Below are 111,215 nucleotides of genomic sequence, written 5' to 3'. Positions count from 1 at the left end.
ATCATGGCGACGCAGGGCGAGTGGAAGATCCCCGCGCAGGCCCAGCCCAGGCCCGCGGATTACGGCTACGACCTCGACCGGGCGCTCTCGGCGGTGCTCGCCCTGTCGGCGCGGGTGCCGGAGAGCGCCTTCACGGCCGAGACGCTGGGCACCGAGCGGGCCGGCAACGGCGTGGTGATCCGCGAGGACGGCCTCGTCCTCACCATCGGCTACCTCGTCACCGAGGCCGAGAGCGTCTGGCTGACCACCCGGGACGGCCGCTCGGTGCCGGGCCACGTGGTGGGGTTCGACGCCGCCACCGGATTCGGCCTCGTCCAGGCGCTGGGCGATCTCGGCGTGCCGGCCCTGCCCCTCGGCCGCTCGGCCGGGCTGAAGGCCGGCGACCGGGCCGTGCTGGCCGGGGCGGGCGGGCGCCAGCGCTGCGTCGCCGTCGAGGTCGTGGCCCGGCAGGAATTCGCCGGCTACTGGGAATACGTGCTGGACGAGGCCCTGTTCACCGCGCCGGCCCACCCGCACTGGGGCGGCACCGCGCTGATCGGCCCCAAGGGCGAACTGCTCGGCATCGGCTCCCTGCAATTGCAGCAGGGCGGCTCCGGCAGCGCCCGCCCGATCAACATGGTGGTGCCCATCGATCTGCTCCCGCCGATCCTCGACGACCTCGCCACGCGCGGCCGGGCGAACCGGCCGCCCCGGCCCTGGCTGGGCCTCTACGCCACCGAGAGCGAGGAGGGCATCGTGGTGATGGGTCTGGCCGACGGCGGTCCGGCCGAGGCCGGCGGCCTGCAGGCCGGCGACGTGATCGAGGCGGTGGCGGGCGAGCCCGTGGCGGATCTCGCCGCCCTGTTCCGCAGCGTCTGGGCGCTGGGCGAGGCGGGGGTGCGCGTCCCGCTCACCGTCCGCCGCGAGGGGCGCGGCGTGAAGCTCGCCCTGGTCTCCGGGGACCGGGAGCGGTTCCTGCGCACGCCTTCGCTGCACTGAGGCTGCACTCAGGCTGCCGCCCGCCCCGGAACCTGCGCGGGTTTTGCGCGGGTCTGCCTGGGGCAGGGTCGCAACCTTTGCTGCACCCGCGACGTTGCCCGCTCGCCGCCGCGAGCCTGTATCGGGCACAACCTCTGGCTCAGCGTCGGTTCAGGCGGCGGCGGCGAATCTCCCGAGACCGGCTGCCGATCCGCCGGACGCAGTGAGGAGATCCAGTCATGACGATTCTGAGCGCGCCGCGCGCGAAGGCGCTCGTTATGGCCGCCGCGATCGCCGGCGGTCTGGGGCTTGCAGGCTCCGCCCAGGCGGCGGGCGGCTGCGGCCCCGGGTTCCATCCCAATCCCTGGGGCATCTGCCGCCCGAACTGGGGGCCCCGCCCCTACGGCTACTGGCGCCGGCCGGCCTATTACGGCGGCTACGGCTATGCCCGGCCCCGGCCCTTCTACCGCCCCTACGGCTTCTACGGGCCGCGCCCGTTCTACTGAGTCACGGCCCGTCGATCCCGATGGCCGGAATCCGGCATTCGAACCCGGGCGCTCCGCGGTCAGGCGGGGCGCCCTCGGTGTTTCCGGTCGGCCTCCTCCGCCCGGCGTTTCATGCGCCTAAAGTATGACCATCCGGGAAGGTTGCCGAGTTCTTAATCTCGTTATGCGATAGATGCAGACCTGATGCTTGACCTTTCGCCTCCTGCTGCGGCGCAGCGCGCTTATATGTGCGTTGCAGCAACAAGAGGCAGCGATGCGCAACGAAGCGCCATCGTCTGCCCGAGCAGAGGTCACAGCACACCATGTCCGCCGCCCGTAGCGTCCTGACCCGCGTCCGCGCCTATCTCCGGTACCGCGACACCGTTTCCCAGCTTTCCCGCCTCTCGGATCGCGATCTCGCCGATCTCGGAATCAGCCGCAGCGAGATCCGCGGCGTCGCCCGCGTCTGATCCCGGCCTCGGCGTCAGCCGCTCGCGAGAAGTCTGAACCTGACGAAAGGACCGCCGCCCGTTGATCCGGACGGCGGTCCTTCGTTATTCTCAGACATGACACAGACCATCCACATCGTCGGCGGCGGCCTCGCCGGATCCGAGGCCGCCTGGCAGGTGGCCGAGGCCGGCCATCGCGCCGTCCTTCACGAGATGCGCCCGGTGCGCGGCACCGAGGCCCACCAGACGGACGGGCTGGCCGAACTCGTCTGCTCGAACTCCTTCCGGTCGGACGATCCGGAGGGCAACGCCGTCGGCCTGCTGCACCAGGAGATGCGCGCCTTGGGCTCGCTGATCATGCGGGCGGCCGATGCCAACCAAGTCCCGGCGGGCGGCGCGCTGGCGGTCGACCGCGAGGGGTTCTCCGTCACGGTGACCCGGGCCCTGGCGCAGCACCCCAACGTGACCCTCGTCCGCGGGGAGGTCGAGGGCCTGCCGCCTGAGGACTGGGGCGCCTGCATCGTCGCCACCGGCCCGCTCACCGCACCGGCGCTGGCCGAGGGCATCCGCGGGCTCACCGGGGCCGAGTCGCTGGCCTTCTTCGACGCCATCGCGCCGATCGTCCACCGCGACTCCATCGACATGGGCGTGGCGTGGTTCCAGTCCCGCTACGACAAGCCGGGACCCGGCGGCACCGGGGCCGACTACCTCAACTGCCCGATGGACCGCGCCCGGTACGAGGCCTTCGTGGACGCCCTGGTGGCGGGGGAGAAGATCGGCTTCAAGCAGTGGGAGGGCACGCCCTATTTCGACGGCTGCCTGCCCATCGAGGTGATGGCCGAGCGCGGGCCCGAGACCCTGCGGCACGGCCCGATGAAGCCCGTGGGGCTCACCAACCCGCGCGACCCGCTGGTCAAGCCCTGCGCGATCGTGCAGCTGCGCCAGGACAACGCGCTGGGCACGCTCTACAACATGGTGGGCTTCCAGACGAAGCTGACCTACGCCGAGCAGGTGCGGATCTTCCGCACGATCCCCGGCCTGGAGCGGGCCGAGTTCGCCCGCCTCGGCGGCCTGCACCGCAACACCTACCTCGACAGCCCGCGGCTCCTCGACGCCACCCTCCGGCTCAAGGCCCGGCCGTCCTTACGCTTCGCCGGCCAGATCACCGGCTGCGAGGGCTACGTCGAGAGCGCCGCGGTGGGCCTGATGGCCGGTCGCTTCGCGGTGGCGGAGGCGGCCGGCCGGTCGCTGCCGCCCCTGCCGCAGACGACGGCGCTCGGCGCCCTCATCGGCCACATCACCGGCGGTCACGTGGCGGCGGACGGCGAGGCCAACGCCCCGCGCTCGTTCCAGCCGATGAACGTCAATTTCGGCCTGTTCCCGCCGCTGGCGCAGGCGCCCCGCAACGAGACCGGCCGCCGCCTGCGCGGGCCCGAGAAGGCGGCGCTCAAGAAGCGCGCGCTGACCGACCGGGCCCGGGCCGATCTCGCCGCCTGGATGGCGGGGGCGCAACCGGCGGACTGGACGCCCGCGGCGGCAGAGTAGCGCCAAGTCGCGGATTCAAAAGGGCGAGCCCTTTTGCTGGTGCAGGGTGGAACCCTGCCGGGCTTGGGCAAAGCCCGAGATCGGGGCTGCAGGCTCTTCGGAAGCCCGGATCTGCGCATGGGCCTTGCACGGTCCGGACGTGAAGCCTCCGGGGATTGCATGACCGAGATCGACACCCAGGCCTTCCTGGCCGACCTGTACGCCCTGCGGGAGATCGGCCGGTTCCGCACCGGCGTCCACCGGCCGACCTTCTCGGCGGCGGACATGGAATCCCGCCGCTGGCTGATGGCCAAGCTGGAGGCCTGCGGGCTGGACGCCTCGATCGACGGCATCGGCAACGTGCTGGGGCGTCATCGCGGCCCCGGGCCCCATCTCCTGGTGGGCAGCCATATCGAGACCCAGAACGAGGCCGGCTGGCTCGACGGGGCGCTGGGCGTCGTGGCCGGAGTGGCGCTCGCCCGCGCCGGCCTGCCCGTCGACGTCGTCGCCTTCGCGGACGAGGAGGGGCACTTCTCCGGCGGCTTCCTGGGCAGCCGCTCGGCGATCGGCGACCTGACCGAGGCCGAGATCGACGCCGCCCGGAACCGCACCGACGGCACGCCCCTGCGGGCGGCGCTGGCGAGTGCCGGCCTCGCCGGCCTGCCCCGGATGCGGCTCGATCCGGACCGCTACCGCGGCTTCCTGGAGATGCATATCGAGCAGGGCACGCAGCTCGAATCCGCCGGCCTGCATCTCGGCGTGGTGAGCGGCATCGTGGCGATCTGGCAGTTCCGGATCGACGTCGAGGGCAGCCAGGACCACGCGGGCGGCACCACCATGGCGGAGCGCCGGGACGCGGGCCTCGCGGCGGTGCGGCTGCTGGCGGCGATCGACCGGGCATTCCCGACGGTCTGCGGCCCGCGCAGCACCTGGACCACCGGGCGGATCACCCTGGATCCGGGGGCCTTCAGCATCATCCCGGGCCGGGCCGAGGTCTTCTTCCAGTTCCGCGACGTGTCGATGCCGGTGCTGGAGCGGATGGAGGCCTGCCTGGAGGCCCTGGTGCGCGAATCGAACCGGCGCGAACGCTGCCCCGCCACGCTCACCGCCCTGTCCAAGGCGATCCCCGCCCCCTGCGACCCGGACCTGATGCGCGCCCTCTCGGAAGCCGCGGAGGCGGTCTGTCCCGGCTTGTGGCAGGTGATGCCCTCGGGCGCCGGCCACGATGCCCAGAACGTCGCCCGGATCCTGCCGGCCGCGATGCTGTTCGTGCCCTCGATCGGCGGCATCAGCCATCACTGGGCGGAGGATACCGCCGACGCCGACCTTGCCCTGGGCGTGCGGGCGCTGGGCGCCGCGGCGGCGCGGGTCCTGGCGGCGTGAGGCCGCCTCACCCGCGCCAGCGGAGCTATCCCCGCGGCACCAGCGACTGGATCGGGATCAGCTCCGGCCGGTATTCCTGCATGCCGCCGGCGATCCGCTCTTCCACGGCGTCGAGGAATTTTTCGGGATCGGTGATCGAGCACTGGCGCAGGTCCCAGAAGGCGTAGCGCCACCACTGCACCTTCAGGTAGCGCTCGATCAGCGCGTCGGGGAAGCGCATCTTCACGATCCGGGCCGGGCTGCCGGCCACGATCGCGTAGGGCGGCACGTCCTTGGTCACCACCGCCATCGCGCCGATCACCGCCCCGTCGCCGATCGTGATGTCGGGCATCAGGAAGGCGCCGTGGCCGATATAGACGTCGTTGCCGATGCGCACGCGCTTGGGCCAGAGATACGGCCCGCAGATCTCGTAATCCTCCGCCCGCGGGTCGAGGCGGTCGAACACCGCCGAGTGGTGCGTGTAGAACAGCGGCGAGGTCGAGCCGCACTGGACCGGGTGGCTGCCGCGCCCGACCTGCACGCTCTCGCCGATCGAGCAGTAGCGGGCGATGTCGGCGCCGAAATAGTAGCCGCTCACCGCGTACGAGAACGCCCCCATGGTGAGGCAGTAATCGATGCCCATCCACTTGATGCTGCACGGCGGCTCGAAGGTGCAGTCCTCCGGCAGGCCGAACGGGGCCGGATGCAGCACCGAGATGCCGCGCTGAAGCATGGCCTGCTTCATGTCCTCGTTGACGGAGATCATGCGGCGTCCTCGTCGATGGGGCGTTCGGTCCGGGCCGGCACCGGGTCCAGGCCGTAATAGTCGCGCATCAGGTCGCCGTAGGCGGCGGCCTGGATCGGCACGGAGATCCGGCCGGCAGGCGAGACGTCGACGGCGAGCAGCCGGTCGTTGAAGGCCGCCGGGTCGGCGGCGAGGGCGTACGGCAGCAGATGGCCGTTCGGGTCGGCGCGCAGCCGCTCCCCCGGGGCGCCGAGGTCGAAGGCGACCACCGGCAGGCCGGTGCGCAGGGCGAGCGTCAGCGCGTACGAGTAGGTCTCCGGCCAGATCGCCGGCAGCAGCACCATGTCGGCCGCGAGCCGCCAGACGAGATCCAGCGCCTCGTTGTCGCCGTGATAGCGCCCGGTCTGGGCGACGCCGACGCGTTCCAGGCCGATGGCGAGCGCCGGGTCCGAGAAGCCCACGATCGCGAACCGGAGCGGCAGGTCCCGGTCCTGCGCGTCGGTGGCGAGCGCCTGCAGGAACAACCCGCCCTTCGTGGCGCTGATCGCGCCGAGCACGGCGACGCGGCGGATCCGTCCGGGCCTCTGCAGGGCGGTGTCGCGCACGGACCGCTCCGGCTCGATATGCGGCCGCACCGTCACCGCCAGATCCGGGTACACCCCCCGGATCCGCCCGGCCGTGTCGCAGGACGGCGCGAACACCCGCGTGGCGCCCGCCAGGAACCGCCCGAACGCCGCCCGCCGCGCGCTCGGGTCCGGCTCCTCGAACCCCTCCGCGTCCGACGCCAGGCACGCCCGGCACTCCGCCACCGGCGCCAGCCCGCAGTAGCGCCCGTCCGGCTGCACCAGGTGGTTGCGGTGGCACACCGGCGAGTAGTCGTGCAGCGTCCAGGCATACGGCCGGCCGGAGCCCGCCACCAGGTCCATCAGCGCGCCCGCCGCCGCCCAGCGCAGGCCCGCCAGCGAGTGCACGTGGATCAGCACCGGCGCCAGCGCCGCGATGAAGCCGGCGAGCTCCGCGGCGTCGCGCGGCAGGTACAGGCTGTCGAGGTTGGGCAGGTACAGGAACTCGGGGCTGCGGTAGGAGACGTGGACCTCGAGGTTGCGGGTCCGGTCGATCTGCAGCAGCACCACGCTCAGGCCCTCGGCACGCGCCTGCGCGATCATGTCGTCGATGTGGCGCTGGATGCCCCCGCCCCAGGCGTGGGTGACGAACAGCAGCGCTCGTCCCGAGAAGTGACGGGCGAGCCGCGCGCGGTCGAGGCGGGCGCGCCCGCGCCGTCCGGGATCGGCCTGGACGAACTGGCCGACGCGGGCCGGGTAGTCCGGGTGCGTTGGCCAGCAGCGCGGCCTGGCCCTGGTCGTACTAGCTCACCCGGTAGGTGGCCGTGACGAGATGCTCGGGCGTCTTGTAGCGGAGCGTGACGCCGTCCACCTCCAGAAGAGGCTGACCCGTGTCCATCCTTCCTCCCTGCCGCCGCGGCTTGGGCCACGTGTCGACGCGACCGTACCGAGCTTTGCCTGCGTCTCAGCCGTCCTGCGCTCTTCCCGGCGCTCCTCCGGCAACCCTCGACCGCACTTCCGTCCGCCAACGGGTCACGATGATGCTACCAGATAATGCATCATATATAAGACATCTGGCAACAGCGGCGTCTCGCAGGAGCGGTCGATCCGTCCCTCCCCGGGCGAAAGCCCCGCCTGCACGGGGGCGGGCTCCGACCGCACGGGGATTGTGTCCGCCCGTGGAAGCCGCCGTCGTGGGTCCGACTTCGGGTAGGGTCTTCCGTTCGTGCGACGCCGATTCTCAAGCCGGCGTGTTCGGACGAAGGATCAGCTTCGGCGCAGCGACGCGGCTCGCATCCATGTCGGCGAAGGCAGCCGCGCCCGCGGCGAGCGGGCGCTCCTCGACCCAGTCGAGGGGACCCAGCCGGCCATCCGCGAGGGCCTCGACCACGTCGCGGAACTCCTGCATCGTGTAGCAGTAGCTGCCCGACACAACGATCTCCTGAAGCGTGATCTTGCGGACGTCCAGCCCCCGCTCGCCGGGCAGAAGCCCGATATGCACGATGACCGCGCCCGGCCGGGCGAGCTGGCTCGCCTTGGCCCGCGTCGCGTCGCTGCCGACGGCGTCGAGTATCAGGTCGGCACTGTCGGGACCCGGACCCTCGGCATCGTCGGGCGCTCGGCAGCGGGCCGTCGGGAGGCCGCGCGCGGCTTCGCTGCGCCGCTCGGGATTCGGCTCGATGATGACGACCTCGCCCGCCCCCTGCATGGCCAGGACCAGACCCGACCCGAAACCGATCGCGCCGCCGCCCAGCACCACGCAGCGCGCCCCCGCCAGAGGGCGCCCGAGAAGCCGCGCCCCCTGGTTGACGGCGTGGTAGGCGACGGCGAGCGGCTCGGCGAGGGCTGCGTGCGTGGTCGACAGCGCGTCCGGGATCGGTACGAGGCTCTTCTCGGGAACGCAGACAAAGTCCGCGAAGGCCCCCGGACGCGGGGGCATCGAGAGGATCTGCCGGCTCGGGCACAGGTGCGTGCGTCCGGCTTCGCACGCCGGGCAGTGCCCGCAGGTGACCAGCGGATTCACCGCCACGCGCGCGCCGGCCCGCGGCCCCTCCGCGACCCGTCCGGCGGCCTCGTGGCCGAGGATCAGCGGGGCGGGGCGCCGGGCATCGTGACCGTGATAGGCGTGCATGTCCGAACCGCAGATGCCGACCGCCTCGACCCGCACCAGCACCTCGCCGGGCCCAGGCACGGGAACCGGCACGTCGTCGACAATGAGCGCGTTCGGACCGGTGTAGATCAGCGCTCTCATCGCGGGGCCTCGGACAAGCGGGCGTTCATTTGGCGGTGAATCCCCCGTCGACCGGCAGGGTCTGCCCGGTGACGTAGGCGGAGGCCTCGGAGGCGAGGAAGACCGCCGCGCCGTAGAGGTCGGTGAGTTCGCCGTTGCGGCCGCAGGCCGTCTGCGCGGCGTTGCGGGCCGCGCGCTCGGAATCGGCGAACACCGCCTGCGTCAGCGGCGTCGGGAAGAAGCCGGGCGCGATCGCGTTGCAGGTCACGCCGCGCGCCGACCACGCTTCCGCGACGGCGCGGGTGAGCTGCACCACCGCCCCCTTGGCGGCCCCGTAGGGCGCGGAGTCCGGAAAGGCCCGGTAGGATTGCAGGGAGGCGACGTTGAGGATCCGCCCGTATCCGCGCGACGCCATCCCCGGCGCGAGGGCCTGGGTCAGCAGGAAGGGCGCGCGCACGTGCAGAGCCATGTGCCGGTCGAAGGCCTCCGCCGTCACGGCCGCGAAAGGCTGGCGCAGGTTCATCCCCGCGGCGTTCACGAGGATGTCGACCGGCCGGCCGCCGAGCCGCGCGACGAGGTCGGCGACCGCAGCGGGCTCCGCGAGATCCGCGGGCAGGATCTCGCTGGCGATCGCCTCCCCCCGCAGGTCCTCGGCCGCCGCCGCGAGGTCGGCCTCGCGGCGGGCGGTCAGGATCAGCCCGGCCCCGGCGAGGCCCAGCGCACGGGCCAGCGCCAGCCCGAGACCGGAATTACCCCCCGTCACCAGAGCCGTCCGCCCGGTCAGGTCGAACAGGCGCTTCAGGCGGAAGGTCATGCGGTCACCGCCTCGCCGAGATCGAGGCCGTGGCCGGGGAAGTACTTCGCCAGCCGGTGATCGGCCGTGCGGGCATGGGCCTCCATACCCTCCAGGCGCGAGATCCGGGCCGTGGCCTGGGCGATGGTCTTGCAGGCCTCCCGGTCCATGCGCTGCCACGTCAGCGGCCGCAGGAACTTGTGCACGGACAGCCCGGCGGAATACCGGGCGGCGTACTTGGTCGGCAGGATGTGGTTCGGACCTGAGGTCTTGTCGCCGAAGGCGACCGTGGTCTCCTCGCCGAGGAACAGCGAACCGTAATTGCTGAGCTGCGCGAGCCACCAGTCGAGGTCGGCGGCGTGGACCTCCAGATGCTCGCTCGCGTAGCGGTCGGAGACGGCGACGATCTCCTCCCGGCTCCCGCACACCACCACCTCACCGTAGTCGCGCCACGCGGCGGCGGCGGCGTCCCGTGCCGTGGGCGGCAGGGCGTCGATCAGCGCCGGCATCCGCGCGATCACGTCGTCCGCGAGGGCACGCGAGGTGGTGAACAGCCAAGCCGGGCTCTCGTGCCCGTGCTCGGCCTGGCCGACGAGGTCCGAGGCCACGAGCGCCGGGTCAGCGGTCTCGTCGGCGATGATCCCGACCTCGGATGGGCCCGCGAAGACGTCGATGCCGACGCGGCCGAACAGCATCCGCTTGGCCTCGGCCACGAACTTGTTGCCCGGCCCGACGATGATGTCGGCGGGCTTGCCGGTGAACAGCCCGAAGGCCATCGCGGCGATCGCCTGGACGCCGCCCAGCGTCATGATCACGTCGGCGCCGGCCACCTGCATCGCGTAGAGCACGTAGGGGTGGATGCCCTCGCCGCGGAAGGGCGTCGAGCAGGCCACGACCGTCGGGACGCCCGCCGCCTTGGCGGTGGCCACCGACATGTAGGCCGAGGCGATGTGGGCGTAGCGCCCGGTGGGCACGTAGCACCCCGCGACGTTGCAGGGGACGAGCTTCTGGCCGGTGACGAGGCCCGGCACCAGCTCCACCGAGAAGTCCTGGACGCTGTCGCGCTGAGCCTCGGCGAAGCGCCGCACCTGCCCCGCCGCGAAGGCGATGTCCTCTTTGACGCGCGCGGGGATGTCCTTCGTGCGCCGGGCGATCTCCTCGGGGGTCACGACGATCTCGCCGGTCCAGCGGTCGAGGGAACGGGCATAGTCCCGCACCGCCTCCTCGCCCCGCGCCTCGATGGCGGCGAGCATCTCCGTCACGACCTGCCGCGCCGCGTCGGTCTCGGTCTCGGGCGTCTTGGTCGCCCGCTTCGCGTAGTCGATCGTCATGATCCCTGCCTCTTTACGGATGTCTCGAACAGGTTCAGGCGGCGCCTCCCGGGAGCGCGGAGCCCGGTCCGGGCGGCAGCGCCGCGAGGCGGCCGGCCGCGCTCAGCGCGGGGCGGCGGCCGCGTCGAACTCCGTGGCGAAGGCCCGGAGCTTCGGATCGGCCGCGACGCGCTTCATGAAGGCGTCGTCGATGTATCCCTTGGCCTCGGGCGCCTGCGCGATGGTGCCGACCTCGGCCATGAACGTGCCGATCCGTGAGAACCAGCCGTCGACCTGCGAGGGGCCGTCCGCACGCGCCATCGCCTTGAGCTGCGCGTCGAGGGCGTAGGTCGGGCGCAGCGCGAATTCCTGGTCGATGGCGTGGTCGGACGCCTCGACGCCGCCCTCGGCGTAGAAGCGCTTGGCCATGTCGTGCGCGTCCTTGGGATTCGCCTTGGCCCAGCCCCAGCCCCGGAGATAGACCGCGAGGAACTTGGCGACCGCGTCCGGATGCGCCTTGGCGAAGTCGGCGCGGGTGATCAGGGCACCGGGCACCATGGCGTCGGCGTCGGCCCCGCTGCACAGGACCTGCGCGCTGGCCTTCTCCTCCAGCGTGTAGGTGTTCGGAGCCCAGACGCCGACCACCTCGCCCGCGTCGGCGATCATCGCCGAGATGATCTGCGCCTGTCCGAGGTTGACGAAGCGCATCTCGCGCGGGCCGAGGCCCCACTTCCGAAGGCAGGCGCGGGCGGCGTAATCGGCGGTGGAGTTGGTGGTGACGAGCAGTTTCTGTCCGGCGAGCTGCTTGGGATCCTTGAGGATCGCATCGTGCCGTGAGGCGCGCACCATCAACGCATTGGTCTTCGATTCGTCGTTGGTGAGGCCGATCGTCAGCAGGCCGAAGCGCGCCGCGCCGAGGATCGCCGGCACGGAACCGGTCCCGCCGACATCCCAGGATCCCGCCTGCGCGGCGGCGACCTGGGGCGCGCCGGCCGGGAAGACGGCGAAGGTCGGCTCGAGGCCGACCTCCTTCCACCAGCCCTTCTGCGTGGCGATGTAGAAGGGCAGCGCCCAGTAGAGCGACGGCTGATAGGACACGCCGATCCGCTCTGGCTCCGCGGCCTTCACCGGGAGGGCCGACGCGACCACCGGCGCCAGCGCGAGGGCGCCGGCCAGGAGCCATGCCCGCCGCCGGCCGCGCCGGCACCCTTTGCCTCGAATCTCGGTCATGTCGCCTCTCCCTCGGGTCGCGGATCGCCGGCTGACCGGCCGGCCGCCTTCTCTTCGCGCAGCGATTTCCAGATGTGCGTCCGCAGATGGACGAACGATTCGAGGTCCATCACGTCCTCGATGCGGGCGTGCTCCTCCCAGCGTTCCGCTTCGCGGACCGCCTTGACGTCGATCATCTCCTTGATGCGCCCCGGGCGCTTGGTCATGACCGCGACCCGGTCGGCGAGGTAGACCGCCTCCTCGACCCCGTGGGTGATGAACAGGACAGTGCGCGGGTTCTTGCGCGCGAGGCGGACCAGTTCCTCCTGCATCACCACGCGGGTCTGGGCGTCGAGGGCGCCGAAGGGCTCGTCCATGAGGAGCACCTCGGGCTCGAGGACGTAGGCGCGGGCGATGGCGACGCGCTGCTGCATGCCGCCGGAGAGCTGGTGCGGGTAGGCGTCGGCGTGGCTGGCGAGGCCGATCATGTCGATCGCCGCGGCGACGCGCTCCTGGCGCTCGACGGCGGGCATGCCCTTGTTGCGCAGCCCGAACGCGATGTTCTGCGCCACGGTCTTCCACGGGAACAGCGCGAACTGCTGGAACACCACGGCCCGGTCGGGCCCCGGCTCGGTAACCGGCCGCCCGCCGACGGTGATCCGGCCGCCGGTCGGGGCCTCGAACCCGGCCACGAGGCGCAGGCAGGTCGTCTTGCCGCAACCCGAGGCGCCGACGATGGCCACGAACTCGCGGTCGGCCACCGTGAGGTCGACGCCGTCGAGCGCCTTGACGTTGCTCCCGAAGCTCTTCTCGACCCGCTCGAACCGGATTGCGCTCATCGGATCCCCTCAAGCCTGTCCGTGATGCCGGCGGAGGCGGGTCTCGAGCGTGCGCAGCGCGACGTCGATGACCACGCCGACGAGGCCGATCGCGACCATTCCGACCATCACGGTCGCGGTCGAGACGGCGCCCTGGGCCTGCACCATCATGTAGCCGACCCCCGTCGAGGCCACGATCAGCTCGGCGCCGACCAGGGATTGCCACCCCAGGCCTGCGCTGATGCGCAGGCCGGCGACGATCGAGGGCAGCGCGGCGGGCAGGAGCACCTCGGCGATCATCCGATAGCCCGGCGTTCCGAGCATCTCGGCGGCCTCCAGCAGGCGCGCGTCGACGTAGCGGGCGCCCCGATAGGCGTTGATCAGGCAGGGCGGAAAGGCGCCCGCGAAGATGATCAGGATCGGGCCGCCGATCCCGGTGCCGAACCAGAGGGCGGCGAAGGGAACCCAGGCGATCGGCGCGATGAAGCGCAGCCCGTCGAAGATCGGCGTGACGATGTCGTCGAGGAGGCGCGACCACCCCATCATCAGGCCGAGCGGCACGCCGACCGCGGCGGCGAGCAGGTAGCCGATCAGGAACCGCTGCAAGCTGGAGGCGACATGGGCGGGGAGCGTGCCCCCCGCGAAGGGCCGCTCGGTCAGGCTCGCGAAGCGCTCCGCCACGGCGACCGGTCCCGGCAGGAACAGCGGCGAGACGAGGCCGGACCGGGACAGGAACGCCCAGAAGCCGAGAAAGGCCAGGGTGCCGATCGCGCCGAGGGCCAGGCTGCGGTGCAGCGGGAGCGGCTGGCGGGAGGCGATCATGCGGCCCCCCGCAGCTGCGCCCAGCCGATCGCCCGGCGCTCGGCCATCCCCAGCAACGCGGTGCTCCCGGCACCGAGCACGCCGACGGCGGCCATGCCGACGAGGATCATGCCCGGGTAGAGATCCTGCTGCGCGACGTTCAGGACATAGCCGAGCCCCGCGAGCGAGCCGACGAGCTCGGCCGCGACCAGGGTGGTCCAGCTCGCCTGGAGCGCCAGCCGCAGCCCCGTGAAGATCATCGGCGCCGCCGCCGGCGCCAGCACGTCCGTGACGAAGCGCAGGCGCGGGGTGCCGAGCATCTGCGCCGCCTCGATGATCTGCGGTGGCACGCCCCGCACGCCGGCCTGGGTGCTGATCACCGCCGGAGGCAGCGCCGCGATGACGATGACCATCACTTTGGCCCCGTCGCCCAGGCCGAGCCACAGGATGGCGAGCGGGATCCAGGCGAGCGGCGGGATCGGGCGCAGCAGCAGGAAGACCGGGTTGATGAGTGCCTCGGCCGTGCGGTTCCAGCCCATCAGCAGGCCGAGCGGGACGCCCAGCGTCACCGAGACAACGAAGCCCAGGGCAACGAGCCGGAGCGAGTGCAGGACGTGGACGAGGAGCGTCGTATCGGGATAGCCGCGAACGAAGGCTTGGACCGCTGCCGTCTCCACGTCGCCGGGCGCCGGAAACCGCCCTGCCGAGATCAGGCCGAGGCCGGTGGTCGCGACGTACCAGAGGACGGCGATGACGACGAGCGTCGCCATGCCGACGCACATGCGGCGGCTGAACTTCACGGCGTTTCCTCGCGCTGCGATGGCCGTCTTCTCGCGACTCACCGCATGAGCATTCAATGAATGCGCTTTCATTGTGCGCTTCACCGCCAGCTTGTCAACCATCGGTCTATAATAATCGGCAGTACCGCGGCGCGAATCCAGCACGGATAGAGCATGCTTCGCTGGCCAGTTGCGTTTTATTGAATGCGCATTCATCACTGCGGAGCGGAGTCCGACCCAGAGTGTCTTGCCGTGAAACGTCAGCAGCGCGCGACATTGCAGGCGGTGGCCCAGCGGGCGGGCGTCTCGCCGGCGACCGCCTCGCGCGCGATGGCCGGCGCCGCGATCGTCCATCCGGACACGATCCGACGGGTGCGTGCAGCGGCCGAGTTGCTCGGCTACCTGCCCGGCGGCCCGGCCCAGGCCCTCGCATCGGGCCGGACGTATACGATCGGCGCCATCATCCCGACGCTCGACCACTCGATCTTCGCGCGTGCGATCCAGGCGCTGCAGACGACCCTGGCCCGCAACGGCTATCAGCTCCTGATCGCGGCGCACGAATACTCGGCCGTCGAGGAAGCCGCGCTTGTCCGATCCATGCTCGGTCGCGGCGTCGACGCCCTGATGCTGGTCGGCGCGGACCATCTGCCCGAGACCTGGGCCCTCGTCACCGAAACGCCGATCCCGGTCGTGCTGACGTGGTCGTTCGATGGCCGGCTGGACTCGATCGGCTTCGACAACGCGCAGGCCGGCTATCTCGCGGCCCGGCACCTGCTCGCCAAGGGCCACCGCCGGTTCGGCATGGTCTCAGGCTTCACCCAGGCCAACGACCGCGCGCGCCTGCGCATCGACGGCGTGAGGCGGGCCCTCGCGGCGGAGGGCCTCGAGTTCTCGAACGCCCGCGTATCGCAGCAGCCCTTCTCGCTCGCCGGCGGCCGGGCCGGCCTCCTGCAGCTCCTGGGGCTCGCCGAGCCCCCGACGGCGGTCGTCTGCGGGAACGACCTTCTCGCCGTCGGCGTGCTTCTCGAGGCCGAACAACGTGGTCTGACCGTTCCCCGCGACCTGTCGGTCGTCGGGATCGACAATCTCGAGATCGCCAGCCATATCGCGCCGTCCCTCACGACGATTCATCTTCCGACTGCGGAGCTTGGCCGGGAAGTCGCCGAGCATCTGCTGGCCCGACTGCGCGGGGAACTCCGCGCGCGCCGAACGGAGATGCCGATCGAGCTGATCGAGCGTCGTTCGTCTGGGCCGGGGCCGATGCCGACCGGCTAGCCGGCTCCGAAGCGGACAGGCGGCTTACGGCCAGTTCCGGTCGCGTCCTGTCCGACCTCATCGGCGACCCGCAGGCTGCGGAACTGGGAGCCGAGAAGCGATCCGACCCGATGCCGGACGCCGGCCGGCAGCCACACCGCCTGCTCCGGCGGGATGACGAAGGAGCGCCCTTCCACGACCACCGAGGGCACTCCGGACGTGGCGTTGACGCGTTGGCGCCAGCGGAGTGCGTGCTCGGCAAAGTACCCACGCGCCGGGATGATCTGGGAACGCCCGGTGACCGCTCCGGGCAGCACCAGCCCAGGCGGCGCCTCAATCGGCTTCTACATCACCGCGAGTCTTCAGGCTGGCAGCCATTCTATACCGATTGGCATGCCGTCGAGATACAGACGGGCGCCGCTCGATATAGAGCCGCCCGACCTGACCAAACCTGGCCCTCCCGGTTTGACCTCTCGTGCCGGCTCGCGGGCACGGGGAAGCCGTCCGTCGAAACCAGAGCCTCCGATGCCTGACGCCCCCACGTTGACCACCCAACGCGCGTCCTTTGCCCAAGCCGGCCCTTCGAACGTCCTCAGGCTGGCCATCGCACAGGCGCTCGCCGGGGCGAACTCCGTCGTCGTGTTCTCGACCGGCGCGATCGTCGGCAACATGCTGGCGCCGAGCAAGGTCCTGGCGACGCTACCGATCTCGATCTTCGTCGTCGGGATGGCCGCCTGTTCGCTCCCGGCCGGCAGCATCGCCCGCCGCTACGGTCGCGGCGCGGCCTTCATGTGCGGAACGAGTTGCGGGGTGCTTGTCGGGCTGCTGTCCACGCTCGCCATCCTGACAGCCGATTTCTGGCTGTTCAGCGCGGCCATGTTCTTCGGGGGGGCCTACGCCGCCGTGGTCTTCTCCTTCCGCTTCGCCGCGGCGGAGTGCGTCCCGCCGGAGCGGCGACCGCGCGCGCTGTCCACCGTCATGGCGGGCGGGATCTTCGCTGGGGTGATCGGCCCGCAACTCGTCACGCACACCATGAACCTGTGGCCGCCCTACCTGTTCGCCGCTACTTTCCTGGCTCAGGCGGCAGTCGCCGCACTGGCGGCCGTCGTTCTCGCTGGCGTCCGCCTGCCACGCCCCGCTGCGGACGTTCTCGACGGTGGGCGGCCGCTGGCCAGGATCCTGGCTCAGCCGCGCTTCATCATCGCGGTGGTCTGCGGCTCGGTGTCGTACCTGCTGATGAACTTCGTGATGACGGCGGCGCCGCTGGCCATGCACCTGTGCGGCCATGCGCAGGCGGACGCAAACCTCGGCCTCCAGTGGCACGTGATCGCCATGTACGGCCCGAGCTTCTTCACCGGACGGCTGATCACGCGCTTCGGGGCGCCCAGAGTTGTGGCGGCCGGCCTGACACTGACGGGCGCGGCTGCCGTCGTCGGCCTAGCGGGCGTGGACGTCGCGCATTTCTGGCTGGCCTTGATCCTTCTCGGCTTCGGCTGGAACTTCGGCTTCGTGGGGGCCTCGGCGATGGTGCTGGAATGCCACCGGCCCGAGGAACGGACGCGGGTGCAGTCGGTCAACGACTTCATCGTCTTCGGGATGGTGGCCGTCGGCTCGTTCTCGTCCGGAGGTCTGCTCACGAGTTACGGATGGGACACGGTCCTCTGGGTCTCGTTCGTGCCGCTGGCTCTTGCGGCTTCGGCGCTGGTGTTGATGTCCGTGCGAGGTGCACGCCGACTGGCTTGAGGCGGCTGAACGGCGGCCGCAACCGCTTCGGGCCGACGTCGTAGAGCGGCCGACGTATGGCGGGTCTTGAGAAGCGCCGATGGTTCCCCGGGACCGCGAAAGGTCCCCCTAGGAAAGGCGGCTCCGCGTGAGTTGCTCTGCACTCGCCGTGTCGCGGCCGCATCGTCCTCGAACGCATGGCTGCGCCCTGTCGCAAGTCGTCGGGCGAAGGCTGCGCCGGATCGTAGCGCGAGTGGCTCGCGATCGCGCCCTTCGCGTGGGAACGGTTCGCCCGTGCCCGCCGTCTCTGGTCCGTGGTCGGCAACATCCCGACACGAGGGAGGCATTTTATGGTTCGCAAATCCATGTTGGCTGCGTTCGGCGCGCTGACCCTGGCCGTCGGAGTCGTCGGGGCCACCTCGCCCGCCATGGCGGATCCGCCATGGGCCAGGGGTGAGCGCGGTTTCCGTCACGGTGGCCCACCGGCCTGGGCCCCAGCGCACGGCTATCGCCGCCACCGCGAGTTCGGCGGCTACGGCCGCCGGGACGTGCGCATCTACGAAGGACGTCGTTACGGCGGTTACAACGGCTACGGCGGCTACGGTCGCTACTGAGCCGCTCGCGCCCAAGAGACGGGTCCGACAGCGTCGGCAGATTGGAGGTCCTCGTACCTCAGAGGCGTCCGGCCGGTCGCACCGTGGCGTGCGGCCGGATCGGCGCCTCACTCTGTCGCGAAGATCCGGCAGGATGCCAGAGGGATGCCCGAACGGTTTCGGCCTTTCGAGCGTTCCTGGTGCCTCACTACGATGAGGCGCCGGGAGGGTGCCATGCGCACTTGGAGGACGATGGATCGGGCCCCGCACGATGGGCGGTGGATCATCGCCATCAACCGTGACGAGCCCGACCAGCGCGCCATCATCCGCTGGGATCCCAAGCACGCCGACGATGCAGCACCTTGGCACGTCGCCTCGTGCGAGCACAGCTACCGCACCGACGCGTTCACCCACTGGATGCAGTTCCCCGACTGCCCACCCGTCGAGGACAGGAGCGCAGTCCGGCAAGTCGAAGGAGCCCACGATGGCAGCGGAAGCCCTCGCAGTCCTCTCCCTGCAGATTGAGAGTTGCCCTGAGGACCCCTCGCGCTATCGCTGGGTCATCCGCGATCAGGACTGCATCCTCCGGCAATGCCTCTACTCGTTGCCCGACGAGCAGACGGCGCTCAGTCAGGGCGAAGCCGCGCTCCAGGAAATGGCCGCTCTGTGGCGTGACGCGCAGTGAGGTGCGAGAACCGGCGGTGCTGTTCGTGACGGGGTCGGCAGCAGGATAGGGGCCGAATTGGCTGCGCGATCCCTGCCCGCTTTCAAGAAGGGCGCAGATGCGCCGTTACGGCAAGGTCGAGTCGATATCAGCATGGCGGCTCTTCCGGTAATTTTTCTACACAGCGGCCATTCTGCTTTCATCCAGCTGAAGACAGCTGAACAGGTACTCCCGCTCACTCCGCGGCTTCGGCATCGGGGTGGGTGTCGTCGGCGGCGGCAGACTCGTCAGCCGGATCCGCCTCCTCCGATGCCGCATCGACGGTGAAGAAGTCGCCGTTCCGGACCGCCTCGCCGCCCGTCACCATCATGCTCAGGTAAGTGTTGAGGGTGTTGGGCGCGACATCAGGCAGCCGGTCGGCGATCTCGGCGTGCGACAAGCCCTGTGGGCCCGCGCTGGCAAGGAGGGCCTTCAGGCGTCCCTTGGCCGAATTCGCTCGCGGACCGCGAGCCCCGCGCCGGCCACCCTGGGCGGAAGCGGCACGATCGGCAGCCGGAGCCCGTCCACCATCCGATGCGTGCAGGCGCGCGGTGTCCTCCAGCGGAACCCCCTCCACGATCGAGGTCAGGGCAGCCTCGGCTGCGCGCAGCTTCGTGAGTTCGGCCGCGATACGATCGTAATCGTTCTGAAGAGCGGCTCGGCGCGCCCGAACGTCAACGAGAGCCTTCGTAAGGGTGTTATCCTCAGCCATGGAACGATCCCGCCACATCAAGTCGTTGTCGTCAGGCATAGGTCATAGGCCCCTCGCAGCGTCAACAGCGCCGCGGATTGGCGCCGGCTCGGTACAATCGGGCAGGCCATGCACCGATGTTTACGACCTCGGCGCGCTCCGATAGGGCAGGAGGCAACCGACGTGGCGCCTCGCCCGGCGCACGTGACTGTCTTGAACGCAACCCCGCGAACGCATGCGCACACGGGCACGAGCTTCCAATGCAGCGAGCGGCAAGATCCACGCTCCGGCCCGGGCGCATCGCTCGATTCCAGGCGTGGTTGACGGGCGAGACAGGCGTGTCGGTGACGGACTAGGAGTCGAAACGACCGGCGCGACGCGCTGCGACGTGAGTGCGGTGCCTTGAACAAACTCCACGGCTTGTATCGAAGCTGGGCGAGCGCTGGCTTGATCCGCGCGGGCAGCAGCGCCGTCGCCATCCTCGCGGGCCCCAAAGGCCTTCTGCCGGCGAACGATATCGCCTCCGCGCCAGACCAGATCGCCGCGCTGGCGCCGTACTTCGACGCGGACTTCTACGCGAGTTGGTACGGCATCACGGCCGATCCGGTGCGCGACTACCTCGTCCACGGCTGGCGCGAGGGCAGGGACCCGCGCCCCGACTTCTCGTCCGCCGCCTACCTCGCCGAGCACCCCCACCTGGCCCCGGCCGGCATCAACCCCTTCCTCCACGCGCTCGCGCGACACCGCCGCAAGGGGACGTCCACCGGGGAGGGCGCCGCCTATCCCCTGGCCCCGCGCGACACGCGCCAGATCGCGCGCCTCGCCCGCCGCCTCGTCGACGGCGCCTTCTACCTCGCCGGCAACCCCGACATCGCCGCAGCCGGCGTCGACCCGGCCGACCACTACATGGCGTCGGGCTGGCGCGAGGGCCGCGAGCCCGCACCGCAGTTCGACACCCTGGCCTACTGCCTGACCCGCGGCCTCACCTTCGCCACCCAGAACCCGCTGGTGCACTACGTCCTCCACGGCGGACCCGCCCGGCCGGACCCGGCCGAAGCGCTGGCGCTGCGGCTCGGGACGCTCGCGCCCCACTTCGACGCCGCCCACTACCGGCGGGGCCTCGCCGAGCCCCAGGCCGAGGCGCTGGCGGGCGCCTCGGACGACGCGCTGCTGCGCCACTACGTGACCGAAGGCTGGCGGGCGCGGGTCAGCCCGCGGCCGGACTTCGACCCGACCGGCTTCGTGCAGGCGCGGGCCGGCAGCCGGGCGGTGGCGGACGACCCGTTCTTCCGCCACGTCGCCGAGGCGCGGCTCACCGGGGCGGAGCCGTTTGCCGGGCCGCAGCGTCTGAACCTGCCGGCGGTGGACGAGGGCTGGTACCGGGCGACCTACCCGGATGTCGGCGGGATGGCGCCGTACCTGCACTTTGCCGGCGCGGGCTGGCGGGAGCTGCGCGACCCGGGGCCGGGCCGCTCGACGCTGGCGGCGCTGCTGCGCGTGTGCGGGTTGCGGCCGGCGCGGGCGCCCGTCGAAGACACGGGCTGGCTGGGGGCGATCGGCCGGGAGGCTGTGGACCGGGAGGCGCTGCTCGCCCTGCAGGCGCGGCTGGTGGCGGGGGCGTTCGACCACGGCTTCTACCGGGCGCGCTACGGGCTCTCCGAGGAGGCCGACGCGGTGCGCGACTACTGTGACACCGGCTGGAGGAAGGGCCGCAACCCCAGGCCGGACTTCAACGGCTGGGCCTACCGCGCGCATCATCCCTACGTGGAGGCGACGGGGATCGCGCCCTTCGTCCACTTCCTGGCCACCGCCCTGCTGCGCGGCGCGGATGTCGCGGATGCCGGCTTCGATCCACGCTACGGTTCACCGCCCTCCGCGGAGGATGCGGCGTTGTTCGAGCAGGCGCGGCAGATCGAACCCCTCTTCGACGCGCCCTGGTACCTGAAGCGCTATCCCGACACCCGCGGCTTCGAGAACGGTCCCGTCATCCACTTCCTGTCCCACGGGCAGGAGGAGGATCGAGACCCGAGCAAGGCCTTCTCGACTCGGTTCTATCGTCGCGCCTACGGCCACCTGTTCGCCCCGGGCGAGTCGCCGTTCCTGCACTACGTGCGCACCGGCCGGGACGCCGGGCTGATGGCCGCCCCCGAGGATCTCGGCGCCTACCCGCCCATGACGGCCCCCGCGCCGCAGGACTGGGACGGCCTGCCCCAGGCGCTCCCCATCGCCGACGCCCGCGTGCTGGTCATCGTCCCCGTCTACAAGGGACGCGGCGAGACCCTGCGCGCCATCCACGCCTGCCTCTCGGCCCCCCAGGCGACACCCTTCGCCCTGCTCGCCGTCAACGACCGATCCCCCGACCCGCAGCTCACCGCAGAGCTGGCAGAGCTGGCCCGCCGCGGCCTGTTCCACCTCGTCGAGAACGAACACAACCTCGGCTTCGTCCGCTCGGTCAACCGCGCGCTCGGCCTGCGCCAGGGCCGCGCCGTCGTCCTGCTCAACTCCGACGCCCAGGTCCACGGCGACTGGCTCGACCGCCTCGTCGCCCACGCGGAAGCTGAGGACGCCCGCCCGCCCGTGGCCAGCGTCACGCCTTTGTCCAACAACGCCACGATCTGCTCCTACCCGCGCTTCAACGCCAACAACACCATGCCGCTCGAGATCGAACGGCCCGAGCTCGACCGCCTGGCCGCGCAGACCAACCCCGGCCAGGCCGTGCCCGTGCCCACCGGCGTCGGCTTCTGCATGCTCATGACGGCGCAAGCCCTCGACGCGGTCGGCACCCTCGACGCCGAGGCCTTCGGCAAGGGCTACGGCGAGGAGAACGACTGGTGCCTGCGCGCCATCAAGGCCGGCTTCGTCAACCTGCTCGCCGAGGACGTGTTCGTCTACCACGCCGGCCAGATCTCCTTCGGGCTCGATGAGGGCGGCGAGTACGACCAGGGCCAGGCCGCGCTGCTGGCCAAGCACCCGGACTACCCGGCCCGCGTCGGCCAGTTCGTCCAGGCCGATCCCGGACGGCGCGGGCGCGCCCGCCTCGACCGCGCGCGGCTCGCCCGCCACTTCGCCGGCCGGGCGCTGCTGTTCGTCACCCACGCCTGGGGCGGGGGCATCCAGCGCCACATCGACGACATGATCGCGCAGGCGCGTGCCGAGGGCCTGAGCGTGGTGCTGCTGCAGATCGACCGGACCCGCAACCTCGAGGTCCACGTCTCCTACCGCAGCCCCGAGTTCCTGTACCTGCCCAACCTCGACAGCCTGTACCTGCCGCGCGACGCCGCGGAGCTCGCCGGCTTCATCGCGGCGCTGGCGCCGGTGCTGATCCACGTGCACTCGCTGGCGGGCCTGCGCTGGGCGGCGGCGGGCGCGCTGATGGACCTGGTGGCGGGCTCCGGCCGACCGTATGCCTGGACGCTGCACGACTACTCGCCGGTGTGCCACCGCAACCACCTGGTGCAGCCGGACGGGCGCTACTGCGGGCTGGCGCCGGTGGCGGAGTGCCGGGCGTGCCTGGCGTCGGACGCGGAGGGGTTCGAGGAGCCGGACCCGAGGGCGCGGCGGGCGGCGTTCGGGCGGTTCCTGGCGGGCGCCACGCGGGTGTTCGCGCCGTCCTGCGACACGGCCGGGCGGATCCGGGGGGTGTACCCGGATCTGGCGGTGACGGTGCGGCCGCATATCGAGCCGGAGCGGTCGGTGCGCGACACCACCCTGCAGAGGCCCGGACGGATCCGCCGCGTCGCCGTGCTGGGCGGGGTCAGCATGCCCGAAGGCGGGCTGCTTCTGCAGGCGCTGGCAGCGGATGCGCGCCGGCGCGACCTGCCCCTGACCTTCGCGATCGTGGGCTTCTCGGACCCGACGCTCACGGGCGGCCTTGAGCGGGCAGGGGTCTTCGAGACCGGGCGCTTCTCGACTGACGATCCGACCCTCGATCGTGTGGCGCGGGCAGCCCTTCAGATCGCAGAGACCGGCCGGCATTGGGAGGACGCGGAGATCCTGGATCGCGTGCCCTACGTCTCGGCCGACATGGTACTGCTGCCGGCGATCTGGCCGGAGACCTACGCGTACGCGCTGACGCTCGCCCTGCGCACCGGCCTGCCGGTGGTCGCCTTCGACCTCGGCGCCCAAAGCGAGAGGCTACAGGCTTATCCGAACGGTCATCGCCTGCCGCACGCCCTCGCCGCCGACCCGTCGGCCGTCAACGACCGGCTGCTCGCCGTCGACGTCTCGCCTGCCGGCCGGCGTTCCGAGCCGATCCAGGCCGCCACATACGACAGCCTGATGGGCGACTATTACGCAATCCGGGCCTGACAGCCGCTCCCGGCGCACCGGCTCCCCCGTCAACGCACTTTGGCCCATTTTCTCGCCGAAGCAGGCGGGGAAACTCCAGAGGTCGATCCATGGCTGCCCTTCCGTCGGCTCAGGCAGAGAAGACTCCGGTCGAGTCCTATCTGCACGTGCTGCACGCCCTGATGCTGCGGGACATGCGAACGCGGTTCGGCGCCTCGATCTGGGGCTACGGCGTGGTCGTGCTCTGGCCCTGTGTGCACGTCTTCATGCTGATCGCGATCTACACCTTCCAGAAGATGGCGGCCCCGCTTGGGGACAACCGGGCCCTGTTCTTCGCCTCGGGCGCCGTCCCGGTTCTCGTCTTCCAGTACATCTCCCGCGAGGTGATGAAGGCGGTGATCGCCAACCGTCCGCTGACCTACTATCCGCAGGTCAAGCTGTTCGACGTCATCCTGGCCCGCATCCTCGTGGAGATCGTGACCGGCTTCCTCGCACTGGTCGTCGTCGCCTCCGTCCTCGTCGTCATCGGCAGCGATCCGATTCCCGCTGAACCCATCACCGCCATGTGCGGCTATCTCGCCGCCATCCTCCTCGGGATCGGCATCGGCACCATCAACGTCGCGATCATCGGGTTCTTCCCCGGCTGGCTGATCGGCTACGCGCTGTTCAGCATCATCCTGTACGTGTCCAGCGGCGTCATGTTCCTTCCGAGCTACATGCCCGAGAAGATATACTATTGGATGAAGTACAACCCGGCCATGCAGCTGGCGGAATGGGTGCGCTCCGCCTACTATCCCTATGCCGGCATCCAGGTCGACTGCCTCTACGTGATCATGTTCGCACTGACGACCGCCAGCATCGGCCTGCTTCTGGTGAAGCACGTCGTGGCCAAGATACAGGCGTGAACGGAAGCCGCGCGGTCGTCCCGCTCCGCGACGAACGCGCGGCCTCGCTCGGTTCTCGAGCGGTCTTGGCCGGGACGGTCCTGCTGTCCAACGGCCCGCGACCGCCGATTGCCACCACGATGTCAGGCAGCCGATAGGAGCCTGAGGAATCGCGCTCTTGAAATCCTCGGTCTCCTCCGGGGGAATGCCGTCCGCCCCAGGCCTACACACGCGTATGACAAAGAAACCCGTCCACGACATCGAAACGAAGTACATCCGCCAGATCCAGCGGCAGCAGCTCGAACTGGCGCTGATCAAGGCCGAGCGCGACGCGGCCCTGCGCGATCGGGAGGTGGCTCAGGCCCGATCCCAGGCGATGGGAACGCTGGTCGACGCCCTGGCCGGCAGCCTGCGCCCCTTCGGGTTCGACCGGAAGCGCTTCCTGGCCGCGATCCGGACGGCGGCGCGATCCATCCCGGACCACGGCCCCGCCGCCCTCCAGCACACGGTCCTGCTCGAAGGCTCGAACAGGCTCCTCGGGCGCATCGCCTCGCCACTGTCATCGGCGCGCGACTGACCGTCGCGACCGTCCGCGCCGCCGATCAATCCCACTCAGAGGCTGGAGCCGAGGATCATGGACGTCGAACTCCTGACGATGTTCAACGCCGTCATCGCATTCAGGGACAACCTGGACGCCGGACCCCACATCCTCAGCTCCGAGCTCGACTTCCTGTCCTTCGCCACCCGGATGGCACCGCTGTCCAACGCGCAGCTGCTGCAGGATCTCTGGGTCCTGTACGAGCTGAAGGAGAAGCGGAACGGCTACTTCGTGGAGTTCGGCGCCTGCGATGGCATGAGCCTCAGCAACACGCTCCTCCTCGAGAAGACGTATGGCTGGCAGGGTGCCCTCGCGGAGCCTTCTCGGGCTTGGCACGAGGCGCTGTACAGGAACCGCGACTGCTACATCAGCGACAAATGCGTCTACAGGACCGACGGCGCCGAGGTTCAGTTCAACGAGGTGGATATCGGCGAGTTGTCCGGCATGAAGGACCTCGTGGAGAGCGACTTCCACGCGCATTTCCGGCAGGAGGGACGGCAGTACAGCGTCGAGACGATCTCCCTCGCGCGGTTCCTCGCGGAGGCGCGGGCGCCGAAGCGGATCGACTACATGAGCATCGACGTCGAGGGCGGTGAGTTCGACGTGCTGCAGAGCTTCGATTTCTCGCGCCACGACATCGCTTTGATCAGCGTCGAGCATAATTTCTCGGGAACCCGCGAGAAGATCTACGATCTGCTCACCGGCCACGGCTATCGCCCGCGGTTCCGCCAGTTCTCCCTGTTCGACGATTGGTACGTGCGGCCCGACCTCATCGTCGCGCAGTCCTGACCGGAGCGCCCCCCTTGTCCGCGAGAGCCGCCCTCGAAATCCTGGATTCGACGTTCGACCTGTTCAAGCAGATGGGCAGCGGCATCGCGCTCGACCTGCAATGGCTCGAGATCGCCCGGCGGCTCCAGATGGTTCGTGACGAGGCGCACTGGACGGCCGACGCCGCCTTTGTGGCGACCAAGCTGAAGGCGCACGCGGCCTATTACGCGATGAATTACCAGCCCGATCGCGACTCCGAGCGCGTCCGGACCGCGAACGCCGCCATGCTCGACAAGGTGGTCGAGCACTATTCCGTCCTGCGTGCGCATCTCGAGCAGCACCTGACCGCCGCCGATCTGGCCGGGCCTGAGGCCGCGGGCGACACGGGTCCCGATTGAACGCTCCGGTCGACGCGTCCCATCCGTCATCCCGAGCGCAGCGAAGCGACCCAGGGCAGCGCAACCTCGGCTGGGATCGCGCCACTGGATTGCTTCGCTGCGCTCGCAAGGACGGCGGCGCCAAAGGCATCAACTAGATACGGTAGCCTCCTCCACCGAGATGGCTCGCCCCAGGGCGGGCGACCGGTTCGCGCGGGTGGGGCAGGGGGCGCCGTCCCGCCGTCCTCAGGCGAGGCTCTGGATGGCCGCCAGCATCTCGTCGACCGCCGAGCCCGTCTCGACCGGCTGGACGCTCGACGTCTGATCGGTCTGCAGGCGCGGCAGCCGGCGCACCTGCGCGCGCACGCCCTTGAGGAGCCGGGGCAGGTCGGCGCAGAGCACCTCGCCGGCCGCCTTGGCCATGGCGTACTCCGTCATGTTGGCCGGCCGGCTCTCGACGGCGACGCTCGACGGGTAGAAGACGCCGATCGGGTGATCCCCGGTCCGGCGCAGGGCCTCGCAGACCTCGTAGAAGCTGCGCACGTAGAAACCCATCATCTCGTCGAGGAGGGCGAGGTCCAGCGCCTTGCCGCGCTTCCCGAAGATGAACGGCGTCGCGAAGTAGAAGAGCCGATCGAAGGCACGGCCCGCGGGGAGCTGGCCGGCGATGGGCTGCCGCACGTCGAGGCGGATGACGTCGCAGGCGCCGCCCGCGGCGCGGACCTCCTCGGCCACCGCCGCGGCCTCGGAATCGCCCATGGCGTAGGTGATCGTAACCGCGGCGCCACCCAACGCGAGCAGCTTCGCGGTCAACTCGCCGAGCCCCCGCGAGCCGCCGACCACCAGGGCGGACCGCCCGGCGAACGCATCGGCCGCCACCAGTCCCCGCAGATCCGCGACGCCCGGCTGCGCCACCGGCGGCGCCCGCCGGAAGGCCTCGACCTGCCCGCGCAAGGCCGGGCCGAGCACCGCCAGGGTGACGAGGTTGAAGCGCTCGTCGTCGCGAACCACGCCGAACCGCATGGTGTCGCCGCGCTCGCTGTCCTGACGCGCCACCGCGAAGCCGCGGAAGATGGAGTGCAGGCCCGGTTCCACCATGCCCACGAGCTGAGAAAGACCCGCGAGATCGGCGAGCATCCCGGCCCCGAACGCGGCGGCCGCCCGCGGGAACGCGGCCTCAAGCGCGGAAGCCCGCGCCGCACGGTCGAAGACATGCCCGATGGCCTCGGCGGCGACCGGCGCCCCGCCTCCGGATCCGATGTCGATGCGGGTGACGACCGCGTCGCCGACGACGATGTCGAACGCGGGGCCCGCGCCGCCGCGGCGGCCGGAGTGAACCTCGCAGCGGTCACCCACGTAGATCATGCGGTCGAAGCGCACCGTCAGCGTTTCCAGCCCGGCCAGCGTCGCCCCGGCGCCGGCGTCCAGCGCCCACAGCACGGCGTGCACCCCGTGCACCACCACGCGCCCCGCCTGCGTCCGCCGGGCCGCCTTCGCGTCGAGGTGCATCGGGTTGGAATCCCCCGACAGCGCCGCGAAGGCGTGCTGATCGTCGAGGGTGAAGGTACGCGCGGCGATGGCGGCCAAGGCCGAACCTCGGAGCTGGGGGTTCAGAGTTTCGGGTTCTTGGACCGGATCAGGTCGACCAGGGCGCCGATGCTCGTCAGCTTCTCGATCTCGGCGCTGGTCATGCGAACGCCGAACCGCTCCTCGGCCGCGAGCAGGATGTTGATGTGGCTCGACGAATCCCAGCCCTCGACGTCGTCGGCCGTGGTCTCCGGCGTCAGCACGATCGTATCGTCGGCGAGGAAGTCGCGGAAGATCTCGGTCAGGCCGGCGTAGATTGCGTCGTCGGTCATCGGTCCAGCTTCACCAGTTGCATCGGGAGATCGGGGCGCTGACGGCCGCCCAGGTCGAGCCGCCAGTGCGTGGTGCCGTCCTCGGCTTCCTCCGCGAGGCGGAACCCGAGTTGCTCGTAGTGGCCGCGCACCATGCCGTTCTTCGGGGTCGGCCGGTACGCGCCGACTAGCGCCGTGGCGCCCAGCCGCTCGGCCTCGGCGGCGATGACCTCCAGCGTCGCCTCCTCGACCCGCCGCTTGAGCACCCGGCAGCTCATGAGCCACGTGTCCAGGACGAGCTCGGCGCCGCGCCTGAGGCCGATCACGACGGCGATGAGGCCGTTGTCGCCGAAGCGGTCCGTCAGGCGGAAGTGGAGGCCGACCGCCTCCGGGTCGGCCATGAGGGCGCGGATCTCGTCCTCGCCGTAGCGCTTCGTCGTCAGGTTGAACTGATTGGTCTTGTTGATCAGCTGCACGATGCGGGCGAGGTTCGTGGTGTCGAAATGCGACCACGCCAGCACCATGTCGAGGCTGCGCAGGTAGGCGGCGATGTCGGTCGCGCCGTCGAGGGCCGCCTCCCGTTCGGCGTTCTGCCGGTACTGGGCGGTGCGGTCGCGATCCTCCTCGGTCAGGACCACGCCCTCGAAATAGCCGGCATCGGCGAGGCATTGCGGGACCAGGGCCGGATCGTCCGGCACCTCCGGGACCGCCACCATCGGGAGTTCGGTGCGGACGAGGTTGCGCTCGAAGGGGTTGTCGTCGACGAAGACGAGGCTGTCGAGCCCGATGTTGAGCCGCCGGGCGATGGCGCGGATGTTGGCGGCCTTGTCGTCCCAATTGGCGACGAAGCAGGCAATGTCCTTGCGGCGCAACGCCATTTCCGGATGGCTGTCGAAGGGGGCCAGCGCGTTCGCCTCGTCGTTCTTCGAGCAGACAGCCAGGAGGATGCCGCGCCGGGCCTGATCGAGGCCGTAATGCTGGAGCGCCAGGAAGGCCTCGCCCAAAGCGTCGCCGTTGCCGATGACGATGCCGTCGAGCCCGTCGTCGCCGACCACCCCGCCCCAGAGGGTGTTGTCGAGGTCGAACACGAGGCACTTGGCCGACAGGCCCTGCCGCGCGGCCAGGATCCGGGCGACCCATTCGCCGTAGAGCGGCGAGACTGTCGGCGAGACCTCCTGCTTGGCCCGGTGCCAGAGCACGGGATTGTGCCAGGCCGCGATCCCGTACCGGGCGGCGCCGTCGTCGACGGCGACGAGGTCGACGCCGGCCGCGTCTGCCCGGTCGCGGATCAGGGCGTTCAGGCGCGTCACGGCGCGGTGGCGTGACCCGGGCATCCGATGCTCGTTGCTGCCGAACAGGGCCGGGAAGACCGGCAGCACGGTCTGCTGCAGCACCCGGCAGCCCAGTCGGTCCTGGGCGGCGCGCCAGCAGCGCGCGAGTCCGTCCACCGAGCGGGCCACCGCGTCGTCCGCGGCCTGGAGATCGGCGAGATCCCGCACGCCCTGCGTGAGATGGTGCGCGTCGAGGGCGAACAGGACAGTGTCGGCCCCGAACGCCCGGAGTTCCGGGCTCGGATCCTCGAGTTCCTGCCTGTACTGGCCATAATCCGGCTCATACAGCGCGAGCCAGATCCCGCGGCGCAGGGCGGCGACCCGCAGGGCCGGGAAGAGATGCGTCTGCGTCGCCGAGCCGAGGACCGCGAGCCGCACCGGCCGCGTGGTCAGATGCGCGGGTGCCTCCGGAAACAGCTTCAGGAGCGCGGCGTTCACCCGAGCCGTCTGGACGAAGTCGAGCCGCGTCCGCGCCAGGGCGACGAGGCTCGACCACGCGCGCTGGCGGTCGCCGTCCGCCAGGGCGGCCGCGACGCGGTCGCGCCAGTCGTCCGGCGGCGGCGGCAGCCAGGTGAGGTCCTCGGCCTTCATGGCGGATCCGCCGCTCAACCGAGGATCTGGATGTAGTGCTTCACGTACTGCTCCCAGGTGACCTGCCCGAGGGGTGCGTAGGTATAGACCCGCTCAGGCGTCGCCCATTCCAGTCCGAGTTGCTCCGCCACGCGGGGATGGACCGGGACCTGCATGGTCGACCAGCCATCGACGGCCCCGGGCTGCGGCCTGACATCGGGAAGATCGAGCTTCGCGCAGCAATACCCCATCAGGGCGGCGTACAGGAGGCCGCTCGGGTGACCCAGCCAGTGGAAGAGCTGGTCCGTCCGGGTCTGTTCCCGCACGTACCGGCCAAGCTGACATTCGAAGATGCTGTCGATGTGGGTCAGCATCTCGTCTTCCATCTCGAGGAGACGAGTGAAGTTCCGGTTGATGCCGGACGCCTTCAAGTCGCGATAGGCGATGAAGCGCTCCTCGGGATCCGGAACGTCGGTTCTCAGCTTGCCGAGGAGCCCGTCGGGGAACCGGATGAAGCCGGCTTTGGCCGCGTCGGCCTCGGCGAGGGCGTCACGCCCGTACACCAGCCCGTCGAACGGCCACAGCGCCCGCCGCATGAGGTTGGGATAGCCGAAGCACCGGACGCCGCTGGGAACGTGCTCCTCCTTGAATCGCTCGGCCTCGGCGATGTTCTGGATGAAGACGGCATGCGCGTCCTGCGCGATCTGCCTGATCTCCGGAGAGGGGATCGGCGTCGCGTGCAGGGCCAGATGATGGAACTCGAAGTCACCGCGCAAAGCATCCAGGGCGGAGAATGCCAGAGACAGATCATGCGCGTTGCAATTTCCGACGAACAGAACCTGCTTCCGGATTGTCTGAGCCATACCCACGCGCGCCGATATTCAGCGGAGACAAGCTGCTTGTCCCCTGTCGCGACCTGGATCGCGCCAAGTTCCGCCTACGATTACGACAGATATCCCGGTTCGAACCATGGAAGCACTATCACAATGGCTCGACTGGAACGAATTCTTCACCGTAGAAGCGTTCCACGCTGAAAGCAACCTGGATCCAGGATCGCCGATCAACCGACATCCCGGCGGCACGCCCGGGCCGCAAAGACTTGTTCGATGGCAAGCGAGAGTGGTGCGCTGCTTCGAGCACGAGCAGCGGAGTCAGAGATGGATGCGGTGGGGTAGCAAGAACGGAGGCGGCGTGCCACCCCGGAATTGCGCAACAGCTTCCGCGAACGCTTCCGCGGGTCGCGTCTGGTCGCGACCCGCGGGCACCCAACCTTACCCTCGCCACAGCTGTCCCGATGCCGCAGGTGTGACGATCCCCGTCGCGGCTCCCGGCCGCTCGATGCTCCATCGCGACCCGGTCGGCGACCGTGGTCTATCAGCGTTTCGGACAGCTGAAGGCCGCATTCTGGAGTGCGAACGCGCGCATTTTGTCGATCAGGGCAGGATGGGCCGCCCAGACATCCGGATCGATGTAGGAATACAATCGTTCTCGCACCTCGAACAGCTGACCGCCATCGAAGCCTTCAATCCGATCGCCCCAGCGTGAAATCAGCATCTCCTCAATCGTCGAGAACGCGCTGCGGCTGTAGTTCAAGCTGAAATTCCGTGTGAAGGCGCTCGATCGCTCAGCGAATTCGGTCCGCACGTCCAAGTAATCCGGCGCCTGAACGACGCCTGATCCCCAGAACCCTTGCCTGTTCCAGAAGCGCATCATTTCGCAATCGATATAATCGTAAGATGGATTGCTGAACGCCAGCGCTTCGGCTGGCAGATCGAGAGCGAGGAAATCGGAGGCGAATTGCTTGGCGACGTCGGAGACGCGGTCGTAGCGGACGATCCTGATGGCATCCCGGCCGAAGAAGGATGCCCAGCCCTTCAACAAGGTGTCCGGGACGAGCAGGTGCAGCTGAGAGGGTGCGAGCACGCAACCGAATGCGAAATCCGGCAGGGTGCGAACACTCCCATGCTTGACCGTTTCCTGCCACCAGGATTGCAAGAGCGAAAGAATATCGCGTTGATAATATGCGATCGTGACGCGCGCGTCGGGAAGCGCGTCTCGCAGGCTTCGTATCCCCGAGGCCGGCAGATAGCACAATTCCTCGCTGGACAGGACACACAAGCCTTCCACGGTCTTGAGAACGGCCAGCATCCTCTGACAGGCCGGCCGCTCAGGAGAGCAGGCCGATTGCGCGAACGTGTGCTGCCCGATCTCGTCGCCGCAGAGCAAGGGATATGTAAAACCGCAATCCTCTTTGCTGGACTGAGACAACAACATTTTCTGGATGGATGTCGTTCCGGTCTTGTGCGGACCGACGTGGATTACGAGATGAACTCTTTCACCGAAAGCCATGCCGATACAATATTCTCAGAATCAAGATCATATTCCTGATGAGGATAGGCTACTCACTTGCGCATTGACTGATTTGGCCGATGGGTTGCGCTGGGCGCTTAACCGCAGCAGGACGTCAATCAAGGGTTGTGCCGAGGCGGCGACGTGGCGGCCCGCCGTGGCCAGGACCAGATCCGGCCCCAGAGGTGCTTCGTAGGGTGCGGAAACACCGGTGAAATTGGGGATCTCGCCGGATCTCGCGCGAACGTAGAGGCCCTTCGGATCTCGCGCCTCGCAGAGCTTCAGGGGCGTATCGACGAAGATTTCGAGGAAGGGAATATCGCCTGCCGTTGCCCGTGCCGCGTCTCGCTCCACACGGAATGGCGAGATCAGCGAGACGATTGTCACGAGGCCAGCCTCTGCCATGAGTCTCGCCACCTCTGCGGTCCGCCGAATATTCTCGATGCGATCGTCTTCAGTAAAATTGAGATCTTTGTTGAGGCCATGTCGGAGATTATCTCCATCGAGCACCATGGTGGCGCGCCCCGCGCCGGTCAAAGCACGATCGACAGCCATAGCGATCGAAGACTTGCCTGCACCGGACAGTCCGGTAAGCCATGCGATGACGGGCCGCTGACCAAGCGCGCGCCAACGAGACTCGCGCGGCTGCAGGGTCTGCCAAGTCAGATTGCGATCATCGCTTGCGCCGCCCGGCTGTTTCAAAGCTTGCCTCTCGATGCCTTTGACCTTGAGGGAGAGCGTACACGATTTCGTGATCGACGGTGTAACCACAACGCCACGTTGAAGGAAGTTTTACCGGGAGCGGGCCGCGCCGGCCCGCCGCCACCATCCGGATCACCTCGATGGCGCTTCCATTATTACATTCATTAAACGCGTCCGCAGCTATGACAAGTAAATTTGCCTTTTGTTCGCTCGTAAATCATCGATTGTTGATCGCCCAGCGCTAACAAAATCGTGATGACTGTTCGCGCCGTTGGTGCCGGGCCGATAATCTCGTCCAGCATTTCCTCACGATTTGAACGGGCATTCGGTCCGCGAGGTCATGCCACGATCGAACGCGGTCCAGGCAGATCCCTCAACCTGCGTGATGGTGTCTGCGGTTTCCGGAGGGTCGCGTGCGTCTGTACGCTGCAGCAGGGAACGGCGCGGCCTGTGCCGTCCCCCGTTCTGTCGCGCCACGGCTGCACGACGCGCAGTCGAGCCATACGCGAAGCCCCGTGACCTGCACGGGCTGTTTGTGTACCTCCCACCGCAGCTAGGAGTGGGTGTGCATGGACCGGACACGACGCCTTCTGCGATCGCTGACCAAGGATGCCCGCCTCGTCGAGGTCGGGCCGAGCTTCAACCCGCTCGCGCCGAAGCGGGACGGCTGGAACACCTTCGTCATCGATCACGCGTCCCGCGACAATCTCGTGGCCAAGTACACGGCCCACGAGGGCGTCGACACGGCCCGGATCGAGGAGGTGGATTTCGTCTGGCAGGGCGGCTCCCTGGCGGATGCGGTGCCCGTCGATCAGCACGGCACGTTCGACGCCTTCATCGCCAGCCACGTCATCGAGCACACCACCGACGTGGTCACCTTCCTCAAGGCCGCCGAGACGCTGATCCGGCCGGACGGGGTCGTCATCCTCGCGGTGCCGGACAAGCGGAAGTGTTTCGACTTCTATCGCCATCCCTCCAGCACGGGCGATGCCCTGGCCGCCTTCCTGGAGAAGCGCTCCCGCCACGACGCCCGCACCCACTTCGAGGCCGTGATGCGGACGGTCCACAAGGGCGGCGCACCGGGCTGGCGTGTCGACGATGTCCGGGAGGGTGTCCTCTCCATGCCGTTCGATCAGGCGCAGGCGCAGCTCGGCCTCGCCGCGCGGCCGGAATACGTCGACGCCCACAACTGGATCTTCGTGCCGTCGAGCTTCCGACTGATGCTTCTGGAACTGGCGGCGATGGGCCACCTGGATCTGCGCGTCGAGGAGATCGCCGAGGCGGAAGCCACGGAGTTCTACGCCTGGCTGCGCAAGGGCAGGGAGCCGATCGGGGCCGCCGAACTCCAGGTCGCGCGCAGGAACCTGATGGATCTGACGATCCTGGAACTGTCACAGCAGTTGAGACAGCTGCCGGCCGCGCTGGACAGCCGGGACCATCCGGCAGCCCCGTTCTTCGACCAGATCAAGGAGGCGGATTTCCGCGTGGAGGCGATGCAGATCGTCCTGTCCGCCGTTCTGGCCAGCACCGGCTGGGGCGGCCTTGATCGCAGGAAGTTCAGGACCCTGATCGCCGAAGCGAGCCGGTCGATCCCCGATGACGGTCCCGCCGCCGTGCAGCACGTCGTCCTGCTGGAGGAAGCGCGCAAGGTTCTGGGCTCCGAAGAGTAGCGACGGCTCGTCGAGGGACGCGGCGGATCTGCGGTCGCGCCCGGATACGGGATTGTTTCAAGCCTTGATCCGACGGGCGATCCGCGGCCGTCCCGCTTTCCCCCGGCCGATCGCCGCGCCGGCCCGACGATCCCGAAGAGCGTGGCCACCGACGGCGCGCCTTCGCCGGTCCCGCGGTCTCCGGCCGGTGCGCAGACCCGCGCCAGGGCGGTCGCCCCCGCCCTACGAGCCGGCCAGAGCGCGCCCCTTAGCTGACCATGAGCTTGCGCGCGAACAGCGCCGCCGCGAACAGCACGGCCGAGCCCGCGGTGATCAGGCTGATCATCAGGGCTCTCCGCGGCTCGGTGGAGGATTCCGCCTTCACAGGCACGACGACCGGGCTGAGATACTCGACCTGACGCGCCGCGATGATGCGCGCGTGCTCGTTGGCCTTGCGCACCGACTCGTAATATTTTTCCGCGCTCTTCCGCTCGGTCTCGAGGGCCTCGAACTGCGTGAGCGCGCTCGAGAGCTGGCGCTTCTGCTCCGGCGCGGCGCCGGCGCTTTCCCGCTGGAGGCGCGCGATATTGGCATCGAGATCGGCGATCTGCTGCTTGATGTCGATGATATTGCGGGCGGCCGGGCCGAGATCGCGCTGCCCGACCGCGAGCTGGACCGCGAGGTTCACCCGCGTGTTGCGCAGCTGCGCGATCGTGGCGAGATTGGCCTCATTGGATTTCACGGCGTCGAGTACGCCCGCCCGGTTGCGCAGATCGGTCAGGGCCGCGCTGATCGTGCGAACGCGCTCCTCGGCGCGCGTCAGCTCGCGCGCGCTCTCGGCGACGGCATCCTCACGCGCCCGGGCACTGAGGCCATTCACCATCGCGTCGGCGGCCTTCAGGATGGCCTGGGTGATGGCCAGCGACTCGCCCGGATCGAACGCCTCGACCGAGAGCCACATGATTCCTGAGGTCGAATCGACATCGACAGCCACCCGGTGGCGCCAGTAGCGCAGGCGCTTCTCGATGGGCTTATCGGGGTTGAGGCGGGAGAAGTAGTCGATGCTGTCGCGGCTGAACCAGTCACGGACGGGCAGCTCAGCCTCGATCGCCTCCAGCAACGGCCGGCTGTGGACATATTCCAGCGTGATCAGGCTGTCCTGGGCGATCGTCGAGCTCACGGTGCCGGCATTGGTCCCCACTTCGTCCGGCGCGGCCTTCTCGGCCGAGCCGACCGCCGGCCGGATCGCGAACTGGGTCTCGGTGACGTATCGATCGGAGACGATGAGGCCGTAATACAGGGCGCCGAGCGCGACCGGCAGCACGAAGCAGATCACGAACAGGATCGGCATCCACGGGTCGTCCTTGACGTGGCTCTGATAGGACCGGACACCTTTCTTCCGGTCCATCACGCTCGTCAGGCGCGTGAACTGCTGCAGCGCGTCGGTGATCGCCCGCTGCCGGTCCGAGACCTTGAGCGGCTTACCCCCGGTTTGCCGGATCTCCATGTTCATCGTCTGCTTCCCGGCTTCAGCGGCTTCGGACGGGGTCGCGGACCCGCTCGGCCCGCGATCATGGCGGCGCCGAGGCCTGCGAAGCCTCTCACACCGCCAGACGGCAAAAGCATGTCCGTGGGGGTCCCGGCGCCGCGGCCCGGGATGGCCCGGGACTGGCCAACAGGAGGAAGCCCCCAAGTTTGGCCACCTTCGCGCGCTAGCGCGGCGCCGAGGGCCGTCGATGGCCTGCCGTGTGTCGGGAGAGCGGTCCCCGTGATCCGTTTCGAGAAAGTCACCAAGATCTACCGGACCAACGGTCACCCGCGCATCATCCTCGACCAGGCGTCGTTCACCCTGAAGCCGGGCATCTCCTACGGCATCCTCGGCATCAACGGCGCCGGCAAGTCGACCACGATGCGCCTCATCGCCGGGACCGAGGACGCCTCGAGGGGGAAGATCCGCCGCGACCGGCGCGTTTCCTGGCCGCTCGGCTTCGCGGGCGGCTTCCATCCGAAGATGACGGGGCGCGACAACGTCATGTTCGTCGCCCGGATCTACGGGGAGGACCCCCGCAAGGTGCTCGATTTCGTCGAGGATTTCTCGGAACTCGGCAGCTACCTCGAGGCGCCGATCTACACCTACTCGTCGGGCATGGGCGCGCGCCTCGCCTTCGGCATGAGCATGGCGATCCCGTTCGACTGCTACCTGATCGACGAGATCACCTCGGTGGGCGACGCCCGCTTCTCCAAGCGCTGCGACGAGGTCTTCGCCCAGCGCTGCAAGAACGCCGACATCATCATGATCTCGCACTCGATGGAGACGATCCGCCAGTGGTGCACCCACGGCCTCGTCCTGCTCAACGGGCGCGCAATCGTCTACGAGGACGTCGACGACGCGATCGAGGTGTACAAGCGGCTCAACGCCTGACGGCCCCGTCCGGGGCGGCCGGTCGTTCGTGGGCCGCCACGGGGTCACACGCCGGGAGCCGCGGCGCGCGCCTGCGCGGCGCAAAGGCCTCCGCCGGAACAGGGGCAGCCACCGCCCGCACCGCCATCCGTGATCGTCCGGGCGTTGTGATGGCGCACGATTCGCGGCATCAATCGCCGCGGGGCGCGTCGCTGCGCCGGGGGTCAGCGGGAACGCCGTGAGCAGTCTGAAATTCGGCACGAGTGGCTTGCGGGGTCTCGTGACCGATCTCGTCGGTAGGCCGAGCTACCGCTATGCCTGCGCGTTCTTCCGGTCGGTCCCTGCGGGGGAGGGCGGTCGCACAGTCGTGATCGGGCGCGACCTGCGCGACAGCTCCCCGGGCATCGCCGCGACGGTGGCGACCGCCGCCGCAGCGTGCGGTTTCGCGGCGGTCGATTGCGGCGCCCTGCCGACCCCGGCCCTCGCCCTCGAAGCGATGCGGCGCGGTGCCCACGCGGTGATGGTCACGGGTAGCCACATCCCCGAGGACCGCAACGGCCTGAAGTTCTACCGCCCTGACGGCGAGATCACCAAAACCGACGAGGCCGCCATCCTCGCCGCCCTGGAGGCGGTCGCGGACACCGATGCGGCGACGGCAACGCCAGCCCCCGCCACGCCGGAGCCCGACGCCATCGCGCGCTACCGTCGACGCTACGGCGAGGCCTTCGTACCCGAGATCCTGAAGGGTTTGCGGATCGCGGTCTATCAGCAGAGTTCGGTCGCGCGCGATCTCCTGACGGACCTGCTCGGCCAGTTCGGCGGGGCGGTGACGCCGATCGGCCGATCGCAGACCTTCGTCCCCATCGATACCGAGGCGCATCGGCCAGAGGACATCGCCTTCATCCGCGACGTCATGGCTTCCGGCGCGTTCGACGCGCTCGTGACCACCGACGGGGACGCCGACCGCCCCCTCATCGCGGACGGTGCCGGCCGGATCCTGCGCGGCGACGTGCTCGGCCTCATCACCGCCCGGTTCCTCGGCGCCGACACGGTCGTGGTCCCGGTCACCGCCGGCTCGGCCCTCGAGCAGTCCGGCGGCTTCAAGAAGGTGGTGCGCACCAAGGTCGGCTCCCCCTTCGTCATCGCCGGCATGGAACAGGCGCGGCGGGCCGGGTCCGGTCCTGTCGTCGGCTTCGAGGCGAATGGAGGCTTCCTGCTCGGATCGGACGTCACGATCGGCGGCCGGGTGCTTCCGGCCCTGCCGACGCGGGACGCCCTGCTGCCGATCCTGGCCACGCTGGCCGCGGCGCGGGCCGCGGGCCGCTCCCTGGCCGAACTGGTCCTGTCGCTCGATGCCGGGGAGATGGCGAGCGACCGGCTCCCCAACACGCCGTCGGAGCGCAGCGGCGCATTCCTGGATCGCCTCCGCGACGAAGGGTTTCGCATCGCCTTCCTGAGGCCGGTGGGTTCGCCGGGTTCGGTCGATCAGCAGGACGGCATCAGGATCGAACTCGACGGCGGGCGGACCATCCACTTCCGCGCCTCCGGCAACGCGCCTGAGCTGCGCTGCTACGCGGAAGCCAAGTCGGCGCAGGAGGCTCAGGATCTCGTCCGGTGGGGGCTGACGGCAGCCGCCGCAGCCATGGTGGAGCAGGCCGGCCCAGCGTGAGATCAGCGCGACGCAGCCCAAGCCACGACGCGCGGTAGGCGGCGCGCATCGCCGCCGATCCGTGCGCCGGCTCACGCCAGCGACACGTCGGTCTCTGCGAGGTCGGTCCACGGATCGGCCGGACCCTTGATCGAGCGGCCGCGGACGTCGCGCCATCGCGGCGTTATCCGATCAGCGGACATTCGGCTCGCGCGTTCGAAAGCCACCGCGCAGGCGGATCTCCGCTTTAACGAAGGCCGGGAGCCCCATCTTGGTCGGCGGCGACGTGGACACTCACAGCTCTCGGGGAACCGGCTGGACAGATCGGACACGGCGGATTCATGCGCTCCCTGGTGCGCCCGCGAGCGTCCACTGCCCCGCCAGAGCGACCTGCACATTCCACCCGCGATCAGTATCTCAGTCCAGACCTCGAATAATGCTTCATGCGTATTTAGTTCGTCACCTATATTATAATTAAATCAGAGCATCTCAGTAAATACGCATTATATCTTTCGATATAACAACTATACCGCGCATAATATCAGGACTGTTGGGGTGTCTTTATGGCCAATCCGCGACTTCGATGAACGAATTCTTCATCCTGCATAGGCAAGACCGGGATGCGGTCGAAGCGTATCGGCGGTTACCGCACCATTCGGCTTGCATGAGCCCGGCCGCAAGTCCACGATGCCGCCCGGAGTCTCGTGCCGAACGGCGAGGCGCGCTCATCTCAGGCGGGACCGCGTCGGACGAATCCGTTTCCGGAACAGGGGATCATGATCGGGAGCTATAGCGGCATTCGTGTCCTCGTCACGGGCCACACCGGCTTCAAGGGCGCGTGGCTCGCCTCATGGCTCCTGGCGGATGGCGCCGAAGTCATGGGCCTGGCCCTTGCCCCTGAGCCAGGACGGCCGAATCTGTTCGAGGCGCTCGATCTCGCGTCCCGCATGGGCTGCGTGATGGCCGACATCCGCGATCCGCAGGTCGTTCAGGACGCCGTCGCGGCGTTTCGCCCGCAGATCGTGTTCCACCTCGCGGCCCAGGCGCTGGTGCGCCGCTCCTACGCGGATCCGCTCGGCACCTTCGCGGTCAACGTGATGGGTACCGCGCACGTGCTCGAGGCGGCGCGCAGCGTCGAATCGGTGCGCGCCTTCGTCTGTGTCACGTCCGACAAATGCTACGAGAACCGGGAATGGGTCTGGGGCTATCGCGAGAACGATCCGCTTGGTGGCAAGGATCCCTACAGCGCCAGCAAGGCGGCGGCCGAGATCGTGGCGGCGAGCTACCGCCAAGCCCTGGCGCCCGGGCGGCTGCGGATCGCGACGGCGCGCGGCGGCAACGTCATCGGAGGCGGTGACTGGTCGCAGGATCGCCTCGTACCCGATCTGGTCCGGGCTATCGAGACGGGGGAGCCGCTCGTGCTGCGCAATCCCGGTGCGATCCGACCCTGGCAGCACGTCCTCGAACTGGTCCGTGGCTATCTGATGCTGGGCGACCGGTTGCTCGCGGGCGACGACGGCGCCGCCGGCGCCTGGAACTTCGGTCCGGCCCGAGAAAGCGAGGTCGCCGTCGGACGCTTGGTCGAGGAGGCGCTCGGCGTCTGGGGCAAGGAGAGGACGGACCTTCGGGTCCAGCCTTCGGAGCTGGCTGAAGCCGGTATCCTGAAGCTCGACACCGCCAAGGCCGACGCACGGCTCGGCTGGCGGCCTATGCTGGGCTTCAGCGACAGCGTCCGCCTGACCATGGACTGGTATCGGCGCCACAGCGCGGGCGCCGTGCGGGCGCGCGACCTCGTCGATGAACAGATCAGCGCCTATCGGCGTCTCTGCAAACCCGGACCCGACGCTTCAGGCGATCGCGGCCTGAATAGCTCCACACAAGCTTGGGCGTTGTAGGGTTTTGCGTCGGCGCTGCTCAGACGGCTCGGCACCATTGAGGCCGGCCATAGGCCAGACGGATCGGCGGTCCGCGCCCGACGCGTTGGATCGGGCGCGGGTTCGATCCGGCGTTCGGGGAGATCGGACGTGAAGGTCGTCATTCTTGCAGGCGGGCGCGGCTCGCGCCTGGCCGAAGAAACCGTTCTGCGGCCGAAGCCGCTCGTCGAGATCGGCGACAAGCCGATCCTCTGGCATATCATGAGCATCTACGCGCATCACGGTTTCAAGGACTTCATCATCTGCGCCGGTTACAAGGGTTTCCAGATCAAGGAGTATTTCCTGAATCTGATCCTCCATCACAGCGACATCACGGTCGATCTCGCGAGCAACAGCGCGATCTACCATCAGGGCGACGTGCCGGACTGGCGCGTCAGCGTCATCGACACCGGCATCGACACCATGACGGGCGGCCGCCTCAGGCGGATCCGGCCCTATCTGGAGCCCGGCGAGACCTTCTGCATGACCTATGGCGACAGCGTCGGCGACATCGATGTTGCCACGGAGGTGGCGTTCCATCGGGCCCAGGGCCGTATGGCCACGATGTGCGCGGTCGCCGCGCCCGGGCGCTTCGGCTCCGCCGTGGTCGAGGGTGACCGGGTCGCCGCCTTCGTCGAGAAGCCGACAGCCGACAGTCAGCGCATCAACGGCGGCTTCTTCGTGCTGCAGCCGGAGGTCCTGGACTTGATCGAAGACGATCACACGGTCTGGGAGGCGGGGCCGCTGGAGTGGCTGACCGAGAACAACCAGCTCTCGGCTTACCGCCACGACGGGTTCTGGCGCCCCATGGACACGCTGCGGGAGCGCATCCAGCTCGAGGATCTATGGAATTCTGGTCACGCGCCCTGGAAGATCTGGGCATGAGCGGACCAGCCCTGCAGCGCGCCGTCGAGGCATGCCGCTTCTGCGACGCGCCGTTGCGGCTGCGCTTCTGCGATCTTGGCCAGACGCCGCTGGCGAACGCTTTCGTGCCGCCGGAGCGCGCCACCGAGCCGGATCCGCACTATCCGCTGCGCGTGATGGTCTGTGAGGCCTGCCGCCTCGTCCAGGCTGAGGCGGTCGCCTCGCCGGACGCGATCTTCAGCCACTATGCCTATTTTTCCTCCTACAGCGAAAGCTGGGTCGCCCATGCCGGGCGCTTTGCCGCCATGGCGCAGGCGCGTTTCGGCCTGAGTGCCGCCTCGCAGGTGGTCGAGGTGGCGAGCAACGACGGCTACCTGCTGCGCCACTTCCTGGCGGCGGGCATTCCCGTGCTCGGCGTCGAGCCCGCCGCGAACGTCGCCGCCGCAGCGACCGCCGCCGGTGTCCCGACATTGGTCCGGTTCTTCGGCCGGGGGACGGCGGACGAGTTGGTGATGGAGGACCGGGCCGCCGACCTCGTCGTGGCCAACAACGTGCTGGCCCACGTGCCCGACATCAACGATTTCGTGGCCGGGCTGGCGCACCTTGTGAAGCCCGACGGCGTCATCAGCATCGAGGTCCCGCATCTGCTGCGGCTGATCGCGGAGGCCCAGTTCGACACGATCTACCACGAGCACTTCTACTACCTGTCCCTGCTGGCAGTGGAGCGCGTCTTCGCGGCGCACAGTCTGCGGGTGTTCGACGTCGAGGAATGGTCGACCCACGGCGGCAGCCTGCGCATCCTCGCCTGCCGCAACGGCTCGGGGATGCACCCATCGGGCCCGGGCCTCGCCCGGGTCCGGGCCGAGGAAGCCGCCGCGGGCCTCGACACCGATGGCCCCTACGAACGCTTCCAGGGGCGGGTCGCGCCGATCCGCGACGGGCTCCTGGCCTTCCTGCGCTCTGCCAGGACGGAGGGCCGCAGCGTGGCCGCCTACGGTGCGGCCGCCAAGGGCAACACCCTGCTCAACGTCTGCGGTGTCACGCGGGATCTCATCGCCTACGTGGTCGACCGGAACCCGCACAAGCAGGGCCTGCTCCTGCCCGGCAGCCGCCTGCCGATCCACCCGCCGGAACGCCTGCGCGAGACCCGGCCCGATTACGTGCTCATCCTGCCCTGGAACATCCGCGACGAGGTCGTGGCCTCCATCCCGGAGGTGCGCGCGTGGGGCGGCCGCTTCGTCATCCCGGTGCCCGAACTGACGGTGCTGCCGTAATGGACGCCGGGATGGCCCCGAGGATGCCATGAGGATCATCCCGACCGAGATTGCGGGCGTGATGCGGATCGAGCTCGAGCCCATCGCCGACGACCGCGGCCTCTTCGCCCGGACCTTCTGCGCCGAGGCCTTCGCGGCCCACGGCCTCGCCACGCACTTCCCGCACATGAACCTGTCCTGGAACAGGCGGGCCCGGACGCTGCGGGGCCTGCACGTCCAGGCGGCACCGCGGGCGGAGGCGAAGCTGATCCGGGCGACGCGCGGGCGGGCCTACGATGTGGCGGTCGACCTGCGACCGGATTCGCCGAGCTTCCGCCGCTGGACCGCCGTGGAACTCGACGCCGATCGCCGCAACGCCGTCTACATTCCGGAGGGCTGCGCGCACGGCTTCCTGACGTTGGGGGACGATTGCGAACTCCTCTACCTGATGTCCGAGGTCTACGACGCAGGTCTTGCCCGCGTTGCCCGCTGGAACGATCCGGCTTTCGGCATCCGCTGGCCCGCGACGCCCGACGTCATCGCCCCGCGCGATGCCGAGGCGCCCGACTTCCTCGACTGAGAACCGCCCTCGCCGGAATTTGCGGTTCCGGCCAAGCTTCCGAGATCGATGCCGTGTCCGAGATCCTGCTCAGTATCTGCATCCCGACCTACAACCGGGCCGACTTCCTCGACTATCTCCTGAAGCAGGCCGCAGCGAGCTGGAGCTTCCCGTTCGCCTACGAGATCGTCATCTCGGACAACGCCTCGACGGATGACACCGAGGCGGTGGTGCGGCGGCACGCCGATCTCGGCCTGCCGATCCGCTACTTCCGGCAAAGGGAGAACATGGGCGGCGGCCCGAACGTCCTCACCGTCTATCACCGTGCCCAGGGGCGCTACGTCATCTACCTCGCCGACGACGACCTCCTCATCCCCGAGGCGATTACGGAAGCCCTGAACTTCCTGCGATCCAACCCTGAGATTTGTGCCCTCTACGCCCCCTGGCAGCTCTACGACGATATCGACAAGCAGTCGCGCGGCAACTTCTTCGAGATCGGGCAGGATGCCGTGTACGGCCCGGGGCAGGAGGAGGACGTCTTCAACCTGATCGTCGGGCGCCACATCTTCCCGGAAATCGTGATCTTCCGCGCCGACGCGGCGCGTCGCATCCTTACTTGGCCGCGGTTCTGTTTCTATCCGTTCGTCTTCCTCGCCGACAATCTGGCTCTTGGCCCGATCGCCTTCCGGCGGCGCCCCTTCTACAGGTCGGTGCTCAGGTCGCCGGTCCGTCCGAGCCGGGGACAGGCCGGAATCGATCAGGCGATGACCGATTGGGACAACTACCGGGGCGGCCTCGAATACTTCCTTCACGCCATGCTGCGCCGCCGCGGCGCCACGCTGAAGGTCGAGAGCCGCCCCGCCGTCCGGGACATGATGGATGGCTTCATCGTGGAGCGGATGCGCGTCGCGGCCCGGCTCTGGATCGAGCGCGGCCATTACCTGAACGCCTACGATCTGGTCTGCCGGCTGAACCTGCAAAACCCGGCGTACATCCAGAACATCCCCGGGCTCGATCGCCTCCCGCTCCTTGTGATCATGCAGAAGCTGGCCCACTTCGCCAACACGGTGGGGGGCATCGACCGCTTGGACCTCGTCGGGGTCGAGCAGACCGAACACCTCATGCCGCTGCTGCGCCACGTGGGGCTGGAGGAGCGCATCACCCTCGCCGCGAGCGCCGCCCCGCCGCAAGACGCGCCCCGGGACAGCACGATCCTGTTCATCGCCCGGGAGGCGGATCGGAACACTTGCCTGGAACTCGGCTACCTTCCGAATCTCGTGGTCAGCGAGACCGAACTCACCGCCACCCTCTACCTTCCGGCCTAGCGCGGCATCGGCGCCCCACCATCCTCCAAAGGCAGCAGACCGATGATCATCGCGCCGCAGCGCATCCCCGTGGCGGGGCCGTCCATCACCGATCGGGAGGCGGAGCTGGCCGCGGAGGCCGCCCGGACCGCCTGGTACGGCAATCACTACGCCTACAACGACCGATTCGAACGCATGCTCGCCGACTATGTCGGCGTACGCCACGCGATCAGCGTCCCGCACGCCACCGCCGCCCTGCACCTGATCCTGGCGGCGCTGGGGATCGGTGCGGGTGACGAGGTCATCGTCCCCGACGTGACCTGGATCGCCTCCGTGGCGCCGGTCACCTACGTGGGCGCGGAGCCCGTCCTCGTCGACATCCGTCCGGACACGTGGTGCCTCGATCCGGCGGCGGTCGAGGCGGCGATCGGCCCGCGCACCAAGGCGATCCTCGGCGTCGATCTCTACGGGTCCCTGTGCGACTGGGAGGCTCTGCGGGCTCTCGCGCGCCGCCATGGGCTCCACCTCATCGAGGATGCGGCCGAGGCGATCGGCTCGCGCCACGACGGACGTCAGGCCGGCAGCTTCGGCGACGCGGCCGCGTTCAGTTTCCACGGCTCGAAGACGGTGGCGACGGGCGAGGGCGGCATGCTCGTCACCGACGATGATGACCTGGCCGCCCGCGTTCTCCGCCTGCGCGACCACGGCCGCGCCCCCGGCGACCGGTTCTTTCTCAACACGGAGATCGCGTTCAAGTACCGCATGAACGCGGTGACGGCCGCACTCGGCGTCGCGCAGATGGAGCGCATCGACGCGCTCATCGCCTACAAGCGCCGTCTGTTCGGCTGGTACAAGGCGCGCCTCGGCGGTCTCGCGGGCGTCACGCTCAATGCCGAGCCGCCGGGCATCGAGAACTCCTTCTGGATGAACACGATCATCATCGACGAGACCTTCGGCCTCGACAAGTTCGTCCTGATGGCGGAGTTCGACCGGCGCAACATCGACACGCGCCCGTTCTTCTCACCGCTCTCCGGGCTTCCGGCCTTCCAGGAACGCCGCGAGGCAACGCGGTTCGTGCGTCCGGAGGATGCCGGCCAGCGTATCGCCGGGCGCGGCCTCAACCTGCCCTCCGGCTACGCCATGACCGAGGAGACGGTCGGGACGGTCTGTGCCGCGCTCGCCGAGATTCTGGGACTGGCCACGACGTACGCTGGCGCGGACACAGGACAGCACGCCGACAGCCACGCAGGGAAGGGGGCAGAGCCATGACCACAGACGACCGGACAGCGTTCGAGGACCACAAACGCGCGATGTGCCTCGCGCTCGGTCGCGACCAAGCCGTCTTCACGCAGACCGTCGAGGCGCTGCTCGCGGTGGATGCCTACGATTACACCTATCTCTGGAGCTTCCTCGGGCTGCCGATCATCCAGCACCCCGCCGACGTCATGGCGACGCAGGAGGTGATCTGGGCCACGAAGCCCGACGTGATCATCGAGACCGGCGTCGCCCGGGGCGGCTCGGTCATCTTTATGGCCGCGATCCTGCAGCTCATCGGCAAGGGCAAAGTCATCGGCGTCGACATCGACATTCGGGCGCACAACCGTGCGGCGATCGAGACGCATCCGATGGCCGGGCGCGTCGAACTGATCGAAGGGCCTGCCACGGCCGACGACACGCTGCGGCGGGTGCGCGAGGCCATACCGGCAGGCGCTTCGGTCATGGTGGTCCTCGACAGCGATCACAGCCGCGATCACGTGCTGGACGAGTTGCGCACCTACGGTCCCCTGGTGACGCCAGGTCAGTACCTCGTGGTGGCCGACACAGTGCTCGGCCATCTCGAGGCTTCCCAGACGCCGCGCAAGCGCTCCAAGATCTGGCATCCGGGAAACGAACCACGCGCGGCGTTGCAGGCCTACCTTGATGAGACGGATCGCTTCGAACCCGATCCGACCATTAACGGAAAACTCGTGTTCTCCAGCTCTCCCGGCGGATACCTGATCCGGAAACAAGATTAATCTACTCCAATCGACCGAATATCGCCCACAACGGCGTCGGATTATCGTCGATGAAAACGTCTCGAGCATTCAGCGCGCAGCCATGACCCCGGCCTGCAAACCCATTTGCTGGTCAAGGCGATCTGCGTAACGGGGCCTCAGGCGCGCGGGGATGAGTATACGGAGCGGACGACCCAAATGATGGATCGTCTCGCCCGATCGATCACAATGACTTCGGAAGAAGGCTCACGACGGGCGGCCTGTTCCGATGCTTCGGCGCTTCGGGCCGCCTTCGCGTCCGGTCCAGATGCCGAAGTGGCTGCCCCATCCGGCTCGCGTGATCGGACCGGTTGAGTGCGGTGCAGCCGGCCTAAGGCGAGATGGCCCAAGGTCCCTCCTGATGTGACTGCCCGGCGCGCCGCTTCCGCCCGAGGGATCTGGAGCGATACCGTCGTGTATGCGCTTCGACGAGCAGGGATCGACAAAGCCAATTCTGCAGGATCGAGGCGGCGAGGAACCGATGTCGACATCTCCAGAAGGAAATTTCGTGGCGCGCCTGAAATGCGGCGCCGTGCCGTGGAATCCTTATCGGATCTTGTCCCCGGCCGGCGAGAGGATCGGTGAACTTTGTCTTATCACCCGCGACATCGCCTCGGAACATGACACCGTGGCAATGCTTTGCAAGTGGCGCTCGAATCACAGGGATCGATTTCTTACAGTCTTCAATCCGACCCTAGACTCGACCAAGCGATATCTTCAAACCATATACCTTCCCGACAACACCCGTGTGTTGTTCCTGCTGAAGGAGTACGACAGGTTCGTGGGAAATTTCGGTCTCGCACATATATCAGGCGAATCCGCCGAGCTCGATAACGTCATACGCAGCGAAGATGTGAAACATAAATCTTTCATGCAGCATGCCCAGCTTGCATTGATCGGCTGGGCATCCGAGTCCATGAGCATCAAGAAATTTTACCTGCATGTCCTGTCCGAAAACGTGAAGGCGATCAGGCACTATGAACGCGTCGGATTCGGCGCAGTCTCCTCCACACCACTTCGAAGACAGAATTTCGATGACGGCTATAAACTCATTCCCGATCCAGAAGCGTCGAGATCAGATCTTGCTCTGCTTCGGATGGAGTTAAATATTTAAACCAACCCTAGCCGAACCGCAGCGCGTCTGTGAGATTTACAAGGCCGTGCATGTCTCGGTGGTCGCTGCGACGGTTCCGCGAGGCGCGCCATGGTCTTGGGGGCCGATCGCAGAAGAGCCGACCTCACCTGTGCGCAAATTCGAAAGGCCCGGCGAGGATTACGTTCGCCCCTTCAGCTCACAGCCTCATCTTCAACCCGATCGCGTTCGCCATCCAAGTGCAAGGCCCTGCTCAGCGGGGCCGCGAACGACGATGTCGCGCGGCTCCGGGGATGCGCGAGCGATCCCGCCGTCGTCTGTTTTGGCATCAACAGCTGATCGCTGAGCCAGAGACGTATGGGCGGCCTTCCGTACGGCGCGGCTGCGCCCGGGACAGTGCGATCGCGCGGCTAAGCCTGACGGGTCGACGCCCGTTCAGGCCGCCAGCGCCGGCTGGCCGCTCCGTCCGTTCGCCTGATCCATGATCTCGCTGATCCGCTCACCGACCGCGATGGCGATCGCCGCGGAGGCTTCGCCCTCCAGACCCTGTCGGCAGATCCGGGTGAGCACGTCGGTCACCCGCTGCTCCATGACGTCGAGGATCGCCGCGGCCGCCTGCGGCTGCGCGCTGCGGAGCACGGCCGCGAGATCGCAATAGGCGTCGTGAAGCAGCCGGAGCGTCAGGCGCTCGACAGCTTGCTCATCCTCCGCCGTCAATGCACGCATAGGGCGACTCTCCCGCTGGCCGCCGCGAGCTTCGCCGGAACTCCTTAACGGGACGTAAAGCGTCGCGCCGGAGCGCAAGGCTCCGCTAACCCTGGGTGCGGATGCCGGCCGCTCCTGATCACCGGTCAACCGGACCGCACGGGCCTGACCTGCTGCGCCGTGCCGGCGAGGGGGGATCGTGATCCGCAGGGAACCCGGCAGGCCCTTATCGTGTCAGACTATCGAATCCCTGACCGCGCGAGCCCCACCATGCGCCGCCTCATCCTCGCCAGCCTCTGCCTGACGTCGCTGGCCGCGCCCCCGGCCCTGGCACAGGTGCAGCAGCAGGATCCCAACGCCGCGAACCGGTCCCTGGGGACACGCGGCCAGATGCGCTCCCTGCAACAGGAGCAGACGACCCGAAGCGACACGCTGCGGATGGACCTCCAGCGCAATCAGGCCGCGACGCCCGCGCCGAACACCGGTCCGAACGCGATCGGGCCGACCGGCGGGACGGGCGTGACAGGACGCTGAGGATCGTCCCGGATCGTGACGCGGTCCCTTCGGCCCCGTCAGACGTCCGGCAGCCGTCGCCCCTGGACGACCACGCGGGGCCAGCGTTCGAGACCGATCGGCATCAGGACGGCGATCTGATGCGGCACCGCGGCGTCGCCCAGCAGGCTCTTGAGTGAGATCTGGCAGGCATTCTCGATCTCGGCGCGGGTTCGCGCGCCCGACGTCTTGATATCGGCGATCAGAAGGGCCGCGATTTCGTGGGCGAAGGCATCGCCGTCCGACATGCCGAACTCCCGCTCCATGTCGAAGCACGATAGTCTCTTTTGACGGCTCTGAGTATCGGTACAGAATTGGTATCCACACGTCGGTAATGGATACTTTTAATCAAGCCCCCGGCGCCAGCCTGGTCCGAAGCTTCGCGATCCTGCGCGGGGACAGCCCTGCCCGAGGTCGGACGGCGGCCGTCAGATCGTCTCATAGGCGAACAGGACCGCGATCATCGTCAGGCTGACCAAGCCGAGAACGAAGCAAATGTCGGCGCACCGCTCCAGGCGGACCGTGCGGTCACTCTCGGCCTCCAGGCGGATCGACAGGTAGGACGCGATCGCGCCGACCAGGAACAGGATAGCCGTCAGGGCCGCCGCCTCGTCGACGTGGCTGGGGCCGACGCGCCCCTCGACGATCTTCACGAGACCGATCAGGGTGGTGCAGACGCCCACCATCGTCCCCGCGCTCGGCAGGATGTGGCGCGACAGCGCCTCCCCGTCGGATCCGCGGATCTTCCGCCTTTCGGCCATGCGCGCCTCCTAAGCTCCCGTGAGCTCACGTGCCGGCCGATCTTTGACCCATCCGGCTCCGTCCGAGGAGGCTCGACTTGAAGCGCCCGCTGACAACCAGCTTCTCCGCACCGCCGGCCCCGGAGCCTCCGGCCGCGCCCGAGCGGCCGCCGGTCCCGTCCTGGCGCGAGGTCGCCCCGGTCGTGGCCGCCCTCGTCATGACCCTAGAGGCGATCGAGGCCGGGCCGAAGGCGGGGCCGGCGATGCGGGCGCACCGTTCGGCTCTGCGCCGCCAGGGCGAGGCCGCGGCGGCGCTCGGCGGAACCGACGCGATGGACGCCGCGCTGCATCAGGTCGCGGACGCCGACCCCGCCCGCGCCGCGCAGCGGCTCGCCTTCATCCGGGACGCCTGGACGGGGCTGCCCGGCTGGACCCCGTGAGGCCGGGCGCCGGGCTCACCAGCCGCCGTAGAACCGGCGCGGGCCGTCGTAGCCGCCCGGACCGCGCTCATATCCGTATCCGTAGCCGGGCCGGCCGCTGTAGGGTCCCCGCGGGCCGCCCCAGCCCCAGCCGCGCTCATTGGGACGGCAATGCCCCCACGGGTTCGGATGGAAGCCGGGTCCGCAGCCGCCGGCGACACGCTCGATCGGGAGCGCGCCGTCGGGCGGTCCATCGAGCGGTCCGTAGCCGAAGGGCGCCGCTTCCGCCGCCGTGGCGGTGGCGAGACCTGCCGCCAACAGCGCGGCCATTCCGAACGTCCGGGAGCGCATCATCACACGATCTCCTGCCCAATCTGGTCCGAATGTGCCGGACCGGATGAGAGGAGGATGCGACGCCGCCCGTGAACCGGATCCGGACGGTGCGTTCATCGGATCGTCGGGTTCTCGTGCCGGTATCGTTCGGCCAGGGCCATGAGGGCCTGGGCGAGTTCGGTGAGGTTGGCGGAGGCCGCCTCCACCTGCCGCGTGCCGGCCGCGGTCTGCTGGCTGGCCTGCCGGATGTTCTGCAGCGCCCCCATCACCTGCTCGATCCCGAGCTGCTGCTGGTTCGTCGAGGCCACGATCTGCTGGAACGTCTGCACGTTCTCCTCCACCCGCGCGGTGATCTCCTCGATCGTGCGCTGCGTCGTGTCCGAGCGCGTCTTGCCCGCCGCCGCCCGCTTCACCGCCTCCTCCGTCAGCATCACCGACGTGTTGATGCCCCGCTGGATCTCGCCCAGCAGACCCCGCACCTGGCCGGTGGCCGCCTTCGCCTGATCGGCCAGAAGCTTCATCTCGGAGGCCACGACCGCAAAGCTCAGGCCGCTCTCGCCGGCCGCCGCCGCCTCGATGGCCGCGTTCAGCGCCAGCAGGTGCGTGCGCTCCGAGATGTCGTTGACCGTCCCGATGATGTCGCCGATCGTCTGGGTCTTCTCCGACAGGCTGACGATGTTGCCGGCCACCGCTTCCGCCTGCTCGCGGATCGCCTCCATCGCCTTGGCCGTGTCGGAGACCGCCCGCAGGCCCTGGCGCGAGGTCTGGGCGGTCGCCTGGGCGGTGGCGATCACCTCGGTGGCGCGCTTCGAGATCTGCGCGCCCGAGTGCGTGATCTCGTCGACCGTGGCCGCCGTCTCCTGCACGGCCGCGAACTGCTGCTCGACCGAGGCCGCCTGCTCCTGCGCCGAGGCGCGGATCTCGGCCGCCGCCGCGTTCAGGTCGGCCGTCGCCGCCCGGTTGGTCCGCGCAAGGTCCGACAGCCCGGACACCATCGCGTTCAAGGTCCCCGCAAGACGGCCGACCTCGCCACGGACGCCCGCCTCGAGGCGGCCTGACAGGTCGCCCGCGCCGACCTGCTCGACGAAGGCCATCACGCGCAGCAGCGGGCGGACGACCAGCCGGTTCACCGCCCAGCCGATGCCGGCGCAGATCAGGAGCGTGATCAGGGTTCCGCCCCACAGGGCGACGTTCTCGTCGCGCTCGGCCTGCAGGACCCGCGCCCGCTGCATCGTCTGCGTCCGCTCCTCCAGGGCCTCGATGGCGGCGAGCTTGTTGCGCAGCGTGTCGAACATCGCCTTGCCCTTGCCGTCGGCCTCGACGGCGAGCGCCTCCGCGCGCGTGGCCGGGTCGGCCGCGCGGCGGATGGCGGCCTCGCCGATATCGGCCTGCCATGTTCGCGCCGCCGTCACGGCATCGGCCAGCAGGGCCGAGCGCTGAGCATCGGCTCCGATCTCGGTCCGCAACCGGTTGACCGCATCGTCCAGGGCCGGCCGTCCCGAGCGGTAGGGCTCAAGGCTCCCGTCGCGGCCGGTGATCAGGTAGCCCCGAAGCCCGGTCTCCTGGTTCAGCATCGCGCCGCGGAACCCGTCGAGGGCGCGGATCACCTGACTCGAATGGGCGAGGGCATCGTTGGCCGACTGCAGTTGGTTGCGCGTGATCAGGACGGCGCCGCTGCTGAGGATCGTGACCAGGGCGATGATGCCGATGGCGCCGCCCAGGGTGCGGTTGAGGCCAGACGTTTTCGGCATATCCGATTCTTCCCACTCAGCCGCGCGGTCGCCGATCGACGGCGTGACTGGCCGATACCAGCGCGTGTCCGCGGCTGAAACCGGTTCCCCGCAGTTCTTCGACGACGCAGGTCCCGCGCGCTGTGCCGGCCTCGCCCCACGCCCGGCGGCCTGGGCGGCCAGCACTTCCATCCGACGGGCGACGAATCAATCGGCCGGATCCGAAGCGCCGGCGGCCTCCTCACCGTCCCGGACGCCCAGCGCGGCCTTCTCGGCCAGCAGCGTCGCCAGCGCGGCGCGGGTCAGGTCACCCTGCTCCCCATGGGGTCGGTCGAGGGCCTCCGTCAGGGCGCGACGGTACCGGTCCTGGATCGCGGCGAGGCGCGTCGGGAGACCGACTCGCGCGATCGGCTTTCCGACGACCGGTCCGGGATCCGCGGACCTCCGAGCGGGGGACTTTCTCTGGGGCATGTGGGAGCAAGACCGGAGCCGCGCCGGAGTTCCGCGTCTCGATCCATGGCCGCGAGCCTCCCGAGCCACGTTCCGTGGCGACACCCCAGGGGACCACGGCTCAATACAGCTTCCATCCCCGCACAGGACGCAAAAGGTCCTGAACCGACAGCTTTCGTCCGGCTTCGCCGCGACGATTGTGGGAAAACTCCTTTCATCGCACCTGTCGATGAAGCTCGCGTCTGCGGCACGAACGTGACGCGCCCCTGACCGCCAAGCTACGACACAGAGCGCGGCTGGGGTCGGGAGCAACGCGGCGCCCGGGGCCGCGGTAGGCGCGCCGCACGGAGGACATGTCCATGCTGACGAGACGGGGCTTCGTAGATTGTGCGCTCTGCGCCGTGTTGACCGGCTTCACGGCGACCGCCGTCGAGGCCCAGCCACAGCCGTCCGCGCAGACATCCGGTGTCACGCGGACGATCCTCAGCACCGAGGAGCTGCCCGGGGGACAATATGTGGTCGTCCAGGTCGCTGCCGAGATCGCGCCGGGCGCGACCGTCGCCCGCCACACGCATCCGGGGATCGAGTCGTCGGTGATCCTGGCGGGCGAGGCGGAGTTGTTCGTCGATGGCCAGCCGAACCGGACCTTGCGGGCCGGGGACAGCTTCCAGGTTCCCGCGGTCACCCCGCACAGCCTGCGCAACGGCTCCGGTGCGACCCGCGTCGCGGGGACCTACACGGTGGAGAAGGGCAAGCCTCTCGCCTCACCGGCCTGATCGGCACCGACATCGTGCCGGCACCCCGCGCGGGGGGTTTCACGGCGTCGCGCCCGGTCCGTGCACGGCCGGCCGCTCTCGGACGGTCGCGTTCGTCCGACCCCGCGCCGAGCACGACGCGCGCCCACCTTTGCCTTGACCCAGCGGCGGCCGCACCGTGCAACACTCTGATTCGCCGACCGAAGCGATCCCGCGATCGCAGGAGGCAGCGGGACGCCGATCATAGCCGCCCGCTTCAACATGCAGTGGAGGGCCAAAACGCTGCGGATGTAAATTTTTGTCGACCACGAGCAATTACTTCGAAAATTATAGCATAATTTTCACGGATAACTTGGCAAGTTTGTTCAGAGAGGTTTCGCCTGCCAGAGTTATCCCGATTTACACCCTTGCGCACGGACAGGTACGTGTGAAATTCCGGATCGCGCACGGCCGATTTCCGCGATTGAGGCGACTTCCGGCCTGAAAAAGAATACGCACCGAGAAAATCAGTATTGTGATCGGCACCGAAAAATGTAATCTTCCGAAGCAGTGACGAACAAGCGTTAGGCATCCCTCTCCGGGATCGAAATCATGTTGACACTGACTGCTCCGGAACCGAGCAATCAGGGCCGTTATGCGGAGCGACGGTCCATCGCATTGGCCAACGTGAACTGGTTTCGAAGGCTCGCTTGGCGCGCGCTACGCGATGAAAGCCCGCAAGGCGCGCTGCGGGCCGCCGCCGCGCGCGCCGCCGCCCGCATCGTCATCCGGCAGGCGAAGCGGGACGCTCTGATCACCAGCATGGCCCGCGAGGCGCTCGGGACCCGGTAGGGTAGAACGCGCACGCGATCCGAGAGGATCCGCCACCCGTGCCGGATCTCCGGGGCGGCGGGTCGGAGACGCACGGCACGGACGTCAGGAGGCGAGGAGCGCCGTCAGCACCGCGCGCGATCCCCGCGCGAGCATCTCGGCAGATCCCGGCTGTCACCGTGCCGCCGGACTAAGGCAGCCGCCGACACCGAGGCGACCTTCAGGGAACCGTCAGCCGGCCGCCGCTTTGCTCTCGTTCGACCGGGAGGCGCGCCATGGCCGAAATCCGCATGTCTCAGAATCAGGACGGCCGCTGGACGATCTATGCCGCAGGCCTCGTCGTGACGGATCTCACCCGGGAGACCGCTGAAGCGTTCGTCGCGAGCTATCGGCGGATCGCCGCGACCTGAGCGGGACCGCGTGCGCCCCGGAGCCGCAGGGTCGGGAACCGAACCCGCACGCGGGCGATCTCCGATGGATCGCCCCGCATCGGCGATCCGGAGGCGAGCGATGGCCGAGACCGACGATCACGAGGCGACCTACAAGGCGTTCAAGGAGGTCGTGAACATGGCGGCCTCGGCGCTGGAGAAGCACCTCAAAGGCGACGCCAGCCAGTCGGTCGGCCAGAAGAAGGGCGCGGCCGGGGAGGCGACCGGCCATCAGGAAGGCCGGCGCATCGTCGAGATCCTGCATGCGAAGAAGGCCGACCTTTCGGACGACGATTATCAGCACATGCGCAAGGTCGTCGGCTACGTGCACCGGCACCTGAAGCAGGGCGGCCCGAAGGACGAGGCTGCCGTGCGGGACTCGCCCTGGCGACTGTCGCTGATGAACTGGGGGCACGATCCCATGAAGGATGGGTGAGCCGGGGCGGGCTGCGGGCATCGAGCGGGCATCGGGATCGGCGCACCCTTCCCCGGTCGATGCCTTGACCGCGGTGTGCCAGACTCCAACACAGCTTTGATCGCTCCCTTTACCGTTTGTTAACCTTTCTAAACAGTTTAGTAACGGGATTCCGGCCGGCAGGGAGTGGGCGTTCCGTGAGCGAGTTGCAGAGGCTTCTGGACGATCCTCGGTTCCGGCCCGCCGACAAGGCCAAGCGGGAGCCGGGCGCCGCACCCGAAGCCAATGCCGGCGGCCTGCTGCGCGTCGTCTCGTCGGCAGCCGAGCCGGCCGAGACCGCGATGCCGCCGGTCCCGACCCAGGATTGGGACGCGCTGATCCACCGCGTGCACACCGCGGCCCGCCAGGCGCGCGTGATCGAGGCGCAATCCCGCGAGCGGGAGGAGCGCATCGAGCACGTCCTGCAGCGTGTCCGGGAGGACATCACCACCGCCAACGAGCGCGCCCGCATCGCCGAGATGCAGGCCCGTGAGGCCCAGGTGCGCGCCGAGGCGCAGATCATCGCCGCCGAGGAGCGGGTGAAGGCCGCCGAGGCGCGGGCCCACGCCGCCGAGGAACGGGCCCAGCATGCCGAGGAATGGCTGGGCCGCGTTCAGGACGCGATCCTGTCCGAGTTCTCGGACCTGACCGACCAGGCTGCGGCATGAGCAGCCCGGCCCGCGCGGCGATCCCCGTGCTGGACAGCCGCGGGCCGGTCGAAATCGGGCGCGACGGCGCGGCCGACCCGGTGGACCGGGTGGTGGCGCTGTTCTCCGGGGCCGGGCGGCCCCCGGCCGCCGCGGGGGACGATTGGTCGGCCTCCCTGACCGCCGTGCGCGGCATCGCCACGCAGGTGCGCACCCTGCAAATGAGCGCCAGGGATTCGATCCGGGAGGCCCAGCGCTCGGTGCGCGAGGCGGAGACGGCGTTGCGCGCCGCCGAGGATCGGGCGGAGCACGCCGAAGGTCTGCTGCGCGCGGCGATCGCCCGGGCCGAGCGGGCCGAGGAGCACGCACGCGCGGCGGCCGAGCGGGCGGAGCGGGCGGAGGCCCAGACGGCAGAGGCGCGGGCGTGGCTGCGGCGCATGCACGAATGCATGGTCAGTGAGTTCGGCGCCCTGACCCGGGACGCTGCCCAGCCCTGACCGGGTCCGGGGGTGAGCGGCGCCGCGATGACCGGAGCGGTCGCGACGTCGAGCGCGTGCTGCGCCCCGCATAGGGCTCGCCCGCACCGTGAAGGATCGCGATGTGAAGGACCGCGATCTCCGGCGGCAGGTCGCGGATGCGGGTCTCGGACAGGACCGGCAGCCATGGCGGCGGAGAGCGCTCTCGGTCGCGTGCCGTGACGGCCCGGAGGACGGAGAGGCCGAAGGCGCGCAGCGCGACCGGACGCGGGGAATGCAGCGGCCCTTGTTCCCGCATCCTGTGGCCCGGCTGCCACAATGCGAACAACCTGTTTAAGGGCGCGACAAGACCTCCCCCGCCAAAGATCGGGTCTCGCGTCGCTTCGACGCCGTTTGGCCGGCAGGGTCGCCGTGACGCTCAGCCTCGTCCTCAGCACCGCCCTTCCCCTGCTCACCGGCGCGGTGGCCGTGCTGTGGGCTGGCCTGGTCGCGCCGGAGCTGGAGGAGGGCCCGGATACCCCCGAAGCCCGGGACCTGCGGACATGGTGAGTTCGGGGCGCGTGCGGGGTGCGCGCGGGACGCCGCTAACGCTGTCTTCACCCTGCCGCCAGGGGGCGGCAACCCTCCTGGGCGGTCGTCATTGCTAGGGGATGACCCTGTTGACGATCGTGCCTCCGGCTCAGCCGCTGCCCAGCCGGCCCGCACGGGACCGCCTGGCCGGACGTCACGGGGTCCTGCTCGGCCAGCTCGCGCAGGCGTTGAACAGGCCGGCGGAATCCTTCCTGGAGGAGCCTCCGGACGGGGAGGCGGGCGAACTCTGCGCCCTGGTGCGCCACTGGCTGGCGATCGGTGACGGACAGGCGCGCCGCCGCGTCCTGAGCCTGGCGCGCCAGGAGGCCGAGCGGTCCGGCTACAGCGAGTGCGCCTGAGAACGGGCCCGCGGGCGGGACGGATTCCGGGAGCGGCCAGCGGCGCGCTATGAGGGGCGGGCGCCCTCGCGGCGAGGGCCGGTACAGGGAGACCGCACATGGATCTCGGCTTGAGCGGGCGCCGGGCGCTCGTCTGCGCGGCGAGCAAGGGGCTCGGCAAGGGCTGCGCCCTGGCGCTGGCCCGGGAGGGCGTCGCGGTCACCATCACCGCGCGCACCGCCGAGGCGCTGGAGCGGACCGCGGACGAAATCCGGAGCGCGACGGGCGTCACCGTCACCGTCGTCGCGGGCGACATCGCCACCGAGGCCGGCCGCGCCGCCGCGCTGGCCGCCTGTCCCGAGCCCGACATCTTGGTCAACAACGCCGGCGGCCCGCCCCCGGCGATTTCCGCGCGTGGGACCGCGACGCCTGGATCCGGGCGCTCGACGCCAACATGCTGGCGCCGATCGCCCTCATCAAGGCGACCGTGGACGGCATGATCGACCGGAAGTTCGGCCGGATCGTCAACATCACCTCCGGCGCCGTGAAGGCACCGATCGAGCATCTCGGCCTGTCGAACGGCGCCCGTTCGGGGCTGACGGGCTTCGTGGCCGGCCTCGCCCGCCAGACCGTGCGGCACAACGTGACGATCAACAACCTGCTGCCCGGCCCCTTCGACACGGACCGGATCCGCAGCAACGCCGAAGCGGGCGCCGCCAAGGCCGGGACCACCGTGGAGGCGTTCCTGGAGGCGCGGGCGCGCGACAACCCCGCCGGCCGGTTCGGCCGCCCCGACGAGTTCGGCGCCGCCTGCGCGTTCCTGTGCAGCCAGCACGCCGGGTTCATCACCGGGCAGAACCTGCTGATGGACGGCGGCGCCTATCCCGGCACGTTCTGAGGCCTGCCGCCCGCAGGTGCTCCTCGCGCCTGGCGGTCCGTCGCGCGGGCGCGCGGCGAAGACCGTCCGGGACCGGCGCGTGCGGGCATGATCCGGGGCGTCTCGGGTGTCTCGGACGCGCATCGCGCGGGAAGGCCGGCTCCTCGTGGGACGGATCCGGGGGCCGGGCAGGGGATTGCGGCCCCGCGCGGCGCGCCGCCGGGAGCATGGCCCGAAACCCGCCGCTGCCGGGGTGACGCGGGACGCCGCGAAGCCCGAACGCAACGTTGCTCAAAGCCGGCTTCCCGGCGTCCCGCGGACAGGACGCGCACCGGCTGGCCGGCGCTCGTCCTCGTCCGTTGCTGCGTCCGGTGTCCGTCACGCGGGGGCTCGAACGACGCTAAGGCGCTTCGGGGTGCTCCTCGCCCCCCGCGCTTCCGAGCGAGCCTTCGTCGCACGCCCTCTCGTCGTGGAGGGCGCCGTCTAACCACCACACCGCCCAGGACAGGGTCGCCGATGGGCACTGCGCGGCCGGCGGCATTTCCTCCGCCAGCCGCCGCCCAGCCCGAGCCGGGGGCATGTCGAGTCCCGCGCCCGGGGCTGCCGCAGCCGACGGCAGACGCAGGCACCGTCCCGCCGCCGCCGACCCGGCGGCTGACCGGATCGACGCCCCGAGGCGTCTCACGACGTGTCGCGGCGGGCGTTCGGACTAAGGGCATAGATTAGGAATATTGTCAAGAGCGGTGCATGCGCTCACCCGGGCTTTCCCCCACCCTCCGTCCCCCCGGATGCCTGTTTCAGCAGGCCTCGGGCAGACGCGCGATCTCTGAAGCCGCCTGCGCGGCGGCTTCGCCGCCCCCTGGGTTGAGAGCGACGATCCTTCGAGATCGCGTCGCCCGGCGGCGGTGGCATCTGCCCCTCCCGGCCAGCCCTCGGATCCACGGACCGCATCGGGGCGGGCCGTCGGAGCGGACCATCGGAGCGGGCATTGCTGTCTTCCCGCGCGGGATGACGGGAGCGCTGCCGGCTGCCCCGGGTCGCGGCACCGGCCGCCGCGCGTCGGGCGCATTGCCGCGCGCCGTCCCCTGATGCACCTTGCCGGCTATCCGGCTTGGAACGGCACGCTGCGGTGTTCCACCGCGCCGCGCCCGGATCACGGGACCGCATGCGCCGGGGCAGCGATCCCGAATGGAACCGCCCGGCAGGGAGCCGCCGCATGAGTGCAGCCACGCCATCGATCGTCGCGGACCGGGAGGCGGAGTCCGGGGGAGGGGGTGAGGAAGCGGTCCGCGCGATGCGCGTCGATCTCGCGGCCGCCTACAGGCTGATCCATCGCCTGGGCCTCGACGACAGCATCTACACCCACATCTCGGCGCGGCTTCCGGGCGGCGGCCACCGCTTCCTGATCAACCCCTACGGGATGCGCTTCGAGGAGGTGACGCCGCAGAACCTCGTCACGGTCGACATCGACGGACAGGTGCTCGAGGACCCGATGGGCCTCGGCATCAACCCGGCCGGCTTCACGATCCACAGCGCCATCCACGCCGCCCGCCACGACGCGGTCTGCGTGCTGCACACCCACACCGTGGCGGGCGTGGCGGTCTCCTGCCAGGAGGAGGGTCTGCTGCCCCTGAACCAGTGGTCAATGCAGTTCACGGGGCGCGTCGCCTATCACGCCTACGAGGGCATCGCCCTCGACCTCGACGAGCGGCAGCGGCTGGTGGCCGATCTCGGCGACAAGCCCGTGATGGTGCTGCGCAACCACGGCCTGCTGACCTGCGGTCGCACGGTCGGCGAGGCGTTCCGGCTGATGCACAACATGGAGCGCTCGTGCCGGGCGCAGCTGGCGATCCAGGCGGCGGGCGCGCCGGTGATCCGACCGTCCTCCGCCATCGCCACCAAGACCGCCGGGCAGTACGCCGCCGGCTATGACCGCGTCGTGGTCCAGGGGGCGCCCGACAACGAGTGGGCGGCGTTCAAGCGGATGCTGGCGCGGACGGATCCGGATTTCTTCGTGGACGCGTGAGGCGAGACGTCGACCGGGCGTGTCCCTCCCCCCTGCGGGCTACGATGTTCGCAGATCTCCGGCGGACCACCGCCGCTTGTGGCAGGGCGCGCCAGGCCCCCTCCCGTGTGGGAGAGGGTTGGGGTGAGGGACGAGAAGGCTCAGGACGGATCTCGCCAGTGCCGCGCAATCCGGTCGAGCCTTCTCCGGTGAGCCCAGATCCCTCACCCTGTCCCTCTCCCGCACGGGAGAGGGACCCGCGCTTCAATTTGCGGCCATGGTGCCGCCCACGCGGCGTGAATCCGCAAACCCCTGCGGGCGAGGGACATGCCTCCGCGGATGGGCCCACGCCTCACCCCTCGGCCCAGGCTCCGCTCGACCGGTAGGTCTGCTTCAGGAACGCGATGAACGCCCGGGTCTTGGCCGGGACGAAGGCCCGGCTCGGATAGACCGCGAAGATGCCCGCCGAGGCCGCGGCGGTGTAGGCCGGCAGCACCACCTCCAGCCTGCCGTCGCGCAGCTCCGCATGCACGTCCCAGGTGGAGCGCAGCGCGATTCCCAGGCCGCCGATCACCGCCTCGCGCACCACCTCGTTGGAGTGGGTGCGCAGGGGACCGGACGCGCCGACCGTGCAGGGACCCTCCGGTCCGACGAGACGCCAGGGGTTCTGGTTCTCGGTGGCGAGGCAGACATGGCCGCGCAGGTCGTCGAGGCGCTCCGGGCGCCCGGCCGCGTCGAGGTAAGCCGGCCGCGCGCAGAGAACCCGCCGCACCGGCGCGAGACGCACCGCCGTCAGGCCGGAACTCTCCAGCGCGCCGACCCGGATCGCGAGATCGTAGCCGCGCTCGACGATCGACTCGAAATCGTCGCTCAGCTCCAGGTTCAGCACGAGGTCGGGGTGGAGGGCGAAGAAGGCCCGCAGGTGCGGGACGATGTGCAGCCGCCCGAAGGAGCTCGGCGCCGTGACCCGGAGCGTGCCCCGCGCCCGGGACGCCGTCTGCGACACGAGGCTTTCCGCCTCCGCGATGGCGTCGACGATCGGGGCGATCCGCTCGAAGAAGGCCGCGCCGACATCGGTGGGGGCGACCCGCCGGGTCGTCCGGTGCAGCAGGCGCACGGCGAGCCGCTCCTCCAGCCGCTTCAGCCGCTTGGAGACCACCGCCACCGACAGGCCGAGTTCCGATCCGGCCTGGGTCAGGCTGCTGGTCCGGACCACCCGGGCGAAGATCTCCAGGTCGCTCTGGTCGTTCATTCTCAACGCTGCGGAAAGAATCAAATCCCTTTTGCCGCCTTTTTCGCGGCTGCCAACCGGTCTATCTCGATGGTCTCAAAAAAATTTCATGCGCCATTCGATTTTTTCTGAATGGCGCGCCGATCCAGCTCACCGAGCCAGCTCAAGGAGCCGCCATGTCGGGTCTCGTCGTCGCCGAAGACCTCCGCACCTTCCTGGCTGAGGAGGCGCTTCCGGGGACCGGCGTCTCGGCCGACCGGTTCTGGTCGGGCTTCGCGGCGATCGTCCGGGACCTCGCGCCGCGCAACCGCGCGCTGCTCGACCGGCGCGACGACCTGCAGGCCGATATCGATTCCTGGCACCGCGATCATCGCGGCCTGCCGCACGATCCGGCAGCCTACGCGGCGTACCTCACGCAGATCGGCTACCTGCAGCCGGAGCCCGACACCGTGCGGGTGACCACCGGGAACGTGGACGCGGAGATCGCCGCGATCGCCGGGCCGCAGCTCGTCGTGCCGATCTCCAACGCCCGCTACGCCCTCAACGCCGCCAATGCCCGCTGGGGCAGCCTGTACGACGCCCTCTACGGCACCGACGCGATCCCGCAGGACGGCGACCTCGCCCCCGGCGGCGGCCTCAACCCGGCCCGCGCCGCCGCGGTGGTGGCCCGGACCAAGGCGTTCCTCGACGCCACCGCGCCGCTCAGCGTCGGTTCCTGGGCGGATGCCGTGGGATTCGCCGTGGCGGGCGGGCGCCTCGCCGTCGACCTGGGGGCAAGGCGCAGCGCCGGCCTGACCGGCGCGGCGGCCTTCGCGGGCTTCACCGGCGCTCCCGAGGCCCCGACCGCGCTCCTGCTCCGCCACAACGGCCTGCACGTCGAGATCGTGATCGACCGGGCGAGCCCGATCGGCCGCACCGACCCGGCCGGCATCGCCGACGTGGTGCTGGAGGCCGCCCTCTCCACCATCATGGACATGGAGGATTCGGTCGCGGCCGTGGATTCGGCCGACAAGGTCGCGGTCTACCGCAGCTGGCTCGGCCTGATGCGCGGCGACCTCGTCGCCACCCTGTCCAAGGGCGGCCGCACCGTCGAGCGGCGCCTCGCCGCGGACCGCACCTACGCGGCCCCCGACGGCGGAAGCCTGACCCTGCCGGGACGGTCGCTGATGCTGGTCCGGCATGTCGGCCACCACATGTATACCGACGCCGTGACCCTCGACGGCGCCGAGATCCCCGAGACGATCCTCGATGCGGCCGTCACCGCGCTGATCGCCCTGCACGACCTGAACGGCACCGGCCCCTTCCGCAACAGCCGGACCGGCTCGGCCTACATGGTCAAGCCGAAGCTGCACGGCCCCGACGAGGTCGCCTTCGCGGTGGCGCTGTTCGACCGGGTCGAGGCGCTGGTCGGCCTCGCGCCGCGGACCCTCAAGATCGGCGTCATGGACGAGGAGCGGCGCACGACCCTGAACCTGAAGGCGGCGATCGCCGCGGCCGCGGACAGGCTGTTCTTCATCAACACCGGCTTCCTCGACCGGACCGGCGACGAGATCCACACCTCACTGGAAGCGGGACCGGTGGTCCGCAAGGACGCCATGAAGGCGACCGCCTGGATCCAGGCCTACGAGGACGGCAACGTCGATGCCGGCCTCGCCTGCGGGCTGCCGGGCCACGCGCAGATCGGCAAGGGCATGTGGGCCGCCCCCGACCGGATGGCCGCCATGCTCGACGCCAAGGGCGCCCATCCGGAGGCCGGCGCCAACACCGCCTGGGTCCCGTCGCCGACCGCCGCGACGCTGCACGCCCTGCACTACCACCGGACGGATGTCCGCGCCCGCCAGGCCGCGCTCGCCGGCCGGGCGCCCGCGACCCGCGCCGCCCTGCTGACCCTGCCGCTGGCCGAGGGCCCCTTCGCGCCGGACGCGGTGCGGGAGGAGCTCGACAACAATTGCCAGGGCATCCTCGGCTACGTGGTCCGCTGGATCGACCAGGGCGTCGGCTGCTCGAAGGTGCCGGACATCCACGATGTCGGGCTGATGGAGGACCGCGCCACCCTGCGGATCTCCAGCCAGCACATCGCCAACTGGCTGCGCCACGGGATCGTGGACCGGGCGCAGGTCGAGGCGGCGCTGCGGCGGATGGCGGGCGTCGTCGACCGCCAGAACGCGGGCGATCCGGCCTACCGGCCGATGGCCCCGGGCTTCGACGGCCCGGCCTTCCGGGCGGCGGAAGCCCTGGTGTTCGAGGGTGCCCGCCAGCCGAACGGCTACACGGAGTTCGTGCTGCACCGGTTCCGCCGGGAGGCGAAGCGCCTGGGTGCCTGACACCGCCGCTTCCGGATCCCGCCGGCACGCTGTGCCTCGGGATCCGCCCTCACGGCGCCGCTCAGCGTCCCTTCCGCGTCATCACGTAGACGAGGAGATTGGCCACCGCCCGGTAGAATTCCGCCGGGATGGCCCGGTCGACCTCGACATGGTCATACATCGCCCGGGTGAGCGCCTTGTCGATGACGATCTCGATCCGATGCTTCTCGGCGATCTCCCGGATGCGCAGGGCGATCAGATCCCTGCCCTTGGCCAGGACCATCGGGGCGTCGTTCTCGCCCTGGTCGTAGCGCAGCGCGATGGCGAAGTGCGTCGGGTTGGCCAGGATCATGGTGGCGCGGGGGACCGCCGCCATCATCTGCTTGCGCAGGCGGTCCTGCGCGAGGGAGCGCATCCGGGCCTTGACCAGCGGGTCGCCCTCCAGCTGCTTGAACTCGTCCTTCAGCTCCTGCCGCGACATCCGCAAGTCGCGCTGCCAGCGCAGCCGGGTCCAGACCAAGTCCCCGGCGACCAGCGCGATGGTCGCGACGCTGACCGCCGAGACGAGGCGCACCGACAGGGTCAGCAGAAATTCGGGCAGCCCGATCGGATCCACAAACATGACATTCACGATCTCGTGGCGGTCCGCGCGCAGGACCATGAAGGACATGCCGCCGATGGCCAGGAACTTGAAGAGGCTTTTTCCGAACTCGACGAATCCTTGTAAACTGAACGTTTTGCGCCAGCCGCTGGCGGGCGAGATCCGGGACCATTGCGGCTGGATCCGCTGGAACACGATGCGCGGCGCGTTCTGGAAGATCGACGCGGCGACCCCGGCGACGAGGAGGATCATCAGGATCGGCAGCAGGAACCGCCCCATCTCCAGCGCCAGCGCGTGGACGAGGTGCATCGCGTCCCGGCTGTTCTCCAGGGGGTAGTTGCGCGGCTGCTCGACGAACAGCGCGAGCCGCCGCACGAACGGAGCGCCCTGATCCCGCGCCCCGTAGACGAGGAAGACCAGGATGCCCATGATCGAGGCGAAGATCGGGGCCTCCCGCGAGAACGGGATGTTTCCCTGCTCGATCGCGTCGCTGATCTTCTTGCCGCTCGCCTCCTCGGTCTTGCTCTCCTGATCCTCGGACATGCGGGTGGATCGCTCTCGAGTGCTCTCCGCCGAAGTGGGCGCCGGTTCGGCGCACGAGAGCGCGTTATGACGAAGGCTGTGAGCCGTGCCCGATGGCACCGCGATCGGGCGCGGCCCTAGCGGATGTAGGTGTCATCCGAGTCGGCCGCGCTGAGCTCGATCTCGCCCCGGGCCGCCATCTCCAGGGCTTGGTCGGTGATGAAGCGGCGGGCTTCCAGCACGTCCCGCTGCGAGACGGGCTCGCCCCCCTCCAGCTCGTGCTCGACGAGGCGCCGGGCGCGGGCCGTGAGGGCGCTGAGCACGACGCTGCGCAGCGGGCCGCTCGTGCCCTTCAGGGCGAGGATGACCTTCTCGTGCGGGATCTGGTCGAACAGGGTCGTGCGCGCCCGCGGCGTCAGGTTGATGATGTCGTCGAAGGTGAAGAGCAGGCTCTTCAGGATCTCCGCCGATTTCGGGCGCGACTGCGTGAGGCTGTCGAGCACCTCCTCCATGCTCTGGCGCTCCATCTTGTTGATGATGTCCGCCATGCGCGAGTGGGTGTCGGCCGCGGCGTTGCGCGCCAGGTTGATCATGAAGTCCTCGTGGATCGTCTGCTCGATCATCTTCATCGTCGCCTCGACGATCGGCTTGAAGGTCAGCATCCGCCGCATCACGCCGTTGCGCAGGGGGGCCGGGAGCTGGGCCATCACCCGGGCGGCGCAGGCGGGCTTCACCTTCGACAGGATCAGCGCCACCGTCTGGGGATGTTCCTTCACGAGGTAGGCGGCCAGCGCCGTCTCGGACCCGTTGGAGATCCGGTCCCAGATCGAGCGCTCCCCCGCCCCGAGGACGTCGGCCATGAGCTCGGAGATCTGCTCGGGGGGCAGGATGCCCTCGAGCAGCTTCTCCATCTCCCGCGCCGTCCCGACGAGGTTCGCACCGTCGGCGAACAGGGTGGCCAGCTGCTCGACGACCGCCTCGAGCTGGACCCGCGGCACCGGCCCGAGCTGCGAGACCGCACGGGTGATCTGCTTCAGCTCGGCGCTGTCGAAGTACTTGATCAGCCGGCTCGCCGTGGCCTTGTTCATCGCGATGAGGACGGCCGCGACCTCCTCGGACGGTGTCAGGACCCTGCGGCCTGCCTTGGTCACCGCGCCTGCGGCCATGGCGATGCCTCCTGTCAGCCGTTGGGATCGGCCGCCGAGGGACCGACGATCTCGGTGAGGGACACGCCGAAGCGCGAGTTGTCGTCCTCCACCACCACGACCTCGCCCCGGGCGATGACGCGGCCGTTGACGACGACGTCGACGGGCTCGCCGACGCGGTGATCGAGGGGGACGATCGCGCCGCGGCCCAGCTTCATCAGGTTGGAGACCGGCATCGTGGCCGAGCCGAGGACCACCTGCATCAGCACCGGGATCCGCAGGATCGAGTCGAGGTTCCGGCCGCCGCCCTGGCGCTCGTCCTGGGCGCGCCGGGCCTCGGCCTGGGCCTCGATCTTCGCGAACAGGCTCTCGCTGTGGCCGCCGCTGTGGCCGCCGGCGGGCGCGGGATCGGCGTTCGGCTGATCTGATGGGGGCGACATCACGGGTCTCCGAGGATGGGAAGGATCGCGCCGGCCGGGCCGGGGCCGGGGCCGGGGGCCGCGCCGGCTCCGCCGGGGGCCGGCATCAGGCGCTCGTCAGGCTGCCGCCGACGGCGGGATCGTGGCTGCCGGCGGCGGACGGCGCGGTCCCCGTGAGCCGCGCCCGCTCCGCCCTCAGCTCCGCCAGGGCGGCCTGCGCCGCCTCTATCTCGCGGCTCAGGTCCTCCAGGACGGTCCGCCCGTCCTGCGCGAAGGCCTGCACGGCGTTGCTCGCCCCGACGAGCGCGGTGGCGCTCCAATCGACCATGTCCCGATACTGCGCGTGATACCGGTCCAGGCGCTTCAGCCGCATGTACATCGGCACGAGACAGGCGGTGGTCGCGACCAGGGCGGCGAAGAGCAGGGCCTCAGCGAGAGAGAACATCATCGATAAACTCCTGGTCCTGATCGACGAAGCGGTCCACGCGCAGGAGGATGCCGCCCTCGTCCTGCCCGACGTCGCACCAGAACAGCTCGCGGTCGTTGCCGACGAGCTTGGCCTGGGTGCGCGGGGTGGCCCGGAGCTCCAGCACCTGCCCGACCTCCAGGCCGGCGATCTCGCCGAGCGTCAGATACTTCTCCTCGAGGATCGCCTTCAGGGTCACCGGGGTCTTGCGCACCTCGCCGGCGATCTGCTTGGTCCACCGGGAATCCCGGGCCGAACTCTCGCCGACCAGGATCCGGCCCAGGCTCTGGCGCATCGGGTTGAGGACGGATTGCGGGATGATGACGAACATCTCGCCGCCGCGGTTGAGCGCCTGAAGCAGAAACTTCGCCGCCACCGCCTGATTGTTCTGGCGGCCGATCACCGCGAAATCCATCCGCAGCTCCGTGCGCTCGAGCCTGAACGGGGTGTCGGCCACCAGGGCGAAGGCGGATTGCATCGCCCGGCCGACCTGCTCGAACAGGCGCTGGGCGATGCGCATCTCGATGTTCGAGAAGGAGCGCTCCTCGTCGAGGGGCGGCTCGGACCCGTCGGCGCCGAGCAGGACCTCCACCATGGTGAAGATGAAGTCGCGGTCGAAGCCGACCAGGATGTGGCTGTCCCATTCGGGCGCCTGGAAGATCCCGGCGATCGCGTTCGACTCGTAGGGTTCGAGGATGTCGCCGAAGCGCTGGCTCTCGACGTTGCTCAGCGAGAAGTAGACCGGGGAGGCGGCGAAATGCCGGAGCTGATCCGCGCAGAAGGTCGCGACCCGGTCGAGGATCACGTGGAGCATCGGCAGGCGTTCGAGCGAGAGGCCCGCCGCGTCCAGCAGCCGATCCCGGATGTCGTTGGCGGCCTGTGGCCGGTCCATGGTCACGGTCATGGTCAGGCGGCCTCGCGCAGGGCGGCCTCGCCGCGGGGCGCACCCGTGATCGTGGCGTCCTCGACCTCGTCGATCGTCGGCCGGTAGGCGGCCGAGATCGCCTTGCGGCCGTGCTCGACGGCGATCTGCGGCAGGGCGCCGTTCATGTAGGCCAGCAGCGTCTGCTTCACGATGACGTAGACCCGCGCCTGCGCGTCCCGGGTGGCCTTCACCTTGTTGGCCAGCGGCGCGACCACCGTGTAGGAGACGAAGATGCCCGTGAAGGTGCCCATCAGGGCGGAGCCGATCAGGCTGCCCAGCAGGGCGGGCGACTGGTCGAGGGCGCCCATCGCCTTCACGATGCCGAGGATCGCCGCCACGATGCCCAGGGCCGGCAACCCGTCGGCCATGCTCATCAGCGCGCTGTAGACCTTCAGCCTGTCGCCGCGGTGCGTGGCGATCTCCTCCTCCATCAGCGCCTCGATCTCGTAGGGCCGCGCATTGCCGATGAGGATGAGGCGAACGTAGTCGCAGATGAACAGCGTCAGCTCCGGGTCGCGCGCCACCGGCGGGTAGGCCCTGAAGATCTCCGAGTCCCGCGGGTTCTCCAGGTGGCCCTCGACCTCGTTGCGCGGCTTGGAGCGCAACTCCCGGGTCAGGGCGAACAGCAGCCCGAGGAGCGCGAGGTAATCCCGCTGCTTCGGCACCCGCGCGAGGGCCGCGTCCAGGATCGCGGCGCCGGTATCGAGGACCACCTTGGTCGGGTTGGCGACCATGTAGGCCCCGACCGCGGCCCCGCCGACGATGAGGAACTCGAAGGGCTGCCAGATCACGGTCAGATGGCCGCCCATGGCCGAGAAGCCGCCCCCGACACAGGCGACGGCAATCAGCAAGCCGATGATGACACCCACGCGCGCCGCCCTTGAACCCAAAGATCAACCGTCCGAGCCGTAGAGCGCCATGCTTGCGCAGGGCTGGGGCGGCGCACCGAGTTCTTCACGCGTCATCCCTTGATCTTGCCGGCGATCTGATCAAGATTGCCGTGAGCGTCCAACATGTCATCGCGAAAATCCGCAGATGAAGGATCCGATCCATGCTCTCGACATTCACGGATTACAGGATCATTAGCTCGGATCTGCAGCGATCCCTGGACAGGAAAGCTTCCGAATCCGCCACGAGAGCGGAGATAAAGTATTTCCAGGACCATATCGGCCAGATCAAGACGCTCGACGAATTCCTCGGGAACTACCGACTCTACAGCTTCGCCATGAAGGCCTACGGCCTCGACGACATGATCTCGGCCAAGAGCTTCATGCGGAAGGTGCTCGTCGGGGAACCCGACCAGAGCGGCCACACCCTGGCCGACCGGCTGCAGGACGCCCGGTACAGGGACTTCGCGGCGGCGTTCAACTTCCGGAGCCTCGGTTCGGATCCGGCCCGGATCGAGAAATCGGACGATCCCGACATCCAAGACATGATCGATAGCAGCAATATCAACAAGATTTCCACAGCACAGAAACGATTCGACTACGATTCCGAGACAGATCGGCAGGTCGAATATTTTTACAATATGCGTCCTTATATCAGATCCACGACGGACGTCACGTCGGATTACAAGCTCTACGGGATGGCGCGGACCGCGGCCGGCCTGCCCGACGCGCCGTGGAGCGACGACGAGGCCGCGAAAGCCGCCGCGATCGAGGGCAAGTTCGACGCCGCGACGCTCCAGGATCCGGAACAGGCGAACGCGTTCGTCGACCGCTACCTGGCGGGCCGCCGCGAGGGCCGGAAGGCGATCGTAGATCCCTATTTCCGGCCCACGGGGACCTTCGCGGGTTCCGACGCCGACATCGCGCAGCGCACGGCCTACTTCAGGGCCAAGATCAACGGCGTCACCTCCGCGACGGACATCGCCAGCGATCCGGTGCTGGCCGACATCGTCCGGACCGACCTGGGCCTGCCCCCCGGGACGGCCGGGCAGAGCATCAACGACCAGGCCGAGGCCTTCGCCAAGACGCTGAGCGTCGCCTCGCTCCGCGATCCGCGGACGCTGAGCCAGTTCATCGACCGCTACAAGACGCTGGCGACCGATCCCCGCTCCGCGACGGTCAAGGCCTACATCCAGCAGACCCTCGAGACGGATGCCGGCGACGACAACCAGGGCGTCCGGCTGGCCCTGTACTTCCGGCGCAAGGCGCCGACGGTCAAATCCGTCTACGATCTCCTGGCCGACCCGGCGCTGGCCGAGGTGGTGCGGACCGCGATCGGCCTGCCGCCCGAATCGGCGAAGGGCAGCCTCGACAGCCAGGCCAAGGCGATCGAGCGGAAGATCGACATCGCGAGCCTGAAGGACCCGGCGAAGCTCGACCCGCTCATCAAGCGGTTCACCATCCGGTGGGATGCCAAGAGCGACCCGGCGCCGACGCCGGCCCTCTCGCTGCTCACCGGCTCCGGCTCCGGCCTCGATTCCGACGTCCTGCTCTCGCTGCAGACCATCCGCCAGAGGGCCTTCTGACATGCAGTCGTCGCTCTACGTCGCGCTGTCCGCCCAGGTCGCGCTCGAACAGCGCCTGAACACGGTGGCGACCAACGTCGCCAATCTCGGCTCGGCGGGCTACCGCGCCGAGGAGGTGAAGTTCGAATCGATCCTGTCGCAGGCGGGCCGCCGCGAGGTCGCGTTCGCGAGCCCGGGGGAGACGTTCCTGTCGCGCAAGGGGGGGCCGCTCACCAAGACGGATTCGCCCCTCGATGTCGGCCTCCAGGGCGACGGCTGGCTGGCCGTGCGCGGCCCGCGGGGGCCCGTCTACACCCGGGACGGCCGCATGCAGGTGACGCCGGCCGGCGACCTGCAGGATCTGAGCGGGCGTCCGGTGCTGGATCCCGGCGGATCGCCCCTGACGGTGGATCCGGAGGGACCGCCGATCACGATCGGCCAGGCCCGCACAACAACGCGGCGCAGAAGGTCTATATCTGCCGCGTCATGACCAACATGGTCGCCACGGGCTTCGGCCAGTGGACGCCGGGTGCCAAGCAGTTCTGCCGCTGACGCCGCGCAGGTCCGCGGGGTGTCGCGCCCGGAGCCAGGGGCGGGGGCCGCTCAACCGCGCAGGCTCAGGCCCCACGCCTCCGCGATCGCGAAGGGCAGCTGGAGATTGGCCTCGCACATGATGGCGAAGGTCGCGCGGTAGACGTTCATCAGGGACCAGACGTCGAGCCGGTGGTACGCATCGAGGGGCACTCAGAACCGCTCCTGTTCGCCGCACCGTCGCGATCATGGGTAACGACGGCACGGGAACAACACGCCGGGGCGGGCCGGGTTCTGCGGCGACGCTGCCGCAGCCGCCGGGAGGGTTTGCCCGCGCGTGGGCCGCGGCGGTCCGGGGCTGCGAAAATCTGCGGTGGAAACAGGTCCAAAGACTGATGTCCCGCACCGATGGCGACCTATTGACTGATGAGGCCCTGACCGAAACGGCAGAAACCGTCGCGTTCTCGTGCGTGGAGCGGCATCATGAGCGACCCGTCGAACGGTCCTTCGACCGTGACCGTGCTGCTGATCGCGCTCACCCTCGCGGCCATCGCGGTCTCCACCTACACCCTGATCCGGATGGATTAGAGCGCCCGCCACCGAAGCGGGTGCCGGTCCGGCGCGAACCGGCGCGTCGCAGCGGGACCCGGAGCCCGCACCACCCGGCCGCCACGGGACGGGCGCGTCCGGCCTCCTCTCCCGCCCGGGCTCCGCCGTTCGCACGGCCTTTCGCCGACGCGCTCCTCCCCCGTCACGGGGAGGAGCTTGGGGTTCGGAGATCCCGCGTGGAGGTGGTGCAGGATCGCGCGCAGCGGTGCCTCTGCACCCCCAGCCCTCGCCTCTCCCCGCAAGCTCGAGCGATCCCGGGCAGGCCAGGGGTCGCCAGGGATCGCCAGGGGAGGGGACCGGCGCCCCATCCGATCGGGAGGGTGTCACACGCCCCGGCAGGTGCCGTAGCTGACCTTGATCTCGCTGCGGTCCTCGGGATTCAGCTGCGCTTCGACGAAGTTCATCCTGTTCAGGTCGATCAGCAGGAAATAGACGCCGTTCTGGCACTTGATGGCGTTGCGCGGCGTGCGCTCGTTCAGGCGCGGCGACGCGGTCTGGCACTCGTAATAGTCGGAGCGCCCGGCGGAGATCACGGTCAGCAATCCACCGCTGGAGACCAGCGAGAACGTCCGGGCCTTATGGGGCTTCGCCCCTTCCGGTGCGGGGACCGGGTCGAGGCCGGTCGACACCTCCTCCGTACACGCCATCGGGCGACGCAGTTGGGAGGCCGACGGCGTGATGCTCAGCAGGAGGAGCGCACAGGCGAGCGCTACCCGGTTCGCGATCATCGGCGGCAGACCCGTGATTCGTGGGTAGTTTCTACCGGCAAGCTAGGCCGGTGTCCGCAGGTGTAAATGACGCATGTTCGGATCGCCGCGCCGATCAACAGATTTACCGCAGCGCTCGACGTCCTTTCACTGATGAAAACGGGCGGTTCCGTGCGGGCCGGCGGCATTCGGCCCGGCCCGGAGGCCGGTTCCGGCGGCGCCTCGGCGCCGCGGCTCTCAGGTGTCGGGCTCCTCGGATCCGTGCGGGTTGTCGTTGGCCGCCGCGTCGGCTTCGCGCCGCGCCGCGATCTCCGTGCCGATCTCCATCAGCAGCAACCGCGACAGGAGTTGCATCGCCGGCGTCCCGTGCGAGGCCGTGAGCCGGTGCACGCGGATGGCAGCGTCCGCCAAGCGGTCGAAACCCTCGTCATCGGGCATGGCGGCGCGACACCCTGCTAGTGGCCGAGCATACAACCTAAAGGTTAGGCCCGGGTTCGACCGCCGGCGACGAAACAAAGCTGGCCGCTTGTCCACCGCCCCATCCCACCCCATGCCTGTCGCCGGCCCGATCTCTCCGGCCGGGACCCGGCGCCGGGCGACCCGTGCCTCCATCGGGTGCGGCGGACATCCGCCGCCGCAGCGGTTTGCGGGATTCGGTGCGGGGCAACGCCGGGACGCGGCGCCGGGGCCGTCCCTCCGGGCCGGGGGAGCGGAAGCGCCCTACGGCGTGGGCACGGACGGTGCGGCCGCGAAGGTCAGCGCAGGCAGGGCAGGGGCCGCGGGCGTCGCGGGCGTCGCGGACCGCTCCGCCCTGGCCGCGCGGGCATCGCGCTTCTCGTAGAAGGCGTTGCCTCCGGCGACGGCCACGTAGTGCATGTTGGTGTAGGGGAAGTGGTGCCCGGCGGTGTGGAAATACATCGCCTTGCCGACCTTCGGGTGCCGTTCGCCCGCCAGGACGGCGTCGGCGGCGTCTGCGACCTTCTGCAGGTCCTTGTCCTGCATCGGCTTGGTCAGGACGCCCGGGGCGAACTGCCCGGGCTGGCCGACCACCGCGCAGATTCCGCCCGGGAAGATCGCGTTCTCGAGCCGGTTCATGACCACGGTGCCGACGGCGATCAGCCCGTCCGAGTCGCTCCGGTTCGACTCGAAGTACATGGCTCGGCCGAGGCAGTCGCGCTCGGCATCGCTCACGACCAGCGGCGGCTTGCGGTCGGGGATCGATCCCGTCGTGAGCACCGGCGCGCCCGTATTGCAGGCTCCCAGACTCCAGGCCGTGGCCAACACGGACAGAACAGGAACAATCTTCGTCCTCTCGCTACCCCGCATGCATGCGTGCTCCGTACCCCTTCGGCCTCGCTCCGGCGCGCGACAACGCCGAAGAGCGCTGCGGCACCACGCCTCGACAGGGCGCAGACGGAGCTTGACTGTACGTTCACGGCGAGGATGTGGCGGCGGCCGGCCGCCCGACGGTCGTGGGCCGGTTCGGAAGGGGTGCGCCGGTCAGTGCTGGCCCTGGCCGGCGGCCAGGATGGTGACGCCCACGGCGATCACCGCGATGCCCACCAGCATCGCCGGGCTGATCGCCTCGCCGTACAGCCACGCGCCGCCGAGCGCCGCGCCGATCATGCCGACGCCGGACCAGATCGCGTAGACGACGCCGATCGGCAGCATGTCCATGCTGGTCGACATCAGCCACAGGGCGAGGCCGTAGCCGAGCGCCACGATCACGGTCGGCCCCGGCCGCGTGAGGCCGTCGGCGGCCTTCAGCGCCAGGGTGGCGGTGACCTCGGCGCCGATGGCGAGCCCGAGGATCAGGAACGGATTCATGGCACAGGCCCCCCTCGGGCTGAGCAAGATTCGTGAACCGGCCGGACGATGCGTGTAAGGACCAGCGTCGAATCGGACATCCGGGCAGACGAGAGCGAGATCCTCCGGCGCAAGTCTGCTTCGGATCGACCGCGCGATCGGGGCGGCCAGCGCGCGACATCTCTCCACGGAATCCATGAACATTTCCGAACCCGCATCGCCGTCGCCCGATGACCCGGCCCGGGCCGGCCCGTGCGGTGCCGTTCTCGGCCGGCCGACGGGGTTCGTTAAGGCCTCCCGCCCATGGTGGCGGCGGGCCGGCGGCCGCGCCGCGGCCGACACGCCCGCAACCGTCACGACCCGCAGCGACACAGAGCCATCATGACCCCGTCCTCCGCGATCTCGGAGCCCGCGCGCCGGCTAGGCCGCGGCCGCCGCTGGGGCGCGATCGCGGCGGCCGGCGCCGCCGCGGCGGCGGGCTGCGCCTGGGCCGCCACCGCGCTGGTCAACGTCCCCGATCCCGTCACCCTCACGGCGCTCGCGGTGATCGAGCCGTCGGCGGTGGGCCCGTGGTTCCCGAGTCGGATCGTCCGGGCGCCCGCGCAGGCGAGCGCCCTGCCGGAGCGGCCGCGCCCGATCCTCGATCGCGTCGCCTGGAAGGGGCGGACGGTCCCGCTCATGACGGTCCTGGAGGCGACCCACACCAACGCCTTCCTGGTCCTGCAGGACGGCGTCCTGATCCACGAATGGCAGCGCCCCGGCACCGGGCCGGCGACCCTGTTCCCCTCGTGGTCCGTGGCGAAGTCCATCGTGTCGCTCCTGGTCGGCGCCGCGATCGCCCGCGGCCAGCTCGCCGAGACCGACCGCGTCGCCACCCTGCTGCCCGCGCTGAAGAACGGCGCGGTCTTCGGCCAGATCACCGTGCGCAACCTCCTCGACATGGCGAGCGGGATCGCCGTGCCGGAGAACTACGACCCCCGGCATCCCCTGACCGGCACCGCCGGGATGTACCTGACCCGGGACATCGAGGGCTTCGTGCGCGACAACGCGCACCTGTCCTTCAAACCCGGCAGCCGGGGCCGCTACCGCAGCATCGACACCGAGCTGCTCGGGTTGATCCTCGCCCGCGTCGAGGGGCGTCCGCTGGCCGACATCCTCTCGGACCGGATCTGGAAGCCCATGGGCGCGCAGGCCGACGCCACCTGGAACCTCGATCGGGCGGGCGGCGTCGAGAAGGCGTTCTGCTGCATCAACGCGACGGCCCGGGACTTCGCCCGCCTCGGCCTGCTGGTGGCCGACCAGGGCCGGACGGGCGCGAACCGCATCGTCCCGGCGCGCTGGATCGAGCGGATCCTGACGCCCGCCCGGCGCGACGTCGATGGCTGGCAGTACTCGGCCCAGTGGTGGCACGCGCCGGGGGGCGACGACGGCGACATCTCGGCGATCGGCGTCTACGGCCAGTACATCTACGTCAACCGGGACACCGGCACGGTGATCGTCAAGCTCAGCGACCACGGGGCCGAGCAGGACGAGATCGACACGCTCGCGGTGATGCAGGCCATCGCGGCCGATCTCGCCGCCAGCCGTCCGGACGCGGCCCGGCCCCCCCGCTGACCGCGATCTCCGCGACCGGCCCCGCGGGGCGCGATCAGGCCCCCGTCGGGCCGGCATCCGTCAGGGACGGGCGCCGCGCGAGCGGGTTCAGCCGGGCCAGGGCGCGCGCCCGCCAGTTGCGCGCGAGCCGCCAGCCGACCCGCTTCCACGGGATGGACGGCACCGGCGAGGCCGGATCGACCAGGGCGCTGAGCGCCCGCGTGTAGTCGAGGACGAGGCCCGGGGTCCAGGTCATGGACCGGGCGCCGTTGCGCAGGAAGGAAGCGGCCCAGAATTCCGGGGTGGTGAGCGCCCGGGCGAGCGTCCGCCAGGGATGGCCGCCGCGGCTGAACGCACCCTCGACGGCGACGTCGAGCGCCCGCGCGACCGTGGTCGAGCAGTTGCGGCTGATGAAGTTGTAGGTGGTGTCCTGGCTGTAGGCCGCCCAGAAGGCCCGCAGGCGCGCGGCGTCGATGCCGGTCAGCGGCACCGCGACCGTCGCCGCGCACCAATCCGCGACCTCGTCGGCGTGCGAGGGCAGGAACCGCCCGGGCACGTCGTTCTCGTGGCCGGCGCGCAGGCTCGACCGCAGGTTGGCGGGCGAGCGGTCGATCTCCACGGCCGGGTAGTGGCTGATGTAGAGGTCGCCGCCCTGCTCGAGGGCCGCGTGGCCGGTGGAGTAGCGCCCCGCCTTGTCGACGGAGGCCACGTAGCGTCGGATCAGCCGCTGGCTGGCGGGGGTGGTGGCCTGTCCCGTCGGGGTCCAGACATGGACCGTCAGGCTGTCGGTCGCCGTCGGCGCCTCGGACCCGGCCGCCGCCCGCAGACGCCGGATGCGCAGGCCGACCAGCGCCAGGTTGGCGCCGTTCAGGATCAGGAACATGCCGATGCAGTAGCCCACCGTCCCGGCGTACCAGGTCGGCCAGGGCTGGAGGTGGAACAGGCCGAAGGCGACGCTGAGGCCGCCCAGGGCCGCCGAGATCCGCCAGCCCGTGAATTTCAGCAGGCCCGCGATCGTGATCCGGACCACGCCGTCCACCGTGAAGGCGATGCCGAAGATCATGGCGAGCAGGAAGGTGCTGTGCCGCGTGGCCATCATGATCAGCACGGCCATGATCGTGAGCAGGCCGCCCTTGAGGAATCGCAGCCGCCGCGCCGCGCCCATGGCGGCCGCGCCCACCGCCAGCGAACTCACGCCCTCGGCGAGCAGGATCAGGCCGAACCACCGGTCCGGGACGTGGAGCGCCCCGTCGAGGGAATCGACGACGACGGCGAGGCCGAGGAGCGACCAGACGAGGCCGGTCGCCAGGATCAGATGCCAGTGGCGGCGGACGGCGGCGCGCCCCACGAGCAGCAGCCAGAGGGGGCCCATCCGGCCGCCGACCACGTCCTCGGGCCCCGGCGATGCCAGCGTCGAGAGGGAGCGCGGAAGTGACATCGAATCCGGTCCGGACATGGAGAGGTCGCCCTGGTCAGCGCATCGAAGGACCCGTCCCGCACGGTCCGGGATCCATCCGCGCCGGAGAGAAAGCGCGGTTGTTCGGACGGTGTGCAAGATGCTCCGGCCGCAAGATCGCCGACTTGCCTGATGACTCTGTTAATCGGATCGCCGACCGCAGGCCAGCAGATGTCGTCCGGACCGCGATAAGCTTAACGAAATCTGAGGCGCAACTGTCCCGTCCGGTGCCAAGCGTCGGGACGTGACGGCCCGCACGCGGCCGGATTGCGGGGTGCGCAGGCGGCCACCGCAACCGCCGCGGCGCGCCGGCGGAGATCCGCGCGACCTCGCCCGCTGAGGATAATGAATGCTTTATGAAAGCTTGAGCCTCCTGTGGAAACTGTCCTCTCATGAGTCAGCCGCCCGCCGGCCCGGCCTTGGCAACCCCGTTTCCGGCCTGACTGATAGCTGCGTTAGATATGCAGTTGTAATTTATTTTAGGCTGAAATTCATCGGCGCTATATAGCCGAATACTTCACTTGACATCAGTAAACATAAACGCAGGACCACCGGCAGATGGTCCGGCGCAATCCGTCCCGATGCTGCCCCGGTGCCGTTCCGGTAACATTAAACGGCGTTCGCAACCGGTCAGTCCGCGTCACGACGGCTGATTCGCGCGCTCACACGCGGTCATCGAAAGGCCATTCAAAGTCATCGCCGCGACGATTCCGCATGATCTCGGCCGCTGCGCAATAATTGTTGTCGATCAGATGGCTGCGCAACCTCATGTTAAACGCCGCGGACCAAATTTGTTCAAAGTAATCTTTAGATAAACACTGGACTTTTGTTTCCAATTTTGTATTGTTAGGTGCCAATGTTGGCAAAGCCGAAGCATTACGGCTGACGAAGAGGCCGGCGAGTCGCGTTGGATTGGCCGCCTCTCGGAAACTGTCGAGATGACTTCGCTTTTCTGTACCGGGGGGTTCATGAACACGATTGATTTGCATGAAAAGTCCGCAGATCTGAACACGGATCTGATCAAGTGCACGGCATCTCTGGTTGCCGCTTATGTGTCGCGGCATGCGGTGGGCGTGGGTGACCTTCCGGTTCTGATCGATCAGGTTCACACGGCGATCTCGGTCCTGCAGGGCGGGACGTCGGGCTCGGGCCCGGGCTGGACCGGCCCGACGGCGGCGCAGATCGAGGAATCGATCCAGCAGGACGGCCTGATCAGCTTCATCGACGGGCGGCCCTACAAGACCCTGAAGCGCCACCTCACGGCGCACGGGCTCACCCCCGAGCGCTACCGGGCCAAGTATGGCCTGCCGGCCGACTACCCGATGGTCGCCCCCGGCTACGCCGCCAAGCGCTCGCAGATCGCCAAGGCGATCCAGCTCGGCCACAAGGCCGCCTGACCGGCACGGGTGCCGCTTCGCCGCCCGTCGACGGCCCGAGCCGCCGATGAGCGGCGTGGGCCGGCCCGGCCGTCGCCCTGACCGGGAGATCCGCCCACGCGCGGGGGCGCGCGTTCGGCGGGACTTCCGGTCCGGCTCCGGTCCGGCTCCGGTCCGGCTCCGGTCCGGCTCCGGGCCGCCGGAGGGGTAGGTGGTGCGTTCGCGGGCGCTTCAGGCCCGGGCGACCGCCAGGGTTCCGTCTTCCATGACCACGAAGCGGACCCCGGCCCGGCGCAGCGCCTCGGCGGCGTGAAGGCGCGACCGGCTGCCCCGATGCTCGCTGTCCTCCTCGAGCCGCCGCACCGTGGAATGCGACAGGCCGCTCGCCCGGGCCAGATCCATCATCGACCAGTCGAGCAGGGCCCTGGCGGCACGCAGGTGGTGGCCGGTCACGGATTGCTCGAGGCCCGTGTGCAGGGCGGCCGGCAGCCGCGCGCCCGTCCGCACCGGGAACTTGAGGCCGCTCCGGCCGAGATACGTGCCGTCCGGATCCCAGACCGGCATCGTCAGGATCCGGAAGTGCCAGAGCTCGCCGTTGGCGAGTCGCTCGTGGGCCGTCCCCTGGAAGAACGTCCGCCGCTCGATCTGCTCCGCCGCGACCGCCTGGAAGGCTCCGCGCTCCTCCGGGACGATCATGATGTAGGGATCGACACTGATCTCCTCGAAGGGGAGGCCGTGGACCTGCGCCACCTCGAAGGGCAGCTCGCGGATCAGGTCGAGCCCCACCGAGAAGGTGGCGATGTGCTCGGTGAGATAGAGCGCGCCCCGGCGGCGCCGCTCCTCATGCCGCAGCTGGACCAGCTGCTCGCGGTCGCTCACGTCGAGGGCCATGCCGCTGATGGCCACGGGCCGCCCCTCGGCCGAGAAGCGCACCTCCATCGTCAGCGAGAGGGTCCGGATCGTGCCGTTCGGGCGAATCACCCGGACGGTCACCTCCCGGGGAACGTGACCCTGGCGGACCTCGGCGAGGGAGGGCAGCCGGTGCCGATCCTCCGGGTGGATCAACGAGAGCAGCAGATCGTAGTTCGCCTTCGCGGCGTTCGGCACCAGGCCGAGCAGGCGATAGAAGCCCGGTGACCAGACCTGGTCCCCGCCCGCGAAGATCCAGCTCCAGGCACCGCTCACCCCCCGGCTCTCGGTGATGGTCAGAAACTCTCCGGACGAGAATGTCAGGGCGCTCAAAGCAGAATGGAACATGACCGAACTACCCAGTTCGACTCCTCGGACGGTGTCGCCGATTTTTCACCGGACCGTCAACGGATGTATTTCGAGCCTCGCCCGACACAACGATGCGGCCCGCGACAAGATCTCGTACGAAACGTGATTCATGGCAAAATCGTCTTCGTGACAATCGGTTTCCAGGTCCGCATCCGCGCCGCCGGCTGCGATGATCGCCACCCTGCCCGGGCGGGGATCGCACGCCGCGATGGTCCGTCGGTCACGCAAGCTCCGGTGTGAAGTCGACATGGGCACCCGCTCTGCGTGACGTGTTCCGCCTAACGCGCGTTTAAAAGTACGATTTTCCTGTTCATAAAGATGCGAAAGTCGGGATACGCGATCGATCAGTTCAGATCTTAAATCGTGTTTTGCTCATTGTAGAACAATATTATTGGAAATCTACGACAGTTATTACATCGAAAAATCGAATAATTTACCAATCAATATGCAAATCTGTAAATCCCGACGTGGGATCGTTCTGACGCGTCCGGGTCTCCTCGGTGGGGAGCCCTGGACGCGCGGCCGATCCGTCCGCCGGGCGGAGATTGACAGGCCGGCACAAACGGTGCGGGGAACAGCCGACGCACCGGGAGGAACCGCATGAGGGTCGCCTGCATCGGCGAGTGCATGGTGGAATTGTCGGAGCGCCCCGACGGGAGCCTCGCCCGCGGATTCGGCGGCGACACGCTCAACACCGCCCTTTACCTCGCCCGTCTCGGAGTCGCGGTCGACTACGTCACGGCACTCGGCGACGACGTCTGGAGCGACGAGATGGCGGCGTCCTGGGGCCAGGAAGGCATCGGCCTCGGCGCAGTGCGCCGGATGCCGGGCCGGATGCCGGGCCTCTACATCATCCGCACCGACCCGGCCGGCGAGCGCAGCTTCCACTACTGGCGCGACCGCGCCGCGGCCCGCGATCTCTTCACCGGCCCGGACGCTGCCGGGACCCGCGCCGCCCTCGCGACCTACGACCTCGTCTACGTCTCGGGCATCAGCCTCTCGCTCTACGGCGCGGGCGGGCGCGCCGCCCTGGGGGAGACCCTGTCGGCCCTGCGCGCCCGGGGCGGACGGGTCGCCTTCGACACCAATTACCGCCCCCGCGGCTGGCCCGACCGGGACGAGGCCCGGACCACCTTCCGCGCGGCCCTGGCGCAGGCCGACCTGATCTTCGCCTCGGTGGAGGATCTGGACTGGCTCTTCGGCGAGACGGGCGAGGACGAGGTCCTGCGCCATCGCGGCCGGGCCGAGATCGTGCTCAAGGCTTCGGGTCGATCCGGGCCCGTCGCCCGGGTGCTGCACGGGGCGTCCGACACCGCCGTGCCGGCCGGGCCGGTGGAGCGCGTCGTCGACACGACGGCCGCGGGGGACAGCTTCGCGGCGGGCTACCTCGCCGCGCGCCTCGCCGGGCTGGCGCCCGAGGCCGCCGCCGGCGAGGCCCACCGCCTCGCAGGGGCGGTGATCGGCCATCGCGGCGCGGTGATCCCGCGGGACGCGATGCCGGCCATGGCGTTCCGGCCGCCCGATCCCGCGGCCTGACGGCGGCGGGGGACCGTGGCGCCCCCGCCCTTGAGACGGGCAAGCGCAACCGCTACCTCTCCCTCCCGGGGAATGGCCCCCGCAGCAGGATCGCCGCGCGTCGAGCGGCCGAGAGGGCAACCGTGGCGCCGAGTCCCCCGCCGGTTCAGGGCCCCGAGCCCGAGGTCTCCGCGCCCGGCGGCGCCCCGAAGACGCGGGTCAGCGCGCGCGGGCGGCTGCGCACCTACTTCCTCACCGGCATCATCGTGGCCGGCCCGCTGGCGATCACCGCCTACATCACGTGGTGGTTCATCGCGCTGATCGACTCCTTCGTGAAGCCGCTGGTGCCGGCGAGCTACCTCCCAGACCATTACCTGCCGTTCTCCATCCCCGGCCTCGGCCTCGTCATCGCGTTCCTGGCGGTGACCCTGCTGGGCTTCCTCACGGCGAACCTCGTCGGCCGCTCGGTGATCGAGTTCGGCGAGGTGCTGCTCGCCCGGACGCCGGTGATCTCCGGCCTCTACAAGGGCCTGCGGCAGATCTTCGAGACCCTGTTTTCGGCCAACGGCACCTCGTTCCGCACGGTGGGGCTGGTGGAGTTTCCCGTGAAGGGCACGTGGTCGGTGGTGTTCCTGTCCGCCCCGGCGGCGGCCGAGATCGAGGGCGCCCTGCGGGACCGGGGCGCCGCCGCGGACGAGCTCGTGGGCGTGTTCCTGCCCTGCGCGCCCAATCCCACCACGGGCTTCTTCTTCTACCTGCCGCGGGCCGAGGTGGTGGAACTCGCCATCAGCGTCGACGACGCGGCCAAGCTGGTGATGTCGGCGGGCGTGATCCAGCCGGAGGACCCGCAGGGCCGGCTCAACGCCATGGCGGCCTCCCTGCGGGCGGCCCAGCCGGTGGGGGGCACCCCGCGGCGCGAGCCGCAGGACGCGTGATACCGCTTCCGGTCGCCGTCTTCGCGCGCGGAGCGAAGCGATCCAGAAGCGCCACGCCTGCCGAGGTCGCGTTTCCCCGGGTCGCTTCGCTCCGCTCGCGATGACGATAGCGTCGGCCGGGACCGTCGAAGCGGGGACACCGTCTGGTCCGCTTAGGATTCCTTCCCGAGGCACCGGAGCGCAACCGAGGCTCCCGTCACCCCGATTTCACCACCCCCGAGGCCTGGGGAGGCAACCGGAGGGGCGGCAATCGTCCACGAAAAAAGCCGCCCCGCGCGGCGGGACGGCCCTTCCTCTTCAGCCTGTCGAGTCCGCTCAGCGCTGCAGCGACGCCGTCTGCGGCGCGATGGTCGGCGGGGTCGCCTGGGCCACCGTCACGGCGCTGCGCGGCGCCGTCGGCATCCAGCCGGTGGCGCACTGAAGCGTGAGGGCGAGCCCGAGGGCGATGCAGAGCCCGTTGGCGGCCAGCCAGAAGGGGCGGGCGGCCCGTCGCACGGCGGCCTGCAACTCGTCCGCGGTCTTGCTCGCCGCCTCGGCGGCGCGATCCGAGATCGGCAGCAGCCAGGGCTCGTTCGGCAGGGCTTGGATACCGGCCATCTCGTGGGAGCCCGGCAGGTTTTGGAACAGTCCGTTCGACATGTCCGTCCTCCAGATTCGTCCGTGATGTCCCGGCTTACCGGGCCATTCGTTCATCTCCAGTTAAGGGAAGAATATGGCTGATGCAAGGTCACGAGACCTGTCCGCAGGCCGCCAAGCCGCCGCCGGAGCGCGGCCAAGCTTCGGCGCCGCTCCGCCAACACCTTGAGAACACGGCTCTTTCCCGAGCGCCTGTGACATTGCCGCATCGGACTACCGATCCCGCCGATCGGAAACGATTCCCGGCCCAACCGTTCATGAACGCCGGGCTTTCCTGAACGAAGCCGTTCATCTTGCCGTTCATCCAGCCCCGATCAGCCGGATCGCGGCCTCGCGCTCGAACAGGTAGAGCAGCACCCGCAGCGCTTGGCCCCGCGGGCTCTTCAGGCCGGGATCGCGCTCCACGATCATCCGGGCGTCGTCGCGGGCCGCCTCCAGCAGGCCGCCGTCGCTCTCCAGACGCGCCAGCCGGAAGGCGGCCAGTCCCGACTGGCGGGTGCCCAGCACCTCGCCCTCGCCGCGCAGCTTCAGGTCGGCCTCAGCGATGCGGAAGCCGTCCTCGCTCTCGCGCATCATCTCCAGCCGCGCTCGCGACACCTGGCCGAGGGGCCCCCGGTAGAGCAGCAGGCAGGACGACGCCTTGGAGCCGCGCCCGACCCGGCCGCGGAGCTGGTGCAGTTGCGCCAGCCCGAACCGCTCCGCGTGCTCGATGACCATGATGGTGGCCTCGGGCACGTCGACCCCGACCTCCACCACGGTGGTCGAGACCAGGACTTTGGTCTCCCCGGCGGCGAAGCGCGCCATGGCGGCGTCCTTCTCGGGGCCCGGCATCTTGCCGTGGATCAGGCCGACCGCGTCCCCGAAATGCTTTTGCAGGTCGTCGAAGCGCTCGGCGGCGGCGGCGAGGTCGATGAACTCGGATTCCTCCACCAGCGGGCAGATCCAGTAGACCCGCTCGCCCCCGGCGATCGCCCGGGCGAGGCCGGCCACGACCTCGTCGATCCGCTCGGTGGGCAGCGTGATCGTGCGGATCGGCTGCCGGCCGGCGGGCTTCTCGTCGAGGATCGAGACGTCCATGTCGCCGAAGAAGGTCAGCGCCAGGGTGCGGGGGATCGGCGTCGCGGTCATCACCAAGAAGTCGACCGCCTCGCCCTTGGCGCCGAGCGCGAGGCGCTGGTGGACGCCGAACCGGTGCTGCTCGTCCACCACGGCGAGGCCGAGGTCGCGGAAGGTCACGGCCTCCTGGAACAGGGCGTGGGTGCCGACGAGGATGTCGATCTCGCCCGCCGCGAGGTCGGCCAGCGTGCTCTTCCGCTCCGCGGCCTTGTCGCGGCCGGTCATCAGCCGCAGCCGCAGGGGACCGGCGAGGGGCTTCAGCCGCTCGAAATGCTGCCGGGCCAGGATCTCGGTGGGGGCCATCAGCGCGGCCTGACGCCCGGCCTCCGCGGCCGACGCCATGGCGAGCAGCGCCACCGCGGTCTTGCCCGAGCCGACATCGCCCTGGAGCAGGCGCAGCATCCGGCGCGGCGCGGCGAGATCCGCGCGGATCTCCGCCACTGCCCGGGCCTGGGCGCCGGTCAGCGCGAAGGGGAGGGCGGCCGCGATGCGCCCGCTCAGGGCCCCGTCGCCGGCATTCACCCGGCCGGCCTTGCGCCGCTGGCGGGCGCGCAGCAGGGCGAGCGCCAGCTGCGAGGCGAGGAGCTCGTCATAGGCCAAGCGCCGCCGGGCCGGCGTCCCCGGCGGCGGCTGGAGCGGGTCCTCGGCCTTCGGCGGCGCCTCCTCGGGGCGGTGCTCCAGACGGAGCGCGTCCGCGAAGGCGGGCAGGCGGTTCCGCTCCAGCCAGGCCGCATCCTGCCATTCCGGCAGGACCGGCAGGCGGTCGAGGGCCGCCACCGCGAGCTTGTTGATCGCCCGGGAGGTCAGCCCCTCGGTGGCGCCGTAGACCGGCTCGACGGCGGGCAGTTCGGCCAAGCCCGCCTCGTCCACGATCCGGGACGGGTGGACCATCTGGCGGGTGCCGTCCCAGAGGTCGATCCGGCCGGTGATGTAGCGGTGCGCGCCGAGGGGCAGCATCTTCTCGACCCGGGCGCGGGGCATGCCGAAGAACACCAGCGAAATGTCGCCGGAGGCATCCTCCACCAGCACCCGATGCGGGCGCTTGCCGGCCCCGATCTGCGCCGGACGGTGCGCCACCACGGTGACGCCGATCGTCACCGGTTCGCCCGTGGGCGCCTCGCTGATCGAGCCCATGAGCTTCCGCGCCACGCCGCCCTGGGGCAGGTGGAACAGCAGGTCCACGACCCGGGCCTCGCGCTCGGGGGTGCCGAGCAGCTTCTCGATCAGCGGCGCCATCTTCGGGCCGATGCCCGGCAGTGCGCGGGCCGGCGCGAAGAGCGCGTCGAGGATGCTCGGGCGCAGGGCCGGGGCGGCCGCGGGGGCGCCCTCCGGGGCCTCGACGGCTTCGGGGGCGTTCAGGACCAGGTCGTGAGGCGCGCGTGCATCTGTCATGGCGGTTCGGCGGACATGGTGCCGGAGGCGCCTTATCATCCGGTGCATCGCGCCGCGCCAGTGCGGCGCCCGTGCGGCGCGATGGAGATCCTCCCCCATGGCCAGCGACTTCCTGCCCGGGTTCGAGCGGCACCGGATCGAGACCGAACCGGGCGTGACGATCCAGGCCCGCTCGGGCGGCTCCGGGCCGCCGGTCCTGCTGCTGCACGGTCATCCGCAGACCCTGTCCACGTGGCTGCACGTCGCCCCGCGCCTCGCGGAGCGCCGCAGCGTCGTGGCCATGGACCTGCGCGGCTACGGCGACTCGGCCAAGCCCCCGGGCGGCGAGCGGCACGCCACCTACGCCAAGCGCGCCATGGCGGCCGACGCGGTCGCGGTGATGCGGACCCTCGGCCACGAAAGCTTCGCCGTGGTCGGCCACGACCGGGGCGGACGCGTCGCCCACCGCCTCGCCCTGGACCACGCCCAAGCCGTCGAGCGGGTCGCGGTCCTCGACATCGCGCCGACCGCGACCATGTACGCGCGCACCGACAAGGATTTCGCCACCCGCTATTTCTGGTGGTTCTTCTTCATCCAGCCCCATCCCCTGCCGGAGACGCTGATCGGGGCGGATCCGGAATACTTCCTGCGCCACCACATCGAGGGCCAGTCCAAGACCCCCGGCTCGACGCCGCCGGACCTCTTCGCCGAGTACCTGCGCTGCTATTCCGACCCGGCCTGCCGGCACGCGATCTGCGAGGATTACCGGGCCGCCGCCGGGATCGACCTGGAGCACGACGCGGCCGATTCGCAGGCGCGCGTCACGGCGCCGCTGCTGGCGCTCTGGGGCGCGAAGGGCACGGTGGGCCAGACCTACGACGTGCTGGAGACCTGGCGCGAGAAGGCCACCACCGTCTCGGGCCGGGCCCTCAACTGCGGCCACACCCTCCAGGAGGAGCGGCCGGAGGAGGTTTTCTCGGAGCTGGCGGCGTTCCTGGGCTGACGGTGTTCAGCCTGCGGCCCGGAACAGGTCAACCGCAAGGTACGGCGTCATGGTCTCGGTCCGGGCGAGGCCGCCGGGCTCGGCCGCCGCCCAAGCTTCGGTCTCGGCTAGGGCCGTCGCATACGCGGCCTCCGGCACGTACCAGAACTCGGCGAAGATGCGCTCGCGCAAACCCCGGAGCGTTTCGGCGGCCGTCGTCTCGAAGCGCCAGCCGATATCATCTGTCGCCAGCGGTACCAGCGGCCAGCCCTGAGCGGTCATTAAGGCGACCAGGGCGGCATTCGAACCGGGGTCGGGTCCGAGGAACAGCCTGTCGAAGCCAGCCGCCCGGAGGCGCCCCGTGAAGTGCCGGCGGATCTCGGTGCCGTAGGCCCCCCGGTCGCGCAGATGCACGATGGGCGCGCCGGGCCGCGCGACGCGTATCAGCTCCAGCGCGGCCGCCTGCCAGTCGGCGATGTGCATGAACAGCTTCGAGACGACCACGGCATCGCAGGCGGCATCCCGTTCGGGCAGGGCACGGACGTCGGCCACCGCGTAGAGGGCATCCCAGCCCGGCCGGACCTTGGCCCGCGCGCGGAGCACCATCTCCGCCGCGAGATCGTAGCCCACGACCCTGTAGCCGCACCCGGCGAGCGGCAGGGAGATCTGGCCGGTGCCGCAGCCCGCGTCACAGATCCGGCCGCGCTCGGGGAACAATCCGGCCGCGATCAGGCGGTCGTAGCAGGCCAGCAGGTGCACCTCCGGGATTCGGCGGGTCGCGTCGTAGCGCGGCGCCACGGCGGCGAAGCTGGATGAGGGGCCGAATCGCACCGGCATGCGGACCTCCGGGCTGCGGCGCTGTGGCCTTCGCGGGGCGGGGTTGGCAGAGAGAGCCGAAAGCGCAGATACGGGCAGGTGCCGCGCGGATGGCAAGCCGCGGGTCCCGCACTTCCCGACAGCGGAAGAGGGCGGATCGGCAGGGGAACGGGCAGAGGTTCGCACAAGACAGCATGTCCGAGATAGCCAACATGGCCTTCGACGTCGCCGTGGTCGGGGCGGGAGCCGCCGGTCTCGCCGCCGCGCTGGCGATCGCCCGGGAGGGAATCCCGACGGCCCTGGTCGGCCGCCACGCGCCCGTGGCGGACGGGCGCACCGTGGCGCTGCTCGACGGCTCGGTGCGCTTCCTGGGGGCGCTGGGGGCCTGGGCGGCCGTGGCGCCGCAGGCGAGCCCGCTCTGCACCCTGCAGATCGTCGACGACACCGGCAGCCTGTTCCGGCCGCCGCCGGTGCGCTTCGAGGCCGCCGAGATCGGCCTGGACGCCTTCGGCTGGAACGTCGAGAGCGCCCGCCTGGTCGAGAGCCTGCGCGCCCGCGCCCGGGCCCAGGAGAACCTCACCCTGGTCGAGGCGGATTCCGCCGGTGCCGCACCCGGCGAAGCGGCCGCGCGGATCGCCCTGGCAGGGGGTGGCGCGATCGAGGCCCGGCTGGTGGTCGGCGCGGACGGGGGACGCTCCCCGCTCCGGGCCGCGAGCGGCCTGCGCGTGCGCGACTGGACCTACCCGCAGAACGCCATCACCACGATCCTGGCCCATGACCGGCCGCACCGGGACGTCTCCACCGAATTCCACACCCGCTCCGGCCCCTTCACCCTGGTGCCGCTGCCGGGCGGGCACCGCTCCAGCCTCGTCTGGGTGACCGGGGAGGGGGCGGCCCGGCGGCTCGCCGCCCTCGACGACGCGGCCCTCGGTCGGGCGGTGGAGCGGCAGGCCCGGGGGATGCTCGGCGCGATGCGGGTCGACGGCCCGCGCGGCCTCGTGCCGATGCGCGGGCTCGCGGTGGCGCGTCCGGTGGCCCAGCGGCTGGCGCTGATCGGCGAGGCGGCGCACGTCTTCCCGCCGATCGGCGCGCAGGGCCTGAATCTCGGCCTGCGCGATGCCGCGACCCTGCGGGACGTGATCCGCGACGCCGCCCGGGACGGGCGCGATCCCGGGAGCCGTCCGGCGCTCGACGCCTATGCCCGCGCCCGCCGAATCGATACGGCGGCGCGCACGGCCGCGGTCGATCTCCTCAACCGCAGCCTGCTGACCGACCTGCTGCCGGTGGATGCGCTCCGCGGCCTCGGTCTCCTGGCGATGGCGCAGCTCGGGCCGCTGCGGCGGCTGGTGATGCGAGAGGGTGTGCTGCCGCGGATCGGCGCGCCGGAGCTGATGCGCGGGACGCGGTAGAGCGACGGCTCGACCTCGCCCCGTCCTGGGGAGGACGAAGACTTAGAGGTCCGGCTGCGCCGCCACGTAGGCGCCGAGGCGGGTCGCGAGGTCGACGGGTCCGCCGGAGCGGACCTCGCCCGAATCGCCGATCAGGATGACGGGGATCCCGCGATCCCGAAGCTGGGAGCGCAGGCGCGCGGCCCGGCGGGCATAGGCTGGATTCCGGCGGGTCGGGGTCTGGAGCAGGACGGCGGAGGGACGGGCGATCACGGCCAGCACGTCGTCCGCCGCCTCCATGGAGGCGGTGACGCTCGCGTAGCCCAGGTTGGCCAGCTCGCCCGAAAGGGACCGGTCGACGGCGCGAACGCCGTCATCGACCACGAGCACTTGTTGCAGCGCACCCATGAGCTTGAGCGGTACTCCATCCGGCACAGCTTGGAAAGGTAGCCGTGACCACAATCCGTTGCAGAACCCGCGAAGGTACGGTTCGGATCCGTCGGACCGTGTGCAGATGCGAGATTATCCGCCGCGCCTGAGCGCGGGATGAACCGCCGGTGGGCCGGCGTTCAGGCTTTCGCCGCGCGAACCGCGCCCCGCCAGGTCGCCGCGTCCGTGCCCGGGATCTCGCCGCGGGGGAGCGGCGCCGTCGCGCAGGCCGGGCCGCGATAGGCCAGGCCGCCATCGGCGCGGCGGGCGAGCGCCAGGAGGGCTCGGGGCAGGGGTGCCCGGTCCGGATCGTCCAGGGTCGCGGCGAGGTCTTGCAGACCGGGACGGGTCAGCACGGCCTCCTCGTCGAAGACCAGGGAGTCGAGGCGCTGCGGGACCGCGGGGCCGGGCGCGGAGAGCTGCAGGGAGGCTGGCGCCCGGTGAACCACGTTGAGGGTGCGCACGGTCCAGGGCAGGGGCAGGGCCGCGAGCGCCGGCTCGATCAGCACGGGCGCGACGAGCCGGGTCGGCACGGGCCGCAGCAGGGCGGCGCGGAAGCCCGCACCGTCGAAGGGGATCACCGTCTCGAGGCCGGCCCCGGCCATCAGCGCGGCGCCGAGGCCGGTCACCAGGCCGCGCAGGTCATGGGCCGGCAGGAGCGTCAGGATCCGCTCGTCCGGGCTCACCGGAAGGGCGTCGAGATGCACCGCGATGGCGGCCGCGAGCGCCTCCGCGGAGCGGTAGACCGGCCGGCCCGGGTCGCCGCCCGCGAAGGTCACGAGGCCGAGGCTCGGGACCGGCTCGGCCACCCCGCGCTCGAGGGCCATGGCGTCGAGGCTGATCACGCCGTCCGGCACGCCGGGTCCGAAGGCGGCGAGGTAGCTCAGGTTGAAATGCCGCGCGGCCGCATGGGTGAGATCATCCGCGGGCCGGCGCTCGCCGCGCCGCCCCTCCGTCAGCACCGCGACGAGGCCCGCAGCCGCGATCCCGGCGGAGAGCTGCTCGGGATCCCAGGCGGCGGGCATCGGGCAGGGCAGGTGACCGGCCGCCTCGACGGCGAGGTGCGCCAGGGCCGATTCGGCCCCCCCGGAGAACCACAGGCCGATCCGGCTGCCGGCCGGGAGGCGCCACGCACCGATCCCGCGGGCGAGGCGCCCGACGATCTCGGCGGCGGCCGCGTAGGTCCAGACGATCGGCGGACGCCCGCACCAGCCGGTCCGGTCGCCCGAATCACGCAGGGCCGTGCGCTGCGGGCCGGTATGCGCCGCCGCGAACAGGCGGGCGGACAGACTGCCGCGCAGGTTGCCGCGCAGTCCGTCGGCCCGCGCGGACGCGTCCGGTGCGGCGTCGGCCGTCCTCTCCGCCACCGCGAACGCGCTCAAACTTGCCGCCCCATCGATACTGCAGATCCCGCAGCATGGTCGGCCGAGTACGGTTAACCGACCGCTAAGCCCGGCCGCGCCCGCCGATGCCGCAAGCCCGGCCCCGGGCTGTGCGACCGGGCCGATCACGTGCTCGTGCAACGTCGCGCTTGCGGCTGGGCAGAGGCGGGCCTATCGGGGGCCGGCCGCGGACGAGCGGGCGCCGACGTGCCCGCTCGTCGCGGTGTCAAGCCGCGGTGTCATGCCTTCGCCTCATTCCAGGGGAAAGGCAGGCCGCCCGGTCGGGGCGGGACATGCGGGCCTCCGGGCGCCAGTCCCGTCCGACGACCGGACCGATTCATCCGGACCTCCGGGCGGTCCGTCATGGCAGCCCGTCATGGCGGCGCGCACCCGGTCGCTCCGGCGGACCTGCCGTCAGGCGGGCTCCGCATCCTGCCAGTCACACCACGTCTCTTCCAAGGGGTCAGAGCCGATGTCCTTCACCCGCTCCGCGACGCGCGCGCGCGCTGCCCTCCTCGGTCTCGCGGGCCTCGGCCTCGCGGCCGCGCCGGCCCTGGCGCAGCCGAAGAAACCCGCCGCCCCGGCCCCGACCGCCCCCGCGCCGACCGCGCCGGGCACCCCGGCGGCCAACACCCCGGCCGCCCAGACCGGCCCGCAGATCGTCACCGTGAAGTCCGAGCCGAGCCAGGCCGACTGGACCAAGGTCTGCGGCAAGGACCAGAACTCGGGCACCGACATCTGCTACACGACCCGCGACTTCGTGTCCGACCAGGGCCAGCCCGTGCTGGCGGTGGCGGTCTATGAGATGAAGAACCCCGCCCAGAAGCAGGAGGTGCGGGTGATCCGCTACCTGCTGCCCCTCGGCCTGCTGCTGCAGCCGGGCATCCGGTTCAACGTCGACGGTCAGACCCCGACGGCCGGCCGCTTCGCGGTCTGCTTCCCGAACGGCTGCTTCGCCGAGGCCGGCGGCGTCGATGCCGGCGTGGTCGCCGCGATGAAGAAGGGCACGACCCTCAACGTCTCGGTGCAGAACCAGACCCAGCGCGAGGTCACCTTCGCGGTGCCGCTGGCCGGCTTCGGCAAGGCCTTCGACGGTCCGGCCGTCGATCCGAAGGTGCTCGAGGAGCAGCAGAAGAAGCTCCAGGCGGAGCTGGAGAAGCGCTCCGAGGACATGCGCAAGAAGCTCGAGCAGCAGGGCGGCGCGGCCGGCGCGGCTCCGGCGGCGGGCGCGGCGGCTCCGGCCGCCAAGTAAGACCGTTTCGCATCGGCCCGCCGCGAGGCGGGCCCGTTCCAGGGGCCGGACCGCGAGGTTCGGCCCCGCGCGTTTGCGGCGCCTACCGGCTCCCCATCGGGCGCGACTCCGGCATTACGATCAGCACTGCAGGTCCTGATCCGGCCGGTGGTCCCGGGCTTCCCAGCGGACCAGGGTGGGGGCCGACCCGGCTGCGGAACAGGTACGACACGGTGATCCGGTCGCGGGCGATCGACAGGTCCGCGCTCGCCAGCGCGCTGCCGGGCTCGCGCCGGAGCACCAGCCCGCCGGCATCGAGTTCGGCGGCGCGGACGGGGGCGCAGAGGAAGCCGGCGGCCAGGGGCGTCGTCGCGAATCGGGATCTGGTGACCATGGCGCGGAGCCCGTCCGACGGCGCCCGCCGTCGCACGAGGCGACCGTCGCGGGCTTGCCGGACCCTTTTGCCGAGCCCTTTTCCCGGACCCTGGCGCGACCGGTCAGTTCGTGGCGCGGTCGCGCATCCGGTAGGCGCCCGCATCGTCGCGCACGAACATCTCGGCGATCGCGGCGTGGCGCAGGGCCTCGCCCGAGGTGTCGGGCAGCAGGTTCTGCTCCGACACGTAGGCGACGTACTCGGTCTCGGCGTTCTCGGCCAGGAGGTGATAGAAGGGCTGGTCCTTGCGCGGCCGCACCTCCTCGGGGATCGACAGCCACCATTCCTCGGTGTTGTCGAACACCGGATCGACGTCGAAGACGACGCCCCGGAACGGGTAGATCCGGTGGCGCACCACGGCGCCGATCGCGAACTTCGCGGTTCTCAGTGTCACGTCCGTCATGGTTCGATCCGTCCAGGACGGACAGATAGGTCCGATGACGGATCGTGTCACCCGCCGCGCACCGATCCTCCTGTATTGGCGGCGCGAAGAAGCAGATCCCGGACGGCGATCGCCTCGGGCAGGGGCCGCCAGAGCACCGTCATCTCGCGGATCAGCCCGGCCTCGTCGAGGCGCCAGACATCGGTGCCGTCGATCCGGTGGGGGCCGGCCGAGGCCCCGAAGAACGCCGCCGCGTAGACGGGCCCCTGCAGGATCTCGCGGATCTCGAAGGCGTCGATCGTCGCCAGCAGCGCGTCGACCACCGGTCGGATCGCGGCCTTGCCCCGCACGGGCTCGGCGGCGAGCGGCGTGTTGAGCACGACGCCGTCGGCCATCTGCGCCAGCATGGCGTCCCGATCCTTGGCCTGCAGGGCGGCCGCGAAGGCGCGCACGTGGGTGAGGTTCATCGGGGGTCTCCTCCAGGGACCCGGATGCCGAGTTCGGCCGCGATGGCGCGGGCCGTGGCCTCGCGCCGGGCGGTGATGTCGGCCGCCGCCGCCCGGGCCCGCGCCAGGATGGCCGGCGGGGCCGTGCCGGGCGTGCCGCTGTCGAAGGGGGGCTCGGGCGCGTACTGGATGCCGAGCTGGATGCCTTGCGCGGCCTCGTCGCCGCGCAGCTCCGCGGCGAGCCGCAGCGCCCCGTCGATCCCCGCGGTGACGCCGGCGGCGAAGACCCAGGTGCGGTCCTCTCCGTCGCGGTCGATGACGACGCGGGCGTCCACCGGCTCGGCGCCGAAGAACGGCAGCAGGTGGACCGCGTTCCAGTAGGTCGTCGCCCGCCGCCCCACGAGGAGGCCCGCGGCCCCGAGGAGGAGGGCGCCGGTGCAGACCGAGAGGACGTGGCTCGCGCCCGCCGCCTGATCGCGGATCCAGCCGAGGATCGCGGCGTCGCGCATCAGCGCCTCCTGGCCATGGCCGCCCGGCACGTGGAGCACGTCGAGACGCGGGGCGTCGCGCAAGGTCGCGTCCGGCAGCATCCGGAGGCCGCGCACGTCGCGGACGGGCTCGGGGCTCGCCCCGTAGATCCGGTAGGTGCTGTTGGGCACCCGCGACAGGACCTCGAACGGCCCGGTGAGGTCGATCTGGTCGAGCCCCTCGAACAGGAGCGAGCCGATCTGAAGGTGCGTGTCGGTCGGGATCATGCCGATGCCTCCGTGGTGGACAGCGGGACCCTACCGCGGCAGGATCTGGCGGACATGCCAAAGACCCCTCGCATCTCGCCAAACACGCCGCGGCCCGTGGAAGTGCTGGCCTTCCCGGAGGTGCAGCTCCTCGACGTGGCCGGACCGCTCCAGGTCTTCGCCACCGCCAACGAGCATGGCGGCGCCGGCACGCCCTACGCGCCGCGCGTGGTGTCGGCCGGCGATCTGGCCCTCACCGCCTCGGCGGGCCTGCGGCTGATGGTCGACCCGCTCCCGGACCGCGACGCGCCGGTCGACACCCTGGTGATCGCCGGCGGACCCGGCGTCGTCGCGGCCTGCGGCGACGTGGCCCTGGTGGCCTGGGTGCGGGACCGGGCCGCCCGCGCCCGCCGGGTCGCCTCGGTCTGCACCGGCGCGTTCCTGCTGGGCGCGGCCGGCCTCCTCGACGGGCGGCGGGCCGTCACCCACTGGAAGCATTGCGGCGCGCTCGCCGCGCGCCATCCGCGGGTCCGGGTGGAGCCGGACCCGATCTTCGTGCGCGACGGACCGGTCTGGTCCTCGGCGGGCGTCACGGCCGGCATCGACCTGGCGCTGGCCCTGGTGGAGGAGGATCTCGGCCGCCCCCTCGCCCTGGCGGTGGCGCGCCACCTCGTGATGTTCCTCAAGCGCCCCGGCGGGCAGGCGCAGTTCAGCGCGGCGCTGGCCCTGCAGGCGGGGGAGGAGCGGTTCGGGCGGCTCCACGCCTTCATCGCCGAGAACCTCTCGGGCGACCTGTCGCTGCCGGCGCTGGCCGCAGCCGCCGGGATGAGCGAGCGCAGCCTCAGCCGGCACTATCTGGAGGCGACCGGCCTGACCCCGGCCAAGGCGGTGGAGCGCCTGCGGGTGGAGGCCGCCCGGCGGGCGCTCGCCGAGACGGCGCAGCCGGTGAAGCGCATCGCCCGGAGCTGCGGCTTCGGCTCCGAGGAGACGCTGCGGCGCAGCTTTTCAAGGCATGTCGCGGCGACGCCGCAGGAGTACCGGGCGCGGTTCGGGGCGTGAAAGAGTCACCCCAGCTTGTACACCGCCGCCAGCTCCGGATCCTTCGCGGCCACGAGCTTGGCCAGATCCACGATGACCTTCGCCTGCTTCCAGGTGGCGTCGTCCTGCATCTTGCCGTCGAGCATCACCGCGCCGGTTCCGTCCGGCATGGCCTCGACGATCCGGGCCGCGAAGGCGACCTCGGCCGGATCCGGCGCGAAGACCCGCTTGGCGATCGCCACCTGGCTCGGATGCAGCGTCCAGGCCCCGGCGCAGCCCATCAGGAAGGCGTTGCGAAACTGCGCCTCGCAGGCATCGCCGTCTGAGAAATCGCCGAACGGGCCGTAGAAGGCCTTGATGCCGTTGGCCATGCAGGCATCGACCATCTTGGCGATCGTGTAGTGCCAGAGATCCTGCTGCGCCGTGGCCCGGGGGGCGTCGCCCGAGGGATCGCTGAGCACCCGGTAATCCGGATGGCCGCCACCGACCCGGGTGGTCTTCATGCCGCGCGACGCCGCGAGATCCGCCGGCCCCAGGCTCATGCCGTGCATCCGCGGCGAGGCCGACGCGATGGCGTCGACGTTGGCCACGCCCTCGGCGGTCTCCAGGATCGCGTGGACCAGGATCGGCTTCGTCACCCCGTGGCGCGCCTCGAGCTGGGCGAGGAGCTGGTCGATGTAGTGGATGTCCCACGGCCCCTCGACCTTGGGCACCATCACGACGTCGAGCTTGTCCCCGACCTCGGCGACGATCGTGAACAGGTCGTCGAGAATCCACGGCGAGTTGAGGGCGTTGATCCGGGTCCAGAGGCCGGTGCCGGTGGCGGCGAAGTCGGTGGCCTGGGCCATGGCCACGAAGCCCTTGCGCGCCGCCTCCTTCTGGTCGGCGGGGACCGCGTCCTCCAGGTTGCCCAGCACCACGTCGACCGTGCCGGCGAGCTCCGGCACCCGGGCGCGGACCTTGTCGTTGTGGGGCGGCACGAAGTGGATCATCCGCTCCAGCCGCACCGGCAGCTCGCGGAACGGGGCCGGCGCGCCGGTGGCGAGGGGCTGGAAGAAGCGGCGGGGCAGTTTCATCGGGTGCCTCTTGTCAGGGCTGGCGTCTGAGCCCCGTTAAGGCAGGCTTGGGCGGGCGCGTAAAGCCGCGCCGCGCGGAAGTGATCTCCGACTTTCGGCGCAGCCCTTATCCGCGCCGGCCCGGACGATCGGCCATGCCGATCCGGCTGCCGAAGAAATCGCCGCCGCTGCCGGCCACCACAACGAGCCGCCGGACCTCGCCGCGCAGGAAGGCCTGCAGGAAGCGGTTGTAGTCGCGGAACGAGACGCAGCCGTTCGACGCGCCGGGCTGACGCAGCATGTAGGTGTGGGCGAGCAGGCCGTCGCGCCCGTGGATCGCGGCGCTGCCGCCCACCGGGTTGAGGCGGATCGCCCGCACCCCGTGGAACAGGCGCTCGCGCTCCGTCAGGTCGTAGGTACCGGGGGGCGGTCGAGCCGCGCATCCGCAGGTGGACGTAGCGCGGGTTGTCCATGGCCTCGCCGAGGCCGGAATGGGCCTCCAGCACCTCGCCGGAGGGCAGCGTCACCGTGCGGGCGGTGATGTCGTAGACCGCCGTGCCGGCCACCGACTCGGGCGCCGGGCTGATCCGGGTGCGCGGGGCTTCCTGGGGCAGGGCATCCGGGCTGGCATAGGCCAGCGCCTGGCGCGCCTCCTGGCGGGACTCCTCCCGAGACCCGCCGCCGAACAGCTTCTCGAAGAACGAGGGCTCCTCGGCCATCGCGGCGCGGAACACGTCGCGGGTGCGGGGCATGGCGCGGGCGGCCACGCGGATGGGCGCCGGGGCGGCGCGCCGGAACTCCGGCGGCCGCGCCACCGGCAGCGGCACGAGGGAAGAGGTGGCGACGGGCGCGAGGGCCGCCGGCGTCGGCGCGGCCTCGGCGGTGCGCAACTGCGGCTCCGGCGTCTTCGCGGCCTCGACGATCCTGGCCTGGGCAACCCGGGCCCGGGTACTCCGGACCTGCTCCGCCTGTGCGACCTGCCGGGCGATCTCCCGGATCGCCGCCGGCGGTTCGGCGACGGCGACCAGGAATCCGGGGGCGGGCGGCGCCTCGTCCCCGAAGGCGCGCGCCGCGCCGGAGCCCAGGGCGGCCCTCGGATCGAGCATCCAGGCGACGCTCGGCCGGGGCGCCGGGTCCCGGGCCGTGGCCAGGGTGGACCGGAGCGCGGGGGCCGGCTCCGCGGTGGCCGCGACGGCCGGCGGCTCGCCGACGGGCGGACCCGGCGGAGGGGTGAGCACGGCCCAGCCGGCCAGGGTCACGGCCGTCAGCGCGATGAGGCCGGTCAGCCGGGCCCGGCGGCGGGCGCGCCGCATGGCGCTCGGGTAGGGGGCCCGAGTCCGGACGACGGGGTCGTAGGGGGTCTCCACGTAGGTGATGCGCGGGGGTGCCGTCCGCGCGGGCGCGGCGGCGCGGTACGCGGTTCGGGAGATCGCAGCCTGGGCCATTCGGGGAACTCGCGTCCGCGCTTCCCCGCAGGCAGCCGCCACCGTTCGCCCGCGGAGGCTTTTTCCGCGCGCGTGGTCAGGGTTGCCCGTCTGGGGAGGACATCAACCGTCCCCGCCATTAAGCCGCCCCATGGTTAATCTCCGCTAAAGAGACAACCGCCGGCTGCGATCCCGGGCGGGACGCCGCCTCGCGCTGGTTTCACGCGGCCTGCCCCGGCGCCTCCATCGGCCCGTGCCGGCGCGCCACCAGGACGCACAGCAGCGCCACCGGGATACCGATCAGGGACGTGCCGACGAAGAACCACGCGAACCCGGTCTGCTCGATCACGAAGCCCGAGAACCCGGCGAGCAGGCTGCCGGGCAGGGCGCAGAGCGAGGTGAGCAGGGCGTACTGGCTCGCCGCGTGCGCGGTGGCCGAGAGCCGGGACATGTAGGTGATCAGCACGATCGACGCGAAGGCGTAGGCGAAGCCGTCGATCCCCACGGTGACCGCGAAGGTCCAGAAGGCGGCGCCGCCATGGCCGCCGTGCCAAGCGAGATAGGCCAGCGCGAGGTGCGAGGCCGAGGCGGTGACGGTGCCGATCAGCAGGCTCGCCATCATGCCGATCCGCGGGATGATGGCGCTGGCGAGAAAGGTCCCGCCGAGCGCGATCCAGAAGCCGAACAGCTTCGTCACGGTGGCGATGTCGGTGTTGGAATAGCCGAGCGTCTTGAACAGCGGGATCGCCATGGCGTTCGAGACGTAGCCGGGCATCCGGAAGCCCGCGACCAGCGCCAGCACCGGGACGGCGAGCGGCCCGAGCCGGGCCAGGAGGTCGCGGATCGGCGCCCAGACGGTCTCGACGAACCCGCCGGTGGCGGGCGCCTCGGGGGCAGGGGGCTCGGGCGCCAGCAGGGCCGCGACCGTGCCGGGGGCCATGAGGGCGGCCATGCACAGGTAGGCGGCGCGCCAGCCATAGGCGTCGGACAGGTAGAGGGCGCCCGCCCCTGCCGCGAGGTTGCCGATCCGGAAGCCGATCTCCGACCAGGACGACATCAGCGCCTGCTGCTCGGGGGGCGCGGCGGTGATGCGCCAGCCGTCGATCACCACGTCCTGCGTGGCGCCGGCGACGCCGAGCGCCAGCGAGAACGCCACCGTCCAGGCGAGCCAGTTCGCCGGATCGCCGAAGGCGACGCCGGCGAGCGCGAGCGCCACCAGGATCTGCGTGGCGACGATCCAGCCGCGGCGCCGCCCGAGCCAGCGGCCGACGAGCGGCGCGTCGTACCGGTCGAGGAACGGCGCCCACAGGAACTTGAGCTTGTAGGCGATGGTCAGCTCGCTCATCAGCCCGATGGTGGCCAGCGGCACCTTCGCCTGGACGAGCCACGCCGACTGGGTCGCGTAGACGAGCAGGAACGGGATCCCCTGCGCGAAGCCGAGGCCCAGCACCGCGGCGACCCGCCGGTCGGTGAACAGGGGGGTGAGGAAGGCGCCCGTCCCGGCCTTCACCGGCTCGGGCGCGCCGGTGACCTGCGCCGGGTTCGCCATGCACGCGTCTCCTGAGCCTCGGGGGAGGAGAGAGCAGAGATGGGCGGGGCGTGCAACCGGCACGCCCACCCTGCCGTGGACCGCGACGACACGGTCGGGGCCCGGACCGGCCCGGTCCTCACCACATCGTCTTCGCCGCCCGCTCGGGCCATTCGGCATCATAGCGCGCACCGCCGACCGCGCCCGCGGTGAGCGCCGCCAGGATCGCCCCGGGCGTCGGCAGGGTCGCCGGATCGACGCGGGCCTCCGCGTCCCACAGCCCCGCGCGGATGATCGCCCGGGCGCACTGGAAATAGACCTCCGCCACGGTGATCACGACCGCGGTGCGCGGCGCGTGCCCGTCGACGCGGAAGGAGGCAAGGAGATCCGGATCGGCCGAGATCAGGGCCGTCCCGTTCACCCGGAGGGTCGTGCCCGAGCCCGGGATCAGGAACAGCAGCCCCACCCGGGGGTCGCGCACGATGTTGCGCAGCGAGTCGATCCGGTTGTTGCCCCGCCGGTCCGGCAGGATCAGCGTGCGCGGGTCGGCGACCTGCACGAAGCCCGGCCGGTCCCCGCGGGGGCTGCAATCGAGCCCCTCGGGGCCGCTGGTGGCCAGCACCGCGAAGGGCGAGGCCGCGATCAGCGCCGCGTAGGCGGGCGTGATCGAAGCCGCCACCTTGGCGGTGGAGGCGGGCGCCAGGGGCGCGTCGTAGATCGCCTCCAGCGCGGCGAGGCTGTCGACGATCATCGCGCGGTCACACGTCCTCGAGCGACGGGGCTTTGCCGGCCGCGAAGGCCGCGTGCTCGGCCACCAGCGCCCCCGACAGCGCGGAGGCGATCAGGGCCCGCGTCTCCGCGACGCCGTAGAGCGCCACGAAGGAGCCGAACCGGGGTCCGCGCGCCTCGCCGAACAGCACGTTGTAGAGGCTGGTGAACCACGCCTGCGACACGCCGGGCCGCCCGTCCGGGCTCTTGGCCTTGCCGGACGTGTCGGGGAAGTGGCGCCGCCCGACCTCGTAGACCGCCGCCTGCAGGGCCTCCGGATCGGTGGAGCCGGCATGGTCCTTGAGCGTCTCCGACAGATCCTCCAGCGCCGCCCGCTCCTCGGGCGTCGGCGCCCGGTAGGTCTTGGCCGGGCGCACGAAATCCGAGAAGTACTTCAGGGCGTGCACCACCAGCCGGTCGAGGCCCGGATGGGTCTCCGGCCCGGTCTGCGGCGCGTAGCGGCGGATGAAGCCCCACAGCACCGCCGGATCCTCGGTGTTGGCCACCGCGGCGAGGTTGAGCAGCATCGCGAAGGTCAGGCTCGCGCCCTCGACCCGCTCGGGCTCCGGCGGGTTGCCGGCGTGGAGGTGCCAGACCGGGTTGCCGAGCCGCAGCTTCGCGTCCTGCCCGGCATAGCGGTCGAGGAAGCCGATATACTCGTCCACGTGCCGGGGGATCACGTCGAAGAACAGGCGCTTGGCCTCGCGCGGCTTGTTGTACATGAACAGGGCGAGCGAATCCGGCGTGCCGTACTTGAGCCATTCGTCGATCGTCAGGCCGTTGCCCTTCGACTTCGAGATCTTCTGGCCCTTCTCGTCGAGGAACAGCTCGTAATTGAAGCCCTCCGGCGGCTCGCCGCCGAGCGCCCGGGCGATCTTGGCCGAGAGCTTGACCGAATCGATCAGGTCCTTGCCGGCCATCTCGTAATCGACGCCCAGCGCCACCCAGCGCATCGCCCAGTCGGGCTTCCACTGCAGCTTGGCGTGGCCGTCGGTCACCGGGGTCTCGTAGCGCTCGCCCGTGGCGGGATCGCGCCACACGATGGTGCCGGTGCCGGCCTTCACCTCGTCGATCGGCACCTGCATCACGTGGCCGGTGACCGGGTGGAGCGGCAGGAACGGCGAGTAGCTCGCCGAGCGCTCGGCCCGCAGCGACGGCAGCATGATCTCCATCACGGCGTCGTAGCGCTCCAGAACCCGCAGGAGCGTCGCGTCGAACACGCCCGCGCGGTAGCATTCGGTCGCCGAGCGGAACTCGTAACGGAACCCGAACGCGTCGAGGAAGCGGCGCAATTCGGCGTTGTTGTGCGCCCCGAAGCTGTCATGGGTGCCGAACGGGTCCGGCACGCGGGTGAGCGGCTGGTTGAGATGGGCGGCCAGCATCTCGCGGTTCGGCACGTTGTCCGGGACCTTGCGCAGCCCGTCCATGTCGTCCGAGAAGGCGATCAGCCGGGTCGGCACCGCGTCGCGGGTGAGCACCCGGAAGGCGTGGCGCACCATGGAGGTGCGGGCGACCTCGCCGAACGTGCCGATATGCGGCAGGCCCGAGGGGCCGTAGCCGGTCTCGAACAGGATCTCGGTCTTGCCGGATTTCTCCAGCCGCGCCACGAGCTTGCGCGCCTCCTCGAAGGGCCAGGCGGCGGCGTTGGCGGCGGCCTCGACGATGTCGGGGTCGAGGGTCAGGGCTGGGGGAGCGGCTGGCATGTGGTCTGGATGAGCGCGAATGGGAAGCGCCCACCCTAGAGCGGTTCGCATTGGAGCGGAACGTCTGGCGGTGCAATGCGGGGCCACGATCACCCGCAGCGACGATGGCACGATCAGCAGAGCGCGGTCAGACTTGCGACCGGCGCGCGCTGTGCCGGATGCCCAGTATGACGACTTCGCCTGCGCGGACGCGATACGTGATCGCGTAGGGGTAAGGGCGTACGAGGAGCCGCCGAACTCCGGGTCGCGCGGTCGTTGAGCCCGCGAAGGGATGTTGCAGAAGTAGATCCATCGCAGCCTGAACGCGTTGCAGGACGTGACGCGCGCCCTGCGGGTTCAGCACATCGATATAGGTAAGCACCCTGTCGAGCTGAGCTGCCGCGGGGCGGGTCAGCAGCAGCTTCACAGGCCATGCTTGGCCCAGATGGCGCGCACCTCCGCGTCGGTCGCGTAGTCGCCCCGCGCCTCGGCGGCATCAGCTTCGTCGAGCTCCGCCTCTTCCTCCGGGGTGAACTGGTAGACGGGGCCCTCGTCACCCACGAAGGCCAGAAGCAGGCGAGCGATCTCGTCCTGTCGGTCCGGAGGCAGGTCGCGCGCCTTCGCCATGGCCAGTTCGAGCAGATCCGTCATGGTGCAATCCGACAGCCGAAGCCCGGCGGGCAGGATCCCCGATTCCCGCCCGCGATGAAAGCCCTCAGAACGGGCTGACGGGGAAGAACCGCAGGTACAATTCGGTGTATTTGCCGTCGTCCCACACCCGCTGGAGCGCGTCGTCCAGCGCCCGGGAGAGGGCGGCGTCCTCCTGGCGGGTGATCAGGCCGATGCCCTCCCCGAAGTATCGGTTCTCCAGGTAGTCGCCGCCGATCAGCGCGCAGCACGACTCCGCGTCCTGGCCGCCGACATAGAGCGCGAGGTTCAGGCCGTCGGCGAAGAGGTAGTCGATCTCGCCGCGCTTGAGCGCGCTCTCGGCGGCCGCGAGGTCGGCGAAGTCCCTCGGTACGGCCTTCGGGAAGAACGCCTTAAGGTAGGCGGCATGGGCGCTGCCGGCGATGACCCCGACGCTGCGGCCGGCGAGCGCCGCCGCCGAGGGGACGGGGAGGCCCCTGTCGGTCCGGGCGGCGAAGCGCGCCGGCCAGCGGAAATACGGGCGCGTCGACAGGAATTTTTCCCGCAGCGTCGCGGTCAGGGGAATCGCCGCCGCGACCACGTCGCCCTGCTTGCCGTCGAGGGCGTCCAGGAGGGTGTCGAACCGGCGCGCCTGCACCGTGCAGGAGATCGTCAGCTTCTCGCACACGGCCCGGGCGAGCTCGACCACGAAGCCGGTGGGGTTGCCGTCCGGCCCGGCGAAGTGCAGCGGCGGGAACTCGTCGTCGGTGAGGAAGCGGACGGCGCGGCCGGTCTGGGGGGCGTCCACCCGCTCGCCGCGGCTGCGCGGGTTCCAGAAATCCGGCACCGCGACGGCGGGCGTGGCCGCCGGAGCCGCGGTCTGCGGTGCGGACGGCTGGGCAGACGGCGGGGCGGTCTGGGCGGCGGCACCGACGCACTGCGACCCGCAGCCCAAGCCGACGACGAGTGCGGCAGCCGCGAGCCAGGATGGGACAAGGATCCCACGCGCTCTTGACGACGGGGCGGGGGCGGTGCTCCTCTCGGAGCGGGGGAGGGGGACTGGCTCACCCGCCCCCTCTACCACGTCCCGAGGCCACCGGGGGAGCGCGCGGCGTGTCGTTCCAGCGCCCGCCTGCGGCGCAGGCTGCCCTGCCGCCGGAGGTCGCCTTCCTTCTCGCGCAGGGCGTCGACGGCCGCCTGCTCGCCCGCGCCGCCGCGGAGGCCGCCGCCGCCGGGACGGACGCGGCGACCGCCCTGCTCAACGGGGGCCTGATGGCCGAGGCGACGTATTACCGGGCCCTCGCCCGGGCGCTCGACGCCCCCTACCTCGACGGGCCGATCGCGTTCGGCCTGGGCCTCACCTTCCCGGGGAGCCTCGTCACCGGCCTCGCCCCGCTGGCCCTCGGTTCGGTGGCACCCTGCGTGCTGGCGCCCCGCGGCCGGGCGATCGCGGACCTCCTCGATGGCGCCCACCGCATCGCCCGGCCGGCGATCACCAGCCCGACCCATCTGCGCGAAGCGGTGTTCGCCGCGATCCCCGGGCAGGTGGCCGATCATGCCGCCAACGACCTGCGGCGGCGGATGCCCGAGCGGGCCACGGCGCGAGAGCCGGCCGTCTGGTGGCTGATGCTCCTCGTCCTCGCGCTCGCCGCGGGGCTCTGCCTGTGCGCGGCCCTCCCGGCGCCGCTCGTCCGCGCCGCGGCCCTCGCCGCGCAGTGCCTGTTCCTGGGCATGACGACGCTGCGGCTCGCGGCCCTGGCCATCCCGGCGCCGGTGGCGATGGCGGACGGGGCCGTGGCGCCGCTCGCCGATGCGGACCTGCCGGTCTACACGGTGCTGGTTCCCCTCCATCGCGAGGCCGCGGTGGTGCCCCAGCTGATCCGGGCGCTGGCCGCCCTGGACTATCCGCCGGCCAAGCTCGACATCACGCTCCTCATCGAGCGGGACGATGCCGAGACCGCGGCGGCCCTCGCCCGCATCCCCCTGCCGGCCCGGTTCGCGGTGATCACGGTGCCGCCGGGCGCCCCGCGCACCAAGCCCCGGGCGCTCAACGTCGCCCTGCCGCTCGCCCGCGGCGCGCTGCTCACCGTCTACGACGCCGAGGACGCCCCCGATCCCGGGCAGCTGCGGCTGGCGGCCGCCCTGTTCGCGCGCCTTCCCGACAGCACCGCCTGCCTCCAGGGGCGCCTCGTGATCGACAATGCCGGCGATTCGCGGATCGCCCGCGCCTTCGCCCTCGAATATGCGGGCCTGTTCGATGTCCTGAACCCGGCGCTGGCCCGCTGCGGGCTGCCGGTGCCGCTGGGCGGCACCTCGATGCACCTGCGCACCGGGGTGCTGCGGGCGCTGGGCGGCTGGGATGCCTTCAACGTCACCGAGGATGCCGATCTCGGCCTGCGCCTCGCCCTGGCGGGCTACACCGTCGGCGACCTGCCCAGCACCACGCTCGAGGAGGCGCCGGCCCGGTTCGCGCCCTGGCTCGCCCAGCGCACCCGCTGGCTGAAGGGCCTGATCCAGACGAGCCTCACCCACGGGCGCCGCCCGCTGGCCAACGCGCACAGCCTCGGCGGCCTCGAGGCGCTCTGCGCCGTCGCGCTGGTCCCGGGCACCGTAGCCTCGGCGCTGGCCTATCCGGTGTGCCTCGCCCTGGCGGTCTGGTCCCTGCTGATCCAGGACGTCCCGGCCGCGTCCGCCTTCCTGGACAACCTCGTCACGGGGCTGTCCATCACGCTGTTCGGGACGGGGCTCGCGGCCCTGGTGCTGCCGGCGCTGCTCGGCTGCGCCCGTCGCGGCTGGGGCGACCTCGCCCAATCGGTCCTCTGGATGCCCGCCTACTACCTGATGGTCAGCCTGGCCGCGTGGCTCGCGCTGGTCGAGCTGATCCGCGCCCCGGACCGCTGGAACAAGACCCGGCACGGCCTGGCGCGGACCTCGCGCAGCGGCCGGCTGCGGCGCCCCGGACGCCCTGCGACACCGTGGACCGGACACCGGGCCCCCGCGGGCGGACGAATGCGATTCCCTTTAACATGGGTCAACTCCGACATCCGCCGCAGCCCGTAGCCTCGGCTTGCCGTAGAGGCCCGCATCGCGGGCGGCCGGTCGATCACCGCGGAGTGGGCAGAGCGATGCCGGCCTATCATCTCCGACGCACCCTAGAGCACGCGGACGGCCGCTGCGGCCTCGCCTTCGCCAGCGACCGCCTGGAGGCGGAGGACGCGGAAGCCGCGATCCGCGGAGCCCGGGACCTCTGCCGCAAGGCCGCCGGCATGCTCCTGACCGGGGCGGTGCTGATGGACGAGGTCGGGCAGATCCTCTGGTCGTTCAGCCTCGCGCTCGCCCGGGAACCGCTCTGCATCCGGCCGACCAGCTGAGACAGGCGCAACGACAGGCCCGACGCCTTCGCGACGCCTTGCGCGACGACTTGCGCAACGCTTGGGGCCGGCGGCCGTTGTCGGCGCAGGGTGTGGGTGTCCCATGGCAACGATCGCGATCCTGATCGGCACGCAGGCGGGCGCCCGCCTTCTCGCCGCCGCCTCCGAGCGGGAGGCTGCCCTGTCGGCGGAGACCTTCCTGCTGCGCCTGCCCGTCCGCACGCTTCCCGCCCCGCTCTGGGTCCAGTGCGCCGATCCGGCGGTCAGCGGACGCCTGACCGGCTACCTCAACGCCCTGCAGGACGAGCAGGTGCGCGAACGCGACGCCCGGGTAAGGCGCGCGTGAGTTCGCGCGAGGGGTGGATTTCCGTTTCGTGCCCCATGCTCTAACGCCTTCCGCATGAGCGACGCACGCGAGCCGGGACCGGCGCCGGAGCAGATTCCGGGGGAATCGCCCCTGCACAGGCTCCTGCGCCTGATGGCGGCCCTGCGCGATCCGGACCGCGGATGCGCCTGGGACGTGGCGCAGACCTTCGAAACCGTCGTGCCCTACACGATCGAGGAGGCCTACGAGGTCGCCGACGCCGTGGCGCGGGGCGACCGCGCCGACCTGCGCGACGAACTCGGCGACCTGCTCCTCCAGGTGGTGTTCCACGCCCGCATGGCCGAGGAGGCGGGCGCCTTCGCGTTCGACGACGTGGCGCGCGCGATCGGCGACAAGCTGATCCGCCGCCATCCGCACGTGTTCACCCCCGACGGCGGGCTTCTGCCCGAGGGCTCGCCGCTGCGCGACCCGGCGCAGGTCGAGGCGCAGTGGGCCGCGATCAAGGCGCAGGAGCGGGCGCTCCGGCACGCCGACCGGGGCGAGGCGCCCCCCGACCCGCTCGGCGGCGTCGCCCGCGCGCTGCCGGCCCTCGCCCGGGCCGAGAAGGTCTCGCGGCGGGCGGCCGCCTACGGGTTCGACTGGGACGACGCCGTCCAGGTCGTCGGCAAGGTCCGCGAGGAGACCGACGAGGTCGCCGAGGCCCTGGCGGCGGGCGATACCGGGGCCCTGTCCGAGGAGATCGGCGACCTGCTGTTCTCGGTGGCCAACCTCGCCCGGCATGCCGGGATCGACCCGGAGGCGGCGCTTCGCGACGGCACCGCCAAGTTCGAGCGCCGCTTCGCCGCCATGGCGGAGCAGCTGCGGGCGGCCGGAGGCGCGCTCGGCCGCTCGGACCTGCCCGCCATGGAGGCCGCGTGGCAGGCGGTGAAGCGCGCCGAGGCTGCGCGGGACCCGTGAGCGGGCGCGGCGATCATCCGCGGCGGCGGCTGCCTCCGAGGGCTCGACAGGCGCCGGCCGGTGGATATGTTCCGCGCATGCGTCTTGCCCTTCCCCTCCTCGCCGCCCTCACGGTGGCCGCCCTGTCCCGCCCCGCCGGAGCCGAGACGATCGTGAACGAGCGATTCGGCTGCCACACGCAGGAGGTCACGGACCGCCTGTTCAAGCTCGTCATGGCCGGCGAGGAGGAGGCGTTCGGCCAGCTCCTCAAGGTCAGCCTCGCCAGCGGCGAGTGCCGGTCCTGGAAGCTCGGCGAGGAGGTCCGGCTGGAGAACCGGACGATGACCTACGGCTGCATCGCCCTGAAGGACTCGCAGGACCGCTGCTACTGGACGCCGCTCAGCGCCATCGAGAAGGCGAACTGAACCGCCGCCGCTCAGGCGGCCCGCACGGTGCCGAGGAAACGTTCGACCTCGGCCGAGAGCTGTTCGGCGTGGCGTGACAGGTCCGCGGCCGCCGCGAGCACGTGGTCGGCGGCCCGCCCGGTCTGCTCGGAGGCCTGGGCCACGCCGGCGATGTTGCCCGTGACCTCCCGGGTCCCGGCCGAGGCCTGGCCGACATTGCGGACGATCTCCTGGGTGGCCGCCCCCTGCTCCTCCACGGCCGCCGCGATCGTCGCCGCGACGGCGTCGATCTCGCGGATGCGACCCGTGATCGTGGCGATGGCGCCCACCGCCTCGCCGGTCGCGCCCTGGATCTGGGCCATCTGGCCGGCGATCTCCTGGGTGGCCCTGGCGGTCTGCCCGGCCAGATCCTTCACCTCGGCGGCCACGACCGCGAAGCCCCGGCCCGCCTCGCCGGCCCGGGCGGCCTCGATCGTCGCGTTGAGCGCCAGCAGATTGGTCTGGGCCGCGATGCCCGAGATCAGCTGCACCACGCCGCCGACCCGGGCGGCGGCCTCGCTCAGCGCGGCGACCAGCGCGGCGGTCTGATCGGCTTCGCCGACCGCCGTCCGGGCGAGGCCGGTCGAGCCCGCCACCTGCCGGCCGATCTCCTGGACGGACGTCCCGAGTTCCTCGGTGGCGGCCGCCACCGTGTCGACGTTGGACCCCGCCTGTTCGGCGGCGGCCGCCACGGCCGTGGACCGCCGGGCGGTCTCCTGGGCGGTGTCCGACATCCGGCGGGCGGTGTCCTGCAGGGTCGCGGCCGCCGACGAGACCAGCCCGACGAGACCCGCCACCGCCCGCTCGAAGGCGTCGGCCAGGTCCAGCGTGGCGCGCTTGCGCGCCGCGGCGGCGGCGGCCTCGTCCGCGTGCCGCCGCTCCGCCGCCTCGGCCGCGCCGCGGGCGACCATGGCCTTGATCCCCTCGACGGCCCGGCCGACCGCGCCGATCTCGTCCCGCCGCGCCGCTTCCGCCAGCGCGGCGTCGGTCTCGCCGCCCGCCATGCGCTGCAGGGCCGCGACCAAGCGGTCGAGGGGGCGCGTGATCCCGAACACCGCGATCGCGCCGGCGGCGCCCAGGGCGGCGAGCAGCCCCGTCACGGCCGTGGCGATCAGGATGGTGGTGGCGCGCTCCACCTCGGCCTGCGTGGCCTGCTTGCCGTCATCGATCCGGCGTTCCAGCTCCGCGACCTGGGTCTGCATCGCCGCGTGGAAGGCCTTGCGCAGCCCGAGCGCGTCCTTCAGCGCGATCTGGATGGCGGCCTCGCGGTCGTCATCGAGGGCCGCCGTGTTGCTGTTCGCCACGATCTCGAACAGCGGTGCGGCGATCCGGCGGATCTGCTGGGCCTTCTCCGCGTCGTCGGCCGACCGCGACGCGGCGATGAGGCGATCGAGGTCATCGAGCGTCGCCTTCGCGGCCTCGTTGTAGCGGTTCTCGAACGTGGTGAGCTCGGCCTTGGGTTCGCCGATGATGAGGGTGCGGTTCATGAGCGCGGCGTCGCCGAGATGGATCCGGGCATTCTGCAGGCCGGCCAGCCGGACGGTGAGATACTCCGCGACGTAGCCGCTCCGCGCCCTGATCCCGTTCATGGTATTCAGCGCGTAGATGACGATGACTGCGCTCACCAGCGTCGTCATGACGAACGGTATTGTGATCTTGGTCAGTGTTTTTATATTTTTCAGTATATTCATGTCGGGCATGTCCGGAAAGAATGCGCGCGCTGTGTTCGGAAATATCGCATCGTCGGTATCGATAGATCTTTTATGGCGCGGAATCATCACCAGCAAGTCTGAGATCGCCGATCGGTGAATGCTTCCGCCGACCGAAAAAGCTTCCGCTGGCGAGAGTTTAAAGTCTATCGACCGGTTGATCTGCAATCGCTTTGAAATGTCTATGACTTAAAAGCGTCGTGACAGTGTAAAAGACCGATCTCGGTCGGGCCGCATGCTGCCGCGAGCGGATCGGACGATCGCGGGCCAGCAGCTCCGCCCTACGACGTCGTTCCGCGGCGCCCCGACCCCCGGCCCGTCGCACCGGCCCGCAACACGTCCGACGCCGCCGCGTGCGGCAGCGTCGGCGGCGTTCCGGTGGTCGCCGTTCAGGCGGCCTTCCTGCCCTTGCCCTTGGACGGCTCCGCGTCGTCCTCCGCCGCGCCGGCGGCGTTGATCGATTCGGCGATCTTGGAGAGGAGCGCGTCGGTCTTCTTCTCCTCCTGCAGGGTCTCGTCGAGGAGCTGGGCGGCCTCCGCGTAGCCGAGCTGGCCGGCCCAGGTCTTCAGGGTGCCGTAGCGGGCGATCTCGTAATGCTCCACCGCCTGGGCGCAGGCCGCCAGCACCGCGTCGGCGGCCGGGCTGTCCGCGAAGTCGTCGAGGTCCTCCTCCATCTCGGAGACGATCCCCTGCATCGCCTCGCAGGTCTTGGCCCGGGCGGGCTTGCCGATGATCTCGAACACCTGCGTCAGGCGCTCGACCTGCTGGGCGCTCTCCTCGGCATGGGTCTCGAAGGCCTGGCGCAGGTCCGCGTGCTCCGCGGCCTTGGCGGACTTCTTGAGGGCTTTCACGGATTGCTTCTCGGCATAGTAGACGTCCTTCAGGGTCTCGTAGAAGGCGTCGTGCAGCGTCTTCTGCTTGGCCATGCGGTCTGTCTCCGGTGGGGCCGCTCAGGGATCGCGCGGCTTCCGGACGGGGAACGCCGGTCCAGCGGGACGTATCCGGACGATGGCCGGACGATATCTTCGCCCTGTGGAGGAACCTTTTCCCCTAGAGCCGTGCCCGATCGCAACGCGATCGGGCACGGCTCTAGGCCTTTATTGTAACGCGCTGTCTTGCGCCGAACCGGCGTCCACTTCGGCGGAGAGCGCTCTAGGCGCGGGACCCGATCACCCCCTCAGCGCGTCTCGTCGCCGGGGCGCCCCTTCCGCCGCGCGCTCGCCCGCGCCGGGTCGGTGGCGGCGCTGACCGGCTTCGGGCGCAGGCGGTCGAGGACGGCCTCCAGGGCCCGCTCGACGGCGTCGCGATCCGGCACCGTATCCGGCAGGGGCGGGCGCGTCCGGCCCGGGTCTCGGCGCCTCGTCATGTCGCTCGCCCGTATTGTGGCCGGGCGGCACGGTATTCCGTCGCGCGCGGCAGCTGGCCGGCAACATATCGCCCGGGATCCAGGGATCAAAGCCTGCCGTGATCCTGGGATCACAGGATCCTGGGATCACGGTTCCCGGGCGGTTGCTGGCCCGTCGGGCCGCGGAGCTGCGCCTGGCGGCGGCGCGGCCGCGGACATCTTGGTCGCCCCGCGGACAGATCTCGTCCATCCGCGGAACGGCCAGTCGAGCAGCCCGCCGGCCCACAGCGCCATCCAGACGAAGACCGGCTGAAACGCCAGGCGCGGGCCGTGGTACCACCAGGAATCCGGGATGCCCGCCACGTGGACATGCGCGAAGGCGTGCTTGAGATTGGCCGGGTAGACGCAGACCGCGTAGAGGGCGAGGCCGATCGCGGCGGCGCGGCGGAACCGGCCGGTGAGCAGCCCGGCGGCGCCCGCGATCTCGCACAGGCCGGTCGCCAGGATGACGAGACGGGGCTCCGGCACCCAGTCGGGCATCAGCGGCAGCATCGCGTCGGTCGCCACGAGGTGCACCACCCCGATGACGGCGTAGAGCGCCGCGAGCCCGTAGCGGAGCCGGCGCCGCCCCGCCTCGACCGCCGCACCGGTCACGCGACCATCTCCTCCGCCACTTGGCAGGAACGGGCCAGAGCGGCCCGCAGCGCCGCCTTGAGCCGGTCCACCGCCGGATGCCCGGCGCTCCCGAGGGCGGCGTCGCCGATTGCCGTCACGGGGGCGAGGAGCCGCAGGGAATTGGTCAGGACGACCGCTTCGGCCCCCACGATAGCGGGCAAGCTCAGCGACCGCTCCTCCGCGCGCAGGCCGCACGCGGCGGCGCGGGCGAGGATTTCGGCCCGCACGATCCCGGCCAGCACGCCGTCGCTGAGCGGCGGCGTCACCAGGGTCTCGCCGAACAGCGCGAACAGGTTGCCGGTGCCCGCGCAGGCGACGCGCCCGCGCGTGTTGCGGAACAGGGCCTCGTCGAAGCCGGCGGCGGCGGCCTCCCCGGCGGCCAGCACCGCGTCGCCGTAGCCGAGCGTCTTCAGCCGTGCGGCCGGGGAGGTGTCGTTGCGGGCGATCGGCGTCGGCCACAGGCGCAGGGGCGCGAAGGCCACCGCCTTGGTGCTGGCGGCCGCGGTGGCGAACAGGGTGGGATGCGGATCGTCCGGCGGCTTCAGCCCGCGCGGACCGGAGCCGCGGGTCAGCGTGGTCCGGATCGCGAGCCGGTCGCCCTGCCCGGCCAGCGCCCGCATGGCCTGGCGGACCCGCTCCGGATCGACGGGGATCCCGAGCGTGCCCGCGCCGGCCACGAGCCGGGCAACGTGGGCATCCTCGAAGGCCACGCGGCCGCCCAGCGCCAGCGCCGTGTCGAACAGGCCGTCGCCCAGCGTCAGGCCGCGGTCGGTATGGTCGAGGGGGGCCGTGGTGCCGGACGCGATCGCGCCGTCACGCCACAGCATCGCGGCGTCCCTCCGGTCTCTCGCGCCAGGCGCGGGCAAGTCCCAAAAAATTGGCGAACAGGGCGTGGCCGCCCTCGGTCAGGACCGATTCCGGGTGGAACTGGATGCCATAGGTCGGATGGGTGCGGTGCGAGAGCGCCATGACCTCGCCCTCCTGCGAGACCGCGTCGACCGAGAGATGCGTCTCCATCTCGGGGCCGGGGGTCACCACGAGGGAGTGGTAGCGCCCCACCGGCATCGGCGCCGGCAGCCCGGAGAACAGCCGCTCGCCCCGGTGGGCGATCGGCGTCGCCTGCCCGTGCAGGGGGCGCTGCGCCCGCGCGACCGTGCCGCCGAAGGCCGCGCCGATCGCCTGATGGCCGAGGCAGACGCCGAGGATCGGCACCGCGCCCGACAGCTCCCGGATCGCCGGCAGGGAGATCCCCGCCTCCGCGGGGGTGCAGGGGCCGGGCGAGACCACCAGGGCCTCGGGCGCCAGGGCCCGGATGCCGGGGACGTCGAGGGCGTCGTTGCGCACGACCCGGACCGTCTCGCCGAGCTCCTCCAGG

Annotated in this window: 112 protein-coding genes and 3 pseudogenes (1 of these 115 only partly in view); 54 read left to right on the top strand and 61 right to left on the bottom strand. The window is 70.4% G+C overall.

The features are described 5' to 3' along the window. Positions 1–3: 3 nt before the first annotated feature. The 5 genes from MMSR116_RS01620 (at position 4) to MMSR116_RS01600 (ending at position 4,798) form a co-directional block, all read left to right on the top strand. A complete protein-coding gene (locus tag MMSR116_RS01620) occupies positions 4–978 on the top strand; it encodes a S1C family serine protease (protein WP_010687380.1) in 975 nt (324 codons plus the stop codon). Positions 979–1,196: 218 nt separating this feature from the next. Next, positions 1,197–1,463 (top strand): GCG_CRPN prefix-to-repeats domain-containing protein, encoded by a 267-nt coding sequence (locus tag MMSR116_RS01615; RefSeq protein ID WP_010687381.1) that lies wholly within the window; start codon positions 1,197–1,199, stop codon positions 1,461–1,463. A 302-nt stretch (positions 1,464–1,765) separates the two neighbouring features. Beyond that, positions 1,766–1,912 carry a DUF1127 domain-containing protein gene (locus tag MMSR116_RS01610; RefSeq protein WP_010687382.1) on the top strand — a complete coding sequence of 49 codons (147 nt, stop codon included), beginning with the start codon at positions 1,766–1,768 and terminating at the stop codon, positions 1,910–1,912. 96 nt (positions 1,913–2,008) lie between these two features. After that, a complete protein-coding gene (gene trmFO / locus MMSR116_RS01605) occupies positions 2,009–3,436 on the top strand; it encodes a methylenetetrahydrofolate--tRNA-(uracil(54)-C(5))-methyltransferase (FADH(2)-oxidizing) TrmFO (RefSeq protein WP_010687383.1) in 1,428 nt (475 codons plus the stop codon). A 159-nt stretch (positions 3,437–3,595) separates the two neighbouring features. Further along, positions 3,596–4,798 (top strand): Zn-dependent hydrolase, encoded by a 1,203-nt coding sequence (locus tag MMSR116_RS01600; protein ID WP_039894887.1) that lies wholly within the window; start codon positions 3,596–3,598, stop codon positions 4,796–4,798. 25 nt (positions 4,799–4,823) lie between these two features. Here the strand turns inward: MMSR116_RS01600 and MMSR116_RS32185 are convergent, their stop codons facing one another. The 9 genes from MMSR116_RS32185 to MMSR116_RS01550 form a co-directional block, all read right to left on the bottom strand. Continuing rightward, a complete protein-coding gene (locus tag MMSR116_RS32185; RefSeq protein WP_010687385.1) occupies positions 4,824–5,543 on the bottom strand; it encodes a CatB-related O-acetyltransferase in 720 nt (239 codons plus the stop codon). Beyond that, positions 5,540–6,688, bottom strand: coding sequence for a glycosyltransferase (locus tag MMSR116_RS01590; RefSeq protein WP_244625588.1), 1,149 nt, complete (start codon positions 6,686–6,688; stop codon positions 5,540–5,542). Before MMSR116_RS01590 ends, MMSR116_RS32185 begins: the two co-directional genes overlap by 4 nt. Before the next feature lie 637 nt (positions 6,689–7,325). Beyond that, positions 7,326–8,336, bottom strand: coding sequence for a zinc-dependent alcohol dehydrogenase (locus tag MMSR116_RS01580; RefSeq protein ID WP_010686702.1), 1,011 nt, complete (start codon positions 8,334–8,336; stop codon positions 7,326–7,328). 25 nt (positions 8,337–8,361) lie between these two features. Beyond that, positions 8,362–9,129 (bottom strand): SDR family NAD(P)-dependent oxidoreductase, encoded by a 768-nt coding sequence (locus MMSR116_RS01575; RefSeq protein WP_010686703.1) that lies wholly within the window; start codon positions 9,127–9,129, stop codon positions 8,362–8,364. Then, a complete protein-coding gene (gene hisD, locus MMSR116_RS01570; protein WP_010686704.1) occupies positions 9,126–10,439 on the bottom strand; it encodes a histidinol dehydrogenase in 1,314 nt (437 codons plus the stop codon). The genes MMSR116_RS01575 and hisD overlap by 4 nt, the downstream gene beginning before the upstream one ends. A gap of 102 nt (positions 10,440–10,541) precedes the next feature. Then, positions 10,542–11,648, bottom strand: a complete 1,107-nt coding sequence (locus tag MMSR116_RS01565; protein WP_010686705.1) for an ABC transporter substrate-binding protein — start codon at positions 11,646–11,648, stop codon at positions 10,542–10,544. After that, on the bottom strand, positions 11,645–12,466 hold the full coding sequence (locus tag MMSR116_RS01560) for an ABC transporter ATP-binding protein (RefSeq protein ID WP_010686706.1): 822 nt from the start codon (positions 12,464–12,466) through the stop codon (positions 11,645–11,647). The genes MMSR116_RS01565 and MMSR116_RS01560 overlap by 4 nt, the downstream gene beginning before the upstream one ends. Positions 12,467–12,475: 9 nt before the next feature. Further along, positions 12,476–13,267, bottom strand: coding sequence for an ABC transporter permease (locus tag MMSR116_RS01555; protein ID WP_010686707.1), 792 nt, complete (start codon positions 13,265–13,267; stop codon positions 12,476–12,478). Then, positions 13,264–14,046, bottom strand: coding sequence for an ABC transporter permease (locus tag MMSR116_RS01550; RefSeq protein ID WP_244625587.1), 783 nt, complete (start codon positions 14,044–14,046; stop codon positions 13,264–13,266). The genes MMSR116_RS01555 and MMSR116_RS01550 overlap by 4 nt, the downstream gene beginning before the upstream one ends. A 231-nt stretch (positions 14,047–14,277) precedes the next feature. On the opposite strand from MMSR116_RS01550, the gene MMSR116_RS01545 reads away from it, so the two are divergent. The 4 genes from MMSR116_RS01545 to MMSR116_RS01530 all read left to right on the top strand — a co-directional run bounded on the left by MMSR116_RS01545 (position 14,278) and on the right by MMSR116_RS01530 (position 18,279). Then, positions 14,278–15,300: a LacI family DNA-binding transcriptional regulator gene (locus MMSR116_RS01545; RefSeq protein ID WP_039894577.1), complete on the top strand. Its 1,023-nt coding sequence runs from the start codon at positions 14,278–14,280 to the stop codon at positions 15,298–15,300. Between the two features lie 504 nt (positions 15,301–15,804). Continuing rightward, complete coding sequence (locus MMSR116_RS01540) at positions 15,805–17,022, top strand: MFS transporter (protein ID WP_010686711.1); 1,218 nt, start codon at positions 15,805–15,807, stop codon at positions 17,020–17,022. Positions 17,023–17,351: 329 nt separating this feature from the next. Beyond that, positions 17,352–17,615: a hypothetical protein gene (locus MMSR116_RS01535; RefSeq protein ID WP_010686712.1), complete on the top strand. Its 264-nt coding sequence runs from the start codon at positions 17,352–17,354 to the stop codon at positions 17,613–17,615. 463 nt (positions 17,616–18,078) lie between these two features. Then, positions 18,079–18,279 (top strand): hypothetical protein, encoded by a 201-nt coding sequence (locus MMSR116_RS01530; RefSeq protein WP_039894582.1) that lies wholly within the window; start codon positions 18,079–18,081, stop codon positions 18,277–18,279. 214 nt (positions 18,280–18,493) lie between these two features. On the opposite strand, the gene MMSR116_RS01525 is transcribed toward MMSR116_RS01530, so the two are convergent. After that, positions 18,494–19,009, bottom strand: coding sequence for a hypothetical protein (locus tag MMSR116_RS01525; protein WP_039894583.1), 516 nt, complete (start codon positions 19,007–19,009; stop codon positions 18,494–18,496). 426 nt (positions 19,010–19,435) lie between these two features. Here MMSR116_RS01525 and MMSR116_RS01520 point away from each other — a divergent pair, with 426 nt between their 5' ends. From MMSR116_RS01520 to MMSR116_RS01500, 5 genes are all read left to right on the top strand, one after another. After that, complete coding sequence (locus MMSR116_RS01520) at positions 19,436–23,296, top strand: glycosyltransferase (RefSeq protein WP_244625586.1); 3,861 nt, start codon at positions 19,436–19,438, stop codon at positions 23,294–23,296. An 89-nt stretch (positions 23,297–23,385) separates the two neighbouring features. Beyond that, positions 23,386–24,180 (top strand): ABC transporter permease, encoded by a 795-nt coding sequence (locus MMSR116_RS01515; protein ID WP_010686717.1) that lies wholly within the window; start codon positions 23,386–23,388, stop codon positions 24,178–24,180. Positions 24,181–24,394: 214 nt separating this feature from the next. Then, a complete protein-coding gene (locus MMSR116_RS01510; protein WP_010686718.1) occupies positions 24,395–24,736 on the top strand; it encodes a hypothetical protein in 342 nt (113 codons plus the stop codon). Positions 24,737–24,793: 57 nt separating this feature from the next. Continuing rightward, positions 24,794–25,546 (top strand): FkbM family methyltransferase, encoded by a 753-nt coding sequence (locus tag MMSR116_RS01505; protein WP_010686719.1) that lies wholly within the window; start codon positions 24,794–24,796, stop codon positions 25,544–25,546. 14 nt (positions 25,547–25,560) lie between these two features. After that, entirely contained in the window at positions 25,561–25,923 is a 363-nt protein-coding gene (locus MMSR116_RS01500; protein WP_010686720.1) for a hypothetical protein, read from the top strand. 225 nt (positions 25,924–26,148) lie between these two features. Here MMSR116_RS01500 and MMSR116_RS01495 read toward each other — a convergent pair whose 3' ends face one another. The 6 genes from MMSR116_RS01495 to cysC form a co-directional block, all read right to left on the bottom strand. Continuing rightward, positions 26,149–27,489 carry an SDR family NAD(P)-dependent oxidoreductase gene (locus tag MMSR116_RS01495; protein ID WP_010686721.1) on the bottom strand — a complete coding sequence of 447 codons (1,341 nt, stop codon included), beginning with the start codon at positions 27,487–27,489 and terminating at the stop codon, positions 26,149–26,151. A gap of 23 nt (positions 27,490–27,512) precedes the next feature. Then, on the bottom strand, positions 27,513–27,761 hold the full coding sequence (locus MMSR116_RS01490) for an acyl carrier protein (protein WP_010686722.1): 249 nt from the start codon (positions 27,759–27,761) through the stop codon (positions 27,513–27,515). Beyond that, positions 27,758–29,662, bottom strand: a complete 1,905-nt coding sequence (locus MMSR116_RS01485) for an HAD-IIIC family phosphatase (protein ID WP_010686723.1) — start codon at positions 29,660–29,662, stop codon at positions 27,758–27,760. Before MMSR116_RS01485 ends, MMSR116_RS01490 begins: the two co-directional genes overlap by 4 nt. Before the next feature lie 14 nt (positions 29,663–29,676). Continuing rightward, positions 29,677–30,504 carry a WcbI family polysaccharide biosynthesis putative acetyltransferase gene (locus tag MMSR116_RS01480; RefSeq protein ID WP_010686724.1) on the bottom strand — a complete coding sequence of 276 codons (828 nt, stop codon included), beginning with the start codon at positions 30,502–30,504 and terminating at the stop codon, positions 29,677–29,679. Positions 30,505–31,015: 511 nt separating this feature from the next. Then, positions 31,016–31,990: a hypothetical protein gene (locus tag MMSR116_RS01475; RefSeq protein ID WP_158168491.1), complete on the bottom strand. Its 975-nt coding sequence runs from the start codon at positions 31,988–31,990 to the stop codon at positions 31,016–31,018. Positions 31,991–32,017: 27 nt separating this feature from the next. Then, positions 32,018–32,761, bottom strand: a complete 744-nt coding sequence (gene cysC / locus MMSR116_RS01470; protein WP_158168489.1) for an adenylyl-sulfate kinase — start codon at positions 32,759–32,761, stop codon at positions 32,018–32,020. Positions 32,762–33,261: 500 nt separating this feature from the next. On the opposite strand from cysC, the gene MMSR116_RS01465 reads away from it, so the two are divergent. Then, entirely contained in the window at positions 33,262–34,362 is a 1,101-nt protein-coding gene (locus tag MMSR116_RS01465; RefSeq protein ID WP_010686728.1) for a methyltransferase domain-containing protein, read from the top strand. Between the two features lie 247 nt (positions 34,363–34,609). Here the strand turns inward: MMSR116_RS01465 and MMSR116_RS01460 are convergent, their stop codons facing one another. Further along, the gene (locus MMSR116_RS01460; RefSeq protein WP_010686729.1) at positions 34,610–35,854 is read right to left on the bottom strand and encodes a capsule polysaccharide transporter; all 1,245 of its coding nucleotides are present in this window, start codon (positions 35,852–35,854) and stop codon (positions 34,610–34,612) included. A 255-nt stretch (positions 35,855–36,109) separates the two neighbouring features. Here MMSR116_RS01460 and MMSR116_RS01455 point away from each other — a divergent pair, with 255 nt between their 5' ends. From MMSR116_RS01455 to MMSR116_RS01410, 10 genes are all read left to right on the top strand, one after another. Continuing rightward, positions 36,110–36,763 carry an ABC transporter ATP-binding protein gene (locus MMSR116_RS01455; protein WP_010686730.1) on the top strand — a complete coding sequence of 218 codons (654 nt, stop codon included), beginning with the start codon at positions 36,110–36,112 and terminating at the stop codon, positions 36,761–36,763. Between the two features lie 217 nt (positions 36,764–36,980). Beyond that, positions 36,981–38,411: a phosphomannomutase gene (locus tag MMSR116_RS01450; protein WP_039894591.1), complete on the top strand. Its 1,431-nt coding sequence runs from the start codon at positions 36,981–36,983 to the stop codon at positions 38,409–38,411. A 755-nt stretch (positions 38,412–39,166) separates the two neighbouring features. Beyond that, on the top strand, positions 39,167–40,285 hold the full coding sequence (gene rfbG, locus MMSR116_RS01445) for a CDP-glucose 4,6-dehydratase (RefSeq protein ID WP_010686732.1): 1,119 nt from the start codon (positions 39,167–39,169) through the stop codon (positions 40,283–40,285). A gap of 129 nt (positions 40,286–40,414) precedes the next feature. Next, entirely contained in the window at positions 40,415–41,188 is a 774-nt protein-coding gene (gene rfbF / locus MMSR116_RS01440) for a glucose-1-phosphate cytidylyltransferase (protein ID WP_010686733.1), read from the top strand. Then, positions 41,185–42,441: a class I SAM-dependent methyltransferase gene (locus tag MMSR116_RS01435; RefSeq protein ID WP_010686734.1), complete on the top strand. Its 1,257-nt coding sequence runs from the start codon at positions 41,185–41,187 to the stop codon at positions 42,439–42,441. Before rfbF ends, MMSR116_RS01435 begins: the two co-directional genes overlap by 4 nt. A 28-nt stretch (positions 42,442–42,469) precedes the next feature. Then, positions 42,470–43,000 (top strand): dTDP-4-dehydrorhamnose 3,5-epimerase family protein, encoded by a 531-nt coding sequence (locus tag MMSR116_RS01430; protein ID WP_010686735.1) that lies wholly within the window; start codon positions 42,470–42,472, stop codon positions 42,998–43,000. Between the two features lie 53 nt (positions 43,001–43,053). Beyond that, positions 43,054–44,304 (top strand): glycosyltransferase family 2 protein, encoded by a 1,251-nt coding sequence (locus MMSR116_RS01425; protein WP_010686736.1) that lies wholly within the window; start codon positions 43,054–43,056, stop codon positions 44,302–44,304. A 42-nt stretch (positions 44,305–44,346) separates the two neighbouring features. Next, positions 44,347–45,552, top strand: a complete 1,206-nt coding sequence (locus tag MMSR116_RS01420) for a DegT/DnrJ/EryC1/StrS family aminotransferase (RefSeq protein WP_010686737.1) — start codon at positions 44,347–44,349, stop codon at positions 45,550–45,552. Beyond that, a complete protein-coding gene (locus MMSR116_RS01415; protein ID WP_010686738.1) occupies positions 45,549–46,298 on the top strand; it encodes a cephalosporin hydroxylase family protein in 750 nt (249 codons plus the stop codon). Before MMSR116_RS01420 ends, MMSR116_RS01415 begins: the two co-directional genes overlap by 4 nt. Before the next feature lie 436 nt (positions 46,299–46,734). Continuing rightward, complete coding sequence (locus MMSR116_RS01410; protein ID WP_083920317.1) at positions 46,735–47,430, top strand: GNAT family N-acetyltransferase; 696 nt, start codon at positions 46,735–46,737, stop codon at positions 47,428–47,430. Positions 47,431–47,844: 414 nt separating this feature from the next. Here MMSR116_RS01410 and MMSR116_RS01405 read toward each other — a convergent pair whose 3' ends face one another. Further along, on the bottom strand, positions 47,845–48,135 hold the full coding sequence (locus tag MMSR116_RS01405; protein ID WP_010686740.1) for a hypothetical protein: 291 nt from the start codon (positions 48,133–48,135) through the stop codon (positions 47,845–47,847). A 249-nt stretch (positions 48,136–48,384) separates the two neighbouring features. Between MMSR116_RS01405 and MMSR116_RS01400 the strand changes: the two genes are divergently transcribed. Then, positions 48,385–48,648 carry a hypothetical protein gene (locus MMSR116_RS01400; protein ID WP_010686741.1) on the top strand — a complete coding sequence of 88 codons (264 nt, stop codon included), beginning with the start codon at positions 48,385–48,387 and terminating at the stop codon, positions 48,646–48,648. 38 nt (positions 48,649–48,686) lie between these two features. Here MMSR116_RS01400 and MMSR116_RS01395 read toward each other — a convergent pair whose 3' ends face one another. Together MMSR116_RS01395 and MMSR116_RS01390 are read right to left on the bottom strand one after the other, a co-directional pair. After that, a complete protein-coding gene (locus tag MMSR116_RS01395) occupies positions 48,687–48,914 on the bottom strand; it encodes a hypothetical protein (protein ID WP_010686742.1) in 228 nt (75 codons plus the stop codon). Positions 48,915–49,094: 180 nt separating this feature from the next. Next, complete coding sequence (locus MMSR116_RS01390; protein WP_010686743.1) at positions 49,095–49,427, bottom strand: hypothetical protein; 333 nt, start codon at positions 49,425–49,427, stop codon at positions 49,095–49,097. Positions 49,428–49,504: 77 nt separating this feature from the next. Between MMSR116_RS01390 and MMSR116_RS01385 the strand changes: the two genes are divergently transcribed. Further along, positions 49,505–49,846, top strand: a complete 342-nt coding sequence (locus tag MMSR116_RS01385) for a hypothetical protein (RefSeq protein WP_010686744.1) — start codon at positions 49,505–49,507, stop codon at positions 49,844–49,846. Between the two features lie 15 nt (positions 49,847–49,861). Here MMSR116_RS01385 and MMSR116_RS01380 read toward each other — a convergent pair whose 3' ends face one another. The 3 genes from MMSR116_RS01380 to MMSR116_RS01370 form a co-directional block, all read right to left on the bottom strand. Then, positions 49,862–50,179 carry a GCG_CRPN prefix-to-repeats domain-containing protein gene (locus MMSR116_RS01380; RefSeq protein ID WP_010686745.1) on the bottom strand — a complete coding sequence of 106 codons (318 nt, stop codon included), beginning with the start codon at positions 50,177–50,179 and terminating at the stop codon, positions 49,862–49,864. 92 nt (positions 50,180–50,271) lie between these two features. Next, positions 50,272–51,909, bottom strand: coding sequence for a methyl-accepting chemotaxis protein (locus tag MMSR116_RS01375; protein ID WP_010686746.1), 1,638 nt, complete (start codon positions 51,907–51,909; stop codon positions 50,272–50,274). 186 nt (positions 51,910–52,095) lie between these two features. Then, positions 52,096–52,359, bottom strand: coding sequence for a hypothetical protein (locus MMSR116_RS01370; RefSeq protein ID WP_010686747.1), 264 nt, complete (start codon positions 52,357–52,359; stop codon positions 52,096–52,098). Between the two features lie 338 nt (positions 52,360–52,697). Between MMSR116_RS01370 and MMSR116_RS01365 the strand changes: the two genes are divergently transcribed. The 10 genes and pseudogenes from MMSR116_RS01365 to MMSR116_RS01325 all read left to right on the top strand — a co-directional run bounded on the left by MMSR116_RS01365 (position 52,698) and on the right by MMSR116_RS01325 (position 59,719). Further along, entirely contained in the window at positions 52,698–53,114 is a 417-nt protein-coding gene (locus MMSR116_RS01365; protein ID WP_010686748.1) for a cupin domain-containing protein, read from the top strand. Positions 53,115–53,684: 570 nt separating this feature from the next. Next, positions 53,685–53,924 (top strand): hypothetical protein, encoded by a 240-nt coding sequence (locus MMSR116_RS01360; protein WP_010686749.1) that lies wholly within the window; start codon positions 53,685–53,687, stop codon positions 53,922–53,924. A 254-nt stretch (positions 53,925–54,178) separates the two neighbouring features. Next, complete coding sequence (locus MMSR116_RS32180; RefSeq protein WP_010686750.1) at positions 54,179–54,313, top strand: hypothetical protein; 135 nt, start codon at positions 54,179–54,181, stop codon at positions 54,311–54,313. 100 nt (positions 54,314–54,413) lie between these two features. After that, complete coding sequence (locus MMSR116_RS01355) at positions 54,414–54,767, top strand: DUF3140 domain-containing protein (RefSeq protein ID WP_010686751.1); 354 nt, start codon at positions 54,414–54,416, stop codon at positions 54,765–54,767. A 176-nt stretch (positions 54,768–54,943) separates the two neighbouring features. Then, positions 54,944–55,453, top strand: a complete 510-nt coding sequence (locus MMSR116_RS01350) for a hypothetical protein (protein WP_010686752.1) — start codon at positions 54,944–54,946, stop codon at positions 55,451–55,453. Next, positions 55,450–55,929, top strand: a complete 480-nt coding sequence (locus MMSR116_RS01345; protein ID WP_010686753.1) for a hypothetical protein — start codon at positions 55,450–55,452, stop codon at positions 55,927–55,929. Before MMSR116_RS01350 ends, MMSR116_RS01345 begins: the two co-directional genes overlap by 4 nt. Positions 55,930–56,301: 372 nt before the next feature. Next, positions 56,302–56,457: a hypothetical protein gene (locus MMSR116_RS01340; protein WP_158168487.1), complete on the top strand. Its 156-nt coding sequence runs from the start codon at positions 56,302–56,304 to the stop codon at positions 56,455–56,457. Between the two features lie 110 nt (positions 56,458–56,567). Then, positions 56,568–56,837 (top strand): hypothetical protein, encoded by a 270-nt coding sequence (locus MMSR116_RS01335; RefSeq protein ID WP_010686755.1) that lies wholly within the window; start codon positions 56,568–56,570, stop codon positions 56,835–56,837. A gap of 98 nt (positions 56,838–56,935) precedes the next feature. Next, a pseudogene (locus tag MMSR116_RS01330) lies at positions 56,936–57,714 on the top strand (SDR family oxidoreductase). 1,195 nt (positions 57,715–58,909) lie between these two features. Continuing rightward, positions 58,910–59,719: a class II aldolase/adducin family protein gene (locus MMSR116_RS01325; protein WP_010686758.1), complete on the top strand. Its 810-nt coding sequence runs from the start codon at positions 58,910–58,912 to the stop codon at positions 59,717–59,719. A 331-nt stretch (positions 59,720–60,050) separates the two neighbouring features. On the opposite strand, the gene MMSR116_RS01320 is transcribed toward MMSR116_RS01325, so the two are convergent. Then, positions 60,051–60,950 carry a LysR family transcriptional regulator gene (locus tag MMSR116_RS01320; RefSeq protein ID WP_010686759.1) on the bottom strand — a complete coding sequence of 300 codons (900 nt, stop codon included), beginning with the start codon at positions 60,948–60,950 and terminating at the stop codon, positions 60,051–60,053. 155 nt (positions 60,951–61,105) lie between these two features. On the opposite strand from MMSR116_RS01320, the gene MMSR116_RS01315 reads away from it, so the two are divergent. Continuing rightward, positions 61,106–63,253: a malate synthase G gene (locus MMSR116_RS01315; protein ID WP_010686760.1), complete on the top strand. Its 2,148-nt coding sequence runs from the start codon at positions 61,106–61,108 to the stop codon at positions 63,251–63,253. A gap of 61 nt (positions 63,254–63,314) precedes the next feature. Here the strand turns inward: MMSR116_RS01315 and flhB are convergent, their stop codons facing one another. The 6 genes from flhB to motA all read right to left on the bottom strand — a co-directional run bounded on the left by flhB (position 63,315) and on the right by motA (position 68,179). Further along, positions 63,315–64,376, bottom strand: coding sequence for a flagellar biosynthesis protein FlhB (gene flhB / locus MMSR116_RS01310; RefSeq protein ID WP_010686761.1), 1,062 nt, complete (start codon positions 64,374–64,376; stop codon positions 63,315–63,317). Between the two features lie 116 nt (positions 64,377–64,492). Beyond that, entirely contained in the window at positions 64,493–65,521 is a 1,029-nt protein-coding gene (locus MMSR116_RS01305; RefSeq protein ID WP_010686762.1) for a flagellar motor switch protein FliG, read from the bottom strand. A 14-nt stretch (positions 65,522–65,535) separates the two neighbouring features. Then, on the bottom strand, positions 65,536–65,940 hold the full coding sequence (gene fliN, locus MMSR116_RS01300; RefSeq protein WP_010686763.1) for a flagellar motor switch protein FliN: 405 nt from the start codon (positions 65,938–65,940) through the stop codon (positions 65,536–65,538). 85 nt (positions 65,941–66,025) lie between these two features. Further along, entirely contained in the window at positions 66,026–66,367 is a 342-nt protein-coding gene (locus MMSR116_RS01295; protein ID WP_010686764.1) for a hypothetical protein, read from the bottom strand. Beyond that, positions 66,348–67,289 carry a flagellar motor switch protein FliM gene (locus MMSR116_RS01290; RefSeq protein ID WP_010686765.1) on the bottom strand — a complete coding sequence of 314 codons (942 nt, stop codon included), beginning with the start codon at positions 67,287–67,289 and terminating at the stop codon, positions 66,348–66,350. Before MMSR116_RS01290 ends, MMSR116_RS01295 begins: the two co-directional genes overlap by 20 nt. 2 nt (positions 67,290–67,291) lie before the next feature. Further along, positions 67,292–68,179, bottom strand: coding sequence for a flagellar motor stator protein MotA (motA, locus tag MMSR116_RS01285; RefSeq protein ID WP_010686766.1), 888 nt, complete (start codon positions 68,177–68,179; stop codon positions 67,292–67,294). A gap of 182 nt (positions 68,180–68,361) precedes the next feature. On the opposite strand from motA, the gene MMSR116_RS01280 reads away from it, so the two are divergent. The 3 genes and pseudogenes from MMSR116_RS01280 to MMSR116_RS31645 form a co-directional block, all read left to right on the top strand. Continuing rightward, positions 68,362–69,783, top strand: coding sequence for a DUF1217 domain-containing protein (locus MMSR116_RS01280; protein ID WP_010686767.1), 1,422 nt, complete (start codon positions 68,362–68,364; stop codon positions 69,781–69,783). Then, on the top strand, positions 69,668–70,252 hold the full coding sequence (locus tag MMSR116_RS01275; protein ID WP_348529333.1) for a flagellar hook-basal body complex protein: 585 nt from the start codon (positions 69,668–69,670) through the stop codon (positions 70,250–70,252). The genes MMSR116_RS01280 and MMSR116_RS01275 overlap by 116 nt, the downstream gene beginning before the upstream one ends. Further along, positions 70,204–70,314: pseudogene (locus tag MMSR116_RS31645) on the top strand (transglycosylase SLT domain-containing protein); the annotation flags it as partial. The gene MMSR116_RS01275 and the pseudogene MMSR116_RS31645, both read left to right, overlap by 49 nt. 51 nt (positions 70,315–70,365) lie before the next feature. Here the strand turns inward: MMSR116_RS31645 and MMSR116_RS01270 are convergent. From MMSR116_RS01270 to MMSR116_RS01250, 5 genes are all read right to left on the bottom strand, one after another. Beyond that, positions 70,366–70,506, bottom strand: a complete 141-nt coding sequence (locus tag MMSR116_RS01270; RefSeq protein ID WP_010686769.1) for a hypothetical protein — start codon at positions 70,504–70,506, stop codon at positions 70,366–70,368. A gap of 719 nt (positions 70,507–71,225) precedes the next feature. Beyond that, positions 71,226–71,630 carry a hypothetical protein gene (locus tag MMSR116_RS01265; protein ID WP_010686771.1) on the bottom strand — a complete coding sequence of 135 codons (405 nt, stop codon included), beginning with the start codon at positions 71,628–71,630 and terminating at the stop codon, positions 71,226–71,228. 216 nt (positions 71,631–71,846) lie between these two features. Further along, positions 71,847–72,047 (bottom strand): hypothetical protein, encoded by a 201-nt coding sequence (locus MMSR116_RS01260; RefSeq protein WP_010686772.1) that lies wholly within the window; start codon positions 72,045–72,047, stop codon positions 71,847–71,849. Between the two features lie 282 nt (positions 72,048–72,329). Continuing rightward, positions 72,330–72,845, bottom strand: a complete 516-nt coding sequence (locus tag MMSR116_RS01255) for a cell wall hydrolase (protein ID WP_432419886.1) — start codon at positions 72,843–72,845, stop codon at positions 72,330–72,332. A gap of 264 nt (positions 72,846–73,109) precedes the next feature. After that, positions 73,110–73,436, bottom strand: a complete 327-nt coding sequence (locus MMSR116_RS01250; RefSeq protein ID WP_010686775.1) for a DMT family transporter — start codon at positions 73,434–73,436, stop codon at positions 73,110–73,112. A 360-nt stretch (positions 73,437–73,796) separates the two neighbouring features. Between MMSR116_RS01250 and MMSR116_RS01245 the strand changes: the two genes are divergently transcribed. Further along, positions 73,797–75,029, top strand: coding sequence for a serine hydrolase domain-containing protein (locus MMSR116_RS01245; protein WP_010686776.1), 1,233 nt, complete (start codon positions 73,797–73,799; stop codon positions 75,027–75,029). Positions 75,030–75,063: 34 nt separating this feature from the next. Here MMSR116_RS01245 and MMSR116_RS01240 read toward each other — a convergent pair whose 3' ends face one another. Then, complete coding sequence (locus MMSR116_RS01240) at positions 75,064–76,446, bottom strand: DUF4105 domain-containing protein (protein WP_010686777.1); 1,383 nt, start codon at positions 76,444–76,446, stop codon at positions 75,064–75,066. A 680-nt stretch (positions 76,447–77,126) separates the two neighbouring features. Next, on the bottom strand, positions 77,127–77,453 hold the full coding sequence (locus MMSR116_RS01235) for a hypothetical protein (RefSeq protein ID WP_158168485.1): 327 nt from the start codon (positions 77,451–77,453) through the stop codon (positions 77,127–77,129). On the opposite strand from MMSR116_RS01235, the gene MMSR116_RS01230 reads away from it, so the two are divergent. Beyond that, positions 77,448–77,861 (top strand): MucR family transcriptional regulator, encoded by a 414-nt coding sequence (locus MMSR116_RS01230; RefSeq protein ID WP_432419923.1) that lies wholly within the window; start codon positions 77,448–77,450, stop codon positions 77,859–77,861. The two genes, MMSR116_RS01235 and MMSR116_RS01230, sit on opposite strands and share 6 nt — an antisense overlap. 210 nt (positions 77,862–78,071) lie before the next feature. Here MMSR116_RS01230 and MMSR116_RS01225 read toward each other — a convergent pair whose 3' ends face one another. After that, positions 78,072–79,097 (bottom strand): PAS domain-containing protein, encoded by a 1,026-nt coding sequence (locus tag MMSR116_RS01225; RefSeq protein ID WP_010686781.1) that lies wholly within the window; start codon positions 79,095–79,097, stop codon positions 78,072–78,074. A 621-nt stretch (positions 79,098–79,718) separates the two neighbouring features. Here MMSR116_RS01225 and MMSR116_RS01220 point away from each other — a divergent pair. Then, a complete protein-coding gene (locus MMSR116_RS01220) occupies positions 79,719–80,654 on the top strand; it encodes a sugar kinase (RefSeq protein WP_010686782.1) in 936 nt (311 codons plus the stop codon). Between the two features lie 122 nt (positions 80,655–80,776). Further along, the gene (locus MMSR116_RS01215) at positions 80,777–81,568 is read left to right on the top strand and encodes a DUF502 domain-containing protein (protein WP_010686783.1); all 792 of its coding nucleotides are present in this window, start codon (positions 80,777–80,779) and stop codon (positions 81,566–81,568) included. A gap of 315 nt (positions 81,569–81,883) precedes the next feature. Here the strand turns inward: MMSR116_RS01215 and MMSR116_RS01210 are convergent, their stop codons facing one another. Both MMSR116_RS01210 and recG read right to left on the bottom strand, forming a co-directional pair. Then, positions 81,884–82,207 carry a hypothetical protein gene (locus MMSR116_RS01210; RefSeq protein WP_010686784.1) on the bottom strand — a complete coding sequence of 108 codons (324 nt, stop codon included), beginning with the start codon at positions 82,205–82,207 and terminating at the stop codon, positions 81,884–81,886. A gap of 297 nt (positions 82,208–82,504) precedes the next feature. Then, the gene (recG, locus tag MMSR116_RS01205) at positions 82,505–84,712 is read right to left on the bottom strand and encodes an ATP-dependent DNA helicase RecG (RefSeq protein WP_010686786.1); all 2,208 of its coding nucleotides are present in this window, start codon (positions 84,710–84,712) and stop codon (positions 82,505–82,507) included. 97 nt (positions 84,713–84,809) lie between these two features. On the opposite strand from recG, the gene MMSR116_RS01200 reads away from it, so the two are divergent. Then, positions 84,810–85,694 (top strand): alpha/beta fold hydrolase, encoded by an 885-nt coding sequence (locus MMSR116_RS01200; protein WP_010686787.1) that lies wholly within the window; start codon positions 84,810–84,812, stop codon positions 85,692–85,694. 6 nt (positions 85,695–85,700) lie between these two features. On the opposite strand, the gene MMSR116_RS01195 is transcribed toward MMSR116_RS01200, so the two are convergent. Continuing rightward, the gene (locus MMSR116_RS01195; RefSeq protein WP_010686788.1) at positions 85,701–86,510 is read right to left on the bottom strand and encodes a class I SAM-dependent methyltransferase; all 810 of its coding nucleotides are present in this window, start codon (positions 86,508–86,510) and stop codon (positions 85,701–85,703) included. Between the two features lie 173 nt (positions 86,511–86,683). On the opposite strand from MMSR116_RS01195, the gene MMSR116_RS01190 reads away from it, so the two are divergent. Further along, the gene (locus MMSR116_RS01190; RefSeq protein WP_039894599.1) at positions 86,684–87,898 is read left to right on the top strand and encodes a UbiH/UbiF family hydroxylase; all 1,215 of its coding nucleotides are present in this window, start codon (positions 86,684–86,686) and stop codon (positions 87,896–87,898) included. A 42-nt stretch (positions 87,899–87,940) separates the two neighbouring features. Here the strand turns inward: MMSR116_RS01190 and MMSR116_RS01185 are convergent, their stop codons facing one another. After that, complete coding sequence (locus MMSR116_RS01185; RefSeq protein ID WP_010686790.1) at positions 87,941–88,285, bottom strand: hypothetical protein; 345 nt, start codon at positions 88,283–88,285, stop codon at positions 87,941–87,943. 161 nt (positions 88,286–88,446) lie between these two features. Then, on the bottom strand, positions 88,447–89,673 hold the full coding sequence (locus MMSR116_RS01180; protein WP_010686791.1) for an AMP-binding protein: 1,227 nt from the start codon (positions 89,671–89,673) through the stop codon (positions 88,447–88,449). Between the two features lie 487 nt (positions 89,674–90,160). On the opposite strand from MMSR116_RS01180, the gene MMSR116_RS01175 reads away from it, so the two are divergent. Next, on the top strand, positions 90,161–90,940 hold the full coding sequence (locus MMSR116_RS01175; protein WP_010686792.1) for an invasion associated locus B family protein: 780 nt from the start codon (positions 90,161–90,163) through the stop codon (positions 90,938–90,940). Positions 90,941–91,022: 82 nt separating this feature from the next. Here the strand turns inward: MMSR116_RS01175 and MMSR116_RS01170 are convergent, their stop codons facing one another. From MMSR116_RS01170 to MMSR116_RS01155, 4 genes are all read right to left on the bottom strand, one after another. Beyond that, positions 91,023–91,313 (bottom strand): DUF4424 family protein, encoded by a 291-nt coding sequence (locus MMSR116_RS01170; RefSeq protein WP_010686793.1) that lies wholly within the window; start codon positions 91,311–91,313, stop codon positions 91,023–91,025. Between the two features lie 103 nt (positions 91,314–91,416). Continuing rightward, positions 91,417–91,755: a heat shock protein HspQ gene (gene hspQ / locus MMSR116_RS01165; protein ID WP_010686794.1), complete on the bottom strand. Its 339-nt coding sequence runs from the start codon at positions 91,753–91,755 to the stop codon at positions 91,417–91,419. 47 nt (positions 91,756–91,802) lie between these two features. Further along, positions 91,803–92,201: a nuclear transport factor 2 family protein gene (locus MMSR116_RS01160; RefSeq protein WP_010686795.1), complete on the bottom strand. Its 399-nt coding sequence runs from the start codon at positions 92,199–92,201 to the stop codon at positions 91,803–91,805. Continuing rightward, the gene (locus MMSR116_RS01155; RefSeq protein ID WP_039894600.1) at positions 92,198–92,935 is read right to left on the bottom strand and encodes a DJ-1/PfpI family protein; all 738 of its coding nucleotides are present in this window, start codon (positions 92,933–92,935) and stop codon (positions 92,198–92,200) included. Before MMSR116_RS01155 ends, MMSR116_RS01160 begins: the two co-directional genes overlap by 4 nt. Before the next feature lie 54 nt (positions 92,936–92,989). Between MMSR116_RS01155 and MMSR116_RS01150 the strand changes: the two genes are divergently transcribed. Continuing rightward, positions 92,990–93,973, top strand: a complete 984-nt coding sequence (locus tag MMSR116_RS01150) for a GlxA family transcriptional regulator (RefSeq protein WP_039894641.1) — start codon at positions 92,990–92,992, stop codon at positions 93,971–93,973. Between the two features lie 5 nt (positions 93,974–93,978). Here MMSR116_RS01150 and MMSR116_RS01145 read toward each other — a convergent pair whose 3' ends face one another. The 8 genes and pseudogenes from MMSR116_RS01145 to MMSR116_RS01110 form a co-directional block, all read right to left on the bottom strand. Then, positions 93,979–95,028: an HpcH/HpaI aldolase/citrate lyase family protein gene (locus tag MMSR116_RS01145; protein ID WP_010686797.1), complete on the bottom strand. Its 1,050-nt coding sequence runs from the start codon at positions 95,026–95,028 to the stop codon at positions 93,979–93,981. A 106-nt stretch (positions 95,029–95,134) separates the two neighbouring features. Beyond that, positions 95,135–96,452, bottom strand: a pseudogene (locus MMSR116_RS01140) (tlde1 domain-containing protein). A 199-nt stretch (positions 96,453–96,651) separates the two neighbouring features. After that, the gene (locus tag MMSR116_RS01135) at positions 96,652–97,980 is read right to left on the bottom strand and encodes an AmpG family muropeptide MFS transporter (protein ID WP_010686799.1); all 1,329 of its coding nucleotides are present in this window, start codon (positions 97,978–97,980) and stop codon (positions 96,652–96,654) included. Positions 97,981–98,098: 118 nt separating this feature from the next. Next, positions 98,099–98,710 carry a pyridoxamine 5'-phosphate oxidase family protein gene (locus tag MMSR116_RS01130; RefSeq protein WP_010686800.1) on the bottom strand — a complete coding sequence of 204 codons (612 nt, stop codon included), beginning with the start codon at positions 98,708–98,710 and terminating at the stop codon, positions 98,099–98,101. 7 nt (positions 98,711–98,717) lie between these two features. After that, positions 98,718–100,430, bottom strand: coding sequence for a lysine--tRNA ligase (locus tag MMSR116_RS01125; RefSeq protein WP_039894601.1), 1,713 nt, complete (start codon positions 100,428–100,430; stop codon positions 98,718–98,720). A gap of 127 nt (positions 100,431–100,557) precedes the next feature. Beyond that, entirely contained in the window at positions 100,558–100,836 is a 279-nt protein-coding gene (locus MMSR116_RS01120) for a type II toxin-antitoxin system RelE/ParE family toxin (protein WP_039894603.1), read from the bottom strand. Continuing rightward, entirely contained in the window at positions 100,833–101,060 is a 228-nt protein-coding gene (locus MMSR116_RS01115) for a hypothetical protein (protein ID WP_010686802.1), read from the bottom strand. Before MMSR116_RS01115 ends, MMSR116_RS01120 begins: the two co-directional genes overlap by 4 nt. A 64-nt stretch (positions 101,061–101,124) precedes the next feature. Then, the gene (locus tag MMSR116_RS01110) at positions 101,125–101,991 is read right to left on the bottom strand and encodes a transporter substrate-binding domain-containing protein (RefSeq protein WP_432419885.1); all 867 of its coding nucleotides are present in this window, start codon (positions 101,989–101,991) and stop codon (positions 101,125–101,127) included. A gap of 158 nt (positions 101,992–102,149) precedes the next feature. Between MMSR116_RS01110 and MMSR116_RS01105 the strand changes: the two genes are divergently transcribed. The 5 genes from MMSR116_RS01105 (at position 102,150) to MMSR116_RS01085 (ending at position 106,093) form a co-directional block, all read left to right on the top strand. Continuing rightward, positions 102,150–104,096 (top strand): glycosyltransferase family 2 protein, encoded by a 1,947-nt coding sequence (locus tag MMSR116_RS01105; RefSeq protein ID WP_010686804.1) that lies wholly within the window; start codon positions 102,150–102,152, stop codon positions 104,094–104,096. A 65-nt stretch (positions 104,097–104,161) separates the two neighbouring features. Next, a complete protein-coding gene (locus MMSR116_RS01100) occupies positions 104,162–104,407 on the top strand; it encodes a hypothetical protein (RefSeq protein WP_010686805.1) in 246 nt (81 codons plus the stop codon). 103 nt (positions 104,408–104,510) lie between these two features. Next, the gene (locus tag MMSR116_RS01095) at positions 104,511–104,753 is read left to right on the top strand and encodes a hypothetical protein (RefSeq protein ID WP_010686806.1); all 243 of its coding nucleotides are present in this window, start codon (positions 104,511–104,513) and stop codon (positions 104,751–104,753) included. A 54-nt stretch (positions 104,754–104,807) separates the two neighbouring features. After that, the gene (gene mazG, locus MMSR116_RS01090; protein WP_010686807.1) at positions 104,808–105,689 is read left to right on the top strand and encodes a nucleoside triphosphate pyrophosphohydrolase; all 882 of its coding nucleotides are present in this window, start codon (positions 104,808–104,810) and stop codon (positions 105,687–105,689) included. 77 nt (positions 105,690–105,766) lie between these two features. After that, complete coding sequence (locus MMSR116_RS01085; RefSeq protein ID WP_010686808.1) at positions 105,767–106,093, top strand: hypothetical protein; 327 nt, start codon at positions 105,767–105,769, stop codon at positions 106,091–106,093. A gap of 11 nt (positions 106,094–106,104) precedes the next feature. Here MMSR116_RS01085 and MMSR116_RS01080 read toward each other — a convergent pair whose 3' ends face one another. The 6 genes from MMSR116_RS01080 to MMSR116_RS01055 form a co-directional block, all read right to left on the bottom strand. Beyond that, positions 106,105–107,802, bottom strand: a complete 1,698-nt coding sequence (locus MMSR116_RS01080) for a methyl-accepting chemotaxis protein (RefSeq protein ID WP_010686809.1) — start codon at positions 107,800–107,802, stop codon at positions 106,105–106,107. 407 nt (positions 107,803–108,209) lie between these two features. Continuing rightward, positions 108,210–108,746 (bottom strand): ferritin-like domain-containing protein, encoded by a 537-nt coding sequence (locus tag MMSR116_RS01075; protein ID WP_010686810.1) that lies wholly within the window; start codon positions 108,744–108,746, stop codon positions 108,210–108,212. 251 nt (positions 108,747–108,997) lie between these two features. Then, positions 108,998–109,186, bottom strand: coding sequence for a hypothetical protein (locus tag MMSR116_RS01070; protein ID WP_039894605.1), 189 nt, complete (start codon positions 109,184–109,186; stop codon positions 108,998–109,000). 126 nt (positions 109,187–109,312) lie between these two features. Beyond that, entirely contained in the window at positions 109,313–109,819 is a 507-nt protein-coding gene (locus MMSR116_RS01065) for a DoxX family protein (protein WP_010686811.1), read from the bottom strand. Next, positions 109,816–110,667 (bottom strand): aminotransferase class IV, encoded by an 852-nt coding sequence (locus MMSR116_RS01060; RefSeq protein ID WP_010686812.1) that lies wholly within the window; start codon positions 110,665–110,667, stop codon positions 109,816–109,818. The genes MMSR116_RS01065 and MMSR116_RS01060 overlap by 4 nt, the downstream gene beginning before the upstream one ends. Next, a protein-coding gene (locus MMSR116_RS01055) for an anthranilate synthase component II (RefSeq protein WP_010686813.1) crosses the window boundary here: on the bottom strand, positions 110,654–111,215 show its 3' portion. The gene runs 53 nt beyond the window's last position; only the last 562 of its 615 coding nucleotides appear in the window; the start codon falls outside the window, past its right edge; the stop codon is at positions 110,654–110,656. Before MMSR116_RS01055 ends, MMSR116_RS01060 begins: the two co-directional genes overlap by 14 nt.

The sequence above is a fragment of the Methylobacterium mesophilicum SR1.6/6 genome (assembly GCF_000364445.2).
Lineage (GTDB): Bacteria > Pseudomonadota > Alphaproteobacteria > Rhizobiales > Beijerinckiaceae > Methylobacterium > Methylobacterium mesophilicum_A.
The sequence above is the reverse complement of the archived record's forward strand: the minus strand, read 5'-3'. Positions and strand labels throughout refer to the sequence as shown.

Bases quoted from the DNA above. Each gene is read 5' to 3' on its own strand.
- MMSR116_RS01620 (WP_010687380.1), top strand. From the start codon at position 4: ATGGCGACGCAGGGCGAGTGGAAGATCCCCGCGCAGGCCCAGCCCAGG.
- MMSR116_RS01615 (WP_010687381.1), top strand. From the start codon at position 1,197: ATGACGATTCTGAGCGCGCCGCGCGCGAAGGCGCTCGTTATGGCCGCC.
- MMSR116_RS01610 (WP_010687382.1), top strand. From the start codon at position 1,766: ATGTCCGCCGCCCGTAGCGTCCTGACCCGCGTCCGCGCCTATCTCCGG.
- trmFO (WP_010687383.1), top strand. From the start codon at position 2,009: ATGACACAGACCATCCACATCGTCGGCGGCGGCCTCGCCGGATCCGAG.
- MMSR116_RS01600 (WP_039894887.1), top strand. From the start codon at position 3,596: ATGACCGAGATCGACACCCAGGCCTTCCTGGCCGACCTGTACGCCCTG.
- MMSR116_RS32185 (WP_010687385.1), bottom strand. From the start codon at position 5,543: ATGATCTCCGTCAACGAGGACATGAAGCAGGCCATGCTTCAGCGCGGC.
- MMSR116_RS01590 (WP_244625588.1), bottom strand. From the start codon at position 6,688: ATGATCGCGCAGGCGCGTGCCGAGGGCCTGAGCGTGGTGCTGCTGCAG.
- MMSR116_RS01580 (WP_010686702.1), bottom strand. From the start codon at position 8,336: ATGAGAGCGCTGATCTACACCGGTCCGAACGCGCTCATTGTCGACGAC.
- MMSR116_RS01575 (WP_010686703.1), bottom strand. From the start codon at position 9,129: ATGACCTTCCGCCTGAAGCGCCTGTTCGACCTGACCGGGCGGACGGCT.
- hisD (WP_010686704.1), bottom strand. From the start codon at position 10,439: ATGACGATCGACTACGCGAAGCGGGCGACCAAGACGCCCGAGACCGAG.
- MMSR116_RS01565 (WP_010686705.1), bottom strand. From the start codon at position 11,648: ATGACCGAGATTCGAGGCAAAGGGTGCCGGCGCGGCCGGCGGCGGGCA.
- MMSR116_RS01560 (WP_010686706.1), bottom strand. From the start codon at position 12,466: ATGAGCGCAATCCGGTTCGAGCGGGTCGAGAAGAGCTTCGGGAGCAAC.
- MMSR116_RS01555 (WP_010686707.1), bottom strand. From the start codon at position 13,267: ATGATCGCCTCCCGCCAGCCGCTCCCGCTGCACCGCAGCCTGGCCCTC.
- MMSR116_RS01540 (WP_010686711.1), top strand. From the start codon at position 15,805: ATGCCTGACGCCCCCACGTTGACCACCCAACGCGCGTCCTTTGCCCAA.
- MMSR116_RS01535 (WP_010686712.1), top strand. From the start codon at position 17,352: ATGGTTCGCAAATCCATGTTGGCTGCGTTCGGCGCGCTGACCCTGGCC.
- MMSR116_RS01530 (WP_039894582.1), top strand. From the start codon at position 18,079: ATGGCAGCGGAAGCCCTCGCAGTCCTCTCCCTGCAGATTGAGAGTTGC.
- MMSR116_RS01525 (WP_039894583.1), bottom strand. From the start codon at position 19,009: ATGGCTGAGGATAACACCCTTACGAAGGCTCTCGTTGACGTTCGGGCG.
- MMSR116_RS01515 (WP_010686717.1), top strand. From the start codon at position 23,386: ATGGCTGCCCTTCCGTCGGCTCAGGCAGAGAAGACTCCGGTCGAGTCC.
- MMSR116_RS01510 (WP_010686718.1), top strand. From the start codon at position 24,395: ATGACAAAGAAACCCGTCCACGACATCGAAACGAAGTACATCCGCCAG.
- MMSR116_RS01505 (WP_010686719.1), top strand. From the start codon at position 24,794: ATGGACGTCGAACTCCTGACGATGTTCAACGCCGTCATCGCATTCAGG.
- MMSR116_RS01490 (WP_010686722.1), bottom strand. From the start codon at position 27,761: ATGACCGACGACGCAATCTACGCCGGCCTGACCGAGATCTTCCGCGAC.
- MMSR116_RS01485 (WP_010686723.1), bottom strand. From the start codon at position 29,662: ATGAAGGCCGAGGACCTCACCTGGCTGCCGCCGCCGCCGGACGACTGG.
- MMSR116_RS01480 (WP_010686724.1), bottom strand. From the start codon at position 30,504: ATGGCTCAGACAATCCGGAAGCAGGTTCTGTTCGTCGGAAATTGCAAC.
- MMSR116_RS01475 (WP_158168491.1), bottom strand. From the start codon at position 31,990: ATGGCTTTCGGTGAAAGAGTTCATCTCGTAATCCACGTCGGTCCGCAC.
- MMSR116_RS01465 (WP_010686728.1), top strand. From the start codon at position 33,262: ATGGACCGGACACGACGCCTTCTGCGATCGCTGACCAAGGATGCCCGC.
- MMSR116_RS01460 (WP_010686729.1), bottom strand. From the start codon at position 35,854: ATGAACATGGAGATCCGGCAAACCGGGGGTAAGCCGCTCAAGGTCTCG.
- rfbG (WP_010686732.1), top strand. From the start codon at position 39,167: ATGATCGGGAGCTATAGCGGCATTCGTGTCCTCGTCACGGGCCACACC.
- MMSR116_RS01435 (WP_010686734.1), top strand. From the start codon at position 41,185: ATGAGCGGACCAGCCCTGCAGCGCGCCGTCGAGGCATGCCGCTTCTGC.
- MMSR116_RS01430 (WP_010686735.1), top strand. From the start codon at position 42,470: ATGAGGATCATCCCGACCGAGATTGCGGGCGTGATGCGGATCGAGCTC.
- MMSR116_RS01420 (WP_010686737.1), top strand. From the start codon at position 44,347: ATGATCATCGCGCCGCAGCGCATCCCCGTGGCGGGGCCGTCCATCACC.
- MMSR116_RS01415 (WP_010686738.1), top strand. From the start codon at position 45,549: ATGACCACAGACGACCGGACAGCGTTCGAGGACCACAAACGCGCGATG.
- MMSR116_RS01410 (WP_083920317.1), top strand. From the start codon at position 46,735: ATGCGCTTCGACGAGCAGGGATCGACAAAGCCAATTCTGCAGGATCGA.
- MMSR116_RS01405 (WP_010686740.1), bottom strand. From the start codon at position 48,135: ATGCGTGCATTGACGGCGGAGGATGAGCAAGCTGTCGAGCGCCTGACG.
- MMSR116_RS01400 (WP_010686741.1), top strand. From the start codon at position 48,385: ATGCGCCGCCTCATCCTCGCCAGCCTCTGCCTGACGTCGCTGGCCGCG.
- MMSR116_RS01395 (WP_010686742.1), bottom strand. From the start codon at position 48,914: ATGTCGGACGGCGATGCCTTCGCCCACGAAATCGCGGCCCTTCTGATC.
- MMSR116_RS01390 (WP_010686743.1), bottom strand. From the start codon at position 49,427: ATGGCCGAAAGGCGGAAGATCCGCGGATCCGACGGGGAGGCGCTGTCG.
- MMSR116_RS01380 (WP_010686745.1), bottom strand. From the start codon at position 50,179: ATGATGCGCTCCCGGACGTTCGGAATGGCCGCGCTGTTGGCGGCAGGT.
- MMSR116_RS01375 (WP_010686746.1), bottom strand. From the start codon at position 51,909: ATGCCGAAAACGTCTGGCCTCAACCGCACCCTGGGCGGCGCCATCGGC.
- MMSR116_RS01370 (WP_010686747.1), bottom strand. From the start codon at position 52,359: ATGCCCCAGAGAAAGTCCCCCGCTCGGAGGTCCGCGGATCCCGGACCG.
- MMSR116_RS01365 (WP_010686748.1), top strand. From the start codon at position 52,698: ATGCTGACGAGACGGGGCTTCGTAGATTGTGCGCTCTGCGCCGTGTTG.
- MMSR116_RS01360 (WP_010686749.1), top strand. From the start codon at position 53,685: ATGTTGACACTGACTGCTCCGGAACCGAGCAATCAGGGCCGTTATGCG.
- MMSR116_RS32180 (WP_010686750.1), top strand. From the start codon at position 54,179: ATGGCCGAAATCCGCATGTCTCAGAATCAGGACGGCCGCTGGACGATC.
- MMSR116_RS01355 (WP_010686751.1), top strand. From the start codon at position 54,414: ATGGCCGAGACCGACGATCACGAGGCGACCTACAAGGCGTTCAAGGAG.
- MMSR116_RS01345 (WP_010686753.1), top strand. From the start codon at position 55,450: ATGAGCAGCCCGGCCCGCGCGGCGATCCCCGTGCTGGACAGCCGCGGG.
- MMSR116_RS01325 (WP_010686758.1), top strand. From the start codon at position 58,910: ATGAGTGCAGCCACGCCATCGATCGTCGCGGACCGGGAGGCGGAGTCC.
- MMSR116_RS01320 (WP_010686759.1), bottom strand. From the start codon at position 60,950: ATGAACGACCAGAGCGACCTGGAGATCTTCGCCCGGGTGGTCCGGACC.
- MMSR116_RS01315 (WP_010686760.1), top strand. From the start codon at position 61,106: ATGTCGGGTCTCGTCGTCGCCGAAGACCTCCGCACCTTCCTGGCTGAG.
- flhB (WP_010686761.1), bottom strand. From the start codon at position 64,376: ATGTCCGAGGATCAGGAGAGCAAGACCGAGGAGGCGAGCGGCAAGAAG.
- MMSR116_RS01305 (WP_010686762.1), bottom strand. From the start codon at position 65,521: ATGGCCGCAGGCGCGGTGACCAAGGCAGGCCGCAGGGTCCTGACACCG.
- fliN (WP_010686763.1), bottom strand. From the start codon at position 65,940: ATGTCGCCCCCATCAGATCAGCCGAACGCCGATCCCGCGCCCGCCGGC.
- MMSR116_RS01295 (WP_010686764.1), bottom strand. From the start codon at position 66,367: ATGATGTTCTCTCTCGCTGAGGCCCTGCTCTTCGCCGCCCTGGTCGCG.
- MMSR116_RS01290 (WP_010686765.1), bottom strand. From the start codon at position 67,289: ATGACCGTGACCATGGACCGGCCACAGGCCGCCAACGACATCCGGGAT.
- MMSR116_RS01280 (WP_010686767.1), top strand. From the start codon at position 68,362: ATGCTCTCGACATTCACGGATTACAGGATCATTAGCTCGGATCTGCAG.
- MMSR116_RS01275 (WP_348529333.1), top strand. From the start codon at position 69,668: ATGCCAAGAGCGACCCGGCGCCGACGCCGGCCCTCTCGCTGCTCACCG.
- MMSR116_RS01265 (WP_010686771.1), bottom strand. From the start codon at position 71,630: ATGATCGCGAACCGGGTAGCGCTCGCCTGTGCGCTCCTCCTGCTGAGC.
- MMSR116_RS01260 (WP_010686772.1), bottom strand. From the start codon at position 72,047: ATGCCCGATGACGAGGGTTTCGACCGCTTGGCGGACGCTGCCATCCGC.
- MMSR116_RS01250 (WP_010686775.1), bottom strand. From the start codon at position 73,436: ATGAATCCGTTCCTGATCCTCGGGCTCGCCATCGGCGCCGAGGTCACC.
- MMSR116_RS01245 (WP_010686776.1), top strand. From the start codon at position 73,797: ATGACCCCGTCCTCCGCGATCTCGGAGCCCGCGCGCCGGCTAGGCCGC.
- MMSR116_RS01240 (WP_010686777.1), bottom strand. From the start codon at position 76,446: ATGTCACTTCCGCGCTCCCTCTCGACGCTGGCATCGCCGGGGCCCGAG.
- MMSR116_RS01235 (WP_158168485.1), bottom strand. From the start codon at position 77,453: ATGCAAATCAATCGTGTTCATGAACCCCCCGGTACAGAAAAGCGAAGT.
- MMSR116_RS01225 (WP_010686781.1), bottom strand. From the start codon at position 79,097: ATGTTCCATTCTGCTTTGAGCGCCCTGACATTCTCGTCCGGAGAGTTT.
- MMSR116_RS01220 (WP_010686782.1), top strand. From the start codon at position 79,719: ATGAGGGTCGCCTGCATCGGCGAGTGCATGGTGGAATTGTCGGAGCGC.
- MMSR116_RS01210 (WP_010686784.1), bottom strand. From the start codon at position 82,207: ATGTCGAACGGACTGTTCCAAAACCTGCCGGGCTCCCACGAGATGGCC.
- recG (WP_010686786.1), bottom strand. From the start codon at position 84,712: ATGACAGATGCACGCGCGCCTCACGACCTGGTCCTGAACGCCCCCGAA.
- MMSR116_RS01200 (WP_010686787.1), top strand. From the start codon at position 84,810: ATGGCCAGCGACTTCCTGCCCGGGTTCGAGCGGCACCGGATCGAGACC.
- MMSR116_RS01195 (WP_010686788.1), bottom strand. From the start codon at position 86,510: ATGCCGGTGCGATTCGGCCCCTCATCCAGCTTCGCCGCCGTGGCGCCG.
- MMSR116_RS01190 (WP_039894599.1), top strand. From the start codon at position 86,684: ATGTCCGAGATAGCCAACATGGCCTTCGACGTCGCCGTGGTCGGGGCG.
- MMSR116_RS01185 (WP_010686790.1), bottom strand. From the start codon at position 88,285: ATGGGTGCGCTGCAACAAGTGCTCGTGGTCGATGACGGCGTTCGCGCC.
- MMSR116_RS01175 (WP_010686792.1), top strand. From the start codon at position 90,161: ATGTCCTTCACCCGCTCCGCGACGCGCGCGCGCGCTGCCCTCCTCGGT.
- MMSR116_RS01170 (WP_010686793.1), bottom strand. From the start codon at position 91,313: ATGGTCACCAGATCCCGATTCGCGACGACGCCCCTGGCCGCCGGCTTC.
- hspQ (WP_010686794.1), bottom strand. From the start codon at position 91,755: ATGACGGACGTGACACTGAGAACCGCGAAGTTCGCGATCGGCGCCGTG.
- MMSR116_RS01160 (WP_010686795.1), bottom strand. From the start codon at position 92,201: ATGAACCTCACCCACGTGCGCGCCTTCGCGGCCGCCCTGCAGGCCAAG.
- MMSR116_RS01155 (WP_039894600.1), bottom strand. From the start codon at position 92,935: ATGATCCCGACCGACACGCACCTTCAGATCGGCTCGCTCCTGTTCGAG.
- MMSR116_RS01150 (WP_039894641.1), top strand. From the start codon at position 92,990: ATGCCAAAGACCCCTCGCATCTCGCCAAACACGCCGCGGCCCGTGGAA.
- MMSR116_RS01145 (WP_010686797.1), bottom strand. From the start codon at position 95,028: ATGAAACTGCCCCGCCGCTTCTTCCAGCCCCTCGCCACCGGCGCGCCG.
- MMSR116_RS01135 (WP_010686799.1), bottom strand. From the start codon at position 97,980: ATGGCGAACCCGGCGCAGGTCACCGGCGCGCCCGAGCCGGTGAAGGCC.
- MMSR116_RS01130 (WP_010686800.1), bottom strand. From the start codon at position 98,710: ATGATCGTCGACAGCCTCGCCGCGCTGGAGGCGATCTACGACGCGCCC.
- MMSR116_RS01125 (WP_039894601.1), bottom strand. From the start codon at position 100,430: ATGCCAGCCGCTCCCCCAGCCCTGACCCTCGACCCCGACATCGTCGAG.
- MMSR116_RS01115 (WP_010686802.1), bottom strand. From the start codon at position 101,060: ATGACGGATCTGCTCGAACTGGCCATGGCGAAGGCGCGCGACCTGCCT.
- MMSR116_RS01100 (WP_010686805.1), top strand. From the start codon at position 104,162: ATGCCGGCCTATCATCTCCGACGCACCCTAGAGCACGCGGACGGCCGC.
- MMSR116_RS01095 (WP_010686806.1), top strand. From the start codon at position 104,511: ATGGCAACGATCGCGATCCTGATCGGCACGCAGGCGGGCGCCCGCCTT.
- mazG (WP_010686807.1), top strand. From the start codon at position 104,808: ATGAGCGACGCACGCGAGCCGGGACCGGCGCCGGAGCAGATTCCGGGG.
- MMSR116_RS01085 (WP_010686808.1), top strand. From the start codon at position 105,767: ATGCGTCTTGCCCTTCCCCTCCTCGCCGCCCTCACGGTGGCCGCCCTG.
- MMSR116_RS01080 (WP_010686809.1), bottom strand. From the start codon at position 107,802: ATGAATATACTGAAAAATATAAAAACACTGACCAAGATCACAATACCG.
- MMSR116_RS01075 (WP_010686810.1), bottom strand. From the start codon at position 108,746: ATGGCCAAGCAGAAGACGCTGCACGACGCCTTCTACGAGACCCTGAAG.
- MMSR116_RS01070 (WP_039894605.1), bottom strand. From the start codon at position 109,186: ATGACGAGGCGCCGAGACCCGGGCCGGACGCGCCCGCCCCTGCCGGAT.
- MMSR116_RS01060 (WP_010686812.1), bottom strand. From the start codon at position 110,667: ATGCTGTGGCGTGACGGCGCGATCGCGTCCGGCACCACGGCCCCCCTC.